94 protein-coding genes, 13 tRNA genes, 2 rRNA genes and 1 riboswitch (2 of these 110 cut by a window edge) are annotated in these 115,343 nt (G+C 55.0%); of the genes, 76 read left to right on the forward strand and 33 right to left on the reverse strand.

The annotated features are described in order from the left end of the window. The 16 genes from MKY58_RS04650 to MKY58_RS04725 form a co-directional block, all read left to right on the forward strand. Window positions 1-1,967 (forward strand): 23S ribosomal RNA (locus MKY58_RS04650); it begins 961 nt to the left of the window's first position. A 296-nt stretch (window positions 1,968-2,263) separates the two neighbouring features. Beyond that, window positions 2,264-2,380: ribosomal RNA gene (rrf, locus tag MKY58_RS04655) — 5S ribosomal RNA — on the forward strand. Between the two features lie 39 nt (window positions 2,381-2,419). Then, window positions 2,420-2,492: transfer RNA gene (locus MKY58_RS04660), tRNA-Asn, on the forward strand. 58 nt (window positions 2,493-2,550) lie between these two features. Continuing rightward, window positions 2,551-2,642, forward strand: a tRNA-Ser gene (locus tag MKY58_RS04665). 23 nt (window positions 2,643-2,665) lie between these two features. Further along, window positions 2,666-2,740 (forward strand) — tRNA-Glu (locus tag MKY58_RS04670). Window positions 2,741-2,792: 52 nt separating this feature from the next. Then, window positions 2,793-2,868 (forward strand) — tRNA-Val (locus tag MKY58_RS04675). A 42-nt stretch (window positions 2,869-2,910) separates the two neighbouring features. After that, window positions 2,911-2,987 (forward strand) — tRNA-Asp (locus tag MKY58_RS04680). Between the two features lie 39 nt (window positions 2,988-3,026). Then, window positions 3,027-3,102, forward strand: a tRNA-Thr gene (locus MKY58_RS04685). 12 nt (window positions 3,103-3,114) lie between these two features. Further along, a tRNA-His gene (locus MKY58_RS04690) sits at window positions 3,115-3,190 on the forward strand. A gap of 14 nt (window positions 3,191-3,204) precedes the next feature. Beyond that, window positions 3,205-3,279 (forward strand) — tRNA-Gln (locus MKY58_RS04695). Between the two features lie 19 nt (window positions 3,280-3,298). Beyond that, window positions 3,299-3,374 (forward strand) — tRNA-Lys (locus tag MKY58_RS04700). Between the two features lie 11 nt (window positions 3,375-3,385). After that, window positions 3,386-3,469: transfer RNA gene (locus MKY58_RS04705), tRNA-Leu, on the forward strand. Between the two features lie 7 nt (window positions 3,470-3,476). Then, window positions 3,477-3,551 (forward strand) — tRNA-Gly (locus MKY58_RS04710). A gap of 21 nt (window positions 3,552-3,572) precedes the next feature. Next, a tRNA-Pro gene (locus MKY58_RS04715) sits at window positions 3,573-3,646 on the forward strand. Window positions 3,647-3,664: 18 nt separating this feature from the next. Beyond that, window positions 3,665-3,738, forward strand: a tRNA-Gly gene (locus MKY58_RS04720). Window positions 3,739-4,374: 636 nt separating this feature from the next. Beyond that, the gene (locus MKY58_RS04725) at window positions 4,375-5,100 is read left to right on the forward strand and encodes an N-acetylmuramoyl-L-alanine amidase (RefSeq protein ID WP_339323662.1); all 726 of its coding nucleotides are present in this window, start codon (window positions 4,375-4,377) and stop codon (window positions 5,098-5,100) included. A gap of 111 nt (window positions 5,101-5,211) precedes the next feature. On the opposite strand, the gene MKY58_RS04730 is transcribed toward MKY58_RS04725, so the two are convergent. After that, entirely contained in the window at window positions 5,212-5,799 is a 588-nt protein-coding gene (locus tag MKY58_RS04730; RefSeq protein ID WP_339323663.1) for a hypothetical protein, read from the reverse strand. 215 nt (window positions 5,800-6,014) lie between these two features. Between MKY58_RS04730 and MKY58_RS04735 the strand changes: the two genes are divergently transcribed. Together MKY58_RS04735 and wrbA are read left to right on the forward strand one after the other, a co-directional pair. Beyond that, window positions 6,015-7,211: a Gfo/Idh/MocA family oxidoreductase gene (locus tag MKY58_RS04735; RefSeq protein WP_339323664.1), complete on the forward strand. Its 1,197-nt coding sequence runs from the start codon at window positions 6,015-6,017 to the stop codon at window positions 7,209-7,211. Window positions 7,212-7,313: 102 nt separating this feature from the next. Next, entirely contained in the window at window positions 7,314-7,931 is a 618-nt protein-coding gene (gene wrbA, locus MKY58_RS04740) for an NAD(P)H:quinone oxidoreductase (protein WP_339323665.1), read from the forward strand. Between the two features lie 122 nt (window positions 7,932-8,053). Here wrbA and MKY58_RS04745 read toward each other — a convergent pair whose 3' ends face one another. Next, window positions 8,054-9,193 (reverse strand): phosphodiester glycosidase family protein, encoded by a 1,140-nt coding sequence (locus MKY58_RS04745; protein ID WP_339323666.1) that lies wholly within the window; start codon window positions 9,191-9,193, stop codon window positions 8,054-8,056. Between the two features lie 106 nt (window positions 9,194-9,299). Beyond that, window positions 9,300-10,076, reverse strand: coding sequence for an ABC transporter ATP-binding protein (locus tag MKY58_RS04750; RefSeq protein ID WP_036712242.1), 777 nt, complete (start codon window positions 10,074-10,076; stop codon window positions 9,300-9,302). Between the two features lie 227 nt (window positions 10,077-10,303). On the opposite strand from MKY58_RS04750, the gene MKY58_RS04755 reads away from it, so the two are divergent. From MKY58_RS04755 to MKY58_RS04765, 3 genes are all read left to right on the forward strand, one after another. Then, the gene (locus MKY58_RS04755; RefSeq protein WP_339323667.1) at window positions 10,304-11,086 is read left to right on the forward strand and encodes an AraC family transcriptional regulator; all 783 of its coding nucleotides are present in this window, start codon (window positions 10,304-10,306) and stop codon (window positions 11,084-11,086) included. Between the two features lie 101 nt (window positions 11,087-11,187). Beyond that, the gene (locus MKY58_RS04760; protein WP_036712238.1) at window positions 11,188-11,655 is read left to right on the forward strand and encodes a thioesterase family protein; all 468 of its coding nucleotides are present in this window, start codon (window positions 11,188-11,190) and stop codon (window positions 11,653-11,655) included. 45 nt (window positions 11,656-11,700) lie between these two features. After that, entirely contained in the window at window positions 11,701-12,360 is a 660-nt protein-coding gene (locus tag MKY58_RS04765; RefSeq protein WP_339323668.1) for a ribonuclease H family protein, read from the forward strand. A gap of 208 nt (window positions 12,361-12,568) precedes the next feature. On the opposite strand, the gene MKY58_RS04770 is transcribed toward MKY58_RS04765, so the two are convergent. After that, window positions 12,569-14,548 (reverse strand): beta-galactosidase trimerization domain-containing protein, encoded by a 1,980-nt coding sequence (locus MKY58_RS04770; RefSeq protein WP_339323669.1) that lies wholly within the window; start codon window positions 14,546-14,548, stop codon window positions 12,569-12,571. Window positions 14,549-14,775: 227 nt separating this feature from the next. Here MKY58_RS04770 and MKY58_RS04775 point away from each other — a divergent pair, with 227 nt between their 5' ends. Together MKY58_RS04775 and MKY58_RS04780 are read left to right on the forward strand one after the other, a co-directional pair. Then, complete coding sequence (locus MKY58_RS04775) at window positions 14,776-15,645, forward strand: AraC family transcriptional regulator (protein ID WP_339323670.1); 870 nt, start codon at window positions 14,776-14,778, stop codon at window positions 15,643-15,645. Window positions 15,646-15,769: 124 nt separating this feature from the next. Then, window positions 15,770-16,696, forward strand: coding sequence for an alpha/beta fold hydrolase (locus MKY58_RS04780; RefSeq protein ID WP_339325053.1), 927 nt, complete (start codon window positions 15,770-15,772; stop codon window positions 16,694-16,696). A 187-nt stretch (window positions 16,697-16,883) separates the two neighbouring features. Here MKY58_RS04780 and MKY58_RS04785 read toward each other — a convergent pair whose 3' ends face one another. From MKY58_RS04785 to MKY58_RS04800, 4 genes are all read right to left on the reverse strand, one after another. Continuing rightward, on the reverse strand, window positions 16,884-17,963 hold the full coding sequence (locus MKY58_RS04785; RefSeq protein ID WP_339323671.1) for a formylglycine-generating enzyme family protein: 1,080 nt from the start codon (window positions 17,961-17,963) through the stop codon (window positions 16,884-16,886). A 37-nt stretch (window positions 17,964-18,000) separates the two neighbouring features. After that, window positions 18,001-19,227 carry an ROK family protein gene (locus tag MKY58_RS04790; protein ID WP_339325054.1) on the reverse strand — a complete coding sequence of 409 codons (1,227 nt, stop codon included), beginning with the start codon at window positions 19,225-19,227 and terminating at the stop codon, window positions 18,001-18,003. 1 nt (window position 19,228) lies between these two features. After that, complete coding sequence (locus MKY58_RS04795) at window positions 19,229-19,765, reverse strand: chromate transporter (protein ID WP_212952082.1); 537 nt, start codon at window positions 19,763-19,765, stop codon at window positions 19,229-19,231. Window positions 19,766-19,901: 136 nt separating this feature from the next. Further along, window positions 19,902-20,513, reverse strand: coding sequence for a chromate transporter (locus tag MKY58_RS04800; protein WP_339323672.1), 612 nt, complete (start codon window positions 20,511-20,513; stop codon window positions 19,902-19,904). A gap of 232 nt (window positions 20,514-20,745) precedes the next feature. Here MKY58_RS04800 and MKY58_RS04805 point away from each other — a divergent pair, with 232 nt between their 5' ends. Together MKY58_RS04805 and MKY58_RS04810 are read left to right on the forward strand one after the other, a co-directional pair. Beyond that, window positions 20,746-22,221: an arylsulfatase gene (locus MKY58_RS04805; RefSeq protein ID WP_339323673.1), complete on the forward strand. Its 1,476-nt coding sequence runs from the start codon at window positions 20,746-20,748 to the stop codon at window positions 22,219-22,221. Window positions 22,222-22,290: 69 nt separating this feature from the next. Next, on the forward strand, window positions 22,291-23,076 hold the full coding sequence (locus MKY58_RS04810) for an aminoglycoside 6-adenylyltransferase (protein WP_339323674.1): 786 nt from the start codon (window positions 22,291-22,293) through the stop codon (window positions 23,074-23,076). 115 nt (window positions 23,077-23,191) lie between these two features. On the opposite strand, the gene greA is transcribed toward MKY58_RS04810, so the two are convergent. Next, entirely contained in the window at window positions 23,192-23,671 is a 480-nt protein-coding gene (greA, locus tag MKY58_RS04815) for a transcription elongation factor GreA (protein WP_339323675.1), read from the reverse strand. 169 nt (window positions 23,672-23,840) lie between these two features. On the opposite strand from greA, the gene MKY58_RS04820 reads away from it, so the two are divergent. The 9 genes from MKY58_RS04820 (at window position 23,841) to MKY58_RS04860 (ending at window position 33,138) form a co-directional block, all read left to right on the forward strand. After that, entirely contained in the window at window positions 23,841-24,326 is a 486-nt protein-coding gene (locus MKY58_RS04820; protein WP_339325055.1) for a DinB family protein, read from the forward strand. A gap of 88 nt (window positions 24,327-24,414) precedes the next feature. Beyond that, a complete protein-coding gene (locus MKY58_RS04825; RefSeq protein ID WP_339323676.1) occupies window positions 24,415-24,840 on the forward strand; it encodes a MarR family transcriptional regulator in 426 nt (141 codons plus the stop codon). 44 nt (window positions 24,841-24,884) lie between these two features. Next, window positions 24,885-25,910 carry a nitronate monooxygenase gene (locus MKY58_RS04830; RefSeq protein WP_339323677.1) on the forward strand — a complete coding sequence of 342 codons (1,026 nt, stop codon included), beginning with the start codon at window positions 24,885-24,887 and terminating at the stop codon, window positions 25,908-25,910. A gap of 199 nt (window positions 25,911-26,109) precedes the next feature. Next, the gene (locus tag MKY58_RS04835; protein WP_339323678.1) at window positions 26,110-27,759 is read left to right on the forward strand and encodes an MFS transporter; all 1,650 of its coding nucleotides are present in this window, start codon (window positions 26,110-26,112) and stop codon (window positions 27,757-27,759) included. 18 nt (window positions 27,760-27,777) lie between these two features. Further along, window positions 27,778-28,413: an efflux RND transporter periplasmic adaptor subunit gene (locus MKY58_RS04840; protein WP_339325056.1), complete on the forward strand. Its 636-nt coding sequence runs from the start codon at window positions 27,778-27,780 to the stop codon at window positions 28,411-28,413. A 177-nt stretch (window positions 28,414-28,590) separates the two neighbouring features. Continuing rightward, window positions 28,591-29,172 (forward strand): DUF1273 domain-containing protein, encoded by a 582-nt coding sequence (locus MKY58_RS04845; protein WP_339323679.1) that lies wholly within the window; start codon window positions 28,591-28,593, stop codon window positions 29,170-29,172. A 67-nt stretch (window positions 29,173-29,239) separates the two neighbouring features. Further along, on the forward strand, window positions 29,240-30,235 hold the full coding sequence (locus MKY58_RS04850) for a Gfo/Idh/MocA family oxidoreductase (protein ID WP_036712271.1): 996 nt from the start codon (window positions 29,240-29,242) through the stop codon (window positions 30,233-30,235). After that, window positions 30,235-30,753, forward strand: a complete 519-nt coding sequence (locus MKY58_RS04855; RefSeq protein WP_339325057.1) for a hypothetical protein — start codon at window positions 30,235-30,237, stop codon at window positions 30,751-30,753. Before MKY58_RS04850 ends, MKY58_RS04855 begins: the two co-directional genes overlap by 1 nt. An 87-nt stretch (window positions 30,754-30,840) precedes the next feature. Next, on the forward strand, window positions 30,841-33,138 hold the full coding sequence (locus tag MKY58_RS04860) for a PQQ-binding-like beta-propeller repeat protein (RefSeq protein WP_339323680.1): 2,298 nt from the start codon (window positions 30,841-30,843) through the stop codon (window positions 33,136-33,138). 48 nt (window positions 33,139-33,186) lie between these two features. On the opposite strand, the gene MKY58_RS04865 is transcribed toward MKY58_RS04860, so the two are convergent. Beyond that, entirely contained in the window at window positions 33,187-34,161 is a 975-nt protein-coding gene (locus MKY58_RS04865) for a radical SAM protein (protein WP_339323681.1), read from the reverse strand. A 99-nt stretch (window positions 34,162-34,260) separates the two neighbouring features. Between MKY58_RS04865 and MKY58_RS04870 the strand changes: the two genes are divergently transcribed. The 3 genes from MKY58_RS04870 (at window position 34,261) to hflX (ending at window position 38,528) form a co-directional block, all read left to right on the forward strand. Then, window positions 34,261-35,055 carry a TatD family hydrolase gene (locus MKY58_RS04870; RefSeq protein WP_339323682.1) on the forward strand — a complete coding sequence of 265 codons (795 nt, stop codon included), beginning with the start codon at window positions 34,261-34,263 and terminating at the stop codon, window positions 35,053-35,055. Window positions 35,056-35,164: 109 nt separating this feature from the next. Then, the gene (locus MKY58_RS04875; protein ID WP_339323683.1) at window positions 35,165-36,736 is read left to right on the forward strand and encodes a sensor domain-containing diguanylate cyclase; all 1,572 of its coding nucleotides are present in this window, start codon (window positions 35,165-35,167) and stop codon (window positions 36,734-36,736) included. 502 nt (window positions 36,737-37,238) lie between these two features. Beyond that, entirely contained in the window at window positions 37,239-38,528 is a 1,290-nt protein-coding gene (gene hflX / locus MKY58_RS04880; RefSeq protein WP_339323684.1) for a GTPase HflX, read from the forward strand. Window positions 38,529-38,604: 76 nt separating this feature from the next. Here hflX and MKY58_RS04885 read toward each other — a convergent pair whose 3' ends face one another. Then, window positions 38,605-40,686, reverse strand: coding sequence for a methyl-accepting chemotaxis protein (locus tag MKY58_RS04885; protein WP_339323685.1), 2,082 nt, complete (start codon window positions 40,684-40,686; stop codon window positions 38,605-38,607). A gap of 267 nt (window positions 40,687-40,953) precedes the next feature. On the opposite strand from MKY58_RS04885, the gene MKY58_RS04890 reads away from it, so the two are divergent. The 5 genes from MKY58_RS04890 to MKY58_RS04910 all read left to right on the forward strand — a co-directional run bounded on the left by MKY58_RS04890 (window position 40,954) and on the right by MKY58_RS04910 (window position 45,923). Continuing rightward, a complete protein-coding gene (locus tag MKY58_RS04890; RefSeq protein ID WP_339323686.1) occupies window positions 40,954-42,576 on the forward strand; it encodes an amidase family protein in 1,623 nt (540 codons plus the stop codon). A gap of 259 nt (window positions 42,577-42,835) precedes the next feature. Continuing rightward, a complete protein-coding gene (gene speD / locus MKY58_RS04895) occupies window positions 42,836-43,639 on the forward strand; it encodes an adenosylmethionine decarboxylase (RefSeq protein WP_339323687.1) in 804 nt (267 codons plus the stop codon). A gap of 358 nt (window positions 43,640-43,997) precedes the next feature. Then, window positions 43,998-44,294 carry a hypothetical protein gene (locus MKY58_RS04900; RefSeq protein WP_156124631.1) on the forward strand — a complete coding sequence of 99 codons (297 nt, stop codon included), beginning with the start codon at window positions 43,998-44,000 and terminating at the stop codon, window positions 44,292-44,294. Window positions 44,295-44,335: 41 nt separating this feature from the next. Further along, window positions 44,336-45,619, forward strand: coding sequence for a hypothetical protein (locus MKY58_RS04905; protein ID WP_339323688.1), 1,284 nt, complete (start codon window positions 44,336-44,338; stop codon window positions 45,617-45,619). A 34-nt stretch (window positions 45,620-45,653) separates the two neighbouring features. Further along, window positions 45,654-45,923: a hypothetical protein gene (locus MKY58_RS04910; protein ID WP_339323689.1), complete on the forward strand. Its 270-nt coding sequence runs from the start codon at window positions 45,654-45,656 to the stop codon at window positions 45,921-45,923. A 272-nt stretch (window positions 45,924-46,195) separates the two neighbouring features. Here the strand turns inward: MKY58_RS04910 and phnE (MKY58_RS04915) are convergent, their stop codons facing one another. The 4 genes from phnE (MKY58_RS04915) to MKY58_RS04930 all read right to left on the reverse strand — a co-directional run bounded on the left by phnE (MKY58_RS04915) (window position 46,196) and on the right by MKY58_RS04930 (window position 49,688). After that, window positions 46,196-47,014 (reverse strand): phosphonate ABC transporter, permease protein PhnE, encoded by an 819-nt coding sequence (gene phnE / locus MKY58_RS04915; protein ID WP_339323690.1) that lies wholly within the window; start codon window positions 47,012-47,014, stop codon window positions 46,196-46,198. Then, the gene (gene phnE / locus MKY58_RS04920) at window positions 47,011-47,823 is read right to left on the reverse strand and encodes a phosphonate ABC transporter, permease protein PhnE (RefSeq protein WP_339323691.1); all 813 of its coding nucleotides are present in this window, start codon (window positions 47,821-47,823) and stop codon (window positions 47,011-47,013) included. Before phnE (MKY58_RS04920) ends, phnE (MKY58_RS04915) begins: the two co-directional genes overlap by 4 nt. Further along, entirely contained in the window at window positions 47,823-48,590 is a 768-nt protein-coding gene (gene phnC / locus MKY58_RS04925; RefSeq protein WP_036712191.1) for a phosphonate ABC transporter ATP-binding protein, read from the reverse strand. The genes phnE (MKY58_RS04920) and phnC overlap by 1 nt, the downstream gene beginning before the upstream one ends. 132 nt (window positions 48,591-48,722) lie before the next feature. Beyond that, window positions 48,723-49,688: a phosphate/phosphite/phosphonate ABC transporter substrate-binding protein gene (locus MKY58_RS04930; protein WP_339323692.1), complete on the reverse strand. Its 966-nt coding sequence runs from the start codon at window positions 49,686-49,688 to the stop codon at window positions 48,723-48,725. A 279-nt stretch (window positions 49,689-49,967) separates the two neighbouring features. Here MKY58_RS04930 and MKY58_RS04935 point away from each other — a divergent pair, with 279 nt between their 5' ends. From MKY58_RS04935 to gntK, 12 genes are all read left to right on the forward strand, one after another. After that, on the forward strand, window positions 49,968-52,046 hold the full coding sequence (locus MKY58_RS04935) for a bifunctional 2',3'-cyclic-nucleotide 2'-phosphodiesterase/3'-nucleotidase (protein ID WP_339323693.1): 2,079 nt from the start codon (window positions 49,968-49,970) through the stop codon (window positions 52,044-52,046). Window positions 52,047-52,360: 314 nt separating this feature from the next. Next, on the forward strand, window positions 52,361-55,684 hold the full coding sequence (locus MKY58_RS04940) for a DUF6359 domain-containing protein (protein WP_339325058.1): 3,324 nt from the start codon (window positions 52,361-52,363) through the stop codon (window positions 55,682-55,684). A gap of 87 nt (window positions 55,685-55,771) precedes the next feature. After that, a complete protein-coding gene (locus MKY58_RS04945) occupies window positions 55,772-56,797 on the forward strand; it encodes an S-layer homology domain-containing protein (RefSeq protein WP_339323694.1) in 1,026 nt (341 codons plus the stop codon). A gap of 168 nt (window positions 56,798-56,965) precedes the next feature. Further along, window positions 56,966-57,129, forward strand: a riboswitch (FMN riboswitch). A gap of 135 nt (window positions 57,130-57,264) precedes the next feature. Further along, window positions 57,265-58,227, forward strand: a complete 963-nt coding sequence (locus MKY58_RS04950; RefSeq protein WP_339323695.1) for a DMT family transporter — start codon at window positions 57,265-57,267, stop codon at window positions 58,225-58,227. 263 nt (window positions 58,228-58,490) lie between these two features. Continuing rightward, a complete protein-coding gene (locus MKY58_RS04955) occupies window positions 58,491-60,329 on the forward strand; it encodes an ABC transporter substrate-binding protein (protein ID WP_339323696.1) in 1,839 nt (612 codons plus the stop codon). A 160-nt stretch (window positions 60,330-60,489) separates the two neighbouring features. After that, window positions 60,490-61,500, forward strand: a complete 1,011-nt coding sequence (locus MKY58_RS04960; RefSeq protein ID WP_339323697.1) for an ABC transporter permease — start codon at window positions 60,490-60,492, stop codon at window positions 61,498-61,500. A gap of 1 nt (window position 61,501) precedes the next feature. After that, window positions 61,502-62,338, forward strand: a complete 837-nt coding sequence (locus tag MKY58_RS04965; RefSeq protein ID WP_339323698.1) for an ABC transporter permease — start codon at window positions 61,502-61,504, stop codon at window positions 62,336-62,338. 5 nt (window positions 62,339-62,343) lie between these two features. Next, window positions 62,344-63,354 (forward strand): ABC transporter ATP-binding protein, encoded by a 1,011-nt coding sequence (locus MKY58_RS04970; protein ID WP_339323699.1) that lies wholly within the window; start codon window positions 62,344-62,346, stop codon window positions 63,352-63,354. Further along, a complete protein-coding gene (locus MKY58_RS04975; RefSeq protein ID WP_339323700.1) occupies window positions 63,341-64,144 on the forward strand; it encodes an ABC transporter ATP-binding protein in 804 nt (267 codons plus the stop codon). Before MKY58_RS04970 ends, MKY58_RS04975 begins: the two co-directional genes overlap by 14 nt. A 516-nt stretch (window positions 64,145-64,660) precedes the next feature. Beyond that, window positions 64,661-65,344 carry a GntR family transcriptional regulator gene (locus tag MKY58_RS04980; RefSeq protein ID WP_036712253.1) on the forward strand — a complete coding sequence of 228 codons (684 nt, stop codon included), beginning with the start codon at window positions 64,661-64,663 and terminating at the stop codon, window positions 65,342-65,344. Between the two features lie 155 nt (window positions 65,345-65,499). Further along, entirely contained in the window at window positions 65,500-66,861 is a 1,362-nt protein-coding gene (locus MKY58_RS04985; protein WP_339323701.1) for a GntP family permease, read from the forward strand. Window positions 66,862-66,905: 44 nt separating this feature from the next. Continuing rightward, a complete protein-coding gene (gene gntK, locus MKY58_RS04990; protein WP_212952107.1) occupies window positions 66,906-68,444 on the forward strand; it encodes a gluconokinase in 1,539 nt (512 codons plus the stop codon). Window positions 68,445-68,605: 161 nt separating this feature from the next. Here the strand turns inward: gntK and MKY58_RS04995 are convergent, their stop codons facing one another. The 4 genes from MKY58_RS04995 to MKY58_RS05010 form a co-directional block, all read right to left on the reverse strand. After that, the gene (locus MKY58_RS04995) at window positions 68,606-69,991 is read right to left on the reverse strand and encodes an ADP-ribosylglycohydrolase family protein (RefSeq protein ID WP_339323702.1); all 1,386 of its coding nucleotides are present in this window, start codon (window positions 69,989-69,991) and stop codon (window positions 68,606-68,608) included. Between the two features lie 102 nt (window positions 69,992-70,093). Continuing rightward, window positions 70,094-70,954, reverse strand: coding sequence for a helix-turn-helix domain-containing protein (locus MKY58_RS05000; RefSeq protein WP_339323703.1), 861 nt, complete (start codon window positions 70,952-70,954; stop codon window positions 70,094-70,096). A 71-nt stretch (window positions 70,955-71,025) separates the two neighbouring features. After that, window positions 71,026-71,220: a hypothetical protein gene (locus MKY58_RS05005; protein ID WP_339323704.1), complete on the reverse strand. Its 195-nt coding sequence runs from the start codon at window positions 71,218-71,220 to the stop codon at window positions 71,026-71,028. Between the two features lie 75 nt (window positions 71,221-71,295). Further along, complete coding sequence (locus MKY58_RS05010; RefSeq protein WP_339323705.1) at window positions 71,296-72,237, reverse strand: EamA family transporter; 942 nt, start codon at window positions 72,235-72,237, stop codon at window positions 71,296-71,298. Between the two features lie 111 nt (window positions 72,238-72,348). Between MKY58_RS05010 and MKY58_RS05015 the strand changes: the two genes are divergently transcribed. From MKY58_RS05015 to MKY58_RS05050, 8 genes are all read left to right on the forward strand, one after another. After that, window positions 72,349-73,266, forward strand: coding sequence for an AraC family transcriptional regulator (locus MKY58_RS05015; RefSeq protein ID WP_339323706.1), 918 nt, complete (start codon window positions 72,349-72,351; stop codon window positions 73,264-73,266). A gap of 379 nt (window positions 73,267-73,645) precedes the next feature. Continuing rightward, window positions 73,646-74,977, forward strand: a complete 1,332-nt coding sequence (locus MKY58_RS05020; RefSeq protein WP_339323707.1) for an arsenic transporter — start codon at window positions 73,646-73,648, stop codon at window positions 74,975-74,977. A 209-nt stretch (window positions 74,978-75,186) separates the two neighbouring features. Next, complete coding sequence (locus MKY58_RS05025) at window positions 75,187-77,361, forward strand: CAP domain-containing protein (protein WP_339323708.1); 2,175 nt, start codon at window positions 75,187-75,189, stop codon at window positions 77,359-77,361. A 141-nt stretch (window positions 77,362-77,502) separates the two neighbouring features. Further along, window positions 77,503-78,468 carry an ABC transporter ATP-binding protein gene (locus MKY58_RS05030; RefSeq protein ID WP_339323709.1) on the forward strand — a complete coding sequence of 322 codons (966 nt, stop codon included), beginning with the start codon at window positions 77,503-77,505 and terminating at the stop codon, window positions 78,466-78,468. Further along, entirely contained in the window at window positions 78,461-79,210 is a 750-nt protein-coding gene (locus MKY58_RS05035) for an ABC transporter permease (RefSeq protein ID WP_339323710.1), read from the forward strand. The genes MKY58_RS05030 and MKY58_RS05035 overlap by 8 nt, the downstream gene beginning before the upstream one ends. Window positions 79,211-79,253: 43 nt before the next feature. Continuing rightward, complete coding sequence (locus MKY58_RS05040; protein WP_339323711.1) at window positions 79,254-79,670, forward strand: GntR family transcriptional regulator; 417 nt, start codon at window positions 79,254-79,256, stop codon at window positions 79,668-79,670. Further along, on the forward strand, window positions 79,648-80,346 hold the full coding sequence (locus MKY58_RS05045; protein WP_339323712.1) for an ABC transporter ATP-binding protein: 699 nt from the start codon (window positions 79,648-79,650) through the stop codon (window positions 80,344-80,346). Before MKY58_RS05040 ends, MKY58_RS05045 begins: the two co-directional genes overlap by 23 nt. After that, window positions 80,343-81,089 carry a hypothetical protein gene (locus tag MKY58_RS05050; RefSeq protein ID WP_339323713.1) on the forward strand — a complete coding sequence of 249 codons (747 nt, stop codon included), beginning with the start codon at window positions 80,343-80,345 and terminating at the stop codon, window positions 81,087-81,089. Before MKY58_RS05045 ends, MKY58_RS05050 begins: the two co-directional genes overlap by 4 nt. 85 nt (window positions 81,090-81,174) lie before the next feature. On the opposite strand, the gene MKY58_RS05055 is transcribed toward MKY58_RS05050, so the two are convergent. Beyond that, window positions 81,175-81,729, reverse strand: a complete 555-nt coding sequence (locus MKY58_RS05055) for a hypothetical protein (RefSeq protein ID WP_339323714.1) — start codon at window positions 81,727-81,729, stop codon at window positions 81,175-81,177. 250 nt (window positions 81,730-81,979) lie between these two features. Here MKY58_RS05055 and MKY58_RS05060 point away from each other — a divergent pair, with 250 nt between their 5' ends. Further along, on the forward strand, window positions 81,980-82,840 hold the full coding sequence (locus MKY58_RS05060) for a MurR/RpiR family transcriptional regulator (RefSeq protein ID WP_339323715.1): 861 nt from the start codon (window positions 81,980-81,982) through the stop codon (window positions 82,838-82,840). A 166-nt stretch (window positions 82,841-83,006) separates the two neighbouring features. Here the strand turns inward: MKY58_RS05060 and MKY58_RS05065 are convergent, their stop codons facing one another. Both MKY58_RS05065 and MKY58_RS05070 read right to left on the reverse strand, forming a co-directional pair. Continuing rightward, window positions 83,007-84,632: a DUF4091 domain-containing protein gene (locus tag MKY58_RS05065; protein ID WP_339323716.1), complete on the reverse strand. Its 1,626-nt coding sequence runs from the start codon at window positions 84,630-84,632 to the stop codon at window positions 83,007-83,009. A gap of 47 nt (window positions 84,633-84,679) precedes the next feature. Beyond that, window positions 84,680-86,065, reverse strand: a complete 1,386-nt coding sequence (locus MKY58_RS05070) for an extracellular solute-binding protein (protein ID WP_339323717.1) — start codon at window positions 86,063-86,065, stop codon at window positions 84,680-84,682. Window positions 86,066-86,321: 256 nt separating this feature from the next. Here MKY58_RS05070 and MKY58_RS05075 point away from each other — a divergent pair, with 256 nt between their 5' ends. From MKY58_RS05075 to MKY58_RS05085, 3 genes are all read left to right on the forward strand, one after another. Beyond that, window positions 86,322-86,837 carry a mismatch-specific DNA-glycosylase gene (locus tag MKY58_RS05075; RefSeq protein ID WP_339323718.1) on the forward strand — a complete coding sequence of 172 codons (516 nt, stop codon included), beginning with the start codon at window positions 86,322-86,324 and terminating at the stop codon, window positions 86,835-86,837. Between the two features lie 196 nt (window positions 86,838-87,033). Next, complete coding sequence (locus tag MKY58_RS05080; RefSeq protein ID WP_339323719.1) at window positions 87,034-88,257, forward strand: RNA polymerase sigma factor; 1,224 nt, start codon at window positions 87,034-87,036, stop codon at window positions 88,255-88,257. Window positions 88,258-88,358: 101 nt separating this feature from the next. Then, window positions 88,359-90,851: a WG repeat-containing protein gene (locus MKY58_RS05085; protein ID WP_339323720.1), complete on the forward strand. Its 2,493-nt coding sequence runs from the start codon at window positions 88,359-88,361 to the stop codon at window positions 90,849-90,851. Between the two features lie 147 nt (window positions 90,852-90,998). On the opposite strand, the gene qoxD is transcribed toward MKY58_RS05085, so the two are convergent. From qoxD to qoxA, 4 genes are read right to left on the reverse strand one after another with little or no spacing between them, the layout of a single operon-like run. Continuing rightward, window positions 90,999-91,280 (reverse strand): cytochrome aa3 quinol oxidase subunit IV, encoded by a 282-nt coding sequence (gene qoxD, locus MKY58_RS05090; RefSeq protein WP_212948263.1) that lies wholly within the window; start codon window positions 91,278-91,280, stop codon window positions 90,999-91,001. A gap of 1 nt (window position 91,281) precedes the next feature. After that, window positions 91,282-91,878 (reverse strand): cytochrome aa3 quinol oxidase subunit III, encoded by a 597-nt coding sequence (qoxC, locus tag MKY58_RS05095; RefSeq protein ID WP_036713917.1) that lies wholly within the window; start codon window positions 91,876-91,878, stop codon window positions 91,282-91,284. Then, a complete protein-coding gene (gene qoxB / locus MKY58_RS05100) occupies window positions 91,875-93,821 on the reverse strand; it encodes a cytochrome aa3 quinol oxidase subunit I (protein WP_212948261.1) in 1,947 nt (648 codons plus the stop codon). The genes qoxC and qoxB overlap by 4 nt, the downstream gene beginning before the upstream one ends. Before the next feature lie 27 nt (window positions 93,822-93,848). Next, window positions 93,849-94,811 (reverse strand): cytochrome aa3 quinol oxidase subunit II, encoded by a 963-nt coding sequence (gene qoxA / locus MKY58_RS05105; protein WP_339323721.1) that lies wholly within the window; start codon window positions 94,809-94,811, stop codon window positions 93,849-93,851. Window positions 94,812-95,246: 435 nt separating this feature from the next. Between qoxA and MKY58_RS05110 the strand changes: the two genes are divergently transcribed. Then, window positions 95,247-95,975 carry an HAD family hydrolase gene (locus MKY58_RS05110; protein WP_339323722.1) on the forward strand — a complete coding sequence of 243 codons (729 nt, stop codon included), beginning with the start codon at window positions 95,247-95,249 and terminating at the stop codon, window positions 95,973-95,975. Window positions 95,976-96,102: 127 nt separating this feature from the next. Here the strand turns inward: MKY58_RS05110 and MKY58_RS05115 are convergent, their stop codons facing one another. Both MKY58_RS05115 and MKY58_RS05120 read right to left on the reverse strand, forming a co-directional pair. Then, the gene (locus MKY58_RS05115) at window positions 96,103-98,112 is read right to left on the reverse strand and encodes a DUF2339 domain-containing protein (protein WP_339323723.1); all 2,010 of its coding nucleotides are present in this window, start codon (window positions 98,110-98,112) and stop codon (window positions 96,103-96,105) included. Window positions 98,113-98,225: 113 nt separating this feature from the next. Further along, on the reverse strand, window positions 98,226-99,146 hold the full coding sequence (locus tag MKY58_RS05120) for an AEC family transporter (RefSeq protein ID WP_339323724.1): 921 nt from the start codon (window positions 99,144-99,146) through the stop codon (window positions 98,226-98,228). Window positions 99,147-99,555: 409 nt separating this feature from the next. Between MKY58_RS05120 and MKY58_RS05125 the strand changes: the two genes are divergently transcribed. After that, window positions 99,556-100,029, forward strand: a complete 474-nt coding sequence (locus MKY58_RS05125) for a hypothetical protein (RefSeq protein WP_339323725.1) — start codon at window positions 99,556-99,558, stop codon at window positions 100,027-100,029. A gap of 22 nt (window positions 100,030-100,051) precedes the next feature. On the opposite strand, the gene MKY58_RS05130 is transcribed toward MKY58_RS05125, so the two are convergent. Next, on the reverse strand, window positions 100,052-100,792 hold the full coding sequence (locus MKY58_RS05130; protein ID WP_339323726.1) for a FadR/GntR family transcriptional regulator: 741 nt from the start codon (window positions 100,790-100,792) through the stop codon (window positions 100,052-100,054). A gap of 283 nt (window positions 100,793-101,075) precedes the next feature. Between MKY58_RS05130 and MKY58_RS05135 the strand changes: the two genes are divergently transcribed. Together MKY58_RS05135 and MKY58_RS05140 are read left to right on the forward strand one after the other, a co-directional pair. Next, complete coding sequence (locus MKY58_RS05135) at window positions 101,076-102,491, forward strand: FAD-linked oxidase C-terminal domain-containing protein (RefSeq protein ID WP_339323727.1); 1,416 nt, start codon at window positions 101,076-101,078, stop codon at window positions 102,489-102,491. Between the two features lie 16 nt (window positions 102,492-102,507). Then, window positions 102,508-103,827, forward strand: a complete 1,320-nt coding sequence (locus tag MKY58_RS05140; protein ID WP_339325059.1) for a (Fe-S)-binding protein — start codon at window positions 102,508-102,510, stop codon at window positions 103,825-103,827. Window positions 103,828-103,903: 76 nt separating this feature from the next. Here MKY58_RS05140 and MKY58_RS05145 read toward each other — a convergent pair whose 3' ends face one another. Then, window positions 103,904-105,910 (reverse strand): methyl-accepting chemotaxis protein, encoded by a 2,007-nt coding sequence (locus MKY58_RS05145; RefSeq protein ID WP_339323728.1) that lies wholly within the window; start codon window positions 105,908-105,910, stop codon window positions 103,904-103,906. A gap of 157 nt (window positions 105,911-106,067) precedes the next feature. Then, window positions 106,068-107,249 carry a PatB family C-S lyase gene (locus tag MKY58_RS05150; protein WP_339323729.1) on the reverse strand — a complete coding sequence of 394 codons (1,182 nt, stop codon included), beginning with the start codon at window positions 107,247-107,249 and terminating at the stop codon, window positions 106,068-106,070. A gap of 142 nt (window positions 107,250-107,391) precedes the next feature. On the opposite strand from MKY58_RS05150, the gene MKY58_RS05155 reads away from it, so the two are divergent. Next, a complete protein-coding gene (locus tag MKY58_RS05155) occupies window positions 107,392-108,024 on the forward strand; it encodes a TraX family protein (RefSeq protein ID WP_339323730.1) in 633 nt (210 codons plus the stop codon). On the opposite strand, the gene MKY58_RS05160 is transcribed toward MKY58_RS05155, so the two are convergent. Beyond that, on the reverse strand, window positions 107,982-108,404 hold the full coding sequence (locus tag MKY58_RS05160) for a hypothetical protein (RefSeq protein ID WP_339323731.1): 423 nt from the start codon (window positions 108,402-108,404) through the stop codon (window positions 107,982-107,984). The two genes, MKY58_RS05155 and MKY58_RS05160, sit on opposite strands and share 43 nt — an antisense overlap. 167 nt (window positions 108,405-108,571) lie before the next feature. On the opposite strand from MKY58_RS05160, the gene MKY58_RS05165 reads away from it, so the two are divergent. Further along, a complete protein-coding gene (locus MKY58_RS05165; RefSeq protein ID WP_339323732.1) occupies window positions 108,572-109,924 on the forward strand; it encodes an N-acyl-D-glucosamine 2-epimerase in 1,353 nt (450 codons plus the stop codon). Window positions 109,925-110,003: 79 nt separating this feature from the next. On the opposite strand, the gene MKY58_RS05170 is transcribed toward MKY58_RS05165, so the two are convergent. After that, window positions 110,004-110,747, reverse strand: a complete 744-nt coding sequence (locus MKY58_RS05170) for an SDR family NAD(P)-dependent oxidoreductase (RefSeq protein ID WP_212948252.1) — start codon at window positions 110,745-110,747, stop codon at window positions 110,004-110,006. Between the two features lie 238 nt (window positions 110,748-110,985). Here MKY58_RS05170 and MKY58_RS05175 point away from each other — a divergent pair, with 238 nt between their 5' ends. The 4 genes from MKY58_RS05175 to MKY58_RS05190 all read left to right on the forward strand — a co-directional run. After that, the gene (locus MKY58_RS05175) at window positions 110,986-112,647 is read left to right on the forward strand and encodes an extracellular solute-binding protein (protein WP_339323733.1); all 1,662 of its coding nucleotides are present in this window, start codon (window positions 110,986-110,988) and stop codon (window positions 112,645-112,647) included. A gap of 120 nt (window positions 112,648-112,767) precedes the next feature. After that, window positions 112,768-113,673 carry an ABC transporter permease subunit gene (locus MKY58_RS05180; protein WP_339323734.1) on the forward strand — a complete coding sequence of 302 codons (906 nt, stop codon included), beginning with the start codon at window positions 112,768-112,770 and terminating at the stop codon, window positions 113,671-113,673. 21 nt (window positions 113,674-113,694) lie between these two features. After that, the gene (locus tag MKY58_RS05185) at window positions 113,695-114,573 is read left to right on the forward strand and encodes a carbohydrate ABC transporter permease (protein ID WP_339323735.1); all 879 of its coding nucleotides are present in this window, start codon (window positions 113,695-113,697) and stop codon (window positions 114,571-114,573) included. Between the two features lie 37 nt (window positions 114,574-114,610). Then, window positions 114,611-115,343, forward strand: partial view of a histidine kinase gene (locus MKY58_RS05190; protein WP_339323736.1) — the beginning only. Its footprint extends 998 nt past the window's final position; only the first 733 of its 1,731 coding nucleotides appear in the window; the start codon lies at window positions 114,611-114,613; the stop codon falls past the right edge of the window.

Here is a 115,343-nt window from a genome sequence, read left to right on the forward strand (position 1 = left end):
CCGAATGCCATAGACTGATTGACCGGGAGTCAGACAGTGAGTGCTAAGATCCATTGTCAAAAGGGAAACAGCCCAGACCATCAGCTAAGGTCCCCAAGTGTGTGTTAAGTGGGAAAGGATGTGGAGTTGCACAGACAACCAGGATGTTGGCTTAGAAGCAGCCACCATTTAAAGAGTGCGTAATAGCTCACTGGTCGAGTGACTCTGCGCCGAAAATGTAACGGGGCTAAACACACCACCGAAGCTATGGCTTGATGCTTGCATCAGGGGTAGGGGAGCGTTGTATGCAGCGTTGAAGGTGTACCGTAAGGAGCGCTGGAGCGTATACAAGTGAGAATGCCGGTATGAGTAACGAAAAGATCAGTGAGAATCTGATCCGCCGAAAGCCCAAGGTTTCCTGAGGAAGGCTCGTCCGCTCAGGGTAAGTCGGGACCTAAGGCGAGGCCGAAAGGCGTAGTCGAAGGACAACAGGTTGAAATTCCTGTACCACCGTAAACCGCTATGAGCAATGGGGTGACGCAGGAGGGTAGTGACGCAGACTGATGGATGTCTGTCCAAGCAGTGAGGCTGATGTGTAGGCAAATCCGCACATCGTAAGGCTAGGCTGTGACGGGGAGGGAAAATTACAGTACCGAAGGTCATGATCTCACACTGCCAAGAAAAGCCTCTAGCCAGGTGAAGGTGCCCGTACCGCAAACCGACACAGGTAGGCGAGAAGAGAATTCTAAGGCGCGCGGAAGAACTCTCGTTAAGGAACTCGGCAAAATGACCCCGTAACTTCGGGAGAAGGGGTGCCCCGGTAGTGTGAATAGCACGAGGGGGCCGCAGTGAAAAGGCCCAAGCGACTGTTTAGCAAAAACACAGGTCTGTGCGAAGCCGTAAGGCGAAGTATACGGGCTGACGCCTGCCCGGTGCTGGAAGGTTAAGGGGAGCGGTTAGGGAGTAATCCCGAAGCTGTGAACCGAAGCCCCAGTAAACGGCGGCCGTAACTATAACGGTCCTAAGGTAGCGAAATTCCTTGTCAGGTAAATTCTGACCCGCACGAATGGCGTAACGACTTGGGCGCTGTCTCAACGAGAGATCCGGTGAAATTTTAATACCTGTGAAGATGCAGGTTACCCGCGACAAGACGGAAAGACCCCATGGAGCTTTACTGCAGCTTGATATTGGATTTGGGTACGATCTGTACAGGATAGGTGGGAGCCTTTGAAACCTGAGCGCCAGCTTAGGTGGAGGCGACGTTGGGATACCACCCTGATCGTATCTAGGTTCTAACCTGGTACCGTAATCCGGTACGGGGACAGTGTCAGGCGGGCAGTTTGACTGGGGCGGTCGCCTCCTAAAGAGTAACGGAGGCGCCCCAAGGTTCCCTCAGAATGGTTGGAAATCATTCGAAGAGTGCAAAGGCAGAAGGGAGCTTGACTGCGAGACCTACAAGTCGAGCAGGGACGAAAGTCGGGCTTAGTGATCCGGTGGTACCGCATGGAAGGGCCATCGCTCAACGGATAAAAGCTACCCTGGGGATAACAGGCTTATCTCCCCCAAGAGTCCACATCGACGGGGAGGTTTGGCACCTCGATGTCGGCTCATCGCATCCTGGGGCTGAAGTAGGTCCCAAGGGTTGGGCTGTTCGCCCATTAAAGCGGTACGCGAGCTGGGTTCAGAACGTCGTGAGACAGTTCGGTCCCTATCTGTCGTGGGCGTAGGAAATTTGAGAGGAGCTGTCCTTAGTACGAGAGGACCGGGATGGACGTACCGCTGGTGCACCAGTTGTTCCGCCAGGAGCATGGCTGGGTAGCTACGTACGGACGGGATAAGCGCTGAAAGCATCTAAGCGTGAAGCCCCCCTCAAGATGAGATTTCCCAGTATGTAAGACCCCTTGAAGACGACGAGGTAGATAGGTTGGAGGTGGAAGTGCAGCAATGCATGGAGCTGACCAATACTAATCGGTCGAGGGCTTATCCTAAATGACCCACCAAAGTGAAGAGCAGCTTCGCAGCTGATTCCAAGTACTTTAGGCGGGGCCCGGAACAAAAACCGGGAAATGCTACGGAGTATTTAAAACGCAAACGTTTCGTATCTAGTTTTCAGGGAGTCAAAACAACTTTTTGAAGCTCAAGTGGTTTCGAAAGGCAAGTATGACTTTCGGCATTTGGCGATGCCGATTCCTGTACATATCGTATTGAAATTCAATCGTCAATCAAGATGAAGCGAATTTCACAAACGATTTTGAAGCTGCGATGTTGCAGCGAAAAAATCCCGTTTGGTGGCGATGGCGGAGGGGTTCCACGCGTACCCATCCCGAACACGACCGTTAAGCCCTCCAGCGCCGATGGTACTTGGACCGAAGGGTCCTGGGAGAGTAGGACGCTGCCAAGCGGAAACCACATCCTTTGTGGTTATTTTTTTGCGAAACGTTCCCCGATAGCTCAGTCGGTAGAGCACTCGACTGTTAATCGAGTTGTCACAGGTTCGAGTCCTGTTCGGGGAGTTCAATTCCAATAAAATGTTTGAAAGCTAAAAGCAATCATAATTATTGGATAAGACGCGGAGAGGTGTCCGAGCTGGCCGAAGGAGCACGATTGGAAATCGTGTAGGCGTCACAAGCGTCTCGAGGGTTCGAATCCCTCTCTCTCCGCCAGCATTTCAAACTTTACATATTAAGGCCCGTTGGTCAAGGGGTTAAGACACCTCCCTTTCACGGAGGTAACAGGGGTTCGAATCCCCTACGGGTCACCATTATTTTCCCATGATTGGGACGAGAACCCAGTTGGGTTCATAGAAAATTTAAGGAGACTTAGCTCAGCTGGGAGAGCATCTGCCTTACAAGCAGAGGGTCGGGGGTTCGATCCCCTCAGTCTCCACCATTATTCCTCAAAGCGAAAAGCTTTCAGGATTCATAAAGGCCTGGAACCGTGGTGTAGAGGCCTAACATGCCTGCCTGTCACGCAGGAGATCGCGGGTTCGAATCCCGTCGGTTCCGCCATCATTATTGTTCTCTAGGATCATCTTACTCAATCATTGCGCCGGTGTAGCTCAATTGGTAGAGCAACTGACTTGTAATCAGTAGGTTGGGGGTTCAAGTCCTCTCGCCGGCACCAGAATTGCATATGGCGGTCGTGGCGAAGGGGTTAACGCACCGGATTGTGGCTCCGGCATTCGTGGGTTCAAGTCCCATCGATCGCCCCATTTATTCTAACTATTGGGGATTAGCCAAGCGGTAAGGCAACGGACTTTGACTCCGTCATGCATAGGTTCGAATCCTATATCCCCAGCCATTTTACTCAAGGCAATTACGAGCCATTAGCTCAGTTGGTAGAGCACCTGACTTTTAATCAGGGTGTCGAAGGTTCGAGTCCTTCATGGCTCACCAGTTTTTCAATTGCGCGTGTGGCGGAATTGGCAGACGCACTAGACTTAGGATCTAGCGTCTTCGACGTGGGGGTTCAAGTCCCTCCACGCGCACCATGAATATGCGGACGTGGCTCAGCGGTAGAGCATCGCCTTGCCAAGGCGAGGGTCGCGGGTTCGATTCCCGTCGTCCGCTCCATTTAACTGTTTACCTTCTTTTCGGGATGTAGCTCAGCTTGGTAGAGCACCTGGTTTGGGACCAGGGGGTCGCATGTTCGAATCGTGTCATCCCGATCTCTTTCTTTTTTTCACGCGGGTGTAGTTCAATGGTAGAACTCCAGCCTTCCAAGCTGGTAGCGTGGGTTCGATTCCCATCACTCGCTCCATATAGATTTAAAATCAACACGCCGGAAAGGCGTTTTTTTGTTATATGGAGGTTTGTGGGGAAGAGAATCCACGCGCTGGGTGCGACCGTCCGTGCAGACATTTCCGGGAATGACCCGATCAGGACGCGCGTCAACATCTACCTCTAGGTACGAGCCGCAGGCTCGCCTTTTAAATCGAGATGTTGAGTATTCCCATCACCCGCTCCATATAGATTTAAAACAAACACGCCGAAGGGCGTTTTTTTGTTATATGGAGGTTTGTGGGGAAGAGAAGCCGCGCAGCGTGGGTGCGACCGTCCGTGCAGACATCTCCGGGAATGACCCGATCAGGACGCGCGTCAACATCAACCTCTAGGTGCGAGCCGCAGGCTCGCCTTTTAAATCGAGATGTTGAGTATTCCCATCACCCGCTCCATATAAATTTAAAATCAAGACGCCGAAAGGCGTTTTTTTGTTGTATAGTAGTCCATTCAGGTTCCTCCGGTTTTTGGATATTTCCTGGTGCAACCGCCGCCTCAAAAAATGATGATCGGAATAAGCATATAAAAGGAAGGGTATGATTTTCAAAAACAGAACGGCTAGGCCCGAGAAATCCTGCGGATAGTAAGCGGTTTGCACAAAAAGGAGGTCATCCGAATGAAAAAAGTGTGGATCGATGCCGGACATGGCGGCAAAGATTCGGGGGCTACCGGAAATGGTTTGCAGGAAAAGGATGTTGTTCTTGCGATAGCATTAGCCATTAAAAAGCGTTTGGATTCGGAATATGAGGATGTACAGGCATTGTTATCCCGAAGCACGGACGTGTTTGTCGAACTGACGGACCGGACCGGCCAGGCTAACGCCGCGGGCGCAGATCTTCTGATTAGCGTTCATTGCAATGCGGGAGGCGGCTCGGGCGGTTTTGAATCTTATCGTTATACGTCGGCATCGGCAGCGACGGTGAAGCTCCAAAACCTGCTCCATACGGAAATCATGGCTGGGTTGAAACCTTTTGGCGTCGCGGATCGAGGGCAAAAGACCGGGAACCTGCACATGTGCCGCGAGAGCCGGATGCCGGCCGTTTTGACGGAAAACTTATTCATCGATGTCGCGTCCGATGCCGCCAAGCTTAAACAGCCGGCCGTGATGGAGGCGATCGTAAGCGGGCATGTCCTCGGAATCGCAAAATATTTGGGGCTGAAAAAGAAAGAAACTCCCGCCCCGGACGCCCCCGAAGTAACCGTAATCGCCAATGGCAAAACGCTGAGCGGCGCCAAGCTGGAGGATGGGGTAGTCACGGTGCCTCTGCGTGCAATTGCCGAAGCCTTAGGGGCGAATCTTACGTGGGACAATCAGACGAAAACGGCTACCATTACGAAATAAATTCATACGTTTAATGCCTCGAATATAAAAAAGGGCCGCTTTCCAAGCGCCCTTTTTGCTTCTGAACATACCCTGCCCCAATGCTATCCTGTTATAAACATTAACCTTGTTCTAACCCGTTTTTTTCACGAATTGCTTTTGTTTGGCCATGCCTTTGGCGGACAGCTGGTACACCGTGACGTCATAAACCCCGGTATGTCTTGCCGCATTCGGATCCCGCTCAGGGTTCCATTTTAGATTTTCCCGCTCGATTTCCACCTGGATGGTGTTGGCCGAAAGAAATGTCGCATTGACGCCTATGCCGCCAAACGATTTTCTAAGAAAAACCTTTCCGTTCTTGTGCACTCCGACCACCTGGACCATGCTTCCGCCGGTAGCGCCCGACAGATACAGCAAAAACGTGTCTCCGCCGGATGCAACGGTAAATTGAACGGCGCCGCCCGTGTTGATCCAGGATTCGTCGGCTTCGCGCCACACTTTTTTTCCGTTCAGCTTGATGACCGGCAGGAATCCCAAGCCGTCCACGTTTTCTTTGTCAACGACGAGCCCGTTCAAAAGCTTCATGGGAAGCTTGGAGGCGTCCATGCCCAAATAAAGCTTGGGATACGTTTTGGCCGCAGACGGGTTCGATTTTGCCGAAACGCTGGCAGCAGGCAGCAGCAGGCAAAATATCAACACAATTGATAAGAGCTTTTTCATCCGTGTTTCTCCATCCTTCTCACGATGTTGTCGTTCATGAACCTCAGTCCCAAATTATACCATACCCATCCATCATTCATCTACCAAATATCATCAAATGATCACAGGGTAAAAATATGAATATTGACAGATCATAGGAAACGGGGGAATATCAGAGTGAAAAGAATCATAGATTCATAATCAAAACATAGATTCATATCCTTGGGGAGGCTGCGATGAAAAACAAAGTGAAGGTCGGCGTAATCGGTCTCGGTGCCCGCGGCATGGGATTATTGACGGGCGTTATTTTGCATATGGACGACGTCGAGGTCGTGGCGGTTTGCGACAAATACGAGGACCGCGGCGAAGCCGCAGCGAAAGCGGTTGCAGAAAAGGGCGGCGCACGTCCTTTCGTGACGCGGGATTACCGGGACGTGATGGCGCTTGGCGATATCGACGCGGTCGTCATCGGCGCTTCGTGGGCCGACCATATCGATATTGCGGTGGCCGCGATGGAAGCCGGCATTTATGCGGCATGCGAGGTAGGCGGGGCTTATTCCGTCCAGGAATGCTGGAAGCTTGTCGAAGCGTACGAACGCACCCGGGTGCCCTGCATGATCATGGAAAACTGCTGCTACGGCCGGGACGAAATGATGGTGCTCAACATGGTGAAGCAGGGCGTGCTGGGCGACATCGTACATTGCGCCGGCGGCTACCATCACGATCTGCGAAGCGAAATTGCCTTTGGAAAAGAAAACCGCCATTACCGCTTGAACAATTACATCCATCGCAATTGCGAAAACTATCCTACGCATGAAATCGGGCCGATCGCCCGCATTCTGAACATCAACCACGGGAACCGCATGGTTTCGCTGGTATCGATGGCTTCCAAGGCAAAAGGCATGCAGGAGTATGTCCGCAAGGAAAAAAGCGATGATGCCGAGCTGATGCAAACGGAATTCCTGCAGGGCGATATCGTGACGACCGTCATTAAATGCGCGCATGGCGAAACGATCACGATTACGCTCGATACGACGCTGCCGCGTTATTATTCCCGGGGATTCACCGTCCGCGGTACGAAAGGCATGTACATGGAGGACAACCATTCGATTTATTTGGACGGCGTGCATGACGATTTCCATATGGGATGGAAACCCCAGTGGGGCAACGCGGAGCAATTCAGGGAACAATACGAGCATCCGGTATGGAAAAAATATATCGAAGAAGGCGTCAAAGGCGGCCATGACGGGATGGACTGGCTTGTGTTCAAAGATTTTTTCGAAAGCGTGAAACAAGGGACCGAGACGCCGCTGGACGTATACGACATGGCCGCTTGGATGTGCATCTCCGCTTTGTCCGAAGAATCGATCGCTTTGGGAGGACATCCGGTGGCGATTCCGGACTTCACCAACGGCAAATGGATGAATCGTTAATCCCCGGCAACATGAACCGTGAACGTTAGGCGGAGAATACTTTAATTCCTTCTTTGGCAGAATAAAACCTATCCATATTCCACGAAAAAGGGGAAATTCGAGATGGCAAACGTAAACACGGCCATAATTTATTACAGCTCCGGCGGCACCAACTACCAGCTGGCGCAATGGGCTGCCGAAGGCGCAAAACAAGCGGGTTCCGAGGTCAAAGTGCTGAAAGTGGCCGAAACGGCGCCGCAATCGGCGATCGATTCCAATCCGGCCTGGAAAGCCAACCAGGAAGCGACGCAGCATATTCCGGAAGCCAGCCTGGCCGACCTGGAATGGGCGGACGCGATCATTTTCAGCATCCCTACCCGTTTTGGCAACATGCCGGTGCAAATGAAACAATTCCTGGACCTGACCGGCGGGCTCTGGTTCCACGGCAAGCTGATGAACAAGGTCGTCAGCGCCATGGCTTCGGCGCAAAACCCGCATGGCGGCCAGGAAGAAACGATCCTTTCCTTGTACACGAGCATGTACCACTGGGGAGCGATCATCGCGGCGCCGGGATATACCGATCCATCGCTTTTTGCGGCAGGCGGCAACCCCTACGGCACATCGGTTACGGTCGGCCAGGACGGAAAAATGATCGAGGACGTCAAGGAAGCCGTGATGCATCAGGCAAAACGCACCGTAACCGTCGCCGATTGGGTGAAAACGGGTTTGGGCAAACCGTAATCCGAAACGCCGGATTCTTCGGTTCCCCCGAAAATTCGCAGCAAAAAAGGCTGGAACTTGGGATTGCAAATCCCAAGGCCAGCCTTTTTGTCGAGTATCGGAGCTCAGTTAAGAGACTCTCATTATTGCACTTTTACGACGAGGGCATTGCTGATGAGGCGTCCGGGAGCCGTCAAATATTTGCCGTTGTAATACAGGCCGCTGGATGCGCCGCCGTCCAAATTCATCGCTTGGTAAGCGCCCGCTTGGCGCATGATTTCCGCGAGCTGCGGAATCGTCGCCCCGCCCGTCGTCAGCAAAATCAATTTATGGTCCTTGGTAATGCCGAGTGCGCTGCGTGCCCCGCCGCCCGTCAGTATCTTCGGATCTTTGAACCCTTCCTGCTTCACGTTCAGCGACACTTTGCCGTTAAGCAGCAGGCGCGGGCCGGCCTGAAGTCCTCCCTCGATGCGCCCTTGGTCGTACGCCGTCTTGAAAGACAAGCCGGAAATCAAGCTTGGAAGCTGGTTTTTGTCGTAAGCAAAAATGACCCGCTTGTCGCCCGGGCTTGCCATCTTAATGGCGCCTTTGCTTAAAATGTAGCCGTAGGGGGCTTTGTAGCTGCCATTCGTGTAAGCGTCAAAAAAGGTGCCGTTGATCGCGACGGCCGCGCCGCTGCGTTTGGCGATGCTGCCGAGCGCTTCGACCTTGCCGGGCGTATTGCCCGCCAGCACCACGTCCAAATGAACTTTGGGATTCATCAGGTCGACGGTAACCATCTGCGCGGCGATGGAACGGGAGCCGATTTTAAAAGTCTTCTTTTCGCTTACGACCGGCTTGGCTTCGGCTTTGCCGTTATTGCGGATGACGACGGGCAGAACTTCCGACGAGCCGTTTGCGGCGATGGTGACGGCATTGCTGTCTTTCAGCCAGGCAAGCTTGTAGCCAAGCTCTTGGCTTACGAGCTGGGCAGGCACGTAGACGACCCCGTTGTCCCTGTACGGCGCATCCTGAAGGGAGACGGAGCGGCCATTGACGTCAGCTGTTTTTTGACCAAGGGTCATCGCTATTTTCGTGGAGCCGTGCGTGATTTCAAGCCGTTTTGCGGCGTCGTTCCACAGGATCTGATTCCCGTCAAAACCGTTAAGGAAACGGACGGGCAAAAAAGAATGGCTGGTTTTCGCATCCATGACGACGACGTTCCGCGGCGGCGCCGATGCCAGCGCGGCAGGCATCATGCAGACGAATGCGAGCAGCAAAAACGCGATTGATCTTTTGAACATATGTGCTGTAATCCCCTTTTGTATGATCTATTCCTGCATGTGTAATATCGGAATAATCATGCTTTTGTTGAATAGGGGATAGGACTTTGTTTATATTAGCCGGAGGTTATTCCGCTACCCGTACGTAAAAGCGTTCTCCATGCCTGTCCACGACGACGGGCGATTCGAAAAATCCGCTCAGGTTTTCCGCCGTCAAAATGTCTTCCGTTTTGCCGCTGCCGACCGCTTCCCCGCGTCTCATGAGCAGCACATGGCTGAAGGCAGGCAAAATCTCCTCCGTATGATGCGTGACATAAATCAAGGTCGGGGCGTTCGGCTGGCGCACGAGCTCCGCAATGCTCTCGAGCAGGCGCTCCCGCGAAAAAATATCCAGCCCGTTGCAAGGCTCATCCAAAATCAAAATGCGGGGGTCCGCCATCAGCGCGCGGGCGATGAGGAGCTTCTGCTTTTCGCCCTGGGAGCAGGTCCGGTATTCGCGGTCCCACAAATGCCCGCAGCTAAGCGTCTCCATCAGTTCGCGGGCCCGCTCGAAATCTTCGTCGCTCGTTTTATCGTACAGGCCGATCGTGGCGTGTTTGCCGCTGATCACGATATGCTGCGTGCGGTCCGAAGCGTACAGCCGCTCTTGGAACGAATTGCTGACCCAGCCGATCGATTTGCGCAATTCGCGCAGGTCGACTTCGCCGAACAGATGGCCAAGGACGCGCACCGAGCCCTCCGAAGGCCAGATATAGCCGTTGACGATATTAAGCAGCGTCGTTTTTCCCGAACCGTTCAGGCCAAGCAGCGCCCAATGCTCCCCCGGTTTGACCTGCCAGCTGACATCCTTCATGAGCGTATGCTGCCCGCTTCTCCAAGTAATGTTTTGAATATCGATGATCATGTTCGTATCTCCTCTCTCCAGTCCTGATTAGAAATGTCGTTCTCCACATGTTAAAACAAATCCGCGCGCTGTCAATACCGCCGCCCGGCCCGGCAAAGGCGGGAAGCGGCCGGCATTAACGGATTTCCCTTCATCTTACCCGGGTTATGGAGGCGTTGTCGCCGCGATAATTGCTGGCCTTGAAAGCTTTTTTTGCTATAATGTCAACAGGTGAAGCGATGATGGAGATGAGTATTCGAACAGAACGGATGGAGCTTTTTAAGGGCGCCGACCGGTTTTCGAACCGGTCCCACCGCCACGGGCATTGGTATCAGGTGACCGTTCCGGTTCAAGGCGTATGCCATGTTACGATGGAAAATAAGCCTTACCGGCTGAACGGGGGCGAGGGATTGATCCAGCATCCGGGAACGGAGCATTTTTTGCGGCTTGATGCGGATTCCAGCGTGATCATCATCAAAATCCGCGAGGATGCGCTGGGGCTCGAGCAGGCTTCCGGCAGTCTGCCGGAATTTGCGGTCCGTCAGCGGATGGATCCGGGGGAGCTGTCCCGCCTGTTCCGGCATTGGACGTCGGAGCTGATGTTCGGCGATGCGCCGGACCCGCTTGCGGCGCAGGAGACGGAAATCCGGGTGCTCCATTATTTGCGGGCAACGCTGAACGGCTCCATCCCGGAACGCGGGCTTGAAAGCAAGGTTCGCGATGTGCATATCCATCAGGTGCTCGAATATATGCACGCTTATTATGCGGAGGCTGTTTCGGTCGATGACCTGGCCGCCGTCGCCAAGCAAAGCCGGTTTCATTTCATCCGGAATTTTCGCGAATGCACGGGCGTTACCCCGTACCAGTATCTGCTGATGCTGAGGGTGGACAAAGCCAAGCAGTTGCTCAAAAGCTCCGGCGATTCGGTGGCGGACATCAGCTGCAGCCTCGGCTTTTCCTGCACGAGCCAGTTCCACAGGGCATTCCGGAAATTCGCCGGCATGACGCCGGGCGAGTTCAGGCAAAGCTGAAACTGGGAAGGAAAAACGGCGGATTTGAAAGTGCTTGAAAACGGGCCGCGGCTCGTTTTTTGTTCAAACTGTTCTTTTTTGAAGAAGAGAGGGGATAAACGATGCGCAAAGAAAGCTTTATCAAACCCGATCCGGCCGGCTGGCTTCAAAAGTTTCGTTTTTCGATTCCGATCAAGGTGCGCTACTGCGAAACCGACATGCTGGGACATGTCAACAATGTGAGCTATTTTATGTATTTCGAGCAGGGGCGCATCGAATATTTCGAAAATTTGGGCTTGTTCGATTCGATGTTCGGCACGGAAAAGGTTGCCGTCGTCGCCGATCTCGAATGCCAATACCTGGAGCAAATGTACCGGAGCGACAAGGTTCAGCTTCATGTGCGGGTTGCTTCGATGGGAAGATCGTCCCTGGACGTGGAGTATGCGGTGGTGGCGAACGACCGGCTCAAGGCGGCGGGACGCGGAGCGATCGTGCTGATTGATACGGGGAGCGGCAAAAGCACGCCGATTCCGGATGTTGTCCGCGGGGCGATTGCCGCTTTTGAGCAAGAAGGCTTGAGCGGGGTTTAAGGTTTGGGCTGCAGCTTATTTTTTACTTAAGGAGTTTTTACGCATATGGCGAAATCGAAGTTTTACGTCGTTTGGGAAGGGAAAAAGCCGGGGGTTTACGCCACTTGGGCGGAGTGTCAGGCCCAGGTAAACGGCTATCCGGACGCCAAATATAAATCGTACGAATCCCGCGCGGAAGCGGAGGCCGCATTCAAAGACGGATGGAAAGGCAACTGGGGGCAAGGCAAGTCCACGTCCTCCAAAACGGCCGGAGGCGGGAAAGCCGGAGCCGGTAAACCTTCGCCTGCAGGCGAAAAAGAGATCGTGTACGACAGCATTTCGGTGGACGTGGGCACCCGCGGCAATCCCGGCCCGGTCGAATACAAAGGCGTCGATACGAGAACGGGGGAAATTTTGTTCTACGTCGGGCCGATCGAAAACGGCACGAACAATTTGGGGGAGTTTATCGCCATCGTGCATGCATTGGCTTACCTGAAGAAGCTGGGCAGCAGCAAAACGGTGTACACCGATTCCCAAACCGCTTTGGCCTGGGTTCGCAAGAAAAAGCCCGCAACGACGCTCGCCAGGAACGAGTCCACGCGCAAAATTTGGGAGCTCACCGACCGTGCGGTGCAGTGGCTTGAAAACAACACCTACGAAAACAAAATTTTAAAGTGGAACACGGAGAAATGGGGCGAAATCAAGGCGGATTTCGGGCGGAAGTAAGCCGCGGGGCATGCATGGGCATGGACAAGCCAAACAGCGATACGATCGTATCCGCTGAAAGCGAAGGACGTTTCTCGCCCCCGCGAACCCGATCGATAACAGGAAAGCCGTCCCAAGGCCGACATGACCGGCAGGGACGGCTTTTTTGCTTTCGGACGGCCCGATCCTAGCAGCGAACAGAAGCAAACATGGACGGGCCGTGCCGCCGTTACTCCGGTTCCCCGTATTCCAGCACGACCATCTGGTGGCATTCCAGCTCAGGGATGACGTACGTTAATTTCTCGCCGTCTTGCTTAAAATCGAGCGGCTTCCTTTGCGGAGCCAGGTATACGGCGTTGACGGCTTCGGGAATGCGGAGCTCCATGGATACGTGATAGACCGGCAGGATGTCCTCGATCACTTCGACGCCTTTCCCCCGCCTTACCGGCGAGGCGTACAGCGCATGCTGCACGTATCGGGATTTCGACGCCTGCTTCTGGAGGGTGACGGTGCCTTGGGCCTTCAAGGTAGTGCGCAGCGTAGGCTCCGGCAGCAGGCGGCTCAGCGCGTACAACACCGTTTCTTTCAGCACAAGGCTCCCTTTCACGGCATAATCTTCGAAGACGTTCCAGGCGATATAGATGCCATTGCGGCTTTCGACCATGCCCGGACCGCCGTCCCTGCCGCTGCTTGGCGTATGCTGATGGGAGCAGAAGGCGAACGCGTCCCGGTTGAAATACGGGTCTTCCCTCCGCCCGAGCTCCGTGCCGGTCTCGGTCAGTTCGATGCGCTGGCCTTCCGAATAGAAGACAAACGCCGCCTCGCCCAGGCTTGCGAGCGGGTGGAGCGGGCGGTAATAATCCGGACGGTAGGGATTCGCTCCGGCATGCCGAATGCCCAAATCCAGCGCAAAACCGTCCCGGTCCGCCCACAGTCCCGATTCTCCCGTCGCCAGCAGGCGTCCGCCCTGGGCGAGATAGGCCGACAGCTTGGCATGCAGAGGTTCGTCGATGCGGATCCGGTCGGGCAAAATGACCACTTGATAGGCGTCAAAATCGCTTTCAAGGTCCACCACGTCAAACAGGATATGGCCTTCGGTCAGCATGCGGACAGCCCCTGCATCGGCTTGGCCGGTAAAGCTGTCATGCCCGCCGTCCGCTGCATGCGAGCCGGCGGCTTCGACGGAAAGCAGGGCCACGTCGGCTACATTCGCTGCATCGCGGCACCATTCTTCTTTCGCCTCTACCTCCGCATAAGCGCTGCCGATAAGCCGGTAGGTCGCTTCGTCCATCCGTCCCAGGGGATGAAGCTGGTCGCCGATCGAGCAGGCCGCCCCATGGGCAAGGCTGAGTGCCGTCTCGTAGCGGAGCGCGTTCGGATGTTTGTACCCTCCGAATTCCCCCCAGGTGGTGTGGAACTTTCCGGTCATGCCGAGGAAAGGCGTCCCGAGCGGCTGCACGTAACGCGCCGACAGCGGGAAATGGTCGTAGCCCCAGCCGCCGGTAGGGAGCGACTCCAGCTCAAGGTGCGTGTTCATCCCGGCCAGATCGCGGCGGCCGCGCCGGATATGGCCGCCGTTGTGAAACACCGGCAGGCCGGGGTTGAGGGCATCCACCGTTTCCCGGACGCGCCGGGTGTAGTTGGCGTAGGTTCGCTCCCATAACGGTTTCATGCCTTCCGTGTCGCGCGGGTCGAGCCCCTCGGCCCTTGCTTCGGCGACGCAGCTCGCGCAATAGCATTCCCTCACGCCGACGATGTCCAAAAAGATGCCGTCGGCCTCGTAGTTTCGGACGACCTCGGCGATTTGCGACAGCAGAATGTCCAGATAGGGGGTATTCAGGCACAGCAGGTGATATCCGGGCCTGAACAAATCCTCGCTGCCGCCGTAACGCGGGCGCACCCACCACTCGGGATGGCTGACGGCCAGCCTTTCGTCGAATCCGGCGGATAAGTAGACGGGCGTCTTGACGTCGATGTCATGGGCTGCCTCGATCATTGCCCCAAGAAGGTCAAAAGACAACCTCGGATGGATGCGGTTGGCTTCGGACGGGTGATAGGCCCATCCGTGATGGCATTTGGAAAAGACCGTGATGGAATCCACATGCCCAAGCTTCAGCATCTGTTGGAACTGTTCTTTTTCGAACCTGCTGCCAATACGGTCGATCGCTTCCGACGTATGAAAATCGAGGTGTACCTGGCGAAAACGCATCGTGAATGTCCTCCTTTGGTTTGGAAAGGGATTTCTTTTCCTAAAGGTAACGGAAATGCAGCCGGCGAACTACACAAAATAGCGACTTAATATCGCACGATATCGACCTTCACACCATGACCGGAGTGCCAAGGGATGTTAATATAGAACATAATGGATCCGTTTTCAGAAGTACCGGTTTTATTGGATTTAAAACGATATCGATCTGAACAAGGGAGGGGAGCCCGGTGAAATGCCTGGAGCTTGCGATCCCGCCGCTGCCGTCGCTGGTGACCGTCGGACATGCGATGTGGGTGCCGGGGAACTGCCATTTTGAAAGGTCATTTGACGTGTATGACGTCATCTTCGTCAAAAGCGGCGCCATGTATATGCGGGAGGATCGGGAGGAATACGTGATCCGGGGCGGGCAATTGCTGGTGCTGGAACCGGGCAAAACCCATGCGGGCAGCGCCCCGTGCACGGAAGAAACGGAGGTCTACTGGGTGCATTTCAAGCATGCCGCGGCGCTCAGAAGGCTGGACGCAAAGGACATTCCGTGGTCTGCCGTCCTTCCGCAGGGGCGCGACAGCGATACGAAGCCATCCGATCAGACGATGTACCTTCCGAAGCATGGCGACGTGCCCTTCGCCAAACTGCTGCCGGCCTTAAACCGCATGGTGAAACTGAATGCGCAGCTGTCCGTGGAGGAGGCGCTGCAGCTGCAGACGTTGTTCGGCGAGCTGCTGGGCACGCTGCAAACGGAAGCGAGAGCGAGGCCCGCCCCGCGTTCGTCCGAGCTGGCGAAGGAAACGGTTCTCTATTTGCAAAACCATTGGAGCGAGCCGTTCCATTCCAAAAGCATGGAGGACGCGCTCCATTTTCAATTCGACTATATTACGCGCTGCATGAAAAAATATACGGGCATGACGCCGCTTCAATACGTGCACCATCTTCGGATTTCCCATGCGGTCACGATGCTGGCGCAGACCACCTTGTCCGTGCAGGAAATCGCTGAAAGGGTCGGCATCCCGAACGCCAGCTTTTTCGGCAGGCTGTTCCGCGAGCGTATGGGCATCACGCCCGGGCAATACCGTCTTCAACGGCAGCGCCAATTATAAGGCAAGAAGATGGCTGCTGAGAGCGGGGCGATTTCTTCAACCAAAGTACAACCTCACCTAATTCAAAGTGATAATAGATCACTCTGTTGTACATTCACTGAACATTCGGAGGAATAGAAAATTGATGATCGTATCTTTTAAAGACATAAAAATGGCACTCGTCTTGCTTCTTTTGTTCATAATTACCGTTACGGGATGCTCCGCCAAAATGCCTGTATCTCCAAACGAAGATCATTCTTCAACGGATCTGCCTCAAAATACGTCCACCACCACCGAGACCGGGAATGAAACACCTCTTGCCGAAGTGACGAACATATCATCAAACCCGCCGGTTGAGTATGATCCTGCCTGGCCGGACCGAACGGTACGCTCCTCGAGCGGGCATCTTGTGAACAGTTGCGTACCAGAGAAGCTGCGCGATCAAGCGACTACTTTGACAACCAGCGACGGAGTGTATCTGTCGGCACTTGTGCTTGGGAGCGGAAGCAAAGGGGTTCTGCTGGCACACGAGCAAGGCTACAACATCTGCTCTTTTCTTGACATGGGTACTGAACTGGCTGATAGCGGATATCTGGTCGTTATCCCTGAATATCGCAATCACGGCGCCTCACAGAATTTCCCGGAGGATAATCAGAATATAGATCGTGATGCAGACGCAGCCTTAAGCGAACTCAAACGATTGGGTGCACAAAAAGTGTTTTTGGCAGGAGCCTCATGTGGCGGTAGTACAGCAATCATTGCAGGCGTTCGTCAAGAGCTGCCTGTCGAGGGACTCATTATTCTTTCTTCTCCTGCACAATGTGGCCCGCATGATGCGATTCCAAGCGTCAAAAAGCTGAAAGCGCCATCCCTGTTTGTTTTTTCACCCGGTGATTATGGAGGATCGATTGAAAAAGAAGTGCGCAAATTATATCAAGCATCCGGAGCAACGGATAAAGAGCTCATTGTGGATCCAAGCGGATATCACGGAACCGATATGTTTCATAAGGGGGAGCAGGGTGACGCATTAAAGTCCAAACTGATTGATTTTGTTAAAAAGGTATTTCATTAAAGTAAACTCGAAAAAGCCCCGCACTCCCGAATCGTTCATGCCATTCCGGGGAGGACGGGGCTTGTTGAAGAGGTTCGAATGTATAAGTTCTCAGGCTAGCCGGCATCGACATCACGTTAATCGCGACAAATGAAGATGGGGGTTCGTCGAAAAAGCATCTTTCTTATTTCCCGGTTGCCCGTAAAATCTAAAGATCCGCCGCGACGCGGAAACCGGTATTGCCCGTCGAGCTGTCCGGGGTATTGCCGCTTCGGGCCGCCACGCGGTAACGGTTGCAGTAGGAATGATGGCAAAGGTAAGAGCCGCCCTTAAGCACGCGCGCCTCGCCCTCGGCGGGTCCTGCCGGGCGCTCCGTCGAGCCGCGCTGCCCGGGATCGCGCGTAAACCAGTCGGCGCACCATTCCCAAACGTTGCCCGAAACGTTATAGAGGCCGTACCCGTTCGGTTCATAAGCGTCAACCGGGGCGGTGCCGAGATATCCGTCGCTGGCATGGTTTTTCGTCGGAAATACGCCCTGCCAAATGTTGCACCGGTGCTCCCCGTTGGGACGGAGGACGTCGCCCCACGGGTAACGTTTGCCTTCGAGCCCTCCGCGGGCCGCCGCCTCCCATTCGACTTCGGTCGGCAGGCGTACGCCGGCCCATCGGCAGTAGGCCTGGGCATCGTTCCATGAGACGTGCACGACCGGATGGTTCAGCCGATCGGCAATGCTGCTTCCCGGCCCTTCGGGCGCTCTCCAGCAGGCGCCTTCAACCCCGTGCCACCACGGCGTTTGCTGAGGCGACCCGACGATGGCGACCTTCCCGGGTTCGGGCAGCAGCAGGTGAAACACGTACGACCAGCCGAATTGTTCCGCTTCCGTCACATACCCCGTGCTGTCGACGAACGCCGCAAAATCGGCATTCGTTACGGCGTAGGGCGACATGCGGAACGATTGGACGCGCACCCGTCTGGCCGGCCCTTCGGCATCGGAAGGGAACCCTTCCTGATCATCGGTGCCAAGCCAATATTCGCCCTCCGGAATGACGGGCCATGAAGAGGGATCCGGGCGCAAAGCTCCGGGTGCCTGCGATTGGCTTGCGTGAGCCGCTGCCGCGGCGGTTAGGGCTTCGGCCGGCGTCCGTGCCGACTCCATGGCAGGGGCGCCGCAGCCGGCCGATCCGGCGACGGCTTTCCTTTTTGCCGCGCAGCAGGGAGAAACGTGGCGGTCTTGATGCGGTTCGTGGTCGGGTTTGTTGGGCATTCCGAACGTGGATGCGGCTGACATGGCGAAAACTCCTCTCTGGGTGGAAGGTTCAAACCGATTAGACGGTCAACTGGCTCAGCATCATTAACGCGGCTCCGATGGCGATGGCTTCGTCGCCGTACGTGCCTCTGCTGAAAATCACCTGGTATTTCGGATAATGATAGGTTTTGCGGATGGCCGTTTGGGTGGCCGTATAAAAAAACAGATTCGATTCGGTCATGAGCGGGCCGCCTAAAATAACCTTTTCCGGATTCAAAATGTTCAGCAGATTCGCAAGGCCGACGCCGAAATACGCCGCCGCTTGCGTCACGATTTCGGTCACCATCGGGTCCATTTGCTTCAGCGCCTCCATAATGTCCGGATATTTGGCCGGCTCCCCCGGCGGCAGCCATTGCCGCAAAACGCTGCCGCGGCCGATGCGCAGCCTTGAGTTCACTTCGCGTTCAATGGCATAAACCGACGCATACGAATCAAGCGCCCCGTAATTGCCCTGCGGCGTGCGGTAGGGGTGGCCGTCCGCCTGGATGATCATTTGGCCGAAGGAGCCCTCCATATCGACGGCGCCGTGAATGAGCTTGTTGTCCGTCATCATGCCGAGGCGAAGGCCCGTGCCGGCATGGACGTATAACATGTGGCGGAAATTTTTGGTGCGGTTTGCCCAGGATTCCGCGATGAGCGCCGTATTGGCGCCGTTGTCCAGCATGACGGGACAGCCGAGCCGTTCCTCCAGCAGCTTCACGATCGGCACATGGTTCCAGCCGGGAGCGGCAAACCATTCGGGTTCTTCGATGATGCCGTCCTCCCTGCTCAGCGGCCCGACGGCGCCGATGCCCATCCCGATGATCCGGTCTAGGGCGATCCGGTGTTTGTCCATCCATACGCCGGCTTGCCCGGCCACCCGCTGCAGAAGGGCCGCGGGCGTGGTTTCTTCGGTCATGCGCCATTCTATGGCATCGATTTTGTTGCCTGCTAGATCAAGCAGCACAAGCCGGGAGGACACCCGGGATATGTCGAGCCCGAAGGCATAACCGTAGCTGGCGTTCACCCGATAAAGAATCGGGCGCCGTCCGCCGGTGGAGGCTCCAAGACCGCTTTCGGTGATGACCCCGATGGAGACGAGCTCATCCAGTACGCGCGTTAAGGTGCTGACCGTAAGCCCGCTTGCGGCGAGCAAATCGTTTTTGGCGATCTCCTGCATCCGGCGGATGTCCTGGAACAGCTCCTTCGCCTTGGGCGACGGGATGCGGCTTTGCGCATCGATTCGTTGGTTCTTTTCATTAGGCATATTAGGCATAAATCACAATCCCCACAATCCCTGAAACGATAATCATGGCCAGCGGATGCACGCGGAAACGAATCATGGCGGTCAGAGCAGCGATAAAAATGGCGATGCTGGCAAACGTGCTGAAGGAAAATCCGGTAATAAAACCGGAGTGGATCGTCATCGTGTAAGCGGCGTATGCAATCAAGGCGATCACGGCCGGCTTCATGCCGTTCAGCGCCGCTTGTATCCACTGATTATCATACACACGGTAAAAAACGGTAGCAACCAGGAACATGACGATGGCGGAAGGCAGCACGATGCCCAGCGAAGCGACCAGGCTGCCGATCCATCCGCCCGCGGCATAACCGACATAGACGGCGCTGTTCATGGCCACCGGCCCCGGCGCCATGCCGGCAATGGCGATCGCTTCCGTATATTGCTCCGCCGTCATCCAGCCTTCCTTCAGCGCGGCGTGTTCGATGACCGGAAGCATGGCGTACCCTCCGCCGAAAGACATAAATCCAATTTTGAAAAAAGTCCATAATAGCTCCAGCAGCATGATCTCTTCCTCTTCTCCCCAAGCGGGTATCTATTCTCGGACTTCCGGGCGTTCCGGAAGCTGCCGTTTAATCCGATATAAAAAATTGAATATTCATGGTCCATATGGGACCGGCCCGATGCGATCATCACGGAATTTACATGGGAGGATGGTCGCCCTTGTTCTCGGGGGAGGCTTTTTGCGGATCCCCCATGGGGGACGCTGCCTTGGCAACGATGCCGATCACGACGCCGACCGCCAGGACGAAAAGGGGCGGAATCGGAAAAAAGAGCAGCAGGACGAGGCAGGCGGCGGCGATGCCCCATGCCAAAGGATGGTTCAGCGCCTCTTTGCGCATCCGGACCGCCGCGTAGATGATCAAGGCGACGACGGTGGGTTTGATGCCGTGCAGCGCCGCCTGCACGTAACGGTTATGGCTGAAGCCCGCCGCAGCTGCGCATAAAACGAGCATGATGAGGATCGTCGGCAGGGAAATGCCGGCAACGGCGGCAAGGAGGCCGGGAATGCCGGCCACGCGGTAGCCGACCAGCGCGGCGACGTTGACTCCGATGCCGCCGGGAGCCGCGCCGGAAAGCGCGGTCATCTCGCTCATTTCCTTGGAGCCCAGCCATCCGCGGCGTTCCGTGACTTCCTTATCGATGACGGGAAGGATGGCGTAGCCGCCGCCGAAGGTGGTGGGTCCGATTTTCAAAAAAGAAACAAAAAGCTTCCCGCATAAGCGAAGCTTGCGTTCTCGGTTGGCTTCCATGATTTTTGCTTCCTTCTTTCCATGACTTCCTGAGGTGTTCGCTTTCAGTATATCGCACTTTATTTCTTTTTGGAATAAAGAAAGGCCCTTATTTGCTGGCAGAGATGAACAAAACGGGATCGAAATCAAGAAAACGAAGGAAAATCCATTTACTTTCGATCAGAATGGAGGTTAAATGGAAATGATTTCGAATCCATGTTTTTGAATTCATCTCCTGGGGAGGGGAACGTCCTTGAATCGGAACAAACCGAATGTTTTGCTGATTACCGTGGACCAAATGCGTTACGATTGCCTGAGCATCGCAGGCCATCCCGTGGTGGAGACGCCGAATTTGGATGAGCTGGCCCGCACCGGCGTGCGTTTCGACCGCGCCTACTCCGCGACGCCGTCCTGCATTCCGGCTCGGGCGGCGATTTTTACCGGGAAGTCCCAGACGGGCCACGGGCGCGTCGGGTATCAAGACCGCGTGCCGTGGCGTTACGACCGCACGATGCCGGAGGAATTTGCGAAGGCCGGATACCACACGCAATGCGTCGGCAAAATGCACGTATACCCGGCCAGAAACCTGATGGGGTTTCACCATGTCGTGCTGCACGACGGGTATCTGCATCATAACCGGAATAAGTACAGCATCCCGGTCTCCGAACATTACGACGAAGTGGACGATTACTTGCATTGGCTGCGCCGGCAGGAACCCGGTGCGGACCTGATCGATTCCGGATTGGACTGCAACGCCTCGGCGGTGGCCCGCCCGTGGCATCTTCCGGAAAAGCTCCACCCGACGAATTGGGTCGTCACCGAATCGATCGATTTCCTTCGCCGCCGCGACCCGGGCAAGCCGTTTTTTTTGTGGATGTCTTTCGTCCGGCCCCATTCGCCGCTGGATCCGCCGCAGGCGTATCTCGATTTGTACGAAGACGCGGAAATCCCCGATCCGCCGGTCGGCGATTGGGCGATGACGTCCGATCCCGGTTTGGAAGGGTACAATCCGACGACAAGCCGAGGCATCGTCCCGAAACGCCGGCTCAAAAAAGCGACAGCCGCCTATTACGCGCTCATCACGCATATCGATCATCAAATCGGCCGCTTTATGCAGGCTCTGGCGGAATACGGCGAGATGAATGACACGGTCATTTTGTTTACCTCGGATCATGGGGAACTGATGGGCGACCATCATCTGTTCCGCAAGTCGCTGCCTTATGAGGGAAGCGCGCGGGTGCCTTTTATCGTCAATGATCCGGGGAACCGCCTGGGCCTTCAAAGGGGCAACGTGGTGGAGGAGGTTGTGGAAATGCGGGACATTATGCCGACGTTGCTGGATGCCGCAGGCGTGCCGATCCCCGATTCGGTGGAGGGGGGCAGCGTGCTCCAGCTGGCTTCACGGGCTGCCGAACGTCAAGGCGTTGCTTGGCGTTCCTACTTGCACGGAGAACATTCGCAAGGCAGCCAGTCCAATCATTGGGTTACGGACGGCAAGGAAAAATATGTCTGGTTCTCCCAAACCGGCGAGGAACAGTTTTTCCAGCTCGGCGAAGATCCGCAGGAGCTGCATAACGCCATCCGCGACGAGTCCTGCCGGGAACGGATCCGGCACTGGCGATCGGTGTTGGTTCAGGAGCTGAAGGATCGCGAAGAGGGATACTCGGACGGCGAACGGTTGATCGTCGGGCGAACTCCGGCCGCCGTGCTTTCGCATGTCCCCGGATGACCGCAATGGCTGCCTTAACGGCAGCATCCGGCGACCGGCATGTCAATCCAATGAAGGAGGGGGAATTCGGTGATCCTTGAAGAAGCCGTCGATACGGTCGTCTCCAGTTTGAAGAAAGACGAATCCGTGCAGGCGATATTTTTAAAGGGTTCGATGGGTAGAAACGAACATGACGAATTTTCCGATATCGATTTGTATTGTCTGGTGAATGCGGAGGATCTGGATATGTTTCTTCCGAACCGCATGCGGCATATAAGGGCGTACAAAGAACTGCTGTTTTATGACGAGATCTTTATCGTTGCGCCGCAAATATTGGCCGTATACGAAAACCTGGTCCATCTCGACCTGTTCACCGTGACGAAAGAAAACTACGTTGCCAAAGATTTTATCAAGGTGCTGTACGACCCGGACGGAAGGCTGGCTCCATTGGCCGCCAAGCAAAACCTGGCTTTGGAGCCGGCGGAGTTTCAGGATGCCGTCGACGACGCGGTATGGTTTTTGTATCAATATCACGCCGCCTCCCGCAGAGGAAACGATCTGTGGAGCATTCAAACGCTTCACAACGCGATGACGAATCTCTCCAAAGCGTTATTGCATAAATACAAGCCGGAGCGGGCGCAGCTTGGCATGAAGGATATGGAACGCTCCTTGCCCGAAGAACAGGCGGCCGCGGTCAAACGGATCTATGCCCACATGACGCCGGAACATCATAAAGAAGCTTGCAGGTTCATGGTTGATTTGATGCTGCGGGAAGAAGCCTGGATCTTTGCCCATGTACCCTCCCCTTTGAAGATCAAGCCATTATGGGACGTGATGAAAAACATAGGATCGGCCGACCCGCGAACGAAGGCGTGAACACCCGGGATCCGGCCCTGAAGCGCAAAAAGAACCCTGTTTTCCTTCAGCTGGAAGCAACAGGGTTCTTGGCGTTCGTTTCACGGTTTCAGGCATCCCGTTACCAATGCCTTTATTATTTGGCGCGGATATCCAGGACTTCATACTGGATGACTCCCATCGGTGCGGTCACGCTGATGACGTCGCCGACGGACTTGCCGATCAGCTCTTTGCCGAGCGGGCTTTCGTAGGAGATTTTGTTGCTTTGCACGTCGGCTTCCGCCGGACTTACGATCCGGTATTCCACGACTTCGTTGAATTCCCGGTCGTTCAGCTTGACGTAGGCGCCTACGCTGACGACCGAAGCATCGGTGCTTTTGACGACCCGGGCTTTGGTGAGCATTTTCTCCAGCATGATGATCCGGGTTTCCATGAACGACTGGTCGTTTTTAGCGGAATGGTATTCGCTGTTTTCCTTCAGGTCGCCGTAACTGATCGCTACCTTCAGACGTTCCGCAAGCTCTTTGCGCTTTACGGTTTTTAATTCCTCCAGCTCGGCCTTCAATTCTTCCAGCCCTTCGGGAGTCAAAATGATTTCTTCATTTTCATTGGACATATCGCAACACCTCTCTCTTAAATTGTACACGAAATGCCGGCTAAAACGAAATATCCGAGAAATTATCGTTATAACCAAACTTTCTTACCGGTGCGGCACGTTTTCCCTTATGCTTCACATATAAGGGAGTTAGCACAAAAACATCCCGTATTTCAAGGAGGAATGCATTCTGAAAACGATGTTTACATACAACTGGGCCGTACGCGAGGAATGGTTGAAGTGGTGCGAAGAAATAAGCGAAGCCGAGCTGCTTGCAAAACGCGCCGGCGGCGTCGGCGGGATCCTGCATACGCTGTTTCACGTCATCGATGTGGAGTGGAGCTGGGTCCGCTCACTGCAGGGCAAAAGCGACTTCGATGAAAGCTTCGACGACTATCGGAGCATCCGGCAAGTCCGCGAGCTGGAGGACGTATTCCGCCCTGAAGTTGAAGCGTTCGTGCTGGACTGGAACGACGGCTTGGAGGACTTGGTGTACCGCGACATCGGCGGGGACTGCAAAGAACGGGTCCTCACGTGGGGAGAAGTCATGCGGCATATGATCGCCCATGAAATCCACCATATCGGCCAGCTTTCGGTATGGTCGCGCGAAATCGGCAGAAAACCCGTGTCGGCCAACCTGATCGGGCGCGGCCTGGCTTCAGGCATCACCGGCTGATTTCGGCACCCGTCTGCCTGTATGTTATACTGGATCTGACGATTTTTGGCATGGAAACCGGGCAGTATAAGGAGGCGGATGATGGAAAATGGATGCTCCGATTCATTTGATCGAATACGAAATCGCTTTGCTGGTGCGGCTTACGACGGCACACAGCCCCAAGCTTGGAAGTCTTGACCGCTCAGAATATCTTTTGCTTAGCGAGCTGGAAAAATTCAGCCCGCTGGCCATTAACGCGCTTGCCGACCAGCTGCTGCTGAATTTGTCCACGGCGAGCCGCCAGGTGGCTGTGCTTGAGGGGAAAGGTTATATCCGGCGTTATCCGGATTCGAATAACGGCAGGATCAGTTTGGTGGAAATCACGCCCGAAGGACGGGACATTCTCCGCAAGGTTCAGCAAGCGCGTTACGCGGCCTATGCCGACATGCTTTCCGGTTGGTCTCCGGCCGAGCTTGAGCAGCTGCGGGATCATTTGACCCGGCTGAACCGGGATTTCAAAGCGTGGAACAAATAAGGACCATATGAATATGGCTGGTTTGGCTAAAGGAGGCGGAAGATATGTTGAAAGCGCTAAAATATCCGATCGTACAAGCTCCGATGGCAGGCGGTGTGTCGACCCCTTCATTGGCTGCGGCGGTGTCGGACGCCGGCGGACTCGGTTTTTTGGCCGGAGGTTACAAGACGAGCGAAGAGCTTGAAAAAGAAATCAGGGAGCTGCGTGGACGGACCGCAGCGGGCTTCGGCGTGAACCTGTTCGTGCCCGGTCCGGATACCGCGGATCCCCAAGCCCTGGAAGCGTATCGGGAAAAGCTTCTGAAGGAAGCGGAAACGCTGAACGTATCCCTTGGAGCCCCGGACTTCGACGACGATGATTACGCCCGCAAAATCGCCTTGGTGAAAGCCGAACGGGTGCCGGTCGTCAGCTTTACGTTCGGGTGCCCTGCCAAAGAAACTGTGCAAACGCTTCAGGAGAAGGGCATCGAGGTGGCAGTCACCGTTACGAATCCGGCGGAAGCGGCGCTGGCTCTTGATGCCGGAGCGGATGTGTTATGCCTGCAAGGGGCCGAAGCCGGAGGCCATCGGGGAACTTTTTCGAACGATCCGAACTTTCAGGAGGATATTGGGCTGCAGGTTTTGATCCGGCTCGTCCGAACGTTGACGGATAAACCGGTCATCGCGGCCGGAGGCATCATGGACGGAGCGGGCGTAAGGGCGGCGCTTGCCGCTGGAGCGGACGCGGCCCAATTGGGGACGGCGTTTCTGTTGTGTCCCGAAAGCGGAACGAACGCCGCTTACCGGAAAGCGTTAACCGATCCCGAATTTACCGCTACCCGCATCACGCGTGCATTTACGGGCAGAAGGGCAAGGGGGCTCGTGAACAGGTTCATGGAAACGTATGATGCGGAGGCCCCGGCTGCATATCCCCAAGTGCATCATCTGACGCAGCGCCTCCGAAAAGAAGCCGCCGCGCGCGGCCAAGCCGACTACATGTCGCTGTGGGCCGGTCAAGGGTACCGGATGGCCCGGGCGATTCCGGCAGCGCAATTGATCCATGAACTCATGATGGAATTTCACGGGAATTAGAACTTATAGCTCATCAAGAAACGAGATATGCCGCCTTCGGGCGGTTTTTTTCTTTTCCAAACAAAAATTGGCTATTGCATGTTCAAAATTACATATTGTATAATACAACTTGCTGTTTACAATATATAATCATTTCCGAAAGAAATCGCTGAGACAGCGGATTATCACCCGCGGATCCCAACAAGAAAGGAGGAGTCCGATGAAAACGACGTCGGGCCGTCTAGCGGCCATCTCGGAATCGGTCAAAATGCCGCTGCCGTCGTATTTGATCATTTCGATTTTGACGATCTTTGCGATCGGTCCGCAGTATTTTATCAATCTGTCTTACATTATGAATCAGGTCATTATCCAGAACGGCCTCGATCTCAGTTCGAACGATCTCCTGCTCCCGTCCACTTTGTCCAACATCGCCTTTGCCTTAGGCGTCCCTTTGGGCCCGGCATTCACCCGGAAATGGGGGCTGCGGAGCAATTATCTCCTGTTCGTCGCGATATTTTTCGTCGGCTCTGTGGTTAACGTGTTTGCGGGGGATTCGGTTTCCTTAACGATCGGGAGAACCATTCAGGGGTTAAGCGCGGGATGTTTGTTTCTGACCATTTTGCCCGTCAGCTTAAAATCGTTTCCCAATAAAATCCGCAACTATTTCCTGCTGATGGTCATCACCGGTTTGTTCGGGGCAAGCGCGGTCGGCGCCATCTTCGGCTCCGTATCGCTGAGCGTGGGCGCATGGCGTTGGCTGTTCATGCTGAACATCGTTTCCACGGCCTTGTGCCTGCTCGTCGGCTTTATCGGGTTGCCGCAAAGGAAGGAAGAACATGAGACGCAGCCTGTCGGCAAGTTCAACCTGTTCCTGCTCGTGGCACTGATGCTTTCGCTGACGGTGCCGCTGTGCAATTTGGTGGACAAAGGCTTTTCCTCGCTGTACGTCTGGCCGTTTTTGGCCGTCGCAGGCATACTTCTGGTTCTGTTTATCATCGCGGATCTCAAATCCCCGAATCCGCTCGTGCCGTTTCGCACATTGAAGGCGCCAAAACCGGTCTCGGGAACGGTCATGGCGATCGCCTCGCATGTCTGCCTCATTTTGGCGATTGCGGGGATCAACGGCTTTTTGCGGAATAACCTGAACCTGCCGTACCGGTATCTCGTTCATTTTTACATCTGGTTTTTTGTCGGCATCGTGGTGACGGCCGTTTTGAAAACATGGCTGTTTGACCGTCTGGGCGCCGGGATTCTCGGCTTAGCCGGTTCGCTGGCCGTCATTTACGTCAGCCTGCAGTGGCGCGGCATGGGGCCGGACGTTTCCTTGCAGACGCTGTATTTCCAAATCGCGCTGCTCGGGGCCGGCGTCAGCATGGTGCTTGTCGGCGGAGCGCTGGGGACGGCGCTAGCGGGCGATATCCACCAAGCTTCGATGAGATCGGTCACGCTGCATTCGATCCGCAATTTTGCGGGAGCAATCGCCACGCCGCTGCTGGGATGGTATTTGACGCGGCAAAACGCCGTCAATTATGAAGAAATCCGCGGCCGTCTCGGTTTGTTCGGCGGGGAGGCCAAATCGGAAATCGCAGGAATGACCCGCGGCCTCATCAATGAAGGGCTTCCAGCGGCCCAAGCCCAAAGCATGGCCTCGTATGAACTGATTGTTCATACGAAAAGGGCGGCGATTTTGGGCGCTTATCACCATCTGTTTACGATCATGGCCTGCGTGGGCGTGATCATGCTGCTGGCCTCGGTAGGGAAAATCGTCACCGGCAAAGGCAGATCGCTTGTGCAAAAAGAAAAGCGGCTGATGATGCCGAAACCTGAATCAGCCGATCTTGCGCCAAGCGCCATACATTTTACGAAATAAGGAGAAACGATCGATATGATTAGCCGTACCCGATTAATCATCGCCAATGTTGTGGGCGTGCTCGTCATCTGCTTTTTTATAGGAGCAGGCGCCTATTTTTATTACGAAAAAGCCAACTTCATCAAAACGGAGGACGCCGTCGTGGCTGCCGACATGATGCCCGTCGTTGCTCCCGCCCCAGGGGTGCTGACAAGCTGGAACATACAGGAGGGGGTCGACGTAAGCGACAAAAGCATCGTCGGCGGCGTGTCCGACGGCACGAAGACGATCCCTGTCAGCTCGCGGATGAAGGGCAAAGTCATCAAAAACGACGCGCGCGCGGGCGTGCCGGTGCAGGCCGGCCAGGTGCTTGCGCAGGAAGCGGACATGGATCATTTGTACGTCATCGCCAACATCAAAGAAACCCGGCTGAAGGACGTTCGAATCGGCCAAAGCGTGGACGTTACGGTCGACGGCGATCCGGACGCCACCTTCGAAGGCGAGGTCAAATCGATCGGATATGCGACAAATTCCGTATTTTCCGTCCTGCCGCAACAGGGCTCGACGGGCAGCTACACGAAAGTGACGCAGAAGATTCCCGTCAAAATCTCGATCAACCAGGCGTCGTCCAAGGTGCTGCCCGGCATGAACGCTGAAGTGAAAATCTCGCTGTAACGATTCAAGAACCTTGCGTTTCCATAGGGAAATGCAGGGCTCTTTTTGCTTTATTCTCCGATATACCAGTGGAAATCACCAAAAGAATCGGGGTATGATAGGAGGAAAGCAATCATAGAGGATTTTGCAGAAATCCCGCAGCAAGGCAGAATTTACGCGGAAATTAAGGGGTTTATGATGAAAAATGTGCTGGTTACGGGATATCGCGCGCATGAGCTGAACATTTTCGGGCAAAAGCATCCGGGAATCGCGTATATCCAAAAAGCCGTAACCGCCAAGCTCGTCCAGCTGGCCGAGGAAGGGTTGGAATGGGTCATTTCGCCCGGGCAATACGGCGTCGATTTATGGGCCTGCGAAGCGGCGATTGGCTTGAAGCGGGACTACCCCGACCTGAAAGTGGCCATCATAACGGCTTTTGAACATCCCGAAGAGAACTGGAAGGAAGACAAAAAGGAATACTACAACCGGATTTTGCAGGGAATCGACTACTATGGGGCGGTCAGCCGCCAGCCTTACAGCGGGCCATGGCAATTCAGGGCCAGGGACGACCTGCTGTTCCGCAAAACCGACGGCATCCTTCTGGTCTATGACGAGGAGACGGGCGAAGGCAGCAGCGCCAGGTTTTACAAGGAACGCGCTTTAAAGCTGCAGCAGGAGGAAGGATACGGTTACCTGAGCATCAGCACCGAAGATATTCAAAACCTGGCGGATGAGGAAACGTCCGGCTGGGACGATGCGGCGGGTCCGGAGATCGGCTGAGGTTTGACCTCAGGCTGCTAAAAGGGAATGATTCATGCAATATCCTGATATATTTTTGGGGAAAGGAATGATTGGATTGATCCGATTCGGAACGATTGGCACCAACTGGATTACGGAGCGTTTTCTTCATGCCGCTGCGGAGAACGACGATTTCGAATTGACGGCGGTATATTCCCGCACGGAGGAAAAGGGGCGCGAGTTTGCGGCCCAGTTCGGCGAACCGAAGGTGTATACCGATTTGAACGCCATGGCGACAAGCGATTGCATTGACGCGGTTTATATCGCCAGCCCGAATTCGTTTCATGCGGAGCAGGCGATTTTATTCATGAACCACGGCAAACATGTGCTGTGCGAAAAACCGCTTGCCTCGAACAGCGACGAGGTACGGCGGATGATTGCAGCGGCCGAGGCCAACAACGTGGTGCTGATGGAAGCGATGAAATCCACGCTCATGCCGAATTTCAGAATCATGAAGGACAATCTGTACAAAATCGGCCAAGTGCGGCGTTATTTTGCCAGCTACTGCCAATACTCCTCGCGTTACGACGCGTTTAAGCAGGGAACGGTGCTGAACGCGTTCAATCCGGAATTTTCGAACGGCGCGTTGATGGATTTGGGCATTTATTGCATCTATCCGCTGGTGTCCTTGTTCGGCAAACCGGAAGAAGTCAAAGCGTTCGGCGTCATGCTTTCTTCCGGCGTGGACGGGGAAGGAAGCGTCATTATGCGTTATCCGGAAATGGATGCGGTCGTCATGTATTCGAAAATATCGGACTCGTTCCTGCCTGCTGAAATCCAAGGGGAAAACGGAACGATGGTGATCGACCGGATCAACCAGCCGTACGACGTCAAAATCCAGTACCGGGACGGCAGCGTGGAGAACCTAACCCAGCAGCAAATCCATGAATCGATGTATTACGAGCTGGAGGAATTCATCCGCATGATTTGCCGCGGCAAGCGCTGCAGCAAAATCAATTCCCACGAAACGTCGCTTGCGGTCGCCGAGGTGATGGAGGAAGCGCGTAAGCAGATTGGACTGAAATACGCGGCCGACTTATGGTAATGTTCGACCCGACGATTTTCGAAAATCTTAAGGTGGCTCTTGAAAACCAATTGTACGATCTCGACAATATCGACGGCCTGATCCGGATCATCGGCCGCGACGACCGGCTTGAAATGTCCGTCATGGCCCGGGAGTTTGCCATCAGGTTCGAATTGGCGGGAAGGCCGGAGGTCTTTGCGGAGATCCGCCTGGAAGCTTCCCTTGCCGATTTGTCCGCCGAAATTTTGGAGATCGAAGACGCCCGGCCGGGATGCCGGCTAAAGATCGGCTTCGGGATGAACGTCACGGAAGCGGAGACGGAATGCGGGGAGATCGAACGGATTTTGAAAACGATCTGGCCGGATATTCCGCTCGTGCAAACCTTGACCCTCGTCTACGGGGCCGCCAGTGGCGGCTATGAAAATAAGGCGGAACTGAGGTTCCAGCGGAAAATCGACGAGGAACAGATGGGAGATCTGCCTGAACTGATCCAATACGTGCTCCGGTCTTTGACGGAACTTTGCGAACGTTCGTCCTGAATCGTCACGCGGGAGCGTTTTTTTTCGTCATGCGTCATTCGCTAGCTGTCTCAATGGCAATGGGAATCTATTGAAAAGGTGGTTCCGATGATGCGATTTAAGCCTTTAAAGCTGTTGGCAGGGGTTGCGGTGCTGGCCGTATCCTCCGCGCTGCTGCCGAGCGTGCCGGGCAGTGCGGGTTGGCTGGGATCGTCTCAAGCCTATGCGGCAAAGCAGGATCTGCCTGCCATCAAGCTGTTTTTTCGGTATAAAACGCCTTATTTTGACGCGAAGCCGACCTCTGCTTCCCGGTGGGAGGATCTGAGAGCGGCCGATTACGGGCTCGCCGGAGAATGGGCATACGTCGTACCCGCGGAAAGCGGCGACGGCCAACCGGCCGACTCCCTGGGCGGGGATCTGGCCGCGGCAGCCACGGATTCCGAGAACAGCCGCTGGATTCCCCGCTGGTATACGACCGACGCGGCCAAGTCCATCGTGGAGACGGAGCCGGCTTACGTCACCCTGCATCCCGATGCCGAGCTGTCGCTCGCCCCGGGGAGCAGCTTGAAATGGGCGCCTCCCGGACAAGGCGCGCGGTTCATTGCGCTGGCCGGGTGGAGGGATTGGACGGCCGTGATGGTCAGCCCCCGGGCATGGCATGGGGAAGATCAGATGTACAGACCCGTGCTTCTATGGGTGAACGCGAAAGCGGTTGCTTCCAAAAGCGCGATCCCGAAAGGGATTTTAAGCCGGGGGTCCGCCGTGCCGGTTGACCTTGCAAGGAATTTAACCGAAATGCTGCTGGAAGAAGGCGATGCCGCCTCCAAAGTTCAGCAGCTGCTGGGGACGCCCGACGTGAGGGAACGTTCGGCCAATCTCGCGGAAACGCACGAACCGATGCGGCTGGGAACGACCTGGCGCTACGAGCTTCCGCAGGCCCGGTTCACGGTCACCTTCTCTCCCGAGGGAAAGCTTGCGGCTTGGAAGTGGATGCTTCCGGCAAACGGGAGGCTGGAGCTCAACCGGACGGCGGGGAGCGACTACCGGTTTACATACGATTTCCTGACGATGCCGATTCCGTCGACGATGGACGTCAAGCCGGCATGGCGCAACCAAGGGAATTTGAATTATGCCTATCTGATCGGCGCAACCGGCGACGTGCTGCTTGTCAACGGCGACGACGGCGGATTCAGCGGCATGCATTACGCCTCTTCCATTTATGCCGTTGACCGGGACACGGGGAAGAAGCTGTGGCAAGCGGATGCGGGATTCGGGATGTTTGGAGCATCGCTTGACGCTTCCCGCGGCACGGCTGCGGTGTATACCGAATACGACCCCGGACGGGAAAAGTATGAAGGCCGCATCCGTGAATTCCGTTTGCGGGATGGGAAGGTCGTATGGGAGAAAAGCCTGCCGAAGGAACGCCAGATTCGGATGCATGCAGTCAAAGGCGCCATTCTGTTGCAGCAGACAGCTTCGAACGGAGCTTCCGGGGTGCTCAGCGTGCTTGATCGCGCGACGGGCAAACAGCGGTGGAACCGAGCGCTGACGGGCAAACAGCAAGTCCTTGAAACAGGTGCGGAAGATCCCTGCATTTTGCTGCAGGACGGCTCGAAACTGAAGGCGCTGGATCCGCTGAGCGGAAAAGAGAAGTGGAGCGTGCAGGGAGCCGGAGCCGTGCAGCAGGATCCTCAGGGGAATCCGTACTTCGGTTACGGAAATCTCCGGCAGCCGCTGCGGCATGACGCGAGCCGCTGGTTCCTGATCGGCAGCGAATGGATGCTGCTGAATACCGAAACCGGGAAGGTGCTCGGCAAATATCCGTGGAAACCGCAGGAGCGCTTCGAAGCAACCAATGACTCAAGATATCTGTTGGTGCAGCGTTCGGAGGGCACGGGGGATTTCGACCATTCCAAAGTCAAGGAAACCGTTTTTTATGACGCTGTCCTGCGGCGCAGTCTATGGACGTTGCCCGGCAAGGCTGCAAACGGCATGATCGACGGAAACCGGCTGTACGTCGTGCTGGACGGAAGGCCTGCAGCCGTCGACCGGGAGAAGGGGACGCTTTTGTGGCAGATGCCCGTCACCTCCCGCGAATCCTCAAGCCCCTACGCGATGGATGAGATGGCCAAAACCCGCTTTGCCGTGCTTTCGCGGCATCTCGTGCTTGGTTACGGCTCCGATCTGCTCGTGCTGCGCAAAGAAGATGGCAGTGTGCTGGGCAGGCTGCCGAACCAGCGCGTCGATTTCGCCGAAGCCCGCTACCGGAACGGAATCGAAGGACTTGTCAATCAAAGCGCCGGGGGCGAGCTCTATATCGGCTCCTCCAACGGGGGATTGTCACGATACGAGCAGGCCGAGCTGGAACGACAATTGGAACGGATCGATTCCGGCCAGAGACCTTAGATAGGACGAGAGAAGGGCCCTGTGCGCTGCACGGGGCCTTACGTGCATTCAGAACGGGAAGCTGAGCTGTTCCACTTCAGGCCCGGGCATCCATGAAGAAGCCGGGACGGCCGCTTCGGCCGCAGGGGAAGACGCGCCCCGCTTCTCCGGCTCATCGTCGTACAGCTGAAGTTTTTGCTTGAGCTCCCTTGCGAGCAGCTTGATCTTATCCGCATAGCGGGGATCGGGATAGGCGCCTTGAAACAAGCTGTTGTAGCGGGGGACCAGCTCCGGTTCATGTTTTTGCAGCATATGCAGAAACCAGCCTTTCACGTCCGGGGACAACCGAAGAAGCGAGGTCATCGCAAACGAGGCTCGGTGATCCTTGGCCGCCGTCATCAATTGCTCGAGGCTTTCCCGGGAATCCGTCAGGAAGGGGAGGATGGGGGCGATGAACAGCCCGGCGCGCACGCCGGCAGCGGACAGCTTTTGCATGGCTTCCAGCCTTTTATAAGGCAGCGGGGCGCCGGGTTCCATCATCCGGATGACCGCCGGGTCCAGCGAATTCAAGCTGATGTTGACCGAATCGATATTCATTCGGCTGAGCAGGTCAAGATCGCGTAAAATGAGCGGCGAACGCGTGGTGATGCTGGTGCGGATCCGGTATTTGGCCAGGACCTCGAGGCAAGCACGCGTAATTTTCGCCTTGATTTCCACCGGCTGATAAGGGTCCGTCGCCGTCCCCAACACGACGAGGCCGACATGGTTTTGCAGCTCGCCGATATCGTAGCTGAAACGTTGGGCCAGTTTGGACAGCTGGGCATCCAGAGCTTCGGCCGCGTTGGTTTTTAACATGATCCGGTTTTGGAAATCATCGTCCGCTTCCCGTCCGATAAAGGATTGGAAAGCTCTGGCGTAGCAAAAGCTGCAGCCGTGGGCGCAGCCGCGATAGGGATTGATGGACCAGTCGAAGGGCATGCTTTTTACCTGCACCTTGTTCAGCGTTTGTTTGACGGTTTGGGTTTCGTATATTTTTTTGGCCAAGGATATCCACCTCCTGATTGCGAACGTTTGTTCTTGTTTTATATAATATACTATACATCAATCGGTTTTGAAAATGTTATGGAAAATGGAGGAGAAAACATGCATCCGCAAATGATAGATATCGGAGTCAATTTGACGAACCGCTCGTTCCATAAGGATCGCGAGGAAGTCGTCGCACGGGCGGAGGAGGCGGGGGTTTTCCCGCTTATCATCACCGGAACCAGCGTCAGAAGCAGCGAGGAAGCCGCACGGTATGCGGGACTTCGTCCCGGGAAGCTGTATGCGACGGCGGGCGTCCATCCCCACGACGTGAAGGAATGCGAAAGCGGCACGCTGGACCGGCTGCGCGAGCTGGCGTCGCTGCCCCAGGTGGTGGCCATCGGCGAATGCGGTTTGGATTACAACCGGGATTTTTCGCCGCGGGACGTGCAGCGTGAATGGTTCCGAAAGCAGGTCGAATTGGCGGAAGAGCTGGGAATGCCGCTGTTTTTGCATGAACGGGATGCGCATGCCGATTTTGCCGCCATCATGCGGGATTATCCGGACATGATCGCCAAATCGGTGGTGCACTGTTTTACCGGGTCGGGGGAAGAGCTTGAGGCTTATCTTGATATGGGCTTCCATATCGGGATTACCGGTTGGATTTGCGACGAGCGGCGCGGCCGGCATCTGCGCGACCTTGTGCAGCGAATTCCGCTGGATCGCCTCATGATCGAAACCGATGCGCCTTATCTTACGCCGCGGGACCTCAGACCGAAGCCGAAGGACGGAAGGAACGAGCCCGCTTTTCTTGCCCATATTGCCCGGGTGATCGCCTCCTGCATGGGAAAGGACGTGGAAGAGGTCGCCAGCGGTACGCTCCAGACGACCAAAGCTTTTTTCCGTATCCCGTAAAGCAATTTCCGATTCTTATATATTCGCGACGAGGCTCTGTTGTATAATGTGCTTTAGGACACGGAAGACAGGATCTTCCACATTTAAGAAGCAGGCGGGATGAGACACTTTGAGGCATGTTATCAAAAAAGGAATCACACTTCGGTTTACCATTTCGCTGCTGGTCATCACGGCGATTTTGCTTACGATGCTGACAAGCATTACGTCTGCCGTGCAGGTTAACCGTACTTCCTTGATCGACAATTATTTGAGCAAAAACGAAGCGTATTCGAAAAAGCTTGCGTCCAATACGAGCGAGCTGCTGAATACGATGCAGGAAAACATCCGGGCGATTGCCGACATTTCCGGCCGCGATGGCAGCATCACTCCCCAGATGTTCGATGATCTGTTCCAGGAAAACACCCAATATTTCAACTCGATCCTCATTGCCGACCACAACCGGGTGGTCCGGGCGATCAGTCCGCACACGACGGGAGTCATCGTGGGGGACAAGCTTTCCTCCGAACAGAGCATGAAGGCCGTAACCATGAAAAAACCTTTCGTTTCCGAACCTTACCGCGCAACGACGGGGCGGCTGATCATTCTCATATCGGCCCCGATCATTGATAAGAAGGGGAACTATAAAGGATTCGTGGGAGGAACCATCTACCTGGAGGAAAAAAACGTGCTGAGCACGATGCTCAAGGAGCATTTTTTCGGCGACGGCACTTACGTGTACGTTGTGGAGGAAAACGGGGATTTGATTTTCCATCCGGAACAAAGGCGCGTCGGGCAGCAGGTCCTTCAAAATGAAGTCGTGCGGAAAGTGGTGTCGGGCGAGAGCGGCTCCCAAAAGGTCACGAATACCTTGGGCCGGGTTTTTCTGGCGGGGTATGCACACGAGCCAAGCAGCTCCTGGGGGATCATTTCGCAAACGCCGTATGAAGTCATCGACAAGCCGCTGCGTCATTTGGTCAACCGAATGCTGCTGTTTTCGCTGCCTTTCCTGATTTTGATTCTGGTCCTCGCTTGGTGGGTCGCAAGCCGGATTGCCAAGCCGCTTCATACGCTGGCGAAATTTTCGGATGAGGCGACCTTGAAGCCGGTGCCTGCCGAAGACATTCCCGACATAGATTCTTCTTATTACGAGGTCAGGTTGTTATCGCAAAGCGTCAAGATTGCGCTGCAAAACATGAACCAGGATTTGACGCATTTGCGGCATGAGGTCAACATCGATGAACTGACCGGTCTTGTCAACCGCAGGGGATTTGATAGCGTGCTGGCCGGTTGGCTGAAGAGCAACGTGCCGTTTGCGCTCATTTTGATCGATATCGACCATTTCAAGCAGGTGAACGATACGTACGGACATGTCATAGGGGATGAAGTGCTCCGCTATTTGGCGCGCCTGATGCAGCTGGTCGCCTCCGAAGAAGACGTTTGCTTCCGCTACGGCGGCGAGGAGTTCGGCATCCTGATCAGGCATTGCGGCCTGGGCCGGGCCAAAGATTTGGCGGACCGGCTGCGGGAGCAGCTGGCCGTGACGAAAAGCCCGACCGGGCAACCGATTACGATATCCGCCGGCATTTCGGCATCTCCGGCCCATGGCCATTCCGCCGAACAGCTTGTGATGCGGGCGGATGAGGCGCTGTACCATTCCAAAGAAAACGGCAGGGACCGGACGACGGTGAGCCGGGGGGCGTAGGCCCGGCTCACCTGCCGCAAAACTTTGTGATTGTGAAAACGGCCATCATGTGATAAGATGGAAACAATTACAATGATCGGAGGGTTCGCGAAGTTATGATTAATATTAAATTCCGTTTTTTCTCTTTGTGCCGCTAATTGAATAGTGCTCAAAGGCTCTGCGCTGTGCAGGGCGAACGGGATTGGTATGCATATCTTCGGATGAACCCAATATCTTCATACGCGTGCCGTCTAGTCTGTTTCAGGCGGAGGCGCGCAAGGGTTGCAAAGGAGAGGCTTCGAAAGCCCCTCCTTTGCTGTTTTCAGGTACGCTTTTCGGCTGCATTCGCGGCTGTTTTCCTGAACTTAACGGATCGATGCGAATCCAAGGCCTTTTAGGCTTTTTTAGGCATGCGGCAGACCGCCGGGCAGCCGCTTGTTTCTCCGTTCGTCCCCAACCACAGGCAGCAGCCTGCGGTTTTTTGCGTTTTTCGCCAATAATAATCACTTGGAGGGATTCCTATATGAAACAACCTGAATTGCTTGAAACGATCGATCAACGCGCCGTGCTCGTCGGCGTCAATTTGAACAACCAGCGGGATTTCGACTATTCGATGGAAGAGCTCGGCAACCTGGCCGAAGCCTGCGGCGTCGAGGTCGTGGGCCAACTGACGCAAAACATGGAGCGGGTCAACAAATCCCATTACATCGGCACGGGCAAAGTGGAGGAGCTCGCAGGTTTGTATAGAGGGCTCGAAGCCAACCTGATCATTTTTAACGACGAACTTTCCCCTTCCCAGCTGCGGAACCTTGAAGCCGACCTGGAATGCAAGGTCATCGACCGGACGATCCTCATTCTGGACATATTCGAAAAACGCGCCAAAACGCGCGAAGCTCAGCTTCAGGTCGAGGTGGCCCAGCTGCAGTACATGCTGCCGCGGCTTGTGGGTCTGCGCGAATCGCTGGGGCGGCAAAGCGGCGGCGTCGGCCTGAAAAACAGAGGGGCGGGGGAAACGAAGCTGGAGCTGGACCGCCGCCGGATCGAGGAAAAAATAACGGCGCTGAACAAAGAACTCGAGTCTTTGGTGTTCCAGCGCCAGACGCAGCGCAAAAAGCGCAAGAAAAACGAGCTGCCGGTCGTCTCGCTTGTCGGTTACACCAACGCGGGCAAATCGACGATCATGAACGCCATGATCGAGCGGTTCGGGGCGGCGGGAAGCGCCGAAGAAAAAAGCGTGTTCGAAAAGGATATGCTGTTCGCCACGCTCGAAACCTCCGTGCGGAACATTCAGCTCGAGGACAACAAAAGCTTCCTGCTCACCGACACCGTCGGTTTTGTCAGCAAGCTGCCGCATCATCTGGTCAAAGCTTTCCGTTCGACGCTCGAGGAGGTCGCCGAGGCGGATTTGCTGATCCATGTCGTGGATTTTGCCAACGAAAAATACGATCAGCTGATCGAAATCACGGAAAATACGCTGAAGGACATCGGCGTTACGGATATTCCGACCGTTTTTGCCTACAACAAATGCGATTTGGCAGGCCGGGACATTCCGGAGGTGAAGGAAAACGGGATATATCTGGCGGCTAAACCGCGAATCGGCATCGACGAGCTGGTTGATCTTATTAAAAGCTTCATTTTCAAGGATTACGTCCGGTGCGAAATGCTGATTCCTTATGACCAAGGCCAAGTGGTGTCTTATCTAAACGAGCACGCGGACATTCAAGCGACCGAATATGAAAACGAGGGGACCCGCCTCACGCTTGAATGCAGACAAAAGGATTATGATCGCTACCGCGAATACGTGATCGGCTAAAAACTAAAAATATGAAGGCCCGGATCGAGCGATGCTCGAACCGGGCCTTTTTGATGGAAAACGAACCGAAAATCCTTTATTTGTTGATCGTAAATTTTCTAATATTTTCTTCAAGGTCGCGGGACAGGCCCTTAAGCTGGGTCAGATAGCCGGCGACATCCTCGATCGTGGCAAGCTGTTCTTCGGCCGCGGCGGATACGTCCTGCGTAATGGCCGCGTTTTCTTCCGTAATGGCCGAAATATTGGTGAAGACGTCGGTCAATTCGTGGCGTTTTTCCACCATGACCTGGATATGCTCGTCCACTTCCGTCGTTTTATTCATCTGGCTGTTGACCGAAACCATGATTTCATGAAAGATCGATTCGGTTTCCCTCACGGCCTGCTCTTGGTCGGAAAACAGCTCGCGCGAAGTGCCGATGGCTTCCACCGCACTCGAGATTTGACCGTTTACGCTCGAAATGATATGGCTTATATTTTTGACGGCTGCGGCGGACTGCTCCGCAAGCTTGCGGATTTCCGCGGCGACCACCGAAAAACCCCGGCCGTGTTCGCCGGCTCTTGAAGCTTCGATGGCCGCGTTCAGCGCCAGCAGATTCGTTTGCGCCGAGATTTCCAGGATCGTGTCGAGGATCGTGCTGATTTCGCCGGCGCTGCCGCTGACCTGGGAAATGGCTTGGGCCGTTTCCTCCGAAGATTGGAGCGTGCTGTTGAATTTGCCGACAAGTTCCTGAACAATAACGATGCCGCGCTGATTCAGTTCTCCGGTCCGTCGGGACAATTCGAGAATCTCTTGGGTCGAGGCGGTGACCCGATCGATGGCCCCCCCGAGCTCTTCGACTTTTTCGGATCCCATCATTACCGTATTCGCCTCGTCGCTTGCCGCAGAAGAGAGCTGGATGATCGATTCGGTAATTTGCGCAGAGGCTTTTTGCGTCTGGTCCATGCTGTCCTTCAGGTTGAGCGCCGATTGAGAAACGATGTGCGCCGAACCTGAAATTTTGCCGATCATCTCTTGAATGTCCGTTTTCATCGCATTGATCGCCCTGAGCATGGCCCCCGTTTCGTTGCCTTTTTTCAGCATCGACTCCGGAATTTCGGTCGCCAGGTTGCCGCTGCCGATTTGCTGCAAATAATGCACCGACGCATTCAGCGGTTTAGCGATCGCCCTCGAAATAAACAGCGAAATCGCAATGACGATGACCACGATGATGAGCATGACCAGATAAATGATGCGCTGGATCTCCTTCGTGGACTCGGCGATCTCGCTTTTGTCCATCATCGCGATGTATTTCCAGTGCGTTTCCGGCGAAACGTAGACGTTGACGGTGTAGCTTTTGCCGTTCAACGAGACTTCGAAATGCTTGTCCGTCATCTTGTCGATATCGGCGAACGCTTTGACGTTCAAATCCTTCAGCGTTTTGAAATTCGTTTCCGGGTTTTTAGGATTCGCCAGAATCGTTCCGGTTTCATCCGTCAGAATGACGTAGCCGGTTTCCCCGATTTTAATGTTGTTGATCGTTTGGGTGAGCGCCTCCAGGCTGACGTCCACGCCTTGAACGCCCACGACGTTGCCTGCTTTGTCTTTAATGGTCACCGAAGAGCTCACGATCGGCACGTTGCCTGTAAACGAAGCGTATGCGCCCGTACGTTTGACCTTATCCGGATTTTCGATCGCCTGCGTATACCATGCTCTCGTTCTCGGATCGTATTTGTCTTTGGAGGTTCCCTCCGGCCATTGGATGTATCCGCCCTCCTTCGTGCCCAGATAAATGTAGGAGATGCTCGGATGCGTCTTGGCGTAGTTCACATACAGATTGTATATTTCCGATTCGATCCCGGGCTTTTGCGAAGGCGTCATTTGGATCGTTCCGTCTTTGCCTACCGCGTTGACGTATGAAGTAATCGAACCGTCGATTTGCTGCACGAGCGGGTTTTTGGCGAAATATTCGACCGATTCGTTGACGGTGCTGAAATAGAGGTTCATGGCTCCGCTGACCTGCATGATTTCCTTCCGGGTCGCGTCGTAGAAATTCTTCTCCATGTCCCCCGTGACTTTCTGGTTGATGGCAAAACCCAGCGACAACGTGGACAGCAGGACAAGCGCCACCATCGTGACCAGGAACTGCATCTTTAAATTCCACTGCAATTTCTTTCTCAAGTTGTTTCTCTCCTCCATGTGCAGGAAGCCGCAAATTTCGAATCTTGCAACATCCCTGTGTTTTAAGCATGAATATTTTTCTCTCTGGGATATATATCGGCAGGTATCGAAGTTTTGTTAAATTTTGTCGAAAAACGCATCGGATAATCAGGACTTTTGTCTATTGCTATTCAATAAACGTAGGTAAATAACGATAAATAGGTTGGGAGAGAAATCATGCTGTAAGAACTACGGCCAATGACAAAAGACATCAGGAGGTATGACAACGTGAGAAAAAAGCATTTTCATTTCAAAGCGCTGCTGGCCATTTTGCTCGTGGCGGCCCTGCTGCCATGGAACCAAGCACACGCGGAAGCTTCAGAAAAACCGGCGTTTGATCCGTTCGAAAAAAGCATCGACGAAATCGCAAACGCTTTGGATACGAACCAAATCACTTCCGAGGAGCTGGTCGAATACTATCTGAAACGCATCGAGGCCTTCGACAAGCAAGGTCCCGCCATCAATTCCATCATTACGGTCAACGACAAAGCCTTGGAGACCGCCAAAAAGCTGGATGCGGAGCGCAAAACGAAAGGGCCGAGAAGCAAGCTTCACGGCATTCCGTTTGTCGTCAAAGACAATTTCGACGTGGTCGGCATGCCGACGACGGCCGGATCGGTAGCCCTGAAAAACGACTACCCGTCCAAAAACGCGTTTACCGTGCAAAAATTGATCGACGCAGGGGCGATCGTCATCGCCAAAACGAACATGTCCGAGCTTGCCGCTTCCTACGGCCGATTGGGATACAGCTCGATGGGAGGCTTGACGCTCAACCCGTATAACCTGAACCGCGACGCTTCCGGTTCCAGCAGCGGCAGCGCCGCGGCGGTCGCGGCCAACTTTGCCGTTTTCGGTCTGGGAACCGATACGTCCGGTTCGGTTCGCGGCCCGGCCAACGTTACCGGTCTTGTGGGCATTCGCCCGACGCTTGGGCTGACCAGCCGCAGCGGCGTCGTGCCGTCCGCCCTGTCGCTTGACGTGACGGGACCGCTGGCGCGAAGCGTGAAGGACGCCGGCATCGTGCTGAGCGTCATGGCGGGAACGGACAAAAACGACAAAGCAACCCAAACCGCCCATCGTGCCGTGCAGGATTACGCAAAATCCCTGGATGCTTCCTCGCTGAAGCATGCGCGCATCGGCGTAGCCACCGATTTCTTCGGCGACAATGCCGAGGTCGATTCCATCACGAAACAAGCGATCGCCAAAATACAAAGCATGGGAGCCGTCGCCGTGCCGGTATCGTATTCCGCCCAGACGAAATATTTGTGGACGCCGATTCTCGGGCCTGTAGGCGATGCGGAATTCAAAACCCAATTCGAAAAATATTTGGGCATGCTGCCTGCCGGCGGACCGAAAACGCTGCAGGAAGTCATCGCCATCAGCGAGTCGCCCGAAGTGATGAATTCGGCGACGCCGGTCAACCCGGCACGTCTTGAAGGCCTCAAAACGGCGCTTGCCAAAGCCGACACATTGAATTCGAAAGAATACAAAAAAATCGTGCACCAAGAAATTCCCAAAACGCGCAAAGAAATCATGGACATCATGAAAAAGAACAAGCTGGATGCGATCGTATTCCCGACGATGTCCTGCCCGGCATCCAACCGGTTCGACAAAGAAGACCCGACCTACGTATGTACGGCGTACGACACCTACGCTGCAAGTTACGTCGCGTCGGCAACCGGATTCCCTGAAGTCACCGTCCCTGCGGGTACCGTGGAAGCGGGCGTGCCGGTAGGCATTTCATTCTTCGGACCGGCATACAGCGAACAAAAGCTGCTGAACCTGGCTTATGCCTTCGAACAAGCAACGAAAGCAAGAACGGTTCCGCAAAACACGCCGAAACTGCCATAACGAAAAGGGCAGCCCTTGCATTCCGTCCTTCTCTCCCGTCGATGAAGCAGGCGGATGCAATGCACCTGCCCCGTAAAACGGCGCCATCAAAGCCGTCCCGCGAACTGCGGGGCGGTTTTTGGCGTTGGACGAGACGGCCGGAAGGGTTGAAACGGAGGAATTCGGGTAATGAAATGTAATAGAAGGACCGTCCGAACGGATATCCGGGCTGGATCAGGGAATATTAGGCATTGAAAAGAAACAGCGAGGTGAATGATGCATGGCAGCACCGGAGCAGCACGTCAAGCTGCATGGATTCAACAATCTGACGAAGTCGTTGGCCTTCAACATGTACGATATCTGCTATACCCGGACCAAGGATGAGCGGGAAGCGTACCTTGAATATATCGACGAGCAGTATAACGCGGAACGTTTGACGGCCATTTTAAAACAGGTTTCGGACATTATCGGCGCCCATGTGCTGAACATCGCCAAACAGAATTACGTCCCCCAAGGCGCGAGCGTCACGATTCTCGTATCGGAGGGGCCCGTGGTGGAGGTCCCGAAGGAGTCGTATGCGGAATCGCCGGGGCCGCTGCCCGAATCGGTCGTCATGTCGCTCGACAAAAGCCACATTACGGTCCACACGTACCCCGAATATCATCCGGATGACGGGATCAGCACGTTCCGTGCCGATATCGACGTATCCACCTGCGGGGAAATTTCGCCGCTGAAGGCGCTGAATTATTTGATCCATTCCTTCGACACCGACATCATGACGATCGATTACCGGGTGCGGGGGTTTACGAGGGATATTACGGGGCATAAGCTGTTTATCGACCACGACATCAATTCGATCCAGAATTACATTCCGGACAACGTCAAAGACCTCTACCACATGATCGACGTCAACGTCTACCCGGAGCATATATTTCATACCAAATGCAAGCTGAAAAAGTTCGACCTGGACAACTATTTGTTCGGATATACCAAGGACGGATTAAGCGAACGGGAGCAGAAGGAAATCACGGAACGGATCACGCAGGAGATGGATGAAATCTATTACGGCAAAAACATGAGCTGAGGAATCGTTTCCTCGGCTTTTTTTGTGCGGAAGCGGAGGGCCCCGCAAACAAATCATGTGTTAAGGTTTGCTTGAACGGCGACTTGGGCCTTCCGCAAGGGTTTTTGCGAAATGTCATCCGGCCGCCCATAGGCTCATACGATGGAAATTAGGCCGATTTTAATATGGACTTTAGGTCTTGTTTTTCGGCTGCGAGTGGTCATAATTTCCTGATTTTTTCAAGAAACTGGATTAATGGTAGGGAATCATGTTTAATTTTTAGAAAAAGGGTTAGAGAGGACTGATGGTTATTTCTCGCTTATTCCGGTCTATCGCTCTTATGCTGTTTACGATCGTTTTATTGGGAGGTTGTCAAAGCGTGAACAAATCGGAAAACGACGGCCAAATGCAGGAGGCCAAAAACCTCGCCATCCAGTATTTCAAGGATGAATACGGACTGGACGTGGAAATCACGGATCAGGAAAAATTGGACGAATACATAACGCCAAAAATTACGATGAAAGGCCACGTCAAAGGCAAGCCGGAGGAAAGCTTCAACATCGCGGTCGATTACGAGGACAAAAAAACGACCAACTTCGTCATGAGCCCGGAGCTTGAAAAGGCCATTCGCGCCAAAGGGATCGATCCCTTCGCGAAAAAGGATGCGTCCAACTAGGACGCGGTCACGTTCGGATGAACCGAGGGGGAGGAGCACGTTTGAGCAAAGGATCTGAAATCACGGACGAAATGTATAAAACCATGTCGGATCTCGCCTACTCCGATTTGAAAAAAGGGAGCAAGCCGCAGGAGCTGCCGGGCTGGGAAGTGCTGGAGGATGCGGCCAACGACGATTCTTCGGGGTTTGACGCGGTCACGTTTTACAACCCGGAAACGAAGCAGGCGGTCATCGCTTACCGAGGAACGGAAGGCGGCAAACCGTTAAAGGATGCGTTGCCGGACTACGTGACCGACGGGGGCATCGGCCTGCGGGAGCTGGATCGGAAATTGGACAAAAGCTTCGAGGTTAAAATGCCCTGGGACGACAAGGTGCAGCAAATCGAAGATAATCTGGGCATTACCAAGGCCAAAGATTGGTTGGGCGACGCCGGCAAAGCCGTGGACAAATTTTTTGACGGCGACAAGCAGCTGTATCAGGCCGAAGATTACGCCAATGAAATGAAAAGCAAATACAAAGATTTGAATTTTTCGTTGACGGGACATTCGCTTGGAGGCGCCGATGCGCAGTATGCCGCGGCTTATACCGGATTATCGGCGGTCACGTTCAGCGCGCCTTCCGTCATGGGGAGCTTGACCAGCAGCGCCAGACGCAAAGCGGAAAACGGGGAATTCGATTCGCAAATCATCAATTACGCCCATCCCGGCGATATCATCGCCAGCGGCACCTTGGGAGGTTACGACCGGCACGTCGGTTCGACGTATTACATCGACTCCAACTACGCGGATGCCAACGACGGGGTTGGCATCATCGACAAGATCAAAAACACGCTGGACGGTCCTTATTACCATGGCCTGAAACGCTACAAATTCGACGAGAACGGATATATCGACAACAAACTGTATCACGGGGAAACCGGAGAATATGTCGGAGGATCGCCGCGGGCGCCGCTGTCTTTGGCCGAGGCGCTCGGGATACCAAGCGCCTTTATGGGGCCGATCGGGCTCGCGATGGGAACGGGACTTGCGGCGGCCATGGGCGCGGGCAAAGGCATGATCCGCGTGACGCCGGAGGAGCTGAAAAGCGTCGCCGAAAAATGGAGCCAAAACGCCCAGCAGATCAGCTCCGACATGCAGGCGGTCAGGGCAAAGTTGATGAAATATACCCAGTCCAGCCACAGCCGCAGGCTGCAGCCGATCGTGGCGCAGCTGGACGCTTCGGTCAGCGGGCTGACGAAATGGCATGTCGAGCAGACGACGCAGTTTCTCACGTTCATCAAATCGAAGGCCGAGCAATTCCGTCAGGCCGATGCTTCCGGCCCGTAATTAATGCAATAAGCTTTCGAAGCGGAGGGATAACATGAGCGAAATCCTTGTAGAGCTGGTCGATCTGGAGCAGGCGGAGCGGGAACTGAGCTGGCTGCTTGCCCGTATTCAGGCCGACGAGCAGGAAGCCCGAAGCCTGTACGCCAGGCTTAGCGATTGGAACGGGCAATCGGCGAACGTGACGCGCGAATACGTGGAAGCCTTTTTTACCGGATTGGCCACGCGGGTGCGGGCGATCGAGCAGCAAAAAGCGGAGCTGATCCGGTACATGCAGGTCATGAAGCAAACGGATCAAATGAGATAACGGGAAGAGGGGACGTCGTATTCCATGGGGAGTGCGGCGTTTTCTTTTTTATTCATATGGATAAAATTGTAAAAGCACCCCGCGTATATATCCCTTATTCCATCCGAATTGCTCGAAAAAACATTCCGGCAGTCCTTCCCAGGATATAAATGATGTTCGGATGGAGTCTGAACGCGAAAAGGACTGCTCCGGGAATTTCCTGGGAACAGTCCTTTTTAGGGCCGGGATTTCGGGGATTGCCCAATGATTGCAAAAAACGTGCGGATGCGGGCTCACGTAATCCGTTTTCGGAGCCAGCCCGATACCAGATCCGTCAATACGACAAGAGCGATAATGCCGAGCAATATGATGCCGACCCGGTTCCAGTTCCGAACCTGGAGCGCAAAGATCAGCGGCGTCCCGATGCCGCCCGCGCCGACCAGGCCAAGCGTCGTGGCCGAGCGGATGTTGATTTCGAAGCGGTACAGCGAATAAGAAAGAAACTGCGGGATCACCTGCGGCAGCACCGCGTAACGAAGGACCTGAAGGCGGTTGGCGCCCGAGGCGATCAACGCTTCCTGCGGCCCGCGGTCGATGTTTTCGATCGTTTCCGAATACAGCTTGCCGAGCATGCCCACCGAGTGGATGCCCAGCGCGAGGACGCCGGCAAAGGAGCCGGGTCCGACCGCTTTGATGAACAAAATCGCGACGATGATCTCCGGGAACACGCGGATGACGCTCAGCGCGATTTTGCCGCTGCCGGAGACGGCAAGCCGCCTGCTCATGTTCGTGGACGCCCAAAAGGCGAACGGAATGCAAACGACGGCGGCGACCACCGTCCCGAGAATGGAAATGACCAGCGTATCCAGCAGCCCCCGAAGCAAATCCTCTCCCTCCGGTATATAGACGAAGGACCAGTCCGGGTGCAGGAATCCCTGCAGGATGGACTTGGACACGGTCCCCGCCGTACCCTGAATCCCTTCAAAACGAATTCCCTGGATCGACCAATAATAAACCGCGATTACGATCAAGGCGGTCAGCGCGAAACGAATCCGCGCACGGAACGCGGAGCCGGAAGCTTTTCCGGGCGCGGGCGTCGTGTTTGATTTCATAGCAGTTTCCTCCGGATCATCGTACTTCCGTAATCGATGACGAGCACGATCGCAAGCGTCAGCAAGATAATGATCGCGGCCCGGTCATAACGGAACAAGCCGAGCGAACGGTCGAGCAGCAGGCCGATGCCTCCGGCCCCGACAAGTCCGAGAACGGCTGCCGCCCGCACGTTGACTTCAAAGGTATAAAGCAGGTAGGACATAAAATAAGGCAGAGCCTGGGGCACGACGCCGTACATGATGATCTGCAGCCGGTTGGCGCCCACGGCGGTCATCGCTTCAAGCGGGCCGGGATCGATGGCTTCGATCGCTTCGAAGGTCAGCTTGGCGATGATTCCGAACGAGAAAAACACGAGCGCCAGCATGCCTGCAAACGGCCCGATGCCAAATACCGCAACAAAAATGGCGGCAAACAGCAAATCGGGAATGGTACGGACCAAGTTGAGCACCATCCGCGTCGGCAGGGAAACCCAGCGGCTGACGCCCAAATTGGAAGCGCAGAGCAGGGCAACCGGAACGGCGAGCAAAGCGCCAAGCGTCGTGCCCAGAATGGCGATCTGCAAGGTTTCCATCATCGGTCCCCAGATCGTGGGCAGGTAGCTCCAATCCGGCGGAAACATTTCCTGCAGGAGGCTCCCCATTTGCGGCAAGCCGACGATCAGCTGATACGGGGTCGCTTCCGTCCGCACCGAACAGGCAATGATGACGGCGGCAAGAATGATCCATCCGGCAATTCGCTTGTATTTTCGCGGCGGCTCCATGCCGGAAGCGGCCGGATTCAGCGAAGCGGGAGAAACGGTCGTTTTCATCATGCTCCTCCCAGCAGCTCGTCCTGCTGCACGGGACGGCCGTAAATTTCGGCAAAGGCTTCGTCGGTCGCTTCTTCCGGCGTGCCGTCGAACACCACTTCCCCCGCGCGAAGGCCGATGATCCGCGTCGCGTATTCCCGGGCGAGGTCGATGAAATGCAAATTGATGACCGTGGTGATGTTCATGTCCCGGTTGATCCGCTTCAAGTCTTCCATGACCTGGCGCGTGGTGAGCGGGTCCAGCGAAGCGACGGGTTCGTCCGCCAAAATGACCCGGGCTTCCTGCGCAAGCGCCCGCGCGATCGAGACGCGCTGCTGCTGCCCGCCCGAGAGCTGGTCGGAGCGCACGTATGCTTTTTCCCGGATGTTGACCCGCTGCAGCGCATCAAGGGACAGCTCCACGTCCTGTTTCGGAAACCAGCCGAGCAGGGTGCGGAGCGTGGAATGATAGCCGACCCGTCCGGACAACACGTTCCGGATGACGGTCGAACGTTTGACCAGGTTGAAGCTTTGGAAAATCATGCCGATATCGCGCCGGATGCGGCGGAGCTGGCTGCCGGAGGCGCGGGTCACCGATTGGCCGTTCACCCGGATGTCTCCCGAGGAAATATCCGTCAGGCGGTTGATGCTCCGCAAAAAGGTGGATTTACCCGCACCGGACAGGCCGACGATGACGACAAGTTCTCCTTCGCGGATGGTGAGGTTGATATTGCGGAGTCCAACCGTTCCGTTGGCATAAACCTTCGTTACGTTATCGAATTCGATCATGGCGAACCAACTTTCTGTAATGGGTTTGAATGGAAAAGCGTTCCGGCGTCTGCAATGGGAAACAACACCGCCATCGACTTCATGGACGGTGCTGCCCGATAGAAAGGTATGGATATGCCGGAACAGTCGACGTTACTTGATTTCCTGGCCTACGACCTCAGCGTATTCGCGGACTGATTCGAAGTTTTTGTCGTCGCCCGGGGCGTAACCTACATGCGTATAGATGTCCTTGATGATTTTGGCGCCTTCTTCATCGTTCGTAATATCGATAAATGCCTGGCTGATTTTATCCCTCCAGCTTTGGTCCATGTCGCTGCGGACGCTGACGGTATCGTTCGGGATTTTGGCGGTGTAATGGAGGACGCGGGTTTTCTCGAATACGTCGGGAACGTCCTTTTTCACCGTATTGCGGGCATCCTGGAAGACGGCGACGGCGTCTACCTGACCGTTCAAAAGCGCCATGATGGCCGCGTCATGCCCTTTGATCGTTACGCCCTGCACGTCCTTGTCCGGATCGATGCCTTCTTTTTTCAGCTCGGCCGCCGGGAAGACGTAACCTGCGGAGGAAGTGACGTTCTGCCAGCCGATTTTTTTGCCTTTCAGGTCTTTCAGGCTTTGGATCGGGGAATCTTTTTTCACGACGATCATCGCTTTGTAGAAGTCGACTTTTTCGGTCGTGTCCTCGCCGGTTTCGTCCTTGATGCCGTAACGCTGCGCCTGCAGCAGAAGGTCGGCCGCTTTTTTGTTGTCATGGGCCAGCACGTAAGCGTTCGGCGGCAGGAAGCCGACGTCGACCTGCTTGGAAGCCATCGCTTCGACGATGGTGTTGTAATCCGGCGATACGGTAACGTGAACCGGAATGCCCAGCTTGTCCCCGAGCAGTTTCTCGAGCGGTTTGGTTTTGGCTTCAAGCGTATCGGCATTTTGGGACGGCACGAACTGAACGTTCAGCTCTTTCGGCACATAGCCGGAAGATGCCGCTTCCGCGGTGCCCGAAGCCGCGTCTCCGCTGCCGTTGCCGGCGCTTTTGGAGCCGCATGCGGCAAGGCTGGCTGCAAGCGCCAGCGTCATGCCGATCGCAAGTACTTTTTTAAACATGATGGTCCCCTCCAGAATTTTTCTATGGTTTTTCGGCCGGAGCATGCCGTCCGACAGGAATGAGCGTAACATAGGCGCGGGAAACAAGGGTTAACGGAAAGGGCGACTTTTGTTGATTGGCCGTAAAATATCCGCCCGATCCGCCGCATTTCTGGTCCCGGGGCGGCCGCGAATCTGTCCCTATATATGGTAAAAAACCGTAATCGGCGATTTTACCCCCGTTTAATATGCGGACGGTATAATGGGCGTAGCCAGGATCGAATGGAGAGGCGAAAAGGAGTGGTGAACGTGAATGGCATTCCGAATACGCAGGCGGACGGCTTGGGAAGAAACGCCGAGCCGTCCATCGAGCTGCGGATTATGTCCACGACGGACGTGCATGCTTGTTTGATGGACTACGATTATTACCGGGACCGGAAGGATGCCGCGGTCGGATTGGTCCGGACGGCGACCTTGGTGAAGCGGGCCAGGGCGGAAGCAGCAAACGCGCTGCTGACAGACAACGGGGATTTGATTCAAGGCACGCCGCTCGGCACGTTTGCCGCGCGGGTCGATCCGGACCGGCTCAAGGCGGGGGACTGGATTCACCCGGCGATTCGCGCCATGAACGCGATGGGATATGATGCGGCCACGTTCGGCAACCATGAATTCAATTACGGGTTGGAATATTTGGACCAAGTCGTCGCGGGAGCTTCCTTTCCTTACGTCAACGCCAATATATACGTGCATGAAGCGGAAGCGGGGAGGAAATTTGCCGTCAACCGCTACCGGCCGTACGTCATTTTGACGAAAACCTGCGTAGACGGGATGGGGCGGTCGCATGAGATCCGGATCGGCTTCATCGGTTTCGCGCCGACGCAAATTCTGGACTGGGACCAGGGCCACTTGGCCGGAAAAGTGCAGGTCAAAGACATGGTCCTGTCGGCGCTTGAATGGGTTCCGGCCATGAAAGAGGAGGGAGCGGACGTCATTGTTGCGCTGGCGCATACCGGTTTTGACGCCGGCGTATCCTTGAAGGATCACGATGCCGAAAACGCGGTGCTGCCCCTCAGCCTGGTGCCGGGGATTGACGCCATCGCGTTTTCCCATACGCATCGGACGTTCCCGGCAAGGGATTTCGCTTCCTTGGACGCTTCCTTTAAACATGCGGACGGAACGCCGCTGCCGGCGGTCGACTGGCAGGAGGGGACCATCAACGGATTGCCGGCGGTGCAGGCCGGCTATAGCGGGGCGATGCTCGGAATCATCGATTTGACGCTCCGGCAGCTGGACGGAAAATGGCAGGCGGTGCATGGAAAAGCGATGGTACGAGAGATCTGCGGCGGGACGGAGGGCAGCGAGCTCGCGGAACCCGATGCCGAAATCGCCGCGCTGCTGCAGCAGGCGCATCAACAAACCGTTGCTTATGCCAACGCCCCCATCGGCCGGACCGAGGTTCCTTTGCATACGTATTTTTCCTTGGTGCATGCCGATGCTTCCGTGCAGCTGCTGAATCATGCCCAAAGGGATTACGCCCGCCGGTGGATCGCTTCGTTTGCGCCGGATCTGCGGCATCTCCCCGTGCTTGCGGCCTCGTCGCCGTTCAAAGCCGGACGGAACGGCCCGAACGATTATGCGGAGATTCCGCCCGGACCGATTGCCATCCGCAGCGCTTCGGAGCTGTATTTGTTCGAAAATACCGTCAAGGCCGTCAAATTGAGCGGTGCCGCCCTGAAAGAATGGCTTGAGTTCTCGGCGGGAATCTACAATCGCATCGACCCGGACGAAACCTCGGAGCAGCCTCTTCTGAACCCGGCGTTTCCCGCCTTCAACTTTGACGTGATCGGCGGCGTAACGTATCGCGTAAACGTCTCCCGGCCGGCAAAATACGGCCCCGACGGCACGCTGCTGAACCCGGATGCGAGCCGGATCGAAGACTTGCGGCATGAAGGGGTCCCGGTGGATCCGGGGCAGCCGTTGATCGTGGTCACAAGCAATTATCGCGTGTCCAGCGGCATCGTGCCGGGCCTGCGCGAAGCGGAACTGGTGCTTGACTCGGCGGACGAAAACCGGCAGGCGCTGATCGATTATATTGCGGAGCAAGGCTGCCTCGTCGCGGAACCGGAGGAAAACTGGAGTTTCAGCCCTATCGGGAAACCGGTCAACGTCATCTTCGCAGGTTCGCCCGAGGCAGCCCGATACGTGAAGGACTTTCCGGGGATCGCGCATACGGGGCGGACCGACGCTCGCGGGTATGGCCTATACCGCATCGATTTGGCCGCGGATCTGTCGGAAACGTCCATGCCTTCCGGGCCAAAGCCGGTTCGCCAACAACATACGAAATCCGACGGATTGCGCCGCTTTTCATATTTGCCATAGTGATCCGCTCCCAGATTTCATCGACATGCAGAGGTTTCGGATGTCCCGAGACCTCTGTATTTTTATTGCAAAGATAAGGATTAAGGCGCTTATGCGGCGTTCATTTTTAATATAAAATCCAACTACCAATCGGTTGGGGGCGATGTTATGAATAAGGTGTAAAATTTTACATTTTCAGCAAATTGCAATAATACAGGGGTGCTACGTTTAAGGGGAAGACGATTTTGACAAGAAAACATGGGGAGGTAAGGAAAATGAAAACGGCCATTCCGTTCCAATTCCGGAGCAGGCAGCTTGCCGGTGCGTTTTTGGCAATGATATTGATGTTGTCCGCCCTTTTTGGCGGTCTGCCTGCGCAGGCGGCATCATCCGTTCTTACCGTGGCCGAGGCCATCGCCAAAAACAACAGCGGCGAAACCGCCACGGTCGAAGGGTATATCGTCGGCGAGGTCTACAATTCGAAGCTCCTTTTTTCGGGTTTTCAGGACGACTTAAACGTGCTGATCGCGGATTCCCCCGGCGAAACGGGCAAGGACAAGCTGATCGACGTCCAGGTGACGGCGAGCTACCGTCCGCAGATCGGCCTCAAAACCAATCCCGGCAATCTCGGCAAAAAGATTCAGGTCACCGGAACGCTGACGGCATACAGCGGCATGTTCGGCGTCAAAAGCCCGACGGCCATCACGTTATCGGGCGAGTCCGGCGGCGGGGATCCCGGAAGCGGGGGCGGGACGCCAAATCCGTCCGATCCGGGCAGCGAAAATATCGGCGTGCCTACGACGCTTCCCGACGGAACCGGCAAAAAGGTGCTGTTTGACCAAAGCCACGGGCAGACGGCCGGCGCCGCCGATTGGGTGATCGACGGAGCCTTTTCCGATTTTGCGGACGGCTTAAGGGAAGCGAACTTTCAGGTGGATGCGCTGGAACGGACGCTCCCGATGAGCGCCCAAGCCTACGCTGAACCGACCGTTACGTTGAATAAATTGAAGCCGTACGACGTGTTTATCATCGGCGAAGCCAACATTCCTTTTAAAGCCTCGGAGCAAGCCGCGATGCTGCAATACGTCAAGGAAGGCGGCAGCATTTTCTTCATCTCTGACCATTACAATTCCGACCGGAACCTGAACCGTTGGGATTCCTCCGAAGTGATGAACGGATACCGCCGCGGAGCTTTCGGCGACCCGACCAAAGGCATGGCTGCCGCCGAAGCCGCATCGGGCGCGATGAGGGACGTGACCAGCACGGATTGGCTGGGCCAAAACTTCGGGGTCCGTTTCCGCTATAATTCGGTCGGCGACGTGACCAAAACGGATGCGGTCAAATACGACCAATCCTTCGGCATCACGGCAGGGGTCAACGACGTCGAAATGCACAGCGGCTCGACGCTGGTCATCCTCGATCCGAAGCGGGTCAAAGGGATCGTATACCTGCCGCAAAACGTGCCCGGCTGGAACAACGCGGTCGAAAACAGCGACAAGAAAAATTTCCCGACCGGGGGCGTATACAAAAACGGCGGCAAAGCCGAAGGACCGTATGCGGCCATCGCCAAGCTGGGAAAAGGCAAAGCCGCGTTCATCGGCGACTCTTCGCCGGTGGAGGACGCGAGCCCGAAATACGTCCGCGAAGACAACGGCAGCAAGAAAAAAACCTATGACGGATTCAAAGGCGAAGCCCAGGACGGCGTCTTCCTCGTGCAAACCGTAAAATGGCTGGCCGTTCATGAGGATTACGAGACGTTTGAAAACCGGGGCATTGCGCTGGACGAGCCGACGCCGCTGCTCGGAGCGCTCGAGGAACCGGCGACTTCGGCCGAAATCCCCGGCACGGAGCCCTGGACGACACCGGCGGCAGGCTATAAATGGTACGATCCTGCAACGTATAAAGCAGGCTCTTACGGTTCCGGCGATAGCGGTCCGGTGGTGACGATTCCGGAGCTGACCACGATCCGAAACGCCAGGTCCGCTGCGGACAACAGCTACGTGACGGTACAAGGCGTCATCACGTCCGAACCGGGAATATTCGGCGGATCGGGATTTTATTTGCAGGACGGAACCGCTGGCATCTATGTCTATCCAAGCTCGGCAACGGGATTCCACGCAGGCGACAAAATTAAAATGACCGCCCAGAAAACGGTCTTCAACTCCGAGGCGGAGCTGATGAACGAAGTTCAGGTTGCCAAGCTGGACGATTCGGCGGGCATTCCGGCGCCGACCCCCATCGTTCAAGATACGGTGAACGACAGCAATCAAGGGCAGCTGATTACCCTGAAAAATATGACTGTACGGAATTACCAGACCGTTACCGGTTCGCTGGAATTCGACCTGGTCAACGGAAGCGTGACCAACCGTGTGCGCGTGGACAGCCGCACGGGGGTTCAAGCGGATAGGCTGAAGCAGTCGTTTCCGGAAGGAACGAAGGTCGACATCACTGGCATTTCGTCCATCTTCAAAAACAATTACCAGCTGAAGCTGCTGAAACTGGAAGATATCCGGCCGGCGGGAGCGGGCCCGGAGAAAAGCAATGCGGCAACGATGACGGGGCCGGCTTCCGCTTATGCGGGGGCTCCCGTCGACGTGGCGGTTGGCGTCAGCGCGTTGACGTATTCCTTTACCGCAATGGACGTCACGATCCAATACGATCCGTCCAAGATGACGTTTCAAACGCAAACCGATCAGGAAGGCCGTCCCGTTCTCGCCGAGGGGGCGGTCGCTTCTTCCAGGGAAGGCTTGAATTTGCTGGCGGCGGGCATCAAGCCGGAAGCGGGACAAATCCGGCTGCTGCTGGCAAGCACCGGGGAGGCGAATGCGGTCAAAGAAAGCGGCGAATTGTTTCAACTGCATGGCAAGCTGAGGGAGGATGCGGCCGGCAGCGCGGAATTGTCGGTGACGGTATTTACGGTATCCTCGGACGGCGCTTCGCAGGACATCAACACGGGCGGGGCCGCCGTTCAGATCCAAGTGGCAACGGCTGACCGCAGCGCGCTTCATGCAGCCATTCAGGATGCGCAACAACTGGCGGATCAAGCCGTAACGGGTACCGAACCGGGGCAATATCCGCCTGCGGCCAAGGCCGACCTGCTTGCGGCCATTCAAGCGGCGACCGCGGTTTACAACGATGCATCCGCTACCCAAACGCAAATCAATGCGGCGCTGGCTGCGCTGACAAGCGCCGTTCATACCTTTAAAAACGCGGTCATTCCGGTGCCGTCCGTTCCTGTGGACAAGTCCGCCTTAAACGCGGCGATCGCTTCGGCTCAGAACGTATACGACCGCGCCGCCGCAGGCGAAAAGATCGGACAGTATCCGGCTTCGGCCAAGTCGGCGCTTCAAACCGCGATCCAGTCCGCCGTTTCGGTGAAAAACAGCTCCGCGGCTGCCCAAGCCCAGGTCGATGCCGCGACAGCCGCGCTGAACAATGCGGTTGCGGCCTTCAAGACGAAGCTGATCACGCTGGTGCCGGGAACGGGCAAAATTACCGTGCAGGACCTGTCGATCATGGCCAAATATTTCGGCATCACATCGGCCGACGGCAACTGGAGCCGCGTGGCCTCCGCCGATCTTTTCAATGAAGGGGAAATCACGATCCGCGCGCTGGCCGGCGTCGCCCAAATGATTATCGGCGATTGGTACGGCAAATAAACCAACGAAGGATGAATCCAACACCCATCGCAGGAGGCGGCCGTATGCCGTTTTCTGCGATTGGCATGTTCGAAAGGATGAAGCCCATTGCTGAAAAAGTTAGCCTCAATTCTCGGACTCGTGCTCGTATTCGGGTGGTTTGCCGCGCAAACGCAGGCGTCGGCGGATGACGCAGCCCCCGGCGTCTCCCTGCAATCAACGTCCAGCGGGAATCAAATCACGGTCGTCGTGACGGGGGAACATCTTAAAGATCTGTACGCTTACGATTTCACGCTGAAATACGACGCGCAGAAGCTTTCATATCAAAGCGCCTCAGCAGGCCCGAACGGTTTCTCCGTCGATCCGATCGTCCGAAACGGGACGGTCCGGATCGCGCATACCAAGGTAGGCAAAACGGTCGGCGACAACGGCACCGTTCAATTGGCCTCCGTTCAATTCGCGAGGCTGCAGAAGGGCAGCGCCGACGTTTCGCTGCATGACGTCAAACTGGTGGACTCCAAGCTGAATGCTGCCGCAAGCAAGATCATTACCGCGTCCATTTCGATCAAGGAAGGAAGCGTCCCCGTACCGGCTGCCCTGAAAGATATCGGCGGTCACTGGGCCAAGGACGCCATCGAGCAGGCCGTGCAGCAAGGTTGGGTGACGGGTTACGCGAACGGGACGTTCCAACCGGGCAAGGAAGTGACGCGGATCGAGTTGGCCGCCATGCTGATCCGGGCCCTGGGGGCGGGCGACGCTGCCCGCCAGCCTGTCCAATTTAAGGATGCGAAGAAAATTCCGGCATGGGGACTGCCTTTCGTGGAAGAAGCGGTAGTCCGGGGGATCATGAACGGTTACGCCGATGGATCGTTCGGGCCGGCGAGGAAAATTACGCGGGCGGAATTGGCCGCCATGGCCGTCCGTTCGCTGCCTTCGACCGAAGCGCCGGCAGGCGGCGGCAAGCCTGCTTTTGCCGACGGCGCGCAAATCCCCGCCTGGGCCAAGCCTTACGCCGAGACGGCGGCACAGCGGGGCATCATGAGCGGGCGAAGCGGCGGCTTATTTGCGCCAAACGCCCATGCGACCCGCGCCGAGGCGGTGGTCGTCATTTCGGCATTGCTGCAGAAGAAATAATGCTATCGAAAATATCGATAGCATGGAAAAAATTCTTTATTGAAAGAAGCTTCCGCTAAATCGAAGATATGTGCTATACTTATGTAAGTAACCATTCGGGTTGCTTTTTCATACGATGACGCAGTATCATGGTATGAACGAACTCAAACCAATACTAAAAATATGAATATGGATCTTCGGGGTAAGGTGAAATTCCTGACCGGCGGTGAACGTCCTTGAACGCCAAAGCGACGTCAAGCCCGCGACTCCTGCTTTTCAAGCGATTGAAAGGCAGCGACTGACCTGGTGGGATTCCAGGGCCGACGGTAAAGTCCGGATGGGAGAAGATCAATAGAGCAGGTTTGCCGGAAATGTTTTTTCGTAACATTTCCGCAGGCTTATTTGATCAGCCCCCGTTTTGTCGATTTCGGTCGATATACGGGGGTTTTCCAATGTTGACTCCGTATTCAGGCAAGGGGATTAGGAATATGGAAAACGTAAGCAACAAGTTCAAGCTGAATCCCGCCCTGCGCAAGCAGGCGGTCCGCCCGAAAACCGGCTTTTGGCTGGTCGTGCTCGGGGCGGCATTGTGGGGAGCGGACCCGCTCTTCCGGATCATTTTGCTGCGCGAGCAGATCACGCCGACGCAGATCGTTTTGCTCGAACATATCATCATTGCGCTGTTCGTGGCGCCGCTGCTTTGGAAGCACCGCTCCGAATTAAAAGGGCTCAAGCTGCGCCATATCGGCGCGCTGCTGTTCCTGTCCTGGGGCGGCTCGGCCATCGCGACTATTCTGTTTACGTTGGGGCTGACCCACGGCAATTTGAACGCCGTCCTGCTGCTGCAGAAAATGCAGCCGATTTTCGCCATTCTCATGGCGCGGGTCCTGCTGAAGGAACAGCTGCCGAAGCAGTTCGGCTGGCTGCTGCTGCTTGCGCTGGCAGGCACCTACCTGCTCACTTTCGGGTTTACGTTCCCGTTCGGCCATGTCAACGATTTCGTCCAAGTGGGAAGCCTGCTGTCCCTGGGCGCGGCGGCGCTGTGGGGCGGCTCGACCGTCATGGGCCGCCTGATGGTCGGCAAAATGGAATACGAAACGGTCACTTCGCTTCGTTTCATCGTGGCGCTGCCGCTCCTGATCGCCATTACGATCAATCAAGGGGATCCTTGGCATGTTCCTTCCGGCGCTGGCACGATCGCGGCCGTATCGATCAACTTGCTCGGCCAGGCGCTGCTGCCCGGTTTGTTCAGCCTGATGGTGTATTATAAGGGCCTGACGACGACCAAAGCGTCGGTGGCGACCCTCGCGGAGCTGAGCTTCCCGATGGTCGGCGTGCTCATCAACTGGATCGCGTTCCAGGAGGTCGTGAAATTCCACCAAATTTGCGGGTTTGTTCTGATCTGGGCCGTCCTGTTCATCATATCGCGCCAAAGCGCAAAGGAATCGTAAACGTATTTTCTGGTGGCATTCCCTATAAAATAATCCAAAGCTGTTGCCTTAAAAGGCTGCTTCCGGGGCGGTTTGTCCGCCCGCGAAAGCGGCCTTTTTTTTGCGCGTGAATAACTTTTAGGGACCCGAGATTTTCAGTCATGATTTAAACGGTTCGACATACATTTTTATAAGTAAGCGCTTGCAGAATACGTTTTAGAAATGGTCGGTGCAATTCAGGATTCAAGATTCAAGGTGTCAATGTGATGAATGGGGGAATGTTCATGAGGCTGAAATTCGCTTCGAAACCGCTGATGGCGCTTTTGATGGCGGGAGTTCTCATCGCAGGCTGCCAAACCGTGCAGCCGCCGTCCGCTTCGGAAACGCCGAAAACGCAGGAAGGTAACAAACCGCCTTCGGGCACTCAGACGGAGCCTTCCAAAGAACCCGCGACCGGAACCTCCAAAGGCGACGCCAAGGAAACGCCGCGAAACGAAACGTTGTACGTCAACGGCCTGCAGTGGGGAGCACCGACGAACTTCAACTTGCTGAGCGGCAATCCGGCTTTTCCGATCAATTACGGCAACTCCCGGGAGCTGGTGTACGAAACGTTGTTCATGATCAACCAGCTGGACGGAGCGCTTGAGCCGCTGCTCGGAACCAAATACGAATGGAAGGACGATACGCTGCATGTCGAGCTGAACAAGGACGCGAAATGGAACGACGGCAAGCCGTTCACTTCGGAGGACGTCGTTTATACTTACGAGCTCGGCAAAAAATACGACATCAACTGGAGCAGCTATTGGACGAATATTTCCGAAGTAACCGCCGACGGGGCGAATGCCGTCAACATCAAGCTGAACAAGGATAATCCCAACCGGCTGAGGGTGCTGGACAGCATTGAACTGATCCCGATGCTTCCGAAGCATGTTTGGGAGGAAATCGAAAAGAAAGCGGGCAATGACCTGTCAGCCATCCGGAAAGAAGTCAACGATAACCCGGTCGGCACGGGGCCATACAAGCTGTATTTCTACAACGACCAGAAAATCACGATCGAACGCGACGACAATTATTGGGGCAAATCGCTGTTCGGCAAACTGCCGGCTCCGAAATATATCACGCACGTCATTTACAAGGATAACGCGGCCGGCGACCTGGCGTTCAAGAGCGGCCAAGTGGACGTATCGCAGCAGTTCATTCCGCAGGTCTGGAACATGTGGGAAAAGGGAGCGCCGATCAAGACGTTCCTGAAGGACGCTCCGTATTACGTGCCGGGTTCCATGCCGTCCGTCTTCTTCAACATGTCGAAAAAAGGGCTCGACAACGCCGACGTCCGCCGCGCCATCGCGATGGCCATCGACTACAAAAAAATATCGGATCTGGCGATGAGCGGCTACTCGGCGGCGATGGAACCTTCCTTGACGCTGAATACCGACGCCGAATCCAAATACGTCGACAAAGACGCGATCAAACCGCTCCAGTGGACGACGGACGTCAAAGCGGCCAATGAACTGCTCGACAAAATCGGGGCCCAAAAAGGCAAGGACGGCATCCGCGTCCTGAACGGCACCCGCCTCGGTCCGTATGAAATCGAATGCCCGTACGGCTGGTCCGACTGGAACGCGGCGCTGGAAATCGTCGCGCAAAGCGCGAAGGCGATCGGCATCGAAATCCGCACGAAGTTCCCGGAAGCTCCGGTATGGACGAACGACCTGCAAACAGGCAAGTTCGACATCATCATGAACACGCCGGCCGGCGGCGTCAATCCGAGCCAGCCTTGGAGCCGGGCCCATGACATCATGTACTCGAAAGGCGTGGCGCCTGCCGGAGAAATGGCGTTCTGGAACTGGGGACGCTACAAAAACGACAAGGCCGACCAAATCATCGACCAAATTCCGACCGTCACCGACGAAGCGCAGCTGAAAAACCTGTATACCGAGCTGACGAAAATCTGGCTGACGGATATCCCTTCCGTTCCGCTGATGTACCGCCCATGGGTGTTCCACACCGTCAACGAATCCGTATGGAAGGGGTTCCCCGTCGACGGGGACGGCAGCAACATTCCGCCGCAAATCGCCATGGACGGCGCGGGCATCCGGGCCTTGTACCAGATTCATAACTGAGGAGGCCGCGCATCCGGAAGCCCAATCATGTTCGAGTGACAGTCAAAAGCAAACATGCACGCGCCTGCATAAAGGACGGTCTTCCGGGCCGTCCCTATGCGGGCTCTCGTCACCGGCAGCATGATATTCCGCCGCGCAAGTCCGAAGGGGGGAGCTTTTCGTGAACGCCTATTCGAGATATTTCGTGAAAAAGCTGTTTTGGTACGTGCTGACGCTCGCCATCGCCATCACGCTGAACTTTTTCCTGCCGCGGATGATCGAAGGCAATCCCGTAAGCATGATCGTTTCGCAAATGTCGCAGGGCATGACGGACAGCGATACGATCAAACGCGTCTATGAGACGTTTATGGCCGAATTCGGGATCGACAAGCCGATTTGGATGCAGTTTCTCATCTACGTCAAAAACCTGTTCACCGGCGACTGGGGAACCTCCTTCGGGCTGTACCCGAAAAAGGTGACCGACATTTTGGCTTCCGCCGTGCCGTGGACGGTCGGGCTCCAGCTTCCCGCCATTTTGGTCGGCTGGATTTTGGGCAACGTGCTCGGGGCGGTAGCCGCTTATAAAAAAGGCGTCTTCGACAAAGCGATTTTTCCGGTGGCCTTGTTTATCAACTCGATCCCGTTTTTTACGCTTGCCATCATCATGCTGTACCTGTTTGCGCTCACCCTGGGGTGGTTTCCGCTCTCCGGCGGATACGATTTTCAAATGGTGCCAAGCCTTAGCTTCGAATTTATCGGCTCGGTGCTCCGCCACCATACGCTGCCGTTTTTGTCCATCGTGCTCGTGACGATCGGCGGGCAGGCCATCGGGATGCGCGAAATGTCCATCTACGAGCTGAATGCCGATTACGTGCTGTACGCGAAGCTGCTGGGCATCCGGGATTCGAAAATCGCCAGGTACGTGTTCCGCAACGCCATGCTTCCGCAAATTACGGGACTGGCTCTGTCCCTCGGGACGATGGTCGGCGGCTCCCTGATCTGCGAAATCGTGTTCAGTTACCCGGGGCTTGGCACATGGATGTTCACGGCGATCCGCCAATTGGATTATCCGCTGATCTCCGGCTGCACGCTGCTGATCGCCATTACCGTGCTGCTCGCCAATTTTACGATCGACATGGTTTACGGATTGATCGACCCGAGAATCAAAGCCTCGCAAATGGAGGAACAGTGAGATGAAAAATTCGTTCGCTATTCTTCTGAAATCGCCGAAGTTCATGATCGGTGCCGTATTGTTCCTGCTGATGCTTGCGCTCGTGCTGATCTACCCGCAGATCAACCGCAAGGACCCGCTGGAGATGATCGCCCTCGCCTTCCAGCCCCCGGACGCCAACCTGTGGCTCGGCTCTGACAATTTCGGGCGCGATTTGTTTCTCGAGCTGATGTACGGCATCCGGACCTCTATCCGCGTCGGGCTGATCGCCGGCGTGTTCGCCACCGTCATCGGCCTTTTCATCGGTCTGGTTTCCGGCTACGTCGGCGGCATGCTCGATAACCTGCTGACCGCCGTCACGAACATTTTTATCGTCATCCCGTCATTCGTCATTCTGATCCTCATTTCGGTCAGCATCAATTCGCGCAGCTCGCTCGTGACCGCAATCATCATCGGCATTACGAGCTGGCCGTGGACCGCGAGGGCGGTCAGGGCGCAGACCACGTCGCTGCGAAACCGGGATCACGTCCATATCGCCAAAATATCCGGCCACAGCACGCCCAAAATCATCGTTTTCGAAATTCTGCCGTATATCGCTTCGTACGTCGTCATGGCGTTTGTGCTGCAAACCGCCTCGGGCATCCTGTCGGAGGCGTCGATCTCCATGCTCGGCCTGGGGCCGTACAACACCATTTCGCTCGGCATCATCATGAACTGGGCGCTCGTGTTCGAGGCGCCGGTGGCGGGGGCTTGGTGGGCGTTTATCCCGGCGGCGTTATCGATTGCGCTGATTACGTTCTCCCTCTACATGATGAACACGGGCATGGACGAGATCTTTAATCCGAAAATAAGGAGCTAAGGCGTATGAGCACGAACATTTTGGAGGTCAGCGGCCTGAAGACCTATTATAAAACCCGCCTGAAGGAAAAGGTGTTTGCGGTGGACGGCGTCGATTTTAATCTGGAGGAGGGGAAGACGCTCGGCATCGCGGGAGAATCCGGCTGCGGAAAATCGACGCTTGCGCTCAGCCTGATGGGCTTTTATTTCCCGCCCCTTCATTACGGCAGCGGTTCCATCCGAATCTCCGGCAACGACATTATGAAGCTGAGCAAGGAGCAGCTGAGGTCGAAAGTTTCCGGGCGCGAAATCGCCTATATCCCGCAGGCGGCGATGAACGCGCTTAATCCGACGCTGCGAATCATCCGGTTTATCGAAGACATCATGAAGGAGCACCGGCCCGAATTGTCCAAAAAGCAGGTATGGGAGCTGGCGGCGGATCGTTTTAAGACGCTGAATCTGCCGGAAAAGGTGCTGAAATCGTATCCGAGCGAGCTGTCGGGAGGGATGAAGCAGCGGACGGTCATCGCCATTTCCACCATCCTTAATCCGAAAGTGCTGATCGCCGACGAACCGACTTCCGCGCTGGACGTCACTTCGCAGAAAGCGGTCATCAAGCTGCTGAAGGATCTGCTGGACAAAAAGTATATCCGGTCGCTCGTTTTTATCACGCATGAGCTGCCGCTGCTTTATCATGTCACGGACGAAATCATGGTCATGTACGCGGGCGAAATCGTCGAGCGGGGCACGGCGGAGCAGATGATTTTTGATCCCGTCCATCCGTATACGAAAAAATTGATGGGTTCCATCCTCGTTCCGGAGGAAGGCATGAAAGGCCAAAAGCTGGCCGCGATTCCCGGCGCTCCGCCGAATCTGAAGCAGGTGCCGCCCGGCTGCCGGTTTGCGGAACGCTGCTCCTTTGCGCAAAGCGAATGCAAAACCGGCAAGGTGCCGATTCGCGCGGGCGGGAACCATTGGTACCGCTGCCTGTTTGAAACGGAAACGCTGAAGGAGTGGTATGCGAATGAACCATCGTGACCTGTTGATCCGCGGCAGAGGCCTTACAAAAGTGTTCGGTTATGGCAGCCAAAAAACGACCGCCGTGGATGCGGTGGATTTCGATTTTCATAAAGGGGAAATCATTTCGATCGTCGGCGAAAGCGGAAGCGGCAAAACGACGCTGGCCAAAATGATCATGGGCCTTCTGAAGGAATCCTCCGGGATCATCGAATATAAAGGGCAGCCCCGCCGTTTGAAGTCGCATGCCGAACGGAAACGGTATTGGAAAGATATCCAGGCGATTTTTCAAGATCCGTTTTCGTCGTTTAACCTGTTTTACCGGGTGGAAAAATTGCTGCTCGATTGCATTAAGCTGCAGGGGCTCAAGCTGACGAAGGAAGAGCGGTACCGCAAAATGCAGGAAGCCTGTTCCTTCGTCAATCTCAAATTCGAGGAGCTGCACAACAAATACCCGTTTGAGCTGTCCGGCGGCCAGATGCAGCGGCTGATGATCGCCCGGATTTTCATGCTGCACCCGAAGGTGCTCATCGCCGACGAGCCGACGTCCATGGTGGACGCGTGCTCCCGTTCGACGATTCTCGATATGCTGCTGAAGCTGCGGGACGAAAACGAAATGACGATCATCTTCATCACGCATGACGTAGGGCTGGCTTATTACGTAAGCGATACGATCTACATTATGGAAAAGGGGAAAATCGTCGAAAGCGGCCCCGCCGAGGACATGATCCTGAATCCGCAGCACGGTTATACCCGGCAGCTCGTCAACGACGTCCCGAAAATCCACTCGGCTTGGGATTTGGGGTCGTAGGAAGGAGCATGGCTTTGCGCGAACCAAGGGTGGAGCCGGAGGAAATCTCCGGGCTCCATCCCTGCATATAAAGGCTGCCTGGACTGCGAATCATTTCCGTTTTTATGCGATCGATTCCTTGAAAATGGCTATGAAAACGAAACGTAAAATAATTTTTTTAGCAGCTTTCTTTTTGATGACGGCTAAAATATTCCAGCAAAAAGCATGCATGAAGGGAGGGGGGCGAAGCCCGAACCCGGCGCGGATCAAGAAACGGAAGGAAATTTCATGGTCAAAACAGCTGGAAAACATTGCTTTGAAGCGCTTTCAAAATAAGGTTTACAGATGCCGGGTTCTGATTTAAAATAAAAAAGGTTTTAAGTTGTCGACAAGTATACTTGTGATATTGAAAAATCGGTTCAGGATGAAAAACTGCGAAAGGTTGGAACGGCACTGCGCGGATATGATAAAATCCTATTAGTATGCTTACGAATCGGGATTGATAAACAATCCTTGAAATAGGAGAGTTGTCTGATGTTGCAGTATCCTTCGGCCTGGCTGCAGAACGCATCCCTTGGGGAAACCATCGCGTGCGAGCTGAGGCTTCGAATCATCAACGGAACGATCAAGACGGGCGAGACCATTTCGGAAAATTGGGTGGCTTCCGAGTTCGGCACAAGCCGTTCCCCGGTGCGGGAGGCTTTAAAAACGCTCTCAAGCGAAGGACTGATCCGGCTTGAGCGCATGGGGGCCGTCGTGGTCGGTCTGGATGTCACGGATGTCGAAGAGCTGTACGACGTTCGTTTTTTGATTGAAAGCTTCGCCCAGCAGCGGCTGGCCCAATCGGATGTGACCGGTTTGCTCGGCTGCCTCCAGCGGATCGTGGACAAAATGGAGCTGGCGATGAAACATAACGACGCCGTGGAATTTTCTTACCAGGACTTATCCTTTCATGAAACGATCATTACGGCCGCGAACCACAACCGGATTTTGCATCTTTGGAAGAGCATCCGGCCGATCGTCATGACCGTCATGCTGCTCACGACCGACGAAATTTTTTCGAAAGGCGAACAAAAGCTGCATTCGGTCATCGACAAACATTATACGATCATGAAAGGCTTGGAATCCCGCAAAAGAGACGTCATCGAACAGGTGGTCAGGGAATATTTCGCGGATTCCAGGAAAACGCTTCACAGCAGCATCCCCGGCCGTACATCCTGAAGCGGTCGGCACATGTCCCTACGCGGACGTTGCCGCTCAAAGTTGTCGACAAGTATACCAATACTTAAATTAAATGCTGGCAAATGGGCATGATAATTTGAAGGGAATTCATAAATCATCCAGAAAAACCAGGTGAAGAAAGGTAGGTTGTCTTGATGTCCAGTATTTTCGGTATGAGCCATAATTGGACGCTGATCGTTTGGACGCTTGTCGCGATTGCGTTTTTGATCGTATTTATCGCCAAATTCAAGTGGAACCCGTTCGTTACGCTGCTGCTGTCGGCGCTGATCCTCGGCTTTTTGACGGGCATGAAACCGCTTGATATCGTCGACTCGGTAACGAAAGGGCTTGGCGGAACGTTAAGCACGATCGCCATCGTCATCGGCCTCGGCACGATGCTCGGCAAGATGATGGCCGAGTCCGGCGGTGCCGAGCAAATCGCCACGACGCTGGTTAACCGCTTCGGCGAAAAACGCGTGCACTGGGCGATGATGATCGTCGGCTTTATCGTCGGGATTCCGGTGTTTTTTGAGGTGGGCGTCATTCTGCTCATTCCGATCGTGTTTACGGTCGCGCGGAAAACCAAAATGTCGCTCCTGCAAATCGGGATTCCGATTTTGGCGGGGCTTTCCACCGTGCACGGTCTGGTTCCGCCGCATCCGGCACCCATGATCGCGATTGATGCATACAAAGCCGATTTGGGTAGAACCATATTATATTCCTTGATCGTCGGCCTTCCGTCGGCGATCGTGGCAGGACCTCTTTTCGGCAAATGGATCGGCAAACGGATCAAGGTCGAGCCGCCGGCGGAGCTGGCAGAGCAGTTTTCGTCCAGCGGCGAGCGCAAGCTGCCGGGCTTCGGCATTACCTTGTTTACGATCCTGCTTCCTGTTATTCTGATGCTGATCGGTTCGATCGCCACCATTATCGATCCGAATGCCAAGCATGGATTAACCGTATTTTGCGAGTTTATCGGGCATGAAGTGATCGCGCTTTTGATCGCGGTCGTCTTTTCCTTTTTTTCGCTCGGCTTCTCGCGCGGTTTCACCAAAGACCAGATTTCCAAATTCACGAGCGAATGCCTGGCTCCTACTGCAACGATCATTTTGATCATCGGCGGAGGCGGAGCGTTCAAGCAGGTGCTCATTAACAGCGGCGTCGGCGACGCGATCGCGCAAATCGCCACGTCCGCGAATATCAACATCATTTTGTTCGCATGGTTCGTAGCGGCGTTGATCCGCGTGGCGACCGGTTCGGCTACCGTGGCCATGACGACGGCCGCAGGCATCGTCGCTCCGGTGCTGGCGCTGAATCCCGGAGCGAGCCCTGAACTGGTCGCGCTTGCAACGGGCGCGGGTTCCCTCGTTCTGTCCCATGTCAACGACGCCGGTTTCTGGATGGTCAAAGAGTTCTTCAACATGTCCGTTCCGCAGACGCTGAAATCATGGACCGTGATGGAAACGCTGCTGTCGGTGGCGGGGCTTGCGTTCATTCTCGTCGTCAGTATATTTGTATAATAATGAAACAAGAGTTTCATCGATTCAAGAAAGAAGGTTAAAGCATGAGCAATAACATGATGATCGGCATCGATATCGGCACGACAAGCACCAAGGCCGTCATTTTCGAGGAGAACGGCAAGGTCGTGGCCAAGGGCAGCGAAGGCTATCCGCTCCATACCCCGACGTCATCGATTGCCGAGCAGGATCCGGACCTGATTTTCGCCGCCGTCATTCATTCGGTGAAGCAGGCGATGGAAAAAAGCGGGGCAGCTCCCGAGCAGATCATGTTCGTGTCCTTCAGCTCGGCGATGCACAGCGTAATCCCCGTCGGCGCGGACGGCAAACCGCTGATGAACTGCATTACGTGGGCGGACAACCGCAGCGCGGAATGGGCGGAGAAGCTGAAGAAGGACATGAACGGGCATGAGATTTATTTGCGCACGGGCACGCCGATTCATCCGATGTCGCCGCTGTCGAAGCTGATTTGGCTGCGTCATGACGAACCTGATATCTATAACAAAGCGGACAAATTCATTTCGATCAAGGAATATGTCTTCGCGAAGCTGTTCAACCAATACATCATCGATTATTCGATCGCTTCTTCGACGGGCATGTTCAATTTGGAGCAGCTCGATTGGGACAAGGAGGCGCTGGAGCTTGCCGGCGTCAAGCCGGACAATCTTTCCGTTCCCGTTCCGACGACCCATGCCGTCTCGGGGCTGAATCCAGTTTACGCAGAGGAGATGGGGCTTCTGGCCTCCACTCCTTTTATCGTGGGAGCAAGCGACGGCGTGCTGTCGAATCTCGGCGTCGATGCCACCCAGCCGGGCGTCGTCGCGGCGACGATCGGCACAAGCGGCGCGATTCGCACCGTCGTGGACCGGCCTGTGACCGATCCGAAGGGCCGCATTTTCTGTTACGCGTTGACCGACAAGAAGTGGGTCATCGGAGGACCGGTCAACAACGGAGGCATGCTGTTCCAATGGGTACGGGACGAGTTTGCCGCCTCCGAAGTGGAGACGGCGAAACGCCTCGGCCTTGATTCGTACGACCTGCTGACCCGGATCGCGGAGCAGGTGAAGCCGGGGGCGGACGGGCTGTTGTTCCATCCGTACTTAACGGGCGAAAGGGCGCCGCTGTGGAACCCGGACGCGCGCGGCTCGTTTTTCGGGCTGACGATGCATCACCGCAAGGAGCACATGATCCGCGCCGTGCTGGAAGGCGTTATATTCAATATGTACACGGTGCTGCTGGCGATGGAGGAAATCATCGGGCGTCCGACCAAAATCCACGCCACCGGCGGATTTTCGCGTTCCCCGCTCTGGCGCCAAATGATGGCGGACATTTTCGATCAGGAAGTCGTCATTCCCGAAAGCTACGAAAGCTCCTGCCTCGGCGCCGTGGTCCTTGGCCTGTACGCGCTCGGCAAAACCGATACGCTGGACATCGTTTCCGGCATGATCGGGTCCACCCACCAGCACAAGCCGATCAAGGAACACGCGCAAATTTACCACCGGCTGCTGCCGATTTTCATTAAAATTTCGCGGAACCTGGAAGAAGAATATAAAGCCATCGCCGAATTCCAGCGGCAATTGTTCTAGTTCGGGCGCACGCATTGAACCCCCGTATGACATGGGTCATACGGGGGTTTTATTTTGGGAGGCGAGTAAAATAAATTCGCTACATGGTGCCCTTCGTTCCGGATCCTTTGTAGGGGAAGGGAATTAACCTGTTGAAGCCGGTTTAGGGAAAAGCGGGCCTTTTATTCTGCTTGAATTTTCCGAAAAACGTCGTAGCTTCTGCGGGCGCATTCCGAGATGGCGATCGGGTGGAAGCCGCTGACGTCCGCATACAACGTATCGTTCAGCGGCGCGGTCCATGACTCAGGCAGCTCTGCCGCTCCATGCGATGCGCCTAGAATCGAGCCGACCGTGGCACCGTTGCAATCCGTATCCCAGCCGCCAAGCACGGCGGTCGTGATCCCCTTTTCGAAATCGCCGCCGGAATGGATGAGCGCCGCCGAGCATAAAGCTGCATTATTGTTGGTATGAACGGCGTGATAGTGCTTGAAGGACTCCCATATTTTGGCGACCAGCTCCAAGGTGTCTTCCGTTTCCTCTGCGATCCGTACCGCCAAGGCCACATCTTCCGCCAAACGGCAGTTTTTCGGAATTTCGCTTAATCCGATCTCAACGATCCGTTTCACGTCGTTCTCTACGAATGCGGCAGCTATCATAGCCGAACAGAACATCGCGCCATAAATACCGTTCTTCTCATGGGAGAAGGAGGCATCCCTCCAAGCCAGCTCAGCCGCAAGCTCGGGCCGGCCGGCGGCCCCGTAAGCATAGCCGTCGACACGGATCTGGGCGCCGATCCATTCGCGGAACGGATTCAAATAGGAACGACACCAGCGGATATGTTTTTCCCAATCCTCCGGCTGTTCTCCGTTAATATACGCAGTGACGCGGGCAAAATTCAAGTAGGATTGCGCTTCGGCCGTGAACACCTGACCAAACGTCAAATGCCGGTGCCACAGCTTGCCGACGTCCCATGAATTAAAATCCAGACCGCGCTGCTCAAGCATAAGCAGGCCAAGCACCGTATAACGAATGTCGTCATCGGTTTCCATGAAACGGATATTGTCGCCGCAGCTGGCCAGGCTGCTCCAGCGGGCGATATCGATGCCGTACTCCGCTTTGGCTGCCGAATCGCTCGGCGTGTAGTGGCGGATCGGCCATTGTCCGGCACCTTCAAACCACAGCTTAATATTGTGCCAGCCCGGTCTGCCACCCGATCCGTTCATGAAGGCGGGAGCCTCCAGCGGCTTGCCTAGAGCGCACCCAACGGCCCGGCCGAGCCAAGCCCCGTAAAACTTGTCCTGCCATTCGCCTTCGTCCCTGTTGGCGGCAAGCATTCGTGGGCCTGTCGGGCGTTCGTTTCGAATCGATTCCAGATCGTTCGGCTCATCATATTTAAAATCCGTGCTTGGTTCTAATTTCGCGAGCTCGCGGTAGACATCCATCAACCGCGTTTCATCGGTGCCGGCGTCGTCAAGATGCTCCCGGAAACCTGCGACGTCGCATCCCTCTTCCCGGCGCTGCGTTATTTCCGCCAAGACCAATTCCCGTAATCCATGCCACTTCGTCATGGGCGTGCTCCTCCTTCATTGGTGTCCAGCCAAATCGAATTTTGCACTCATTATAACTTGCATCCGGAAGCCGTGACTTCTCAAATTGTGCAGGCGCCCCTCTCATTTTTTGCTAGCGGAAAAGTTTCCGCCCGATTGCCGGTAAGCATTCGGGGACATGCCGACCTTTTCGTTGAAAATCCGGTAAAAGGTTGCCAAGCTTTGAAAGCCGCAGTCGAATGCGATCTCGGCGACGGATTTGTCCGTGCCGGCCAAATCCCGTTTGGCCGTCTGAACGCGCAGCAGCGACACATATTCCGAAAAGCGATAACCCGTCGCTTCCAGGAATGCCCGGCTTACGCGCGAGACGCTCAGCCCGAGTTCATCGGCCAGTTCCTTCAGGCTGATCGGTTCGCGATGGCGCTGCTCAACCAAAGCGGCCAGCGCTTGCGCATGGCGCGCAGACTGGACCATGCCGCTTCGTTCCTCATCCGTAAGCCGGTCGTTATAATGGCGCAGAAGGCGGCCGCATAGCTGAATCAGCGCGCTTTTTGCCATCGCCGGATAGCCCGGGGCTTTCTCCCGCAATTCTTCCGCGACGGCCAGCATCCAGGGGGCAAGCTGCCGCGCAAGCGCCGATCCGCCGGGGATATGATTGCAAAAATGCGCCGCGCGGTAAGAAAAAGGAAGCAGCAAGCCGGGTTCTTCCTGCAGCAGCAACGCGGCATCAAAATTAATGAAAAGATATCGGCTCGGGTCCGCCGGGTCCGCTTGGGCGATGTGCGGTTCCTCACTATTGACCAGAAACAAATCGCCGGGGCCGGCTTCATACCGTTTATGGCCGAAGAAAAAGAGGCCCTTGCCCGACAAGCAAAGGCCGATTTCCAGGCTTTCATGCACATGGGGCGGCTGCCTGTGCGCCGCGGGCGTCCATTCGAAAGCATTGATGGGAATGGGGTTGTCGTACGTGATATGAAGTTTCATCGGGACCTATGCCTCCTGAGGGGATCGCTTTCCAGTAACCACTGAACGGGTGGTGTCTTGCCTCTCCCGTTTTAACTTACATATACATTTTGAAGCATTTTCCACTCAGCCTCAAGCTTCTTGCATTCCGCCTTATCTTCCCAAATTACTGGGCGCGGGGAAACGGCGAAACGCTCCGTCTCTTCGCGGAAGAGCAAGACGAGAGGATCCGGAATGCTGCCGTGAAGCAGCGACAGGCCCAAAAACTGGACTAACACAGGAGACATGGCGTTTGTGCCCCTTGCCTACGAGGCAAGGGACATTTTTTGCTGATCCGGAGGGATTCGTTCGCGCCCAACTAGCTAGCGCTTCTGCTGAGTTCTTTTCGTTTGGTTAGTTGAGGCCGCCTTTTTATCCCATGCCAAAACCAAAATCAGTCCGATGATGCATGCCGCCCCCAGCCATTGGAAACGTCCAAAGGGCTCTTTCAGCCAAAACACGGTCGTTAAAACCGCAGCCAGCGGTTCCAAACTGCCTAGAAGGCTTGTTTCTTTGGGCGACAGGCTTTGCAGGCTTTCGATATAAAACCAAAAGGCGATCATGGTGCCGAAGAGGATCACGAATACCAGGTATACATAGGCTTCCGGCGTCAAGCTTTTAAAGTCGATTTGCCAAGGAGGATGGATGACGCTTAATCCCAAACCGCCGATGACCATTGCCCAGCCGACGATGACGAGGGAATCGTATTGCTTCAAGAGAGGACCTGCGTACAAGGTATAAAAAGCCAGCGCCGCTCCCGACAAAACACCCCAAAAGACGGCAGGGGCCGGCACGGATAATCGGGAAACGGAGCCGTCGGTCAACAGGAAAAAACAGCCGGCTAAAGCGAGGAGGACGGTCAGCAAATCCTTTCGCGTGAAAACCGTTTGTTTTCGCAGAACTAAATAGATAATAATCATGACCGGCGCTAAATATTGCAGCAGCGTGGCGACCGCAGCATTGCCGTATTTAATCGATGCCATGTACGTATATTGAACCGCAAGCATGCCCAGCAATCCGAAGGCAACGAGCTGGAGGGCCGTCTTTTTATTTTTCCATACGACAAATAGTTGCGAGCGGTCTTTCGCCAACCATTGAACGGCCAAAAGCAGCACGCCGGCGATGAGCAAACGCGTCGTTACAAGCCAATCGATATCGACGGCCGTTTGTTGGAAAAGCTTTTGGGAAACGGTGCCGCTGATCCCCCAAAATACCGCTCCCGTGGTCACGAGAAACAATCCTTTTTTTCCTGATGATTTGTCCATGAACGGGTTTCTCCACCTTAAATATAATGATAGTATTATAATAGGTGGAAAATCTGTTTAAATATATCGATATTGAATGAAAAAATATAAATATATTGAGGTTGTGGTCGTTTGCAGATCAAAAATTTCAAGATTGGCCAAAACTTAAAGGAACTCACCGAGCATCGGACGGTCGTATTGCCGGTTGCCTGTTACGAAACGACGATCCATCAAAATATACACGGATATATTCCGCTTCATTGGCACGATGAACTTCAATTTGTCCGGATGGTCCAAGGGGAAGCAAGCTTTCAAATCAACGAAGAGAAATTGGTCGTTCGACAAGGCGACGGGCTCTTTATCAATAGCGGCTGCCTGCACATGGCGGAGGAGCTGAATGAATCGGGCTGCGTCTATATCTGTTTGAACGTGTCCCCCGATTTCGTCGTATCGCCAGAGCTTTACGCCACGTATGTAGCCCCTTATATTCAAGCGACGAATTTGCCCTACTTATATATTGAGTCCGATAAGCCTTGGGGAAAAAACATTTTGGATGCCGTAGGGAACATTCATCAATGGCTTCAACAAAAGCCGCCTTACTTTGAAATCGATATGTCGCTAAATCTGGCGCTCATTTGGAAAAACCTTGTCATGAACGGCTTTCAACTCGAGCACGACCCGATGGAAGCGGCAAAGAATCAGCGGATGAAGGAAATGTTAAGCTGGATCGATACGCATTACGCCGAAAAAGTCACATTGGATGAGATCGCGAGAGCCGGCCGATTGAGCCGTTCGGAATGCTGCCGGTATTTCAAGCGAATGTTAAATACGACTCCGCTGAATTACGTGATCGATTACAGGATTCAAAAAAGCTTAATCTTGCTGCAGCAAACGGAATCCAACGTGACGGAAGTCGCCTATAAGGTCGGATTTAACAGCACGAGTTATTTTATCGAAAGATTCAGGAAGTTGAAGAAGGTCACCCCGTTAGCCTACAAAAAATTAAAAATGGATGGTGGAAAGCTGGGACCGGCAAACATCAATTCATGATCGGCGAAACGAAAGGCTTCAGCCAAACGGCTGAGGTCTTTTTTTGCGTAAAACGTTGGTTTGGGTCATCTGCTCCCATTCTCGCAAATACGCTTGGAAAATAGCATTTTTTCAGGGCAATCCGCCCGGATCGGCCTATGCCGTCCCGGGCCGAATGCCGATGATTGACATTAGTAGATTTTGAGAGAACCGTGGCGTTGGCCATGTCGAAGCTCGTTTACTTCACGTATACATACAGTATCACCAGTGACATCCATTTGAACGAAACCTAAGGAGGGGGGCGGATGGAGTTTTAATAGAAAACGAGATTCCAGATTTCGAAGCAAAGGAGAGTTGTGCACTGGAAATAACATTTTTTAGTTAGAGATGAGGGTTTAACATGCATGATTTCATGGTGTTGATTACGGTCTGTTCCTTCCTGTTCACCATCGGTTTTATCTTTTGGCGTCCCCAAGTCAACGAAGCGATTCCGGCAACGATCGGCGCGGCCTTGGTTCTGATCAGCGGCAGCGTCACGCTGGCCGACCTGGGGAATATCACGGAAACGATCAGCGGCGCGGCGGTCACGATCATGGCGACCATCGTCATGGCCATCGTTCTGGAAAGCTTCGGTTTTTTCCATTGGGCGACGGAGCTGCTCACCAGGCAGGCCAAAGGCTCCGGAATCCGGCTGTTTTGGCTGACGAACCTGTTCTGTTTTTTGATGACGCTGTTCGTGAACAATGACGGCAGCATTTTGATCACGACGCCGATCCTGCTGATGATGCTGAAAAACATCGGGCTCAAAAACCATCAAAAAATACCCTACCTAATCTCGGGCGCCCTTATAGCCACCGCTTCCAGCGCTCCGATCGGCGTCAGCAACATCGTTAACCTGATCGCGCTCAAAATCGTGAACATGGATTTGTACATGCATACGGCCATGATGTTCGTCCCCGCAACGCTCGGCCTCCTCCTGCTCACCGTCATCCTGTTTCTCATCTTTTACCGGACCCTGCCGAAAAGGATTCCTTCCCAACCGAAATGGATCTTAAAACCCGGGCAGCATCCGCTGCAGCAGCCGCTTCAGCAGGAAGACCGCACCAAATTCATGAGAAATATTTTGATTTTCGTTTTCTGCGTCCGCATCAGTTTGTTCGTCGCTTCCTTCGTTCACTTCCCGGTATCCTTGATGGCCGTCATCGGTTCTGCGTTTTTGCTCGCCTGGCGCTGGTACCGCCTTAAAATCCCCCCTACCGACATGCTGAAAAAAACGCCGTGGTACATTCTTGTCTTCGCCTTCAGCATGTACGTCATCATCTACGGCTTGAACAATATCGGTCTGACGGAATGGCTGATCCGGATGCTGCAGCCGCTCGTGTCGGGAAGCCTGCTGTACGCCAGCGTGCTGATGGGCGGCCTGCTCAGCGTTTTATCCAACATATTCAACAATCATCCGGCATTGATGGTCGGGACGATCACTTTGACGAATATGGGGCTTGACCCGCTCACGTTAAAAATATCATACTTGGCCAGCGTCATCGGAAGCGATATCGGTTCCCTGCTGCTGCCGATCGGCACGCTCGCAACCTTGATGTGGCTGCATATCGTGCGCAAAGGCGGCGTTAAGATCGGTTGGGGCCAATACCTGAAGGTGACAGCCGTTGCGATCCCCGTCACCGTGTTGTTTACGCTCATCGTCCTTTCGTATTGGGTCAGCTGGATTTTTTGATAATATCAGAGAGACGAAAAAGGACCTACGTTTTCGGGCAGGTCCATAATAGAGATGATGGATATATAGCATAATCTATGCCGGTACGGCCGAAAAGGAATAGGCAAATTTCCGTTTCAGGCACGGGACCATCCATGACGAATCGGCAAAAAAACGGGACTTCAGGCGCTATAGGGCCGGAAGTCCCGTTTTGGTTTGGGAGGAAAGTGATGGATTTTGTCGAATATAGAGAACATCCGAAGGAAAGGAAGGAAGATTATTCGATGAATATGAAAAAAAGCGGGCAGTCGTCCTTACGGGACGATGGAGTGACGAAGAGAAACGCCCGACAGGGAACGCGCGCACGAAACGGAGGGCTCCGCAAATGGGCGATCATGCCGTTCGTTGCCGCCGGGCTGCTGCTGGGAACCGGGACGATAGCGACGCCGGCGTTTGCCGCGCAGGTGCTATCGGCAGGGACGGACCAAGATCAAAGCGAGGCGCTCTCCCATTTGAACAGCGTCCGGGCGAAGGCCGGACTGCAGCCGTTGCAGCTTAACGGCGTGATATCCAAGGCGGCAAGCCTTCATGCGGCGTATTACAACGCGAATCACGGAAAGAAAACCGAGGGCGCCCATAACGAAACCAAAGGGATGCCCGGGTATACGGGAGCAACCGTAACGGACCGGTTGAAAGCCGCCGGCTGGACGTTTGGTTCGAAGGGGTATTCCACCGGGGAGGTCATGCATTACAAGCAGGCGAGCAGCAAGGATGCGATCGACGGCTGGCTGGACACCGCCTATCACCGCAAAATCATTCTCAGCCCGAAATACAGGGAAGTCGGCTTCGGTTTGGCGGACGGAACGGCCGTGGCCGATTTTGCCGGTTTTTCGGAGCCTGGTCCGATCCAAGGAGGCATCTCGGTTTATCCCTATGACGGCATGACGAACGTCGGGGTCGGTTTTTACGGTCTTGAATCTCCGAACCCGTTGAGCCAATTTAACGTGGATCATTCCGGTTACATCATTTCGGCTTCGACGGAACGGGATATGGTTTGGCATGAAGCGCAAATCGCGGACGAAAGCGGCGCGGCGGTGCCGTATTATGAGGAGCTTTACGGCGGGGATACGTTGTTCCTGTATCCCAAACAGATTCTGAAAGGCAATCATACATACAAAATATCGCTTTCCTATCAGATGAAAGGAACGTCCGGGAAGCTGCAAAAGACATGGTCTTTTACCACCGGAAAAGGACATCAATTGGTCTTCGTCCAATCCCGATATCCCGAGCTTGTTCTCAATGAAGGCGGGGAACTGCCGATCGAAGCCGAGGGGATGTATGACGACGGGGTGACGGAACTGCTCCAAACCGGAGTCGGCTACGTTAGCAGCGAGCCCAAAGGACTGGCCGTCTCGCCGGAGGGCATGTTAAAAGGCGTTAAACCTGGCGATTATACGGTAACGCTGACATCGGGGAGCGTTCAAAACCGGATCAAGGTCAAAGTGCTGCCGAAGCTCAAGCTAAAGGAATATCCGGGAACGAATCCCGCCGCGATAACGGATATCGCCGGGCACACGGGCCGGTCCGCGATCGAATGGGCCCTTCGGTCGGGAGTGATGACCGCATCGGACCGCAATCAGTTTCGGCCCGATGCGGCGGTGACGGAGGCCGAATTCTGGACGGCGCTGCTTCGCATGTACCGAGTCGATGATGAAGCTTATGCGCCTGCAAAAAAAACGCATTGGGCGGACGGAGCTTATAAAGCCGCGGCCGAGCGGAACATTCCGCTTGCCGGAATCGCTAACAAAACCGCAAGGGACTTGGCGATTACACGTCAAAAAGCGGCCGAAATCATTGCTGCGGCGGATGGGGTGAACTACCCGGAAAGCCAAGCGGTCTGGTACGTCCTTGCGCTCGACTATGTAAAGGGCGTCACGGAACGCTCGCTGGATGGCTTCAAGGGAAGCGAGGAACTTACGCGGGGGGAAGCGGCGGAGCTGCTGCAGTATTTGCGGCCGAAGCTGAAAGAGCTTCGCGGCAGACCGGCGTCCGTAACGCCGTCAACCGCGCTGCCGCCGCTGCCGAAACGGGAAGTGTACCGGAAGCCGGATCGGTTGGAGGACTACATGTTCGTCGCGGATTTCCGTGCCGACCGTACGCTTGCGCTTGACGGAAAGTTTGCGGGCCACGCGGGGGAAACGTTGAAAATCATGGTGCAGACCGGGGGAGACCGGCCGCAGCAGATCGAGGACCTTCACGTTACGCTCGACAAGGACGGTGTTTTCCACCTGGCTTCCGCGGGACCGTATAACGAGGATGCCTTGAACCTGTACCTGGTTACGCCCGAGGCTTATTATTGGATCGATGTCGCTGCCGGAAGCTTGAACGTGAACCAATATAAATAATGGCTGCATGTTGGGAAAAGCCGCTCCTTGAAACAAAGGGGCGGCTTTTCCGTATTTTTTGCCGGATTCAAATCGGGCTTTACATCATCATTGTTTCAGTGTACTATTTAACTATAACACTAATACAAAGGAGATGTGAACGTGACCCAATCTCAACCTATACATGGGGATGCCGCCGTGCTTTCGCTAAGAGGCGTGTCCAAAAAAATCGGAAGAAAAAAAATCGTCGATCAGCTGACGTTCGACGTCCACGAGGGCGAAATCGTCGGGCTGCTCGGCCCGAACGGAGCCGGGAAAACGACGACCATCCGGATGATTGCCGGGCTGATCCGGATGACCGAAGGAGACGTGTTCGTCCGCGGCAGCAGCATCCGGCATGAGTGGAAGAGGGCGATCCGCCATATCGGGGCCATTATCGAGAACCCGGAATTTTATCCTTACATGACGGGCTACGACAATCTGAAGCAATATCAGCGGATGAACGAATGGATCAGCAACGAGCGGATCGATGAAGTTGTCCGGCTGGTGGGACTCGAACAGGCGATGAAAAAGAAAGTGAAAGCTTATTCGCTTGGGATGCGCCAACGTCTGGGCATCGCGCAGGCGCTGCTGCACGAGCCGTCGGTCCTCATTCTGGATGAGCCGACGAACGGCTTGGATCCGGCCGGCATCCGCGAAATGCGCGATTACCTGAAAACAATCGCCCGCGAGGAAGGCATTTCGATCTTGGTGTCCAGCCATTTGCTGCTGGAGATGGAACAGCTGTGCAGCCGGGTCGTCGTCATTCAGGACGGGAAGCTCGTGACGGTACGCACCGTGGGCGAAAGCGGCGGATCTGGGCCGGAAGAGAAAAATTTCGTGCGCGTCATGTTCCGGGTCGGGCGTTTCGAGGAAGCGAAGCAAGTGCTGGGAAGCCAGGAGCATGCCGAGATTTTGCAGGTGGCGGAGGACCAAAGCGAACTGCTGGTGGCGCTTCGCTACAAAGATATTCCGGACATGGTTACCGCGCTCGGCGCCGCCGGGGTTCCGATTTACCAGATTACGGAGCTGAAGCAGTCGCTGGAAGACGAATTTTTGAAATGGACGGGAGGAAACCGCATTGCTTAGTTTTAATCGGCTTGTCATCAACGAGTGGCTGAAAATGTCCAAAAAACGCAGCTTTTTTATTCCTTACGCCATCATCGCCGTTGCTCTTGCCGGGCTGGCCTGGGCCTTCAAACGCTGGGGCGGGGATATGATCGGCTCCGCATTCGAATATACGGCCATGATGGCCTCGACGAGCGGATTCGGCCAATTTGCCGCCATGCTGGCCGTCATTTTCACCGCAGGATTGGTGGCGAGCGAGCATAACCTGGGAACGATCAAGTTTCTGTTGATCCGCGGCCAAAGCCGCGGGAAAGTGCTTGCTTCCAAATATGCCGCGGCGCTGCTCTTTACGCTATCGCTTTTCGTTTGGCTGATAGCGGTCGGATTCGCTTCCGGCGCGGCGTTTTTCGGAATGGAAGCTTCTGCCGGCGCTTGGCGGGATCTATGGATCGCGGGCGGGAGCGCTTTGGTGTACAGCATCGTTTACGTGACGCTGGGTTTCATGATGGGCGTGCTCACCCGTTCTACGGGCGCGGCGATGGGCGTCAGCATGGCGGCGGTCGTGCTCGGCAGCCTGACGATTCCGAAAAGCTTTTACAAATACGTGCTGTTCCCGAACGCCGATCTGTCGGTGTACAGCCACGGAGGGCAGCCGCCGATCGAAGGGATGACGCTTCCTTTTTCCATCGCGGTACTGGCGGTATATATGGTCTTGTTTCTTGGCGCCAGCTTTGTTACGTTTAAGAGACGTGATATAGCCTGATGCGGCATAGGAGCTAAGCTGACGGCGAAAGGAGTCTGTCCACTTGAGCATCGAATTCGACAACAATTTGCCGATCTATCTTCAGATCATGAACCACATCAAAAGACAGATCGTATCCGGCCTGCTCCAGCCCGGCGACAAAATTCCGTCGGTAAGGGAGCTGGCGGCGGATTTGCAAATCAACCCCAACACGATTCAGCGGACGTTTCAGGAACTCGAGCGCGAGGAGGTCGTTGAGACGAAACGGGGTCTGGGAAGATATGTGACAAGCGAGGAATCCAAAATTATGGCGATCAAAAAGGAAATGGCCGGAGAACTGCTTCACCAATTCATCCATGGCATGCAGGAGCTGGGGTTCAAAAATCAGGACATCGTGACGATCGTGAAAGAGGCCGTGGCGGCCGAAGGCGGCAAGGACTGGAAGGGGGAGCATCCGGATGGACGCGCTTCTGAAGGTTAACGGCATATCGAAAACTTACGGCAAAAAGCAGGTGCTGGACGGCGTCAGCTTCGACATCGGCCCCGGCAGGCTGGTCGGGCTTCTCGGTTCGAACGGCAGCGGCAAAAGCACGCTGATGCAAATTATTGCGGGGCTGACCCCGGCCGCGGCCGGCGACATCTCGGTAATGGGCAAAACGGCAGGCAGGGAAACGAAAAGCCTCATTTCCTACATGCCGGACCGCCCGATGACCGAACGTTGGATGAAGGTGAAGGATGCGATTGCCTTTTACCACGATTTTTACGCGGATTTTGATATAGAAAAGGCCCGCGAGATGCTCGACTTCATGAAACTGGACGAGAAAAGCGGCGTCAGCATCCTCTCCAAAGGGATGAACGAACGGCTGCAGCTGACGCTGGCCCTCTCCCGGAACGTCAGCCTGTATTTGCTGGATGAGCCGATCGGCGGCGTCGATCCGGTGGCCCGCGGCAAAATTTTGGACGCGATCGTCCGTTTTTACCGCGAAGACAGCAGCCTGATCATCTCTACCCATCTGGTACGGGACATGGAACGGATTTTCGATGAAGTGATGTTTTTGCGGGACGGCCGCATCGTGCTGCATGAGGAAGTGGAAAACATCCGCATGAAGCATGGAAGGAGCGTGGACGACATGTTCAAAGAGGTGTTCGGCGAATGATGAAGCTGCTCAAATACGACCTGAGACGTAACGCGAATTTGCTGCTGGCCGTCTGCGCCGTGCTGATTTTATGCGAGCTAGGAATGATCTTGTCTCCCGCGATGCTGGAAGTCAAACTGGGCGTCATCATCGTCGCCAACTTTGCGGCCGCCGTTATTTTCACGATCAACAACCTGAGGGTGTTCGACTACAACATCAAATCGGTGAGCCGCAGGCTATTGCCGGTAAACACCCTCTCTTACGTTTGGGCGTCCCTCGTCTACGCCATCCTGAACACGCTCGCAGTCATGGTGATCGCTGCCGGGGCGGGAATGTATTTTCTGGGCCGCTTCGATACGTCTTTTTGGGGAGATGCGCTTCATCTTCCCGTATACGTGTGGATCGGATTGGCGCTGGAGACCGTGATTACGACCGTTTACGGGTTTTTGTTGTTTTACGTCGTGATTGCGCTGGCCCGCAGCATTACGAAAAAAGGCGCGTTTTGGGTCGGCCTGCTGCTGTTCCTGGTCCTGTCGGCCGTCATGGACTGGCTGGAAAACCTGCTGTTCGGCCAGGATTCCACGCAGGCGTTCAATCTGGTGTCTTTCCATTACGAAAACGGAACCGGCACGATTACGCATGATTCGCTGACCGCCATGGCCGGATGGAACTGGCTGGGATCGTTCGTTTTCGAGCTGCTGCTTAGCATCGCGTTTCTGTTTGTCATCAAGTGGTGCGTGGAAAAGCGCATCGAAGCGAGATAACCCCATATTGTCAGAGCCTGCCGCGGACGTATTCGCGCGGGCTCTATTTTTTCGTAAATACATACCGGCTTTGGAGTTTTTGCGCTCATTCTCCGTGGTTCTGAAAATAGACGTCGATCATGATCAGCGCATCAGCTTGCCCGTTGGAATCGAACATCGTTGAAAACACAACAATGTCCTTGGTTTTTTCATCCGTTACGGAGGGGTATTCGTCGAGGAACTCCCCTTTTTTAAAATCGTAAATATAATTCAGGTTTGCGCCCGTCGGATCGGGGATATCGTTTTCGCCATAGAGGCTTCTGATTTGTTCGAGCCGCATGCCGATTTCGGCGCCGCGGGTCGTTTGGTATTGGCCCAAGGTCTCTTTTTCCATCGTAATCATGGCGACGGAGTCGTTCCTATAGAACACGAGGATGCCGGGGGCGTATTCCCATCGGCCTTTTCCGGCGTCATTGCCTTTCCCCAGCACTTTTTCGGCATCCGTCCGTTTCATGCCAAAATGGACTTTTTCGCCGCTGGCGGTTTTGACGATGCCCATGTCTTCTTTGGCGAACGGCTTGTCATCTTCTTTTTCGCTGCCGCCGCCGCATCCGCTTAACGCAAGAATCAATAACAGAATCCAACCAAGGCTCCTTTTCAAACCACCCACCACCTGATCTTTTTTCTAAATTTTACTATATTAGGTTCGATTGGCAACTTGTTTTTTGTGATTATGAACGGGCCCGTTTCAGGGCTGGGGATACGCGCCTTTCGCTTGCCAACCGCATTTGCGACCGGGTACAATAAGATTGACTTAGAGGCGGAATTCACTTTTATATGCACAAATGATGAACATATTCCGGGCGAGCCGTTTGGGAAACGTTGACATGGTACGGGAAGGGGAGGAAAACATGCCGGGCACACAGGAAATGGGGAAAACGCTGCTGAGCATCCGCAGCCACTTGAACGGCCTGACGAAAACCGAGCAGAAGGTCGCGCATTATATTTTGGAAAACGCCCAGGATTTGATTTACGATTCGGTGACGGAACTGGCGGAGAAGGCGGAAGTAGGCGAGACGACGGTGCTGCGTTTTTGCCGGAAAATGAAATTCCAGGGTTTCCAGGACTTCAAGCTGTCTTTGGCGCAGGACTTGGTGAAGCCGACCGATCATATTCATGAGGAAATCGCCGAGGATGACGACCCGCTGACGCTGAGCCAAAAGATTATCGGAACGCATCTGCGCACGCTCGAGCAGACGAGGGAGCTTGTCAGCGAGGAGCAGCTGACCCAAGCGATCGACGCGCTGGCCGAAGCCGCGAACATTCATTTTTTCGGCGTCGGTTCGTCGGGATTGACTGCGGCCCAGGGAGCGCACAGCTTTGCCCGAATCGGCAAAAACAGCATGGCGAGCAGCGACACCCATTTTCAGGCGATGCAGGCTTCCCTGATGAACAAAGGCGACGTCGCCGTAGGCTTGTCCATTTCGGGCAGCACCAAGGACACGATCGACAACCTGAACATCGCCAAAAAGGCGGGTGCCCGCATCATCGCCGTCACAAGCAACGCCCGTTCGCCGATCACGAAAATCGCGGATATCGTGCTGATCGTCGTCGGCAGGGAAAATCCGCTGCAGGGCAGCTCGCTGGCGGCCAAAATGTCGCAGCTTGCAATCATCGACATCCTGAACGTCGCCGTGTCGTTAAGAATGAAAGACCAAGCGATCAAATACAGGGAAATTACCGCCAAGGCGACTTCGGACAAGCTGTATTGACTTGCAGGGTTGTCGGAGCTGTTGTCGGCGCCCAGGTTCTCCGGCGTTCGTACAGGCATGAAATAACAAGGCTGTTCCTTCGTAGCTCAAGACTACGGACGGAACAGCCGTTTTTGGCTTGGTTCGCCTTTCGAGGCGCGTAAATCATGACGGGAAATCGGCTTGCCTAAGGCGCATACGCCGATACGGCTTCCAGCAGCCGCCGGTAAGCCCGGTCAAAAGCGGCGGGGTCCGTGTCGACCTCCGTAAAGCTTTTCATGCAGGAGGCAAGGATGTCTTCGGCAAGCTCCGGGTCATGATCTCCTAGGCTTTGCAGCAGCTCATAATCCTCCACGCCGGCGCGCATGGCTTCCAGCCTCATGCTGAGAAGCGGGCCGTCGGGACCGGGATACACGATGTGGGTATCTCCGGCAGGTACGCGCCGTTCGTGGACGTCGGGGGCAAGCAGCGGATTCGTCAGCTCGAACGGATCTTGGTTTTGGAAATAATAATTGAATCCCCAATGCAAATATCCGTCCAGCCCGTACTTCGCGTTGCCCCAATGAAGGTAACGCGTCTTCAAAAGCGGAATGTCGAGGAAGCGGTTCAAATAATCGCCGCCCGGATTCCAGCACGTGTAAAACCACAGCGTATCCCCGCAGCTCCGGTAATGCTCGTAATCTTCCCGGCGGAGCTCGTATTCCTTATTGGTGGGAACCCATACATCCACGGCTCCGGCAACGCTCGTATCGATGACGGCGTCGATGAGCGGCACCCCGGGCAGCCATTTGCGCACGATCCCCGACAGGATGCGATAGTCCGCAGCCGAAGGCGCGATCGGCTCATCCGCCACGTGTTGAACGAGCAGCGAAAGCCACCCCTTCTTTTCAAGCCAATCCCGCCATGCGCTTAAATATTGGGACAGAAAGGCGTAGCCTTCCCTTGAGGTGGCTTGGATGCCCGGAACTGCATTCAAAACGAAGGCCGGATCTTCCCAATTCACACGTCCGGCCACATGGCCGCCTTCGATATGGGTAAATCCAAGCTTAAGGAACAGCGTGATCAGCCGTTCCGCTTTCGAGAAGTCAAAGGCATAACGTCCATCGCCAAGGGCTGTGACGTCGATAAAAGAGCCGTTCACCATGAAATGGGTCTGACGGCAGCGCCTCATCGCCAGCCCATATTGTTCGAGCATCGACCAAAATGCTTCGGACCAGGGCTCCAGGCCGTGCCGCTCGGCGATGTTGCTCGTCGAAAACCAATTGGCGATATGGAGCCGTCCGTGTGCAGGAATCAAGGCCTTAAATATCTCGATGTGAACGGGGATGACACAGGTTTGATCATCGACCGTCAGGGTGACGCCCCCGCCGTAAATGCCCGGAGCAGCCTCTTCCGGAATGTGCCAGCATAGGTAGTAGGCTTCGGTGGCGTTCCTTGCGGCACACGGGCTTTCGACCGGAAGCAGCGCATCGTACACGCGGAACGGGGCTTGGCGCGTCACATAAGGAGGAGCCGGCGTCCCGACGGGCACGGTAGATACGTCGATATCGGTATTTTCGTTCACTTGCACGTCCAGCAGCCGGTAGATCTTAAAGCCCGATGCAAGGGCGGTAAGGCCCCGCAGCCCTTTTCCGTTGTCATGAAACGCCCAGGTTAAAACCTTATGAACCGGCAAATCGCCCAAGAGAACCTGACAGCCTGCATAAGAGCCCCGGGCTCCCGCGATTCGAATCTGAAGCTCATGTTCGGAGGGATGCGTGACGGATTGATCCGGGTACAGCCATTCGTTGGCGCTAAACACCTGATATTTCAAGCAGATTCACCTCTTTATGCTTGAGTTTGCTTAAGCCGAAAGCCGGATCATTCCTTTTGCTTTTTGGCTTCTTTGATCTTGATTTCGGATTCCTCTTTAAGCTGGCGCAAAAACGATGCAATGTCCATGTCCGATTGGGAAAACTTGAGCATGGAGCCCCCGATGTCGACGTATTGGTCCCAGGTGCTGATTTTCGCCGGAGGCAAAGCAGGGGACGTCTCGTAAAAGGCGGCAACGTTTTTTCCTTGGAACACCTCCACGTTTTCGCCGAAGTGGCTGATGACGTCTTTATTATTGAACAACGGCGGTGCATCCCCGATTTTGGCGAGCTCCGTCTGATGCTCGGGGGACAGGTAGGCCGTCAGCACTTTGAAGGCCGCGTCCTTATGCTCGCTGTATTTGTTAATGACAAGCAGGTTGCTTCCCGCCGGCGGAGCGGATTCTTCCCCGTCCCCCCATACCGGCAGCGGGGCCGCCTCCATGTTCGCGGCAACTTCGGGGTCGCCGACGCCCCAACGCAGATATTCGATCCAAGAGACGATCATGCCTACGTTTTTCTTCGGAAATTCATAATCCTTGCGGGCTTCCGGATCTTCGTTCACAATGCCGGGAATGCCGTAAATCTTTTTCATCAGTTCAAAATACCGCGTCACGGCCGGCTCTTTGTCGATCAGCACTTCGCCCGTGTCCGGATCGGTCAAGTTTACCGCAAGCTGGGACAACGGAACGGTGACCTCGCCCGAGGCGAGCCCGGGTCCCATCTCCAATCCGCGGTATTGAACCCCGTCGCGTTCCGCGGTCATCTGCTTCGCAAGCTCGACCACCTCGTCCCAGGTCAAACGTTCCGTGGGATATTCGATGCCGAATTTGTCGAACACTTCTTTGTTGTACCAAATGCCGTACGGACTGTATTGAATGGGGAATCCGAGAATCCGTCCTTGGCCCGTGCGATCCATCGCGCGAATGGAAGCGACGAGCGAAGGGTCCAGCGCCTTCAGGTCAAACTGGTGTTTTTGAATCAGGTCGTCCAGCGGCTCGATCATGTCCAGCTCGTATAAGGCATCGAGCCCCCAGTTCGCAAAAATGATGTCGGGGACGATTTTCTGGGCGTTCAGCTCCTGGAGGGGATCCATCTGAGCCTGGGAATCGACCAGCTCGATCGTCACGTTCGGAAGCAGCTTTTCGATTCCGCGGTACCGCTGCTCGAAGGCATCGGCCCCCCAAGGGTACAAAATTTTAATGGTGACCGGTTCATCGTTTGTTTCTTTGGGCGTTTCCGCAGGGCTTGGCGTTGCTTCGGCGCTGTCTTTTGCGGTTTCCGAGGGCGGAGGAGCGCTGCCGGTTGAGCTTGACGAGGAGCAGGCGGACAACGCTGCGGAGAAGAGAAGGAAAAAGGCGGCAAGTATCACTTGATAGCGCTTTCTTCGATTCATAAAAGGCAACCCCTTTCTTAATTCAATTCGCATGGCCTTGGAGTTTGGCGACAACTTCATTATAGGGAGGGGGATGTTAATTTAGTGTTAAAGGTTCGGATGATCTGGTTGCAGGCGCTTCTCCGGGGGTATACCATGATCATAAGCCTAAGGCTTACGGCGCGGGGGATCGGGCAACAGCCGAACGGCGCCGGAATAAGCCGGTCCTCCGGTCGACGCCTTTCCGAATCCAACGTATCCAAAGGAGGTGAGCGCGATGCCGGAAATACCGGATCACCTGGACATGGGGTTGTCCATCCTGTTTATCGGCTTTAATCCGAGCCTGCGGTCCGGAGAGACCGGGCATCATTACGCCAATCCGCGCAACAATTTTTACCGGATATTGTACCGGGCGGGATTGACGCCGCGGCTTTACGAGGCCTCGGAGGACCAGGACCTGCTGAAAATGGGCTACGGCTTCACCAATATCGTTGCGAGACCGACGCGGGGAATCGATGACATCGATCGCAGCGAATATGCTGAGGGCAGAAAAATTCTCCGCGCGAAGCTCCGGAAGTATCGCCCGAAGGTGGCTTGCTTTGTCGGCAAAGGCGTCTATGCCGAATACAGCCGGAAAAGCAAAGTCGACTGGGGGTTTCAACCGGACCCGGTCATCCCGGAAATCCACGAGTTCGTGGCTCCGTCGTCCAGCGGTCTTGTACGGATGCCGATGGAGGAGATCGTGGGGATCTACCGCCGATTGGCGGAATATATCGCGGAGCACGGGGAGTAAGAACGTGGCTTGCTCAAGGTTCAACGGACACGACAGACAGGACATAAGAAGACAAGGACGCACACGCTTAATTAGCCGCGAACTGCGGCTTTTTTTCGTTTGCCGAACGTGTAATACATAATATTTTTTGTATGTACGTGGCTTTTTGGCTCCCTCTGGTGTCTAATTCATTGTAAATCAAGAGGAGGTTTTCACCATGTCAGGAGCTCATGACACAAAACCTGTTTATCCGGATGAACAGGAGATCATCCCAAGCTTTGAAAGAGCGTATGAACAGCATCGCCAACGAATCCGCCAATATTTCTCGCTGAAATTAAACCCGCGGGTTGCGGAAGACATGACTCAACAGGTTTTTTTAAAGGCTGCCGAAAATATTCACAGCTTTAAAGGTACCTCTAGTTTATTCACGTGGATTTTTAAGATCGCTCAGAATACAGTAAAAAACGAATATCGGAAGTTATCCCGAAAAAAAGAATCTCCTTTTGATTTTCAAGATTACGAATCACAGTCGATCTCCCTTGAATTTACGAAATATGTTGATTTTCGGATTGATATCGGAGCGGCGCTAAAAGAATTAGATGAGGTAGACCAAGAAATTATTGCTCTGCGTTTTTTTGTGGACTGTACGTTGCCTGAAATTTCTAAAATCGTTGGGATGCGTGAAAGTGCAGTAAAGAACAGATTGTACAGATCACTGGAAAGACTAAAAAAAGAACTCAAAGAATGGGGAGAAATTACCATTATGTCTATTCAAGATTTGATTTCAATTGTAGATAAGGGTGGCAACGAAGGCCCGAGTCATCGTTTGAAGAAGGTACAACATGACTTGTTCGCCGAACTCAGCAATAATGTAGAACGTATCTCGACAAAATACAATCACCGTCCATCACGAAAAGTCGTTATTGAAATATACCCTGATCTGCCAACGTTCCATCAAGCTGTAGGAGAAGCCGATGCACCCAATTGGTTTATGGGCACATATGAAGGACATATTCTTAAAATCGTATCTCCGTTGAATCCAGGACCCGAACATACGTATCAATCCATCCTAAAAAGCACGGTCCATTTGTTCACCATGTGGCTAATCAATGATATTAATCCAACGGCTCCCAAATGGATCAGGCAGGGGATAGGCGGATTCGAAGCCAAACAGATGACTCAGGACTTTATTAAAGGTTCGACGGAAGATGCGATCCGCAATCTGGCGATCCCATCATTTGATGAATTAAATAACGATACCTGGGATTTTGAAACGATGAAAGGATTCCAGTTCTCCTATATGTTCGTGGAATTTGTATGTGAACAATACGGAATCGATGCATTAAACAAAGTGATTCGCAATCCTCATGATTTTAACGGGATCTTTCAATGTTCTGAGCAGGAACTGCATAAGGAAATGGTTGAGTATATAAAGAAGTAATACTTCTACGACAGTGTTTTTGGGCGGGAGAATTCATATATGGCGGCTGGCCGCATACGATTAGGCGAAGGAGCTTGTTGAATAAGGGAGGTTGTCCCAAGATGTCCGTACACGACCATCCGATCCAGATCGCCAGGCGGCATTTGCCGCAAGGCGCCGAACTGGCCAACATCGACGGTCCCGCGCCCCGTCCGGCTGTTCTTGCCGCCGATATTACCGGAGACCGAATTCCCGAAATCACGGCGGTTTACCGTTTGCAAGGCGAACTATTTGTTATGGTGCTTGTTTACCGGGAAGGGCGCTACGAGGCTGCGGCCCGCATGAAGGGACCGGGATACGGCGTCACTTACATGGCTGCCGCGCCGGTCCTGCAGCCTGGCACGAGCAATTTAGTCATCGGTTGGCGGATCGGTTCCATTTGGTCGAAGTTGTCCGTCTATGCCTGGTCGGGTGAAGTCCTGACCGATGCCGCCCCGTCCGGCATGAGCTTCAGCTTCGTCCATGTCGAGGATATGCCCGGGACGAACGGACGGGACGGACAGGCCGAAATCGCCCTTTGGATTCATGATACGGGGGACGCATACCGGGTGGATGTGGTTCGGTGGAGCCAGGGCGCGTTTGTTCCCGCGCCGGATGCGTACCGTTACTACTTTCCGACCGTGGTGCGGTATTACGAAGGGCTGACGCGGAAGCATCCGGATTATTCCTTTTACTGGTATTACCTGGCGGACGCCCAGTATCGGGCCGGGATGCCGGAACCTGCGCTGGCTTCGGTGCGCCGGGCCCTTTCCTTTCCGGATCCCTATCCGTCCAAGGAAACGCTACGCGAACTCGAGCGGAACATCGAGCAGACGCTGCACGGAAGCGGACGCTTTCCGCAGCCTTCCGGGTTGTTTCCCGCATCCCTGAAAACGACGCACGGAACGAAGTGGGGATATATCGATGCCGAAGGTAAATTGGTGATTCCGGCCCGGTTCGACGATGCCCGGGATTTTCAACAGAACGGTCTTGCCGTTGCCGCGGCAGGAGGGAAATACGGGGTGATCGATTCGGCGGGGCGTTTTGTCGTTCAACCAAGGTACCAGTGGATCAATCCCTTTTCGGAGGGCCGGGCCGTCGTGAACGACGAACAAGGCTTCAGGCTGATCAATCAAGAGGGCCAGGTGCTTACCCGCAAAGCATATGCGTTTATTGCGGATATGCATGAAGGGCGGGCCGTCTTCAATGACGCAGCCGGCGGGAATGGAAGCAGCCGGTACGGTTATCTGGATCCGGAGGGACATGAAGCCATTGCTGCGAAATATGCGGAAGCCGGCGATTTTTCCGGCGGCAAGGCCGTCGTCAAAATCCAAGAAAACGAATACGCCTTGATCGACCGGAACGGCCGCAGGCTGGCGACGTACCCTTATGCTTACGTCGGTCCGATTGGAGAGGGGCTCCTTGCATTCCAAAAGGATGCCGGCGGGAAGTACGGGTATATCGACGAGAAAGGCAGCGTCGTGATTCCGGCCGCTTTCACCTCGGCGTTCCCGTTCCATCAAGGCCGTGCCATCGTTAATACCGCCGAGGATTACCAATCCAGATTCGGCGTTATCGACCGGCAGGGGGAATGGGTGATCCGCCCGGAATACGACGATATCCGGGATCTGAACGAAGGGCGGTTCGCGCTCGGCCGTGCCGTCGACCCGCAGCAGCCTTTCATCGGCTCGGTGTATGCCATTGCGGACGATCACGGCCGCAGGCTGACCGAGTTTTCTTACCGAGACGTTTCCAATTTTGAAGGCGGTTTGGCATCCGCGTATGACAGGCGGTTTACGTTTTTGATCGACAGCTCCGGGCAACCCGCCCCGGGGTACCCGCGGGTCAGCGGCAGCGGAACCCTGCAGCGGGAGAGCGAAGGACTGATCAAGGCATTCGTCGACCAGCGGTTGTCCTATATCGACCGCAGCGGGCAGGTCATTTGGCGGCAAAACACCGTCATTCCGCTGCAGCCTCCCTACCTCGTGAAAGAAGAGAAATATAAGCCGAATCCGGATTACATTGTGTATTATCCGGTTGTGGAAGGAATCAAGGACCCGGCGGCTCAGCGGTCGGTGAATGCCAAGTTGAAGGAGCTGTCGCAGGTAAAGCCCGTTCCTGCGGATCAGACGCTGGACTACACCTATACGGGCGACTTTGAGGTTCTGTTTTATAAACAAAACCTGCTGGTGCTGGAGCTTGACGGGTACCGGTATCCCCTTGGCGCGGCACATGGCATGCCGACAAAGGCATTTGCTTTGATCGATCTGGCGACGGGGCGGATGTACGGCCTTAAGGACTTGTTTAAACCCGGCAGCGATTACGTAAAGCGGCTGAGCGACATCGTCGGCAGGCAGATTGAGGAAGACCCGCAATATTCTTATGTATTCCCTGGAAGTTATAAGGGAATTTCGCCGGATCAATCCTTTTACGTGACGGAAGACGCCCTGCATCTTGTTTTCGAGCCGTACGAAATCGCCCCGTATGCCGCAGGTTTCCCAACCTTTACGATCCCGTTTGCCCAAATCCGCGATTTGATCGATACGACAGGGGCATTTTGGAAGGCGTTTCATTGACGGGACGGCGCATGCATGCCGGTGCAAGGCCGTTCCGGGCCGCTTGTGACCGGCAATGCGGGGGAGGGGAAACGAACCGGCATGCCCAATCGTAATAACGCAAAAAAAGCTGTCCGCAAAGGACAGCTTTTTTCGATTTCAGGTGTATCAGTATCCCCAGATCATCGCAAAGAGCGTACCGAAAATCGTGGCAACGCCGACGAATACCGCATAAGCGATGTTGAGGTAGAGCGTCTTTTTCGAGGACGTTTCGCCGATGTGCATGAACAGAACCAGCTGCAGCGAAGCCTGAATCAATGCGCTGATGATCAGAATGACCATGGCGGCCGAAAACGTCAGATCCCAGTAAATCACGCCAAGTGCCACGAGTGAAAGGACCAGCGAAAAGATATATCCCATCACGTGACGTATCGGGAACAATCGTGCCATATTACATCAATCCTTTCAGGTAGACAAAGCTGAAGATAAAGATCCAGACGACGTCAAGGAAGTGCCAGTACAGCGAGAAGATGAACGATTTGTTCGCGGTCTCGTCCGTAAAGCCTTGGCGACCCACTTGAATCAGGATGCCTGCGCCCCACAGGATCCCCATGGTCACGTGAAGACCGTGGGTTCCGAGCAGGACGAACAAGCTGGACAGGAATGCGCTCGTTTGCAGCGTCGCGCCTTCATGCACGTAGTTGACGAATTCCGTAATCTCGATGCCGAGGAACCCGAGGCCCATCAGCAAAGTGACGACGAAGAAAATCATCATCGGTTTTTTCAAGCCGAGGCGCATGGCATGAATGCCAAGGCCGCAGGTAAAGCTGCTTGTGAGCAGCAGGAACGTTTCCCAGATAACACCGCCGACCTCGAAAAGCTCTTTGCCGGTCGGGCCGTTGCCCGTACGGTTCCAAAGCGTGAAGTATACGGCGAACAACGTGGAAAACAGGACGATTTCTGCTCCAAGGAAGAGCCAGAAGCCGAAGATTTTGTTGCTGTTCTCCTCGGTTCTGTACTCCAGCGGCAGCGTGTCATTTATTTTCATACGGTATCACCCCGCAGTTTCTGTTCGGTAGCGGCGATTTCCTTCGGTGGAATATGATAGCCGTGATCGCGTTCGAAGGAACGCACCGCCAGCATGATGATCACGCCGACGCCCGCGATGATCGCAGGAATGAACCAGCTGAACACGAGGAAAAAGCCCAGGAAAAACATGATTACGCCGAGAATGAACGGTTGCCCGCTGTTGTTTGGCATATGAATCTCTTCGTAAGGTCCTTCTTCATAAAGCGGAACGTTATGCTTTTTGGCATGCCAGAAAGCATCTTCGGAATGTACGACAGGCACTTTCGCAAAGTTGTAAACCGGAACCGGGCTTGGCGTGCTCCATTCCAGCGTACGCGCATCCCATGGATCCCCGCCCTCGTTGCGTGGGCTGTGGCGGAAGCTGTAGAAGAAGTTGTAGCACAGGACCACGAAGCCGACCGCAAGAATGAGAGCGCCGATCGTCGCGATCATGTTCAGCGGACCGTAGCCGGTGCTGGCTGAATAAGTGTACATCCGGCGCGTCATGCCGTTAAGTCCAAGGAAGAACAGCGGCATGAAAGCCACGTTGAAGCCGACGATGATCAGCCAGAAGGCCGTTTTGGCCAGACGTTCGTTCAGGCGGAAGCCGAACATTTTAGGGAACCAGTAATGCATGCCGGCCAGTACCCCGAATACCGTACCCGGAATAAGCACATAGTGGAAGTGGGCCACCAGGAACATCGTATTGTGATACTGATAGTCGGCGCTTGCCATCGCAAGCATGACGCCGGTTACGCCGCCGATCGTAAAGATCGGGATAAAGCCCATCGCGTACAGCATCGGAGACGTGAACGAGATTTTGCCTTTGCGGAGCGTAAACAGCCAGTTGAAAATTTTGACCCCGGTCGGAACCGCGATCGCCATCGTCGTGATGGAGAAAAAGCCGTTGACCATGGCGCCTTGGCCCATCGTATAGAAGTGGTGCGCCCATACGAGAAAGGACAGGACCGAGATGGCGACCATGCTGACAACCATCGATTTGTAGCCGTACAAATTCTTTTTCGAGAACGTGGAAATAATATCGCTGAAAATACCGAAAGCAGGCAAGATAACGATATATACTTCAGGGTGTCCCCAAACCCAGAACAAGTTGGCCCAGAGCATATCCATACCGCCGTTGGCCATCGTAAAGAACTGGCTTCCGAACACGCGGTCGAACATCATCAGGGCAAGCGCTACGGTGAGCACAGGGAAAGCAAACAAAATAATGACGTTCGTAATCAGTACCGACCAGGTGAACATCGGCATACGCATCAGTTTCATGCCTGGAGCACGCATCTTCAGGATCGTCACGATAAAGTTGACGCCCGTCATCAGCGTACCGATACCGGATATTTGCAGCGCGAGCGAGTAGTAGTTATTGCCTACCGTCGGGCTGAATTCAAGGCTTGCGAGCGGGAAGTACGCGGACCAGCCGGCATCCGGCGATCCCCCGATCACAAACGAAATGTTAAACAGCATCGCTCCCATAAAGAACATCCAGAAGCTGACGGCGTTAAGTCTAGGGAAAGCGACGTCGCGGGCCCCGATTTGCAGCGGAACGACCACGTTCATCATCCCGATGACAAACGGCATCGCCATGAACAAAATCATGATAACCCCGTGCGTCGTAAATATCTCATTGTAGTGCTGGGCATCCAAAAATTTGGAGTCCGGCGTCGCGAGCTGCGCCCGCATCAACAGGGCGTCGACGCCGCCGCGGAACAGCATGATCAACGCCGACAAAATATACATAATGCCGATTTTTTTGTGGTCCACGGTGGTGAGCCACTCACGCCACAGATAGCCCCATTTTTTGAAATAGGTCAATCCGATCACGATGGCGAGCGATACGAGCACGATGCTGACATCGGCCGCGTAGATCATCGGCTCGCCGGTAACAAAAAATTCGTCCCATTTCATGCAGTTTGTTCTCCTTTCTCCATGATGTTAGTGACCGTGTTCCATGGAAGAATGATCGTTCATGTCTTTCATGTCACCCATGTCCTGCATATGATCCGCGGAATCCTTGCCGGATTCCTTGCTGTCTGTCGAATTGTCCCCGCCATGGCCGTGTTCGGACATATCCATAGGCGGAGGCGAGAATTTCAGGTGCGTGGAGCTGTAAGACTTGCGTCCGACGAAGTCCGTATGCAATACGGAGTTGAATTCCTGCTCGGTCAGTTTCGGAGCGGTTTGCTGCACCTCGTTGACCCATTTCGTGTAATCGGCAGGAGATTGGGCAAGTACCTCGAATTCCATTTGGGCGAAACCTTTACCGGAGAAGTTCGAGTTTTTACCCATGTACGAACCTTCATGTTCGGCGACGAGATTCAGCTTGGTGACCATGTCGCTCATCGCGTATTTCTGTCCGCCGAGCTGCGGAACCCAGAAGCTTGAAATCGGACCGTACGAGTAGAGACGGAACTCGACCGGACGGTGCGTAGGGATGTTGACGTAGTTTACCGTTTCGATGCCTTCCTCCGGATAGCTGAAATGCCATTTCCAGTTGGAAGAGGAGGCGTAGATGACAAGCGGCTTTTGATCCTCATAGCCGGCCGGCACCTTTTCTACGGCATAAGTCGTACGTACGGTAACGACAGACAAAATGGCTACGATGATAATCGGAATGGCAGTCCAGATAAATTCGAGCCATTTGCTTCCTTCCATATGAGGCGGTTCATAATCGTCCGGCGTTTTGCTGGCCCGGTATTTGGTCAACATGAAAATGTACAGGATGTACACGACGATTAACACGAGCGCCATCATCAGAATAGAGAAGATAATTGTATTGGATTGTGTTTTCGCTACCGGCCCTTTCGGATCCAGGACCATCAGTTTCGTATCGCATCCGCTGAGCAGCATGACGACGGAAATAAAAATGAGTGAAAACAACCATCTTTTTTTCTTCACGGGAAACTCCTTTCTAGCATGCCTTAATCGCTGAGTGTTTGGATAATTCGCGAATCCTTATAGCCATAGCATAGTAACTTGTGAAAAAGAAAACAAATACAGTAGAATACATAATTGTAAATAAAATACAATTATTCTGTGATAATCTTCACATTCTTCACGAAAAAAGGCCAAAAAATCCGATTAAGCTTTGAAAAAGGCTAAATTCGGCGATTTTCATTTTTGTTCAAAATTGAACGGGCGGGGAACAGTTGTGCCAGTTCTGTCACAATTGAAAGGGTTTTAAGCCCGGGGTAAGTTTTTTTACCCCTGTCCGGCGGTCGCTGAAACCTGCTTGTACCGCGGCATCATGTGCTAAAATAGACATAAATTCGTTTGCCGTAACAAACATCACAATAAGGATTTTGCAATCCGGACCATAGGAGAGGAAACGCAATGGGAGAGAAACGGACGAACGCAAAAGGGATATTTTTTGACGTGGATGATACGCTTTACGATCATTTGCAGCCGCTGAGGGAGGCGCTTCGGCATGTGCTCGGCACCGGAGAGGACTTTCCGTATGAGGCGGTATATCACCGATTCAGATATTACAGCGACAAGCTTTCCGCCAGCCATGGCGCGGTCAATGCCGCCGGAGCGGAACGGGATTTGCAGGAGATGAGGATCCAAAGGGCCAAGCTGGCTTTGGCGGAATTCGGGATCGCGGTGACGGATGGGGAGGCGGGCCGGATCCAGGAACAATACCTGGAGCGCCAGTTCCGGATCCGCCCGTTTCCGGGGGCAACGGAGCTGATCGGCGAGTTGCAGGCGGCCGGTCATGTCGTCGGGCTGATCACGAACGGACCGGCGGAGCACCAGATGGCCAAAATCAAGGCGCTGGCGCTGGATGCCGCCATCCCTTCCGGCCATATTTTCGTATCGGGGGCGGTCGGTTACGACAAGCCGGATCCGCGCCTGTTTGCCCGCGTCAATGAACAAACGGGGACGGATCCTTCGCGCTGCTTCTACATCGGCGATTCGTGGCGAAACGACGTGATCGGGGCGCTGGATGCGGGCTGGACCGCGATCTGGTTCAACCACAGGCAGGTTGAGCCCGAAACGGAACATCAGCCGCAGTATACGGCAGGCAGTTACCGGGAGCTTGCCGGGCTGCTGCTGGCTTAAAGGATTCAGGGATGAACGAAAACAAAGCAGCCGCATTCCCGTTACGGGGTCGCGGCTGCTTTGTTTTCATTTACATCCTATAAACGATTTCATCGTATAAGTTCAGGCAGGTACCGATGCACCGGCATTAACGTTCCACGGTCGCATCATCAGGTGGCGATTGCGGCGGAACCTGTTTGCGTTTGTACATGAGCCTGGAGACGATGATGCCGATCGCGCCAAGTCCGATGAACAAAATCGCTCTGACCGCAACGGATACGTCCGGCAGGTCGGCGACGATGACTTTGACCAGCGTGAGGAACAGCAAGCCGATGCCGGCAAGCCGGACCATCCGGCGCTGAAGCAAGACGCCGCATACGATGACGGCGATGGCGTACACCGCCCACACCGCGGACAAAACCAAATGCCGCAGGTCTTTCGTCAGCCCGCCGGTCAGCACGTTGGTCGCCTCGGTCATAAAAATGATCGCAAGCCCGGCATCGATCCACATGAGAATATCCGGCCAGCGGTTGGACAACATCCGTTGCGGCATACGCCGCAGCGTGTACGACAGAACCGCAAGGGAGGCCAGCAGTACGAGCCAGGAAAGGGTTTCGGCGGAAAAGATGCGATGGATGGCCAAAAACAGCGTGCCCGCCGCGCCGTACAGCAATACGATGGCTGCCGTGATTTGCTGCATATAACTTTTCAGCACCATGCCTAGGACGATGCCCGCGGTTCCGATGACGATCGCGGAAGCCGGCGCATAATGCTGGTTCGAAATATCGAATGCCCACAGGAACCAGGCGACGGTCGCGATGGAGACGAACACGGGGGAACGCTGTTCCTTCATGTATTTGCCCCATGCGGCCAGCGTGTAAACCAGCGCCCACACCAGCAGCATCAACGGCCGCCAATGAACGGAACCTTCCCACAGCGGGTACAAGGCATAAATCCATAATGCCATGACGCCGAATCCGGGGAATAACGACAACGTTTCATCAAGTTTGCGGCGTCCGGGCCCGAAGAAGGCGTAAGCGAGCAATGCCGCATGCTGAATGAATACCGCTCCGATGAAAACGTGGCGGCTTTCATCGAAGTCGCCTGCCGCGTAAGCGATCAGAAGCGGCAGATGAAGCACCCCGGCCGCGACGAAATAGGCGGCGCGGAAATCGAATTTCAAGGCGACGGCGATCATCGCCAGCGAAAACGCGGTCTCGTATCCCGCCAGCACCCAAGCATTCGGCTCGGCGGAATGCACGAGGAAAGGAACGAGATACCCCGCCACCGTCGCGATGATGATCAGCGTTTGCGAGCGGCGTCTGAGCGCCGTAAACACGCATAGCGCAATCGAAATGACGTAAAGCGCAAACGCGATGCCCGAAGGGATCAGGTCATACAGCTGATGGGCCGCAAACACGGACAAGATGAGGATGCCGATCGAACCTCCCAAAAGCACCTGTCCGAGCGCTTCCCGTTTGCTGCGGAGCTGCCGTTCGCCCAGCCAATACATGACGGCGGCTGCGACGACGCCCAGCAGGCAGCGCACGGGTTCGGTCAAATATCCGGCTTTGACCACTGCGGTAAATCCCCATAACACGCCGAGCAGCAGGACCACGATAAAGACCCGCGGAAGCCATACCCTGGCGATGAGATGCTCCCAGTCCTTCGGCGGCTTGGGTTCGCGTGGAACCTGCGGCTGCTGCCCGGGATAAGCGTACGGATTCATTCCCGGCGGATAAGGCTGGCCGGCCCCCTGCATCCGGGGCTGTTGCGGCGGAACCTGGCCCTGATAACCTTGGCCCGGTACGCCTGCAGGAGGATATCCCGGCATGCCCTGCGGTCCGGGCCGGTAACCCGGCCCCCCTTGTCCCGGAGCCGGAGGGCCATACATGCCCTGGCCCGGAGGGGCCTGATGCCCCGGCATTCCCTGAGGGGGAACGGCCTGATTTGGCACCCGCGGCTGACCGTAAGGCGGATAGGCCTGCGGTGGATGCCCGGCATGCCCCGGAGCGCCCGCGTGCGGAGGCGTTACCCCCGGCGCCGGCCCCTGAACGGGCTGGTCCGCCCCGCGCCTGGCATGGCGCAGTTCCGTCAGCTCAAGCTCCATTTGTTTCATTTTGGCTTCTAGCTGTTCAATCCTTTTTTCCAACTCCAATGGTTAACCACTCCTGAATTCCCAATATTAAGCTCTATTGCCGTATATCCATCTTACCACAGAATGACGGCGGATTTAGCACGAAATATGCTCGGAATTCGCTTGGAATAGGCTCAGAACATCTTTGCGAGGGAGATCAATCCCGTAATGGTCACGACATTAAACAGGGTGGAGAGCAGCACGGTTTGGGCGGCGAAATCGGGTTCGTTCCGATATTCTTCGGCCAAAATCGACGTATTGACGCCCGTCGGCATGCCGGATGCGATCAGCAGCGCCTGCGCGGGTATTCCTTTGAGTCCCAGCGCGAAGACGAGCGCGCATCCGATGGCCGGTCCGATGATCAGCTTCAGGAACATGCTGACGTATACGTCCAAGCGGTAAAGCTTGAGCGGGTATTTGACGATCTGCGCCCCCAGGGTCAGCAGCGCAATGGCAACCATCGATTGCTGCGCGTAGGTTAAAGGCTGGGATACGAACAAAGGCAGCGGCGCCTGGAGCACATGCAGCAGCAGCCCCAAAACCAAAGCATACGGCACGGGCATCTTCAAGAAGCCGATCAGCATGCTCCGGTAGTTGCCTTTCATCTTCGCTCCCTGGATCGCGATGACGCCGTACGTGAAGGTCAGCAGGCTTTGCAGGGACATGATCAGCGCCTGCATCGACGAAGCGAGCATATCCCCCTTAAAGACGAGCGCGTTGATCGGCATCCCGTAATTCCCGGAATTGTCGAGCATGATGCTGTTGTTAAAGGCCGCTTTCATGCTGCTTTCGAATTTGAACAGGCGCCCCGCCACGGTCCCCAGCAGCCATAAAATGAAGACATACAAGGCGTAAAACATAACGACGGTCCCCAGCAGCTCGCCGGACATATCGGAATGGTACATGCTCATAAAAACCGCGGCCGGCGTGATGAAATAAAAATTGATTTTGGATAAAGTGTATAAATCCAGTTGGAAAAGCCGCTGCATCAGCGAGCCGAACGCGATCAGCACAAACACCGGCAGCACGACTTCAAGCAATATGGTAGCAATCATACATTCAGCTTCCTTTTTCTTCATGATGTAAATGGCGGGCTTATTCATTATAGCACCACGTCAAAGCGGCGGGGCTCCAAAATCAAGCTCTTTTCGCAAAAGTCGCGCATTTTTTGTTGGAATAATATTCATTTTTTAGTAAGAAAGGCCGATAAATATAGCATACACGCAATAAGGGATCGCACTGGGTATCCAGACGCATGAACATGGAGGTCCTTAGTACCATTCATTGCAGCGCCAGGGCATAAAGCTCGAGTGTCCCAAGGTAGAAGTTTAAATGGTGTAACGGGGATTTTGTCGAATTACATGCAGTGTCTTTCAACGGAACCGTTTTCCATTCGGCTGTCGAAAGCATGGAAGGCGTCAGGCATCGCAACATTTGCAAAATCCTGAACGGGAGGTTATTTACATGCTGCCTTTTTCGGAACAATCGCAAAGAAGCATCCGTAACGGCCTTTTTGAAAAGGATGTGTACGAGCTGTATGCCAAAGCCCGCAGCTGGAACGATTTGTCTCGAAGTTATATGAACTTTGCGCGCCCCCTGCTGGAAGCGGGCTTCCGCAAAGCGGCGCTGGTCGTGGCCCACATGAGCGTCAAAGCGAAGCTGAAGCAAATTTATTTGCAATCGGAAGGCAGGTTTCCGCCGGAGGATCTGTATTATGACGAATTGATCGGTACGCTTCGGCATGTCGCCGAGATCGATTTGGAAACGGAGCTGTTTTTGAACACGCTGCAGTATATCGCGGAGTCGGAAGATTCAGCTTTTTTGGCCCAGAACGACGGCGACCATCTGACGAAAATGATCGAGCGGGTGGAGCAGACGCTGGAAGGGCTGGACCGATGCGCGGTTGGCAGCGGCGTGGTCATCAGGCTTGAAAACTAGCAGCGAAAAAAAAAGAAGCCGGTTACGTCATCCGCAGATGATGGTCGCCGGCTTTGTTCTCGCTTAGCACCTGCTCGACTTTCGAAATGTGCAAATCCATGCGGGCGGACGCCTCCCTGGCATCCTGCTTGGAGATGGCTTCGCAGATGCGGATATGTTCCTGCAGCAATCGCTCGGCCGAGGAACGTTCGGCGTAAAACCACAGCGCGCGCATATCCTTCATGTTTTCATGCAGACGGCTCGACAGCGATTCCATCAATTCAAGCAGCAGCGGGTTGCGGGTTGCGGCCGCGATCTGCTGGTGAAATTTCACGTCGGCCTGTTCGATGAAATGCTCGTCATCGGAATTTTCCATCTCTTCGAGCAGCTTTTCGAGGACGGCCAGGTCCTCTTCCGTTCGATGCAGCGCGGCAAGCGCGGCGCATCCGGTCTCAAGAACGCGGCGCACCTCCAGAAGGTGGCGCAGCGATGCGGCCCGTCCTTCCCATAAATCGTCGTAACGCTGCATCGGGTGGACCGGCGCGGCTTCCGGAGGAACAGCTTTGACGAACGTTCCCCCGCCCTGTTTAATGTTAAGCAATCCCATCGCTTTCAGCGCGCTCAGCGCCTCCCGGATCGTCGATCTGCCCACGTTGTATTGGGCCGCCAGGTCGACGACCGAAGCAAGCCGGTCCCCGGGCGCAAGGCGCCCGTCGAGCATCCGTTCCTTCAAATCGTTCATGACCCATTCGTACTGCTTAAGCGGTCTCTGCTGGTTGGTCATCTTCCTCAACGTCCTTTCCGAAATTCCTGATCATGATCCGTCTCTATGGTTTCATTCCGTTATTGGTATTTCAACTGGCCCGTCATGCAGCATGTTTCGCGAGTTTATAACATCTGAAGCATTTTTATCATCAGCAGCGGACAAGTATGAAAAAAAAATTTCGACGCGTCTATTTTCGATTCATCTATTCTAGTGTATACTTGTTCCCAAGAAAAGTCATCAGATGACCTGATTAATTTAAATATTCCATCGATACCGAACGAATCCAAGGGAGGGACTTTCCTTGCTGCAAGAAGAAGTCAAACGCGAACTGATCTCGATCCTCGGCAGCGCATACGTCAAGGACGATCCGCAGACGCTCGTCACCCATTCCTATGACGGCACGCCGATGCTGCAATCCTTGCCGGACGGCGTTGTTTACCCGTCCAGCACCGAGGAGGTGTCGCGGATCATGAAGGTGCTGAGCCGCTACAAAATCCCGGTCGTGGGCAGAGGTTCCGGCACCAATTTATGCGGGGGCACGGTGCCCGTGCAGGGCGGCATCGTCATGGTCATGCACCGGATGAACCGCATTTTGGAAATCGACCTGGAAAATTTGACGGCCACGGTACAGCCCGGATTGAACACGAAACAGTTCAGCACGCATGTTGAAAGCCTCGGCTTGTTTTACCCGCCGGACCCGAGCAGCATGGCCATTTCCACGATCGGGGGAAACATTGCCGAATGCTCCGGAGGGCTGCGCGGCCTGAAATACGGGACGACCAAAGATTACGTGATCGGCCTGGAAGCGGTGCTTGCAAGCGGCGACGTGATCCGCACGGGAGGCAAGCTGATGAAGGACGTGGCGGGGTACGACCTGACCAAGCTGCTGGTCGGCTCGGAAGGGACGCTGGCCATCATTACGGAGGCCACGCTGAAACTGATTCCGCCTCCAAGATACAAGAAAACGATGCTGGCGATGTACAAGGACCTGTACGGCGCTGCCCGCACCGTATCGAAAATCATCGAAAACCGCATCATCCCGGCCACGCTTGAAATTCTGGATAACGCCACCATCCGCGTCGTGGATGATTTCGCGAAGCTGGGGCTGCCGCTCGACATGGAGGCGATCCTGATCATCGAGCAGGACGGCGATCAAGAAGCCGTGGAACGGGATATCGCCATCATTACCGAGGTTTGCCGAAGCGAACATGCCGACCAGATCAGCATCGCGGCTAGCCCGGAAGAGGCCGAGAAGCTGCTGACCGCGCGCCGCAGCGCGTTTACGGCGCTCGCCCGGCTGCGCCCGACGACCATACTGGAGGACGCGACCGTGCCGCGCTCGAAAATCGCCGACATGGTGGTCGAAATCAACCGGATCGCGAAAAAGCACCAGGTGCAGATCAGCACGTTCGGGCATGCGGGGGACGGCAATCTCCATCCGACGGCAACGACCGATGCCCGGAACAAGGAAGAGATCGTCCGGGTCGAGGAAGCGTTTGAGGAAATTTTCGAAGCGGCGATCCGGCTGGGCGGAACCATCACGGGCGAGCATGGCGTCGGGATGGTCAAGTCCCCGTATCTGGAATGGAAGGTAGGCCCGGCGGGGATGGACGTCATGAAAGCGATCAAAAACTCCTTCGATCCGGATAACCTGCTGAATCCGGGCAAAGTATTCGCGAAGGAAACGCGGAAACGGGTGGTGATCCAACGTGGCTAACGGGCAAACGCAACCGATGAATCCGCTGACCGAAAAGCTCCGGTTACGCCTTGACGAAGATCAGCTGACCAACTGCATGCGCTGCGGCTTCTGCCTTCCGGCCTGCCCGACGTTTGCGGAAACCGGGCTGGAGGCCGAATCCCCGCGGGGACGGATCGCCCTCATGAAAGCGGTGACGGACGGCCTGATGGCGCCGGATCAGGCTTTCGAAGACCAGATGAACCATTGCCTCGGCTGCCGCGCCTGCGAGCCGGCGTGCCCGGCGGGCGTCAAATACGGCCAGCTGATCGAGCAGGCACGGGACGCGATCGAAGATCATAAACGGCATAAGCCGCTTGTGAGAGCCGCCCGCCACGCCGCCTTCAAGACGGTATTCCCGCATCAGAACCGGATGAAATGGGTCGGGCGCGGCTTGCGGTTTTACCAGAAATCCGGGCTCCGTGCCGCAGCCCATGCGACGGGAGCGATGAAGCTGTTTCCGAAACATCTGCGCGATATGGAGAAAATTTTGCCGGATGCCGCCGGGCGCGGTGTCGTGGAGCAAATCGGCGACCGCCATCCGGCGAAAGGCGAAAAAATCGCGACGGTAGCCTTGTTCAGGGGCTGCATCATGGACGTGCTGTTTACCGACACGAACATCCACACGGTCGATTTGTTGACGGCCGCCGGTTTTGAGGTGGTCATCCCGCGCGAGCAGAACTGCTGCGGCGCGCTGCATGCCCATAGCGGGGAAGCGGAGGGCGCACGCGAGCTGGCCAGACGCAATATTCAAACGTTCAAGGCGGCCGGCGTGGATTATATCGTGTCCAATGCGGGCGGATGCGGCGCAATTCTGACTGAATACGACCATCTGCTGCATGAGGATCCGCAGTGGCGGGACGATGCCGTTTGGTTTGCGGAACGGGTCGTCGATATCAGCGATTTGCTGGTACGCTTCGGAAGAAAACTGGACTTCGGCCGGGACGATGCGGCCGGCGGTACGGAACCGGTCCGGATCACGTATCAGGATTCGTGCCACCTCCGCAACGTCATGCGCTCATCGGACGCTCCGCGCAAATTGATGCGACAGGTGGAGGGAGCGCAGTACGTGGAGATGACGGGCGCCGACCGCTGCTGCGGCTCGGCAGGCATCTACAACATTACCCAGCCGGCGATGGCCGGGCAAATTTTGGACCATAAGATGGAGCATGCCGAAGCTACCCGGGCTTCCTACCTTCTGACCAGCAATCCGGGCTGCCTGCTGCAAATGAAGCACGGCATCGAGGAACACGGGCTCAGCGGGCGGATGGAGGCGGTCCACATCGTGGATTTCCTGCATGAACGGCTGAACAAATAAGCGCCCCTCTCGTGGCCCCAATAGATGAAAAGGCCGCCTTTTCAAGCTGACGCAGCTTGAAAGGCGGCCTTTTTTCTTATTCGTCCAGCTTGAAGCGGTCGATCATGGCCTGCATGTCCGTCGCCATTCGGGCGAGGCCCGCCGCGGAGGAGCTGATTTCCTCCATGGACGCGAGCTGTTCCTGGCTCGCCGCGGAGACCTGCTCCAGCGAGGAGACGGTTTGGCGGGAGATGCCGGCAACCTCGTGGACCGCAGCCGAAATTTGCTGGCTGCTGGCCGACATCTGTTCCGTGATGGCCGAGATGTCCTGCACCTGGTCCGAGATCCGTTTGGCGGAGCGCTCGATGTTCACGAACGCTTCGAGCGCTTCCGCGGTGACGTCGAGCCCATGGCTGACGTCGGCTTGCACCTTGTTTTTCATGACGTCGAAGGCGCTCGAGATCAGATCGGTCATCTTGACGATCGTTTGCTGGATTTCGTCGGCCGTGATGCTGGACTGATCGGCCAGCTTGCGAACCTCATCGGCGACGACTGCAAACCCCCGGCCATGTTCGCCGGCGCGGGCCGCTTCGATGGCCGCATTCAGCGACAGCAGGTTCGTTTGCTTGGAGATTTCGGCAATGGCGGTGCTCATCGCGGCGATGCTCGCGCTGTGGTTATGCAGCTGATCCATCAACGCCGCGGATTCCACCGTGGATTGGCGGATCGTATCCATCTGGGCGCTGACCTGGCGGATTTTTTGGCTGCCGGCCTCGACGTCTTCTTCCGTGCGGCCGGACGAATCCACGATCGCTCCTGCCGACTCGGCGATTTTCTGGATTCCGCGCGTCATTTCTTCCAGCGTACGGGCGCTTTCTTCGGTGGCCAGAGCCTGGGTTGCGGCGCCCTCGGACGATTCGGAGATGAGGCGGGAAACCGATTCGACCGACTGCGCATTCATTTCGGTGCTGGCGGTCAGCTCTTCGCTGGACGCCGCCAGCTGGCTGGAGGTGTTGCCCATGTCCATGACCATGCTGCGGAGGGAAGCGACCATGCCGTTATAATTTTCGGCGAGCGTTCCGATTTCATCCGTGCGTTTGGTGATGACCCGCTCGTTCAGATGTCCGTTGCTGACCCGGATGGCCGAGCGGTTGAGCTGCTCGATCGGTTTGGTCACGCCGCGGATGATGAAGAACAGGATGACAAGAATAGCGGCAACGGAAATAACGAGCACGCCAACGGAAGTGTACAGGATCGGGCGCGTCGCGTCGGCGTATTCGCTGTCGGGAAGGATGCCCACGATTTTGAAGGAGGTCGTTCCGTTGGTTGTGAAATACCCCTGCTGCGGCACATGGGTGTCAGGGTTGGTATAGTGGACGAAGCCTTCCTTCCGGCTGTGCATGATCGCCAGCTGCGGGCCGGTCGCTACATCGCCGATTTTTTTGGTCGGATGGGCCATCATGCGGTCGTTGCGGTCCATGATGTACAGGTATCCCTTGTTGCCAAGGTGAAGGTTATTGACGACCTTATCCATCTCCTTCATGCTGAAGTCGACCGTGATCGCCCCTTCTCCATCAGGCAGCATTTTGGAAATGGAAAGCACGTAATTGCCGGTCGTGTACGAGATGGACGGATCGGCGACCATCGCCTGATTCGGATATTGTTTGGCGAGCTTGTACCACTCGCGGGTGCGCGGATCGTAGTCGTTCTGCTTGCCGGGATCCGGCGCTTTCATCCAGGCTCCCCGGTCATTGCCGACCGAGACCAATTCAACCTCTGGGTGTTGGGATTTGTAGTCGTTGATCAGTTTCCGGACCTTGATCGAGTTCACGCTGATGTCCTCGGACGTGATTTGGCCTGCGAGCATTTTTACGTTGGATACCTGCATTTGAATCATGCTGTCCACAAGGTTGTCCAGCAGCGTGACGCTGGATTTCGTCGTTTCCTCCATTTTGTCCTGCAGCTCCGTTTTCGCGCTGTTCACGGAAAATAACGCCACGAAAATGTTGGGAATGATGACCATGAGACTGACAATGATCATGAGTCTGGTGCGCAGTCTTTTGATCTTAAGGAGGCGCAAAACCGCGTTGAGTTGTTTTTTCAAAAAGATTCCCCCAAAAATATATGTATGTTGTGGTCCCTTGAAGAGTTCACCTCCTATATTTCGACAAAAACAGTGCGAATTTTCATAGCGCAAATAAAAAAAGAGAATTCGGTCATGACCGAATTCTCCAACGCCCCTTTGATCAGGCAGGACTCTTCTATTGCAATTGCCGCCATTCCTTCATCGCCGCGTTCAGCCGTTCCATCGCTTCGGCGACGGTCGCTTTCGGGCAAGCGACGTTCATGCGCATGAATCCTTCCCCGCCTTGGCCAAAAGCTCCGCCGTTGTTCAGAGCCAGCTTCGCTTTGGCCAGCAGGAAAGCGGATAGCTCGTCCTGATCCATGCCGAGAGCCCGGAAATCGAGCCATAGCAGATAGGTCGCTTCCGGTTTCCGTACCTTAATTTCCGGCATATGCGTTTCGATGTAGTTTATCACATAATCCATGTTTTGCTGCAGGTAAACCAAAACCTCGTCCAGCCATCCGCGTCCCCCGGTGTAGGCCGCTTGCGCTGCCGTGCTGCCGAGGGCGCTGATCGATCCCACATGGTAAAGCCGGAGCGCGCTTTGTAAGGCGCTGCGGATGTCCGGATCCGGAATGATGATGTTGGACGTGTTCAATCCGGCAATGTTAAAGGTTTTGCTTGGCGACGTACAGATGATGGATCTCTTTTTGGCGTCTTCGGAGATCAGGGCGAGCGGCGTATGGGCTTTCGCTTCGAATACCAGGTCCGCATGGATCTCGTCGGAGACGATCAGCACGTCATGGCGCACGCAAAGCGTCACCAACGCTTCCAGCTCTTCGCGCGTCCATACCCGTCCGACCGGATTGTGGGGGCTGCACAAAATGAGCATTTTGATTTGCCCGCCTTGCAAAATCTCTTCCAGGCCCTTCAAATCCATGGAATAATGGCCGTTTTCGGATCGGAGCGGGTTGACGACCAGCTCGCGTCCATGCTCTTCCACGACGCTGTGAAACGGAGGGTAAACGGGCGGCTGAATCACCACTTTGTCTCCCGGAGCGGTAAAGGCCTGGACCGCAAAGCTTAACGCAGGCACGACGCCCGGGCAAAAGACGATCCAATCGGTGTCGATTTCCCAGCCATGGCGCTCTTTCATCCATCCGGCCACGGCCCCTTTATATTCGTCCGTTTGCATGGTATAACCGAATACCCCATGCTCGACGCGCTCCTTAAGCGCGGAGATGACGGATGGCGGGGATTCGAAATCCATGTCCGCCACCCACATCGGCAGCGCGTCCGCCGTACCGAAAATATGTTTCATGCCGTCCCACTTTTCGCAGCCGGTCATGTGTCGCGATATCGGTTTGTCAAAATTCAAAATATTGCCCTCCTCGGAGATAAGTAGAAGAAAATAAAACGTTCATGCCTATATTATATCAGAGGGGAACTTGGAGAAGGAGCCGCAGCCGAGTAAAATAAGCTTAGATTAAAACTTTGTCCGGCAAGGGAGAGGAGTCGTCTTGCAGCTGATTGCCATGCTGACCATGCTCATGGATCATATCGGCATCGTATTTTTCGAAGACCGGCTTTGGCTGCGGATGGTCGGCCGGGCGGCATTTCCGATTTATGCCTACGCCCTCGTTCAAGGGCATCGCTATACGAATTCGCCATCCCGATATTTGGTCAGGCTGTTCGCGCTGGCCTTATTGTCGCAAGTGCCTTACCAGCTGGCCTTGAATCCGGGAGGGATGAACGTCGTCGCTACCCTGTTCATGGCTGCGGCCGTGATGCAGGCGCTTGACCGTACGTCCCGGGTTTGGGCGAAGGTTGGCATCGTGCTTGGCGCCGGGGCGGTCATGCAGCTTTTTCCGTTTGATTACGGTTGTTACGGGCTGCTTCTTGTCTTGTCCTTCCGCTATTTTGCATCCGAACGCCTTCTTTTTATCCATTTGCTGCTGAATTTGGTTTATATGCTCGTTTACGGGCTCGGCGGCATGCTGCAGATGCTGAGCATCGTGCCGACGCTGGTTCTCGTCTATGGGCCGGCCGCATGGAAGAGGCTTGAGGAATTCCGGGTGCGCAAATGGGTGTGGCGTTCCTTTTATCCCCTTCATTTGCTGACGCTAGCCGTCTTGGAAGGGGCCGCATGGTAACCGACCGGAAAAATGCCTTCGATTTTATTCAGCGGGAAAAGAATCCGGGAAGGAAACTTCCCTTTGGCCTGTACTTCGACAAAATCGGTCCCGATTTGCACCAGGCGGATGCTGGAGAAGGCTTTCCCCGTTTTGAAGGTCGTCCTAAGGCCGACCCGGACGGTCCGGGCAGCGGGTTTAACGTCGAAAACCCGGATCGACTGCAGGCTTAGCGGGACGAACAATTCGCCCGAAACCTGGATGAAATTTCTTTTGAAGACGCGCTGCAATCTTCCGGGCTCAAGCCCCAAACCTTCGCCGTTGATTTCCGCCAGATGGCCCGTCAATTGGGCAAGCCGCTGCTGGAGCGTGATGTTTTTCCTCCGTTTGAGTATCGACAAGGAGATCCCCTCCGTTTCGTGTTTGTTCTATTGTATGAGCTCCTTTTTGGGCGGGTGCGGGGTGAAGAGGCTCCCGGAGAAAAAAGACGAAGGGTGAAATTTTCCATTTCCGGCAATGCTACTACGGGAAGGCGCAGCAAGCGAAGCCGGGAGGGAAGGAGAACAACGTGAAAAAGGATTCCGAGAACGTGAAACTTTGGGCTTTGGAAGGCCCCAGCATTCAAATCGACCCGACGTTTCCGTATTATCAGAACCGTTCCAGAGACAGCGTCGCCGAGGAAATCGAGCTTGCCGGTTACCGGACGGTCCATTATTTCGTCGTGAAGGAAACGGCGGTCGACGGCGAATTGATCGATTGCCTGCACCGGCGGGGCATCGCCGTCTGGGCGCTTGTGATCGGCAACGGGACGTTTTCGACCGCAGATTTGCCTCCGGAATGGCCGTCCTGGAAAATGGGGCTGATGAAGGAGTTAAGCGACGGGTTCGTACGGTTTTCCCCGTTTTCGAAAGCGTACGTGCAGTGGAAAAAAGAAGCCGTGGCGCGGATGCTCCGCGACTATCCGTTTGACGGCATCGAAGTCGCGGAGCCGTATTTCCCCGAATGGGACGGCCTCCGCCGCGGGGTCTACGGGGACATCGGGCCTGCGGCTCAGCAGGCTTTCAAAGAAAAATACGGTTTTGACGTTCCCGAGTTCGCGAACAGGTTCGCGGCCAATTATTATAAAAAAACGCCGGACATTTACGCCAAATGGATCGATTTCCGCGTGGACGCCGTCAATGCACTCATCGATGAAATCATTAACGGCCGCGGCGGGGCGCGGGATTCCCGTCCCGATGCGCTGGTTGCCACCTGGTCGCTTGCCGTGGACGGCGGAGCCGTCTCCACGTTAAGGCTGAAGGAGTGGCAGGGGCTCGACGCCATTTCCATGATCGGCAAGGTCAAACCGGACCTGCACATGCTGCAGACGCATTGGCCGGATTGGATGAAACGCGGGCTTAAAGCGGAATACGTCCGGTCGTACGAAAGTTTTGCCGCGCCGATCCGCGCCGCGTATCCCGAGCTTCCGCTCGGCATCCAGGCGGATGTCGGCTCCAGGGCCAATATGGTCAAAAGCCGGGAGTGGCTGAACGCGTTCCAAAACACGGTCTACGATCTGGGATATCATACCTGGACGGCCTATGAATATCATTTGGGCGGGTACATTTACGAGGAGCCTCCAGAGCCTCTGACGGCGGTCGTCCATGGCGCCGCGGACGTGACCGTATCCTTCAACAAACGGCTCGATCCCGAATCCACCGGCGTCATCGTGCTGGATGAACACGAAGGGCAATGGGGCGAGATCCAGCCCGCGGAGAGCCATGTCGACGGGAACAGGCTGCGGCTGCGATTTCCCCGGCTGCCCGAGCGGCGGCCTTTTCAGATCGAGTTGCGGCAGGTAAAGGATACGCCGTCGCTGTGGCACGTCAAAGGCAAACGGCCGAACGAAACGCCGCCGGGGACCCGAATCCTCGTCAAATGAAACGAAAACGCTTGGCGCCATGAATCCTGAACATGAAAAAAGCGCCGGGAATCGACAGATTCCCGGCGCTTTTATTCGTTTATTGGGCGGTATATCCGCCGTCCACCAGCAGGCTGGCGCCCGTTACGAACGAGGCGTCGTCGCTGGCAAGGAACAGGACTGCTTTGGCCACCTCTTCCGGCGTTCCGAGACGGCCGATCGGATGCAAATCGACCAGCTTCTGCTTCTCCTCCGGCGGCAGCACTTTAAGCAGCGGCGTTTCGATATAGCCGGGGCATACCGCGTTGACGCGGATGCCTCTGGAGGCATATTGGATGCCGAGGGTTTGGGTCAGCATGACCACGCCGCCTTTCGACGAGCCGTAGGCGGTAACCCCGGCTTTCGCGGCATGGCCGTGTATGGAGGCGGTGTTGACGATCGCGCCGCCGGTTCCCTGCTTCAGCATTTGAATGAGAGCATATTTGTCGGAGAGAAACACGCCCGTCAAATTGACGTCGATCGTCTTCTGCCACTTTTCCAGCGAGAGCCGGTCGGCGGGATCGTCATTGGCGACGCCCGCATTCGCGAACATGATGTCCAGCTTGCCGAAGGCGTGCACCGTGTGCTCGATGAGCTCCTGGATCTGGTCTTCCTTCGTGACGTCGACCTTGAAGAAGATGGCCTGATGGCCGTCGTCCCGCAGCCGCTTGGCATGTTCTTCCCCCGCTTCGGAAAAATCGGCGATCACGACGCTGGCGCCTTCCTCCGCGAACAATCTCGACGTCGCCTGGCCGATCCCGCTGGCGCCGCCGGTAACAATGGCCGATTTGCCGGATAATTTCATACGCTAAACGCTCCTTTGCAGACATGGATATCAATATTTTTCTTCCCTTATCATGGCCTGCTTTTGAAATAATATCCTGCCGGAGCCCTCCGGCCAGCAACAGTTGTATACGGAAGTAAAGACCGGTATATAGCCCCTGCCCGGCGGCGCTACCTATAATAAGGATAGAAACAATCATGAAAGGCATCATCAAGGGATTTCAACAGAATCGGTAATTCCAAACATGGGAGGGTCATTTGTGCAAAAAATACGTAAAATCGGGCTGGCGCTGACGCTGATCCTGAGCCTGGGCGTCACGGCCTGCAGCAGCAAAACGGCGGATACCGGATCGGCGGAGCCAAAAGCGGCCGAGCAGCCGGCTTCCGGAAAGGAAGGCGGAGTCATCGAAATTTCGACCGTGCGCGCGCAAGACCCGTATCTGAAGTTTGACGAAGGGGAGAATTTCGACAAAAACGCCGTGTACGACGCGTATGAAAAAGACATCGGCGTCCGCATCAAAAACCAATGGGTCGTCGACGGCACCGTGGACGGGCCGCAGTTCCAGGAAAAGCTGAAGATGGCCATCACCACCAACGACATTCCCGATTTCTTCCCTGCCACTCCGGCCCAAGTGCAGCAGCTCATCGAAGCGGACATGATTCAGGATCTGACGAGCGTATACGATCAATACGCCAGCGATGAGACGAAAGAGTTCATGCAAAAGGACGGCGGGCTGCAGATGAAGTCCGGCACGTTCGACGGCAAGCTGATGGCGATCCCGCAGACGGGCAACCCGTTTGCTCCGCAGCTCGTATGGGTGCGTTCGGACTGGCTCAAGAAGCTGAACCTGCCTGAACCGAAGACGATGCAGGATTTGATGAACATCATGGAAGCTTTCGCGACCAAAGATCCGGGCGGAACGGGAAAATCCTACGGCATCGCCTTGAACAAAAAATTCGACGAGGGCGCGCTGGGACTGGTCGGTTTCCTGAACGGCTACCATGCGTATTTGAACCAATGGATCGACGACGGAAACGGCGGATTAAAATACAGCGACATTCAGCCCGAGATGAAGGAAGCGCTGCGCGGCCTGCAGGACATGTTCAAAAAAGGCCTGATCGATCCGGAATTCGCCGTCAAGGACATGCAAAAGGAGTCCGAACTGATTTTCAGCAACAAAATCGGCGTGCTGTACGGCGCGGAATGGACGCCGGCCCATCTGGCCCAAGGCGCCGTTAAGGACGGCAAAGTAGTCCAGGAATGGAGCGTGTACCGCCTGCCTTCCATTGACGGCACGGAAGCTTCCACGCAAATCGAGCTTGGCACGAACAGCTATTACGTCGTATCCAAAAAGGCCAAACATCCGGAAGCGCTGATCAAGCTGCTGAACCAATGGATCGCGGTCGACAACCATCCGACCCCCGAGCAGAAGGTTTACGAATACGGCAAAGACCTGAAAGAAAAAGGCAACAACTATTGGCTGTTGAGCCCGGTCATGGCGTTCAATCTGTCGAGCGACAACGGCGACGTGCTGCCGAAAGCAATCGAAACGAAGGATGCCAGCCTGCCGAAAACGAAGGACCAAAAAACGCGCTTCGAGCGCGCGATGAAATACGTCAACGGCGAAGACATCAGCATGTGGTGGGAATATCTGATCTCCGGACCTAAAGGGGCGGTATCCAACATTCCTTACCTCAAGGAACATAACCTCTTCCATCAGAACAAGTTCTACGGCGCGCCGACGCCGACGATGGTGGAAAAACGGGAAATTTTGAACCGCAAGCGCGACGAAATTTTCTTGAAAATCATCATGAACCAGGTATCGATTGACGAATTCGACAAGTTCGTCGAAGAGTGGAAGAAGCTTGGCGGCGACGACATCACGAAAGAAGTCAACGAATGGTACGCGAAAAACAAGTAATCGGTTTGGAAGCTTGAAGGTGTAAATCAATTCGACAACGACGACGGTAAGATCATTCGCGGGGAATCGGAAATCGATTCCCCCCTTTTTCTAATTCGACTTGAAGCAGGTGACGCATGTATGAATCAACTCGCACGCAGATGGAAACGCGAATGGCCGCTGCATTTCATGGTGGTTCCCGCATTGATTTTCCTTGTCCTATTCAGTTACATCCCGATGGCCGGCGTCCTGATGGCCTTTCAGAAATACATCCCGACCAAAGGCCTGTTCGGCTCTCCGATGGTGGGCTTGAAGCACTTTAAATATTTGCTGGATTATCCGGACATCGGCCGCATCGTGTTTAATACCTTGTACATTGCGACGATGAAAATCATCGCGGGGCTTGTCGTGCCGATCACGATCGCGATTTTGCTGAACGAGCTGCGCCAGGAATGGATGAAACGCACGTTCCAAACGATGGTCTATTTACCGCATTTTTTGTCCTGGGTACTGCTGAGCGGAATCATCATCGACGTGTTGTCCCCGTCGACGGGCATTATCAATCAAATTTTGGGGCTGTTCGGCGCCAAACCGATTTTTTTCCTCGGGGACAACAAATGGTTTCCTTACGTGATGGTCATTACCGATGTGTGGAAGGAATTCGGCTTCGGCACGATTATTTACCTGGCGGCGCTGACGAACATCAATCCGTCGCTTTACGAAGCAGCCGAAATCGACGGGGCCGGCCGCTGGAAGCAGACCTTGAACGTCACGCTCCCCGGCATGATGCCGATCATCGTGTTGATGCTGACGCTGAATATCGGCAACGTGCTGAACGCCGGGTTCGATCAAATTTTCAACCTGTACAGCCCGCAAGTGTACGAAAGCGGGGACGTCATCGACACCTTCGTTTACCGGATGGGCATTGAGCAGGCGCAATACGGATTCGCGACGGCCGTCGGACTGCTCAAATCCGTCGTGTCCTTCATTTTGATTTCGGTATCGTACGTCATGGCCTATCGCTTCGCCAATTACCGCATTTTTTAGAAAAGGAGAACAGTCATACTTATGAAGAAGTCATTTGGAAGACGGCTGTTTCTGGGCTGCAATCTCGTATTTCTGACGCTAGTGTCGTTAATGTGTCTCATGCCGATACTTCATATTTTATCGATTTCGTTCAGCTCCGGTTCTGCCGCATCGGCCGGCAAGGTGCTTCTCTGGCCCGTGGAATTCACGCCGGCGGCTTACCAGAACGTATTCGGCAAACCCGAGTACCTGCGGGCGTTTTGGGTTACGATTCAGCGGGTCGTGCTCGGCACGGCGATCAGCATGTTCCTGACCATTCTGACGGCGTATCCGCTCTCCAAAGAAACGCATCAATTCGGGATGCGCACCTTTTACGCCTGGATTTTCGTGTTTACGATCCTGTTCAACGGCGGATTGATTCCGTGGTACATGACGATCAAAGCCGTGGGCCTCATCGATTCGATCTGGGCGCTGGTGCTGCCGGGCGCGGTGCAGGTGTTCAATATCATTTTGCTGCTGAACTTCTACCGCAACCTGCCGAAGGAGCTGGAGGAATCGTCCCGAATCGACGGGGCGGGCCACTTCACGACGCTGTGGAAAATCTATGCGCCCTTGTCGCTCCCGGCGCTGGCGACGACCGGGTTGTTCACCATCGTGTGGCATTGGAACAGCTGGTTTGACGGCATGATTCTCATGAACCATCCCGACCATTATCCGCTGCAAACTTTTTTGCAATCGATTATCATCAAGATGGACCTTCGTTTCTTGAAATCGCAGGACATCGAGCTGATGCAGAAGCTGTCCGACCGGACGAGCAAGGCCGCGCAAATTTTCGTCGCCGCATTCCCGATCCTGGTCATCTATCCGGTGCTTCAAAGATTTTTCATTAAAGGAATTGTGATGGGGAGCGTCAAAGAATAATAGTTCCGGCAGAATCTCAACTAACGGGGGACGACCGATGAAGCTGTTATTCCGAATGAAAGATTCCTCGATTTTTATGAAAATGATGGCGGTGTTCCTGATCGTTCTGCTCCCCCTCATGATGATTACCTGGTTTATCAACGAGCGGGGGGCGAGCAGCATCCAGACGGAAATTTCCCGCTCCACCTTGAATACGGCCGGCTTTTACCTCGATTCGCTCGATAAAGAGGTTGAGCGCATCATGCAGTATTTGCCCAACTACGTCATGGACAACGATTTGATGGAGCTTGCGGCCATCGGGACGGACATGACGGATTACGAGCGCGCCCAAAGCATCACGCTGATCCAAAAGCGCCTCGACCTGATGAAAAACTCGAGCCCGTTCATTCGGGAATCCAAGGCCTACGTGCCGATGATCGGGCGCACGCTGCTCAGCGTGAAATACGAGACGGGGATCAATGAAGCGGAATACGCGGCGATGCAGCATGACGGGCCGTTTTACGACGATCCGTTCGTCTATTGGAACGACCGCTTGTTCCTCACGATGTCCTACCCTACGAATACGTTCCGGGATCCTTTATATATGGTGGGCATCGAATTATCCACGGGCAAAATCAAGGAGGCGCTGCAGCAAATCGCGGGTTCGCCCGGCGGCGAAAGCATGCTCCTGAACGTGGAGCGGGGCTGGGTGATCGGCAGCGACGAAAAACCCGAACTGCAGGATGCGCTCAAAGACTTTATTTTTCAGAAGCAGTCGAAAGGAACCAAGC

It is taken from the genome of Paenibacillus sp. FSL W8-0194, from assembly GCF_037969745.1.
In the GTDB taxonomy this organism is placed as follows: domain Bacteria; phylum Bacillota; class Bacilli; order Paenibacillales; family Paenibacillaceae; genus Paenibacillus_AQ; species Paenibacillus_AQ cookii.

Excerpts from the sequence above, each read along its gene's own strand:
- MKY58_RS04725 (WP_339323662.1), top strand. The coding sequence starts at position 4,375 with ATGAAAAAAGTGTGGATCGATGCCGGACATGGCGGCAAAGATTCGGGG.
- MKY58_RS04730 (WP_339323663.1), bottom strand. The coding sequence starts at position 5,799 with ATGAAAAAGCTCTTATCAATTGTGTTGATATTTTGCCTGCTGCTGCCT.
- MKY58_RS04735 (WP_339323664.1), top strand. The coding sequence starts at position 6,015 with ATGAAAAACAAAGTGAAGGTCGGCGTAATCGGTCTCGGTGCCCGCGGC.
- wrbA (WP_339323665.1), top strand. The coding sequence starts at position 7,314 with ATGGCAAACGTAAACACGGCCATAATTTATTACAGCTCCGGCGGCACC.
- MKY58_RS04745 (WP_339323666.1), bottom strand. The coding sequence starts at position 9,193 with ATGTTCAAAAGATCAATCGCGTTTTTGCTGCTCGCATTCGTCTGCATG.
- MKY58_RS04750 (WP_036712242.1), bottom strand. The coding sequence starts at position 10,076 with ATGATCATCGATATTCAAAACATTACTTGGAGAAGCGGGCAGCATACG.
- MKY58_RS04755 (WP_339323667.1), top strand. The coding sequence starts at position 10,304 with ATGAGTATTCGAACAGAACGGATGGAGCTTTTTAAGGGCGCCGACCGG.
- MKY58_RS04760 (WP_036712238.1), top strand. The coding sequence starts at position 11,188 with ATGCGCAAAGAAAGCTTTATCAAACCCGATCCGGCCGGCTGGCTTCAA.
- MKY58_RS04765 (WP_339323668.1), top strand. The coding sequence starts at position 11,701 with ATGGCGAAATCGAAGTTTTACGTCGTTTGGGAAGGGAAAAAGCCGGGG.
- MKY58_RS04770 (WP_339323669.1), bottom strand. The coding sequence starts at position 14,548 with ATGCGTTTTCGCCAGGTACACCTCGATTTTCATACGTCGGAAGCGATC.
- MKY58_RS04780 (WP_339325053.1), top strand. The coding sequence starts at position 15,770 with ATGATCGTATCTTTTAAAGACATAAAAATGGCACTCGTCTTGCTTCTT.
- MKY58_RS04785 (WP_339323671.1), bottom strand. The coding sequence starts at position 17,963 with ATGTCAGCCGCATCCACGTTCGGAATGCCCAACAAACCCGACCACGAA.
- MKY58_RS04790 (WP_339325054.1), bottom strand. The coding sequence starts at position 19,227 with ATGCCTAATGAAAAGAACCAACGAATCGATGCGCAAAGCCGCATCCCG.
- MKY58_RS04795 (WP_212952082.1), bottom strand. The coding sequence starts at position 19,765 with ATGCTGCTGGAGCTATTATGGACTTTTTTCAAAATTGGATTTATGTCT.
- MKY58_RS04800 (WP_339323672.1), bottom strand. The coding sequence starts at position 20,513 with ATGGAAGCCAACCGAGAACGCAAGCTTCGCTTATGCGGGAAGCTTTTT.
- greA (WP_339323675.1), bottom strand. The coding sequence starts at position 23,671 with ATGTCCAATGAAAATGAAGAAATCATTTTGACTCCCGAAGGGCTGGAA.
- MKY58_RS04825 (WP_339323676.1), top strand. The coding sequence starts at position 24,415 with ATGGATGCTCCGATTCATTTGATCGAATACGAAATCGCTTTGCTGGTG.
- MKY58_RS04830 (WP_339323677.1), top strand. The coding sequence starts at position 24,885 with ATGTTGAAAGCGCTAAAATATCCGATCGTACAAGCTCCGATGGCAGGC.
- MKY58_RS04835 (WP_339323678.1), top strand. The coding sequence starts at position 26,110 with ATGAAAACGACGTCGGGCCGTCTAGCGGCCATCTCGGAATCGGTCAAA.
- MKY58_RS04845 (WP_339323679.1), top strand. The coding sequence starts at position 28,591 with ATGAAAAATGTGCTGGTTACGGGATATCGCGCGCATGAGCTGAACATT.
- MKY58_RS04850 (WP_036712271.1), top strand. The coding sequence starts at position 29,240 with ATGATTGGATTGATCCGATTCGGAACGATTGGCACCAACTGGATTACG.
- MKY58_RS04855 (WP_339325057.1), top strand. The coding sequence starts at position 30,235 with ATGTTCGACCCGACGATTTTCGAAAATCTTAAGGTGGCTCTTGAAAAC.
- MKY58_RS04860 (WP_339323680.1), top strand. The coding sequence starts at position 30,841 with ATGATGCGATTTAAGCCTTTAAAGCTGTTGGCAGGGGTTGCGGTGCTG.
- MKY58_RS04870 (WP_339323682.1), top strand. The coding sequence starts at position 34,261 with ATGCATCCGCAAATGATAGATATCGGAGTCAATTTGACGAACCGCTCG.
- hflX (WP_339323684.1), top strand. The coding sequence starts at position 37,239 with ATGAAACAACCTGAATTGCTTGAAACGATCGATCAACGCGCCGTGCTC.
- speD (WP_339323687.1), top strand. The coding sequence starts at position 42,836 with ATGGCAGCACCGGAGCAGCACGTCAAGCTGCATGGATTCAACAATCTG.
- MKY58_RS04910 (WP_339323689.1), top strand. The coding sequence starts at position 45,654 with ATGAGCGAAATCCTTGTAGAGCTGGTCGATCTGGAGCAGGCGGAGCGG.
- phnE (WP_339323690.1), bottom strand. The coding sequence starts at position 47,014 with ATGAAATCAAACACGACGCCCGCGCCCGGAAAAGCTTCCGGCTCCGCG.
- phnE (WP_339323691.1), bottom strand. The coding sequence starts at position 47,823 with ATGAAAACGACCGTTTCTCCCGCTTCGCTGAATCCGGCCGCTTCCGGC.
- phnC (WP_036712191.1), bottom strand. The coding sequence starts at position 48,590 with ATGATCGAATTCGATAACGTAACGAAGGTTTATGCCAACGGAACGGTT.
- MKY58_RS04930 (WP_339323692.1), bottom strand. The coding sequence starts at position 49,688 with ATGTTTAAAAAAGTACTTGCGATCGGCATGACGCTGGCGCTTGCAGCC.
- MKY58_RS04940 (WP_339325058.1), top strand. The coding sequence starts at position 52,361 with ATGATATTGATGTTGTCCGCCCTTTTTGGCGGTCTGCCTGCGCAGGCG.
- MKY58_RS04950 (WP_339323695.1), top strand. The coding sequence starts at position 57,265 with ATGGAAAACGTAAGCAACAAGTTCAAGCTGAATCCCGCCCTGCGCAAG.
- MKY58_RS04955 (WP_339323696.1), top strand. The coding sequence starts at position 58,491 with ATGAGGCTGAAATTCGCTTCGAAACCGCTGATGGCGCTTTTGATGGCG.
- MKY58_RS04965 (WP_339323698.1), top strand. The coding sequence starts at position 61,502 with ATGAAAAATTCGTTCGCTATTCTTCTGAAATCGCCGAAGTTCATGATC.
- MKY58_RS04970 (WP_339323699.1), top strand. The coding sequence starts at position 62,344 with ATGAGCACGAACATTTTGGAGGTCAGCGGCCTGAAGACCTATTATAAA.
- MKY58_RS04975 (WP_339323700.1), top strand. The coding sequence starts at position 63,341 with ATGAACCATCGTGACCTGTTGATCCGCGGCAGAGGCCTTACAAAAGTG.
- MKY58_RS04985 (WP_339323701.1), top strand. The coding sequence starts at position 65,500 with ATGTCCAGTATTTTCGGTATGAGCCATAATTGGACGCTGATCGTTTGG.
- gntK (WP_212952107.1), top strand. The coding sequence starts at position 66,906 with ATGAGCAATAACATGATGATCGGCATCGATATCGGCACGACAAGCACC.
- MKY58_RS04995 (WP_339323702.1), bottom strand. The coding sequence starts at position 69,991 with ATGACGAAGTGGCATGGATTACGGGAATTGGTCTTGGCGGAAATAACG.
- MKY58_RS05000 (WP_339323703.1), bottom strand. The coding sequence starts at position 70,954 with ATGAAACTTCATATCACGTACGACAACCCCATTCCCATCAATGCTTTC.
- MKY58_RS05005 (WP_339323704.1), bottom strand. The coding sequence starts at position 71,220 with ATGTCTCCTGTGTTAGTCCAGTTTTTGGGCCTGTCGCTGCTTCACGGC.
- MKY58_RS05010 (WP_339323705.1), bottom strand. The coding sequence starts at position 72,237 with ATGGACAAATCATCAGGAAAAAAAGGATTGTTTCTCGTGACCACGGGA.
- MKY58_RS05020 (WP_339323707.1), top strand. The coding sequence starts at position 73,646 with ATGCATGATTTCATGGTGTTGATTACGGTCTGTTCCTTCCTGTTCACC.
- MKY58_RS05025 (WP_339323708.1), top strand. The coding sequence starts at position 75,187 with ATGGATTTTGTCGAATATAGAGAACATCCGAAGGAAAGGAAGGAAGAT.
- MKY58_RS05045 (WP_339323712.1), top strand. The coding sequence starts at position 79,648 with ATGGACGCGCTTCTGAAGGTTAACGGCATATCGAAAACTTACGGCAAA.
- MKY58_RS05050 (WP_339323713.1), top strand. The coding sequence starts at position 80,343 with ATGATGAAGCTGCTCAAATACGACCTGAGACGTAACGCGAATTTGCTG.
- MKY58_RS05060 (WP_339323715.1), top strand. The coding sequence starts at position 81,980 with ATGCCGGGCACACAGGAAATGGGGAAAACGCTGCTGAGCATCCGCAGC.
- MKY58_RS05070 (WP_339323717.1), bottom strand. The coding sequence starts at position 86,065 with ATGAATCGAAGAAAGCGCTATCAAGTGATACTTGCCGCCTTTTTCCTT.
- MKY58_RS05075 (WP_339323718.1), top strand. The coding sequence starts at position 86,322 with ATGCCGGAAATACCGGATCACCTGGACATGGGGTTGTCCATCCTGTTT.
- MKY58_RS05080 (WP_339323719.1), top strand. The coding sequence starts at position 87,034 with ATGTCAGGAGCTCATGACACAAAACCTGTTTATCCGGATGAACAGGAG.
- MKY58_RS05085 (WP_339323720.1), top strand. The coding sequence starts at position 88,359 with ATGTCCGTACACGACCATCCGATCCAGATCGCCAGGCGGCATTTGCCG.
- qoxD (WP_212948263.1), bottom strand. The coding sequence starts at position 91,280 with ATGGCACGATTGTTCCCGATACGTCACGTGATGGGATATATCTTTTCG.
- qoxC (WP_036713917.1), bottom strand. The coding sequence starts at position 91,878 with ATGAAAATAAATGACACGCTGCCGCTGGAGTACAGAACCGAGGAGAAC.
- qoxB (WP_212948261.1), bottom strand. The coding sequence starts at position 93,821 with ATGAAATGGGACGAATTTTTTGTTACCGGCGAGCCGATGATCTACGCG.
- MKY58_RS05110 (WP_339323722.1), top strand. The coding sequence starts at position 95,247 with ATGGGAGAGAAACGGACGAACGCAAAAGGGATATTTTTTGACGTGGAT.
- MKY58_RS05120 (WP_339323724.1), bottom strand. The coding sequence starts at position 99,146 with ATGATTGCTACCATATTGCTTGAAGTCGTGCTGCCGGTGTTTGTGCTG.
- MKY58_RS05125 (WP_339323725.1), top strand. The coding sequence starts at position 99,556 with ATGCTGCCTTTTTCGGAACAATCGCAAAGAAGCATCCGTAACGGCCTT.
- MKY58_RS05130 (WP_339323726.1), bottom strand. The coding sequence starts at position 100,792 with ATGACCAACCAGCAGAGACCGCTTAAGCAGTACGAATGGGTCATGAAC.
- MKY58_RS05140 (WP_339325059.1), top strand. The coding sequence starts at position 102,508 with ATGAATCCGCTGACCGAAAAGCTCCGGTTACGCCTTGACGAAGATCAG.
- MKY58_RS05170 (WP_212948252.1), bottom strand. The coding sequence starts at position 110,747 with ATGAAATTATCCGGCAAATCGGCCATTGTTACCGGCGGCGCCAGCGGG.
- MKY58_RS05180 (WP_339323734.1), top strand. The coding sequence starts at position 112,768 with ATGAATCAACTCGCACGCAGATGGAAACGCGAATGGCCGCTGCATTTC.
- MKY58_RS05185 (WP_339323735.1), top strand. The coding sequence starts at position 113,695 with ATGAAGAAGTCATTTGGAAGACGGCTGTTTCTGGGCTGCAATCTCGTA.